At 71.5% G+C, this 111703-nt stretch carries 107 protein-coding genes and 2 pseudogenes; 50 read left to right on the top strand and 59 right to left on the bottom strand.

What is annotated here, in order from left to right; genetic code table 11:
* The first annotated feature begins 172 nt into the window (after window positions 1-172).
* Complete coding sequence (locus AB0N90_RS19760; protein WP_365198586.1) at window positions 173-1183, top strand: hypothetical protein; 1011 nt, start codon at window positions 173-175, stop codon at window positions 1181-1183.
* Window positions 1184-1239: 56 nt separating this feature from the next.
* Here the strand turns inward: AB0N90_RS19760 and AB0N90_RS19755 are convergent, their stop codons facing one another.
* Window positions 1240-1620 (bottom strand): hypothetical protein, encoded by a 381-nt coding sequence (locus AB0N90_RS19755; protein WP_361676289.1) that lies wholly within the window; start codon window positions 1618-1620, stop codon window positions 1240-1242.
* A gap of 629 nt (window positions 1621-2249) precedes the next feature.
* Here AB0N90_RS19755 and AB0N90_RS19750 point away from each other — a divergent pair.
* The 8 genes from AB0N90_RS19750 (at window position 2250) to AB0N90_RS19715 (ending at window position 11453) form a co-directional block, all read left to right on the top strand.
* The gene (locus tag AB0N90_RS19750; protein ID WP_365198243.1) at window positions 2250-3479 is read left to right on the top strand and encodes an amidohydrolase; all 1230 of its coding nucleotides are present in this window, start codon (window positions 2250-2252) and stop codon (window positions 3477-3479) included.
* A 319-nt stretch (window positions 3480-3798) separates the two neighbouring features.
* On the top strand, window positions 3799-4854 hold the full coding sequence (locus AB0N90_RS19745) for a BMP family ABC transporter substrate-binding protein (protein ID WP_365198240.1): 1056 nt from the start codon (window positions 3799-3801) through the stop codon (window positions 4852-4854).
* 246 nt (window positions 4855-5100) lie between these two features.
* On the top strand, window positions 5101-6627 hold the full coding sequence (locus AB0N90_RS19740; protein WP_365198583.1) for an ABC transporter ATP-binding protein: 1527 nt from the start codon (window positions 5101-5103) through the stop codon (window positions 6625-6627).
* Window positions 6624-7751, top strand: coding sequence for an ABC transporter permease (locus AB0N90_RS19735; RefSeq protein ID WP_037656079.1), 1128 nt, complete (start codon window positions 6624-6626; stop codon window positions 7749-7751). Before AB0N90_RS19740 ends, AB0N90_RS19735 begins: the two co-directional genes overlap by 4 nt.
* Window positions 7751-9043: an ABC transporter permease gene (locus AB0N90_RS19730; protein WP_365198237.1), complete on the top strand. Its 1293-nt coding sequence runs from the start codon at window positions 7751-7753 to the stop codon at window positions 9041-9043. The genes AB0N90_RS19735 and AB0N90_RS19730 overlap by 1 nt, the downstream gene beginning before the upstream one ends.
* Window positions 9040-9444 (top strand): cytidine deaminase, encoded by a 405-nt coding sequence (locus tag AB0N90_RS19725; RefSeq protein WP_361676274.1) that lies wholly within the window; start codon window positions 9040-9042, stop codon window positions 9442-9444. Before AB0N90_RS19730 ends, AB0N90_RS19725 begins: the two co-directional genes overlap by 4 nt.
* 75 nt (window positions 9445-9519) lie before the next feature.
* Window positions 9520-10803, top strand: a complete 1284-nt coding sequence (locus AB0N90_RS19720) for a thymidine phosphorylase (protein WP_365198234.1) — start codon at window positions 9520-9522, stop codon at window positions 10801-10803.
* Window positions 10804-10877: 74 nt separating this feature from the next.
* A complete protein-coding gene (locus AB0N90_RS19715) occupies window positions 10878-11453 on the top strand; it encodes a Uma2 family endonuclease (RefSeq protein WP_365198231.1) in 576 nt (191 codons plus the stop codon).
* 6 nt (window positions 11454-11459) lie between these two features.
* On the opposite strand, the gene AB0N90_RS19710 is transcribed toward AB0N90_RS19715, so the two are convergent.
* From AB0N90_RS19710 to AB0N90_RS19700, 3 genes are all read right to left on the bottom strand, one after another.
* On the bottom strand, window positions 11460-12380 hold the full coding sequence (locus tag AB0N90_RS19710) for an AEC family transporter (RefSeq protein ID WP_365198228.1): 921 nt from the start codon (window positions 12378-12380) through the stop codon (window positions 11460-11462).
* 290 nt (window positions 12381-12670) lie between these two features.
* Window positions 12671-13684, bottom strand: a complete 1014-nt coding sequence (locus AB0N90_RS19705) for a sigma-70 family RNA polymerase sigma factor (protein WP_365198225.1) — start codon at window positions 13682-13684, stop codon at window positions 12671-12673.
* Window positions 13685-13913: 229 nt separating this feature from the next.
* On the bottom strand, window positions 13914-15191 hold the full coding sequence (locus tag AB0N90_RS19700; protein ID WP_128791420.1) for an MFS transporter: 1278 nt from the start codon (window positions 15189-15191) through the stop codon (window positions 13914-13916).
* A 62-nt stretch (window positions 15192-15253) separates the two neighbouring features.
* Between AB0N90_RS19700 and AB0N90_RS19695 the strand changes: the two genes are divergently transcribed.
* Entirely contained in the window at window positions 15254-16207 is a 954-nt protein-coding gene (locus AB0N90_RS19695) for a LysR family transcriptional regulator (RefSeq protein WP_128791421.1), read from the top strand.
* 23 nt (window positions 16208-16230) lie between these two features.
* Here AB0N90_RS19695 and AB0N90_RS19690 read toward each other — a convergent pair whose 3' ends face one another.
* The gene (locus AB0N90_RS19690; protein ID WP_365198222.1) at window positions 16231-16995 is read right to left on the bottom strand and encodes an alpha/beta hydrolase; all 765 of its coding nucleotides are present in this window, start codon (window positions 16993-16995) and stop codon (window positions 16231-16233) included.
* A gap of 156 nt (window positions 16996-17151) precedes the next feature.
* On the opposite strand from AB0N90_RS19690, the gene AB0N90_RS19685 reads away from it, so the two are divergent.
* Together AB0N90_RS19685 and AB0N90_RS19680 are read left to right on the top strand one after the other, a co-directional pair.
* Entirely contained in the window at window positions 17152-18339 is a 1188-nt protein-coding gene (locus AB0N90_RS19685; protein ID WP_365198219.1) for an adenosine deaminase, read from the top strand.
* Window positions 18340-18482: 143 nt separating this feature from the next.
* Window positions 18483-18791: an ATP-binding protein gene (locus AB0N90_RS19680; protein ID WP_361676252.1), complete on the top strand. Its 309-nt coding sequence runs from the start codon at window positions 18483-18485 to the stop codon at window positions 18789-18791.
* A 65-nt stretch (window positions 18792-18856) separates the two neighbouring features.
* Here AB0N90_RS19680 and AB0N90_RS19675 read toward each other — a convergent pair whose 3' ends face one another.
* The 5 genes from AB0N90_RS19675 to afsQ1 form a co-directional block, all read right to left on the bottom strand.
* Window positions 18857-19060, bottom strand: coding sequence for a PspC domain-containing protein (locus AB0N90_RS19675; RefSeq protein WP_037656098.1), 204 nt, complete (start codon window positions 19058-19060; stop codon window positions 18857-18859).
* A gap of 87 nt (window positions 19061-19147) precedes the next feature.
* Window positions 19148-19711, bottom strand: a complete 564-nt coding sequence (locus AB0N90_RS19670) for a VanZ family protein (protein ID WP_365198216.1) — start codon at window positions 19709-19711, stop codon at window positions 19148-19150.
* 283 nt (window positions 19712-19994) lie between these two features.
* On the bottom strand, window positions 19995-20630 hold the full coding sequence (locus tag AB0N90_RS19665; RefSeq protein ID WP_365198213.1) for a hypothetical protein: 636 nt from the start codon (window positions 20628-20630) through the stop codon (window positions 19995-19997).
* Entirely contained in the window at window positions 20630-22219 is a 1590-nt protein-coding gene (locus tag AB0N90_RS19660; RefSeq protein WP_361676243.1) for a HAMP domain-containing sensor histidine kinase, read from the bottom strand. The genes AB0N90_RS19665 and AB0N90_RS19660 overlap by 1 nt, the downstream gene beginning before the upstream one ends.
* On the bottom strand, window positions 22216-22893 hold the full coding sequence (afsQ1, locus tag AB0N90_RS19655) for a two-component system response regulator AfsQ1 (protein WP_086809919.1): 678 nt from the start codon (window positions 22891-22893) through the stop codon (window positions 22216-22218). The genes AB0N90_RS19660 and afsQ1 overlap by 4 nt, the downstream gene beginning before the upstream one ends.
* Before the next feature lie 331 nt (window positions 22894-23224).
* On the opposite strand from afsQ1, the gene AB0N90_RS19650 reads away from it, so the two are divergent.
* Complete coding sequence (locus AB0N90_RS19650; RefSeq protein WP_128791426.1) at window positions 23225-23980, top strand: SigE family RNA polymerase sigma factor; 756 nt, start codon at window positions 23225-23227, stop codon at window positions 23978-23980.
* A gap of 185 nt (window positions 23981-24165) precedes the next feature.
* Here the strand turns inward: AB0N90_RS19650 and AB0N90_RS19645 are convergent, their stop codons facing one another.
* Window positions 24166-24819: a uridine kinase gene (locus tag AB0N90_RS19645; protein ID WP_232987526.1), complete on the bottom strand. Its 654-nt coding sequence runs from the start codon at window positions 24817-24819 to the stop codon at window positions 24166-24168.
* A gap of 127 nt (window positions 24820-24946) precedes the next feature.
* Here AB0N90_RS19645 and AB0N90_RS19640 point away from each other — a divergent pair, with 127 nt between their 5' ends.
* Window positions 24947-25351: a hypothetical protein gene (locus tag AB0N90_RS19640; protein ID WP_365198209.1), complete on the top strand. Its 405-nt coding sequence runs from the start codon at window positions 24947-24949 to the stop codon at window positions 25349-25351.
* 112 nt (window positions 25352-25463) lie between these two features.
* Here the strand turns inward: AB0N90_RS19640 and AB0N90_RS19635 are convergent, their stop codons facing one another.
* The 3 genes from AB0N90_RS19635 to deoC are packed head-to-tail and all read right to left on the bottom strand — an operon-like array spanning window position 25464 to window position 28757.
* Complete coding sequence (locus AB0N90_RS19635) at window positions 25464-26351, bottom strand: aldehyde dehydrogenase family protein (RefSeq protein WP_365198207.1); 888 nt, start codon at window positions 26349-26351, stop codon at window positions 25464-25466.
* A complete protein-coding gene (locus tag AB0N90_RS19630) occupies window positions 26344-27792 on the bottom strand; it encodes an aldehyde dehydrogenase family protein (RefSeq protein WP_365198204.1) in 1449 nt (482 codons plus the stop codon). Before AB0N90_RS19630 ends, AB0N90_RS19635 begins: the two co-directional genes overlap by 8 nt.
* Window positions 27793-27797: 5 nt before the next feature.
* Window positions 27798-28757 (bottom strand): deoxyribose-phosphate aldolase, encoded by a 960-nt coding sequence (gene deoC, locus AB0N90_RS19625; RefSeq protein WP_037656117.1) that lies wholly within the window; start codon window positions 28755-28757, stop codon window positions 27798-27800.
* Between the two features lie 157 nt (window positions 28758-28914).
* Here deoC and AB0N90_RS19620 point away from each other — a divergent pair, with 157 nt between their 5' ends.
* Entirely contained in the window at window positions 28915-29616 is a 702-nt protein-coding gene (locus AB0N90_RS19620) for a PH domain-containing protein (RefSeq protein ID WP_365198202.1), read from the top strand.
* Window positions 29617-29772: 156 nt separating this feature from the next.
* On the opposite strand, the gene AB0N90_RS19615 is transcribed toward AB0N90_RS19620, so the two are convergent.
* The 3 genes from AB0N90_RS19615 to AB0N90_RS19605 form a co-directional block, all read right to left on the bottom strand.
* Complete coding sequence (locus AB0N90_RS19615; RefSeq protein WP_365198199.1) at window positions 29773-31416, bottom strand: phospho-sugar mutase; 1644 nt, start codon at window positions 31414-31416, stop codon at window positions 29773-29775.
* Between the two features lie 548 nt (window positions 31417-31964).
* Window positions 31965-32789 (bottom strand): purine-nucleoside phosphorylase, encoded by an 825-nt coding sequence (locus tag AB0N90_RS19610; RefSeq protein ID WP_365198197.1) that lies wholly within the window; start codon window positions 32787-32789, stop codon window positions 31965-31967.
* Window positions 32790-32929: 140 nt separating this feature from the next.
* A complete protein-coding gene (locus AB0N90_RS19605) occupies window positions 32930-33367 on the bottom strand; it encodes a gamma-glutamylcyclotransferase (protein ID WP_154822642.1) in 438 nt (145 codons plus the stop codon).
* A 217-nt stretch (window positions 33368-33584) separates the two neighbouring features.
* On the opposite strand from AB0N90_RS19605, the gene AB0N90_RS19600 reads away from it, so the two are divergent.
* Both AB0N90_RS19600 and AB0N90_RS19595 read left to right on the top strand, forming a co-directional pair.
* On the top strand, window positions 33585-35033 hold the full coding sequence (locus AB0N90_RS19600) for an NAD(P)H-quinone dehydrogenase (RefSeq protein WP_361676223.1): 1449 nt from the start codon (window positions 33585-33587) through the stop codon (window positions 35031-35033).
* 177 nt (window positions 35034-35210) lie between these two features.
* Window positions 35211-36143 (top strand): DeoR/GlpR family DNA-binding transcription regulator, encoded by a 933-nt coding sequence (locus AB0N90_RS19595; protein ID WP_365198195.1) that lies wholly within the window; start codon window positions 35211-35213, stop codon window positions 36141-36143.
* Between the two features lie 228 nt (window positions 36144-36371).
* Here the strand turns inward: AB0N90_RS19595 and AB0N90_RS19590 are convergent, their stop codons facing one another.
* The gene (locus AB0N90_RS19590; protein WP_361676217.1) at window positions 36372-38144 is read right to left on the bottom strand and encodes a biotin carboxylase N-terminal domain-containing protein; all 1773 of its coding nucleotides are present in this window, start codon (window positions 38142-38144) and stop codon (window positions 36372-36374) included.
* Between the two features lie 353 nt (window positions 38145-38497).
* Between AB0N90_RS19590 and AB0N90_RS19585 the strand changes: the two genes are divergently transcribed.
* On the top strand, window positions 38498-39097 hold the full coding sequence (locus tag AB0N90_RS19585; protein ID WP_365198192.1) for a hypothetical protein: 600 nt from the start codon (window positions 38498-38500) through the stop codon (window positions 39095-39097).
* Here AB0N90_RS19585 and AB0N90_RS19580 read toward each other — a convergent pair.
* The 4 genes from AB0N90_RS19580 to AB0N90_RS19565 all read right to left on the bottom strand — a co-directional run bounded on the left by AB0N90_RS19580 (window position 39069) and on the right by AB0N90_RS19565 (window position 41877).
* On the bottom strand, window positions 39069-39686 hold the full coding sequence (locus AB0N90_RS19580) for a nucleoside triphosphate pyrophosphatase (protein WP_361676211.1): 618 nt from the start codon (window positions 39684-39686) through the stop codon (window positions 39069-39071). The two genes, AB0N90_RS19585 and AB0N90_RS19580, sit on opposite strands and share 29 nt — an antisense overlap.
* A gap of 93 nt (window positions 39687-39779) precedes the next feature.
* Window positions 39780-39917 (bottom strand): morphogenic membrane protein MmpB, encoded by a 138-nt coding sequence (locus AB0N90_RS19575; RefSeq protein WP_164932585.1) that lies wholly within the window; start codon window positions 39915-39917, stop codon window positions 39780-39782.
* A gap of 105 nt (window positions 39918-40022) precedes the next feature.
* Window positions 40023-40238: an acyl-CoA carboxylase epsilon subunit gene (locus AB0N90_RS19570; protein WP_365198189.1), complete on the bottom strand. Its 216-nt coding sequence runs from the start codon at window positions 40236-40238 to the stop codon at window positions 40023-40025.
* A gap of 25 nt (window positions 40239-40263) precedes the next feature.
* On the bottom strand, window positions 40264-41877 hold the full coding sequence (locus AB0N90_RS19565) for an acyl-CoA carboxylase subunit beta (protein WP_361676206.1): 1614 nt from the start codon (window positions 41875-41877) through the stop codon (window positions 40264-40266).
* Between the two features lie 110 nt (window positions 41878-41987).
* Here AB0N90_RS19565 and AB0N90_RS19560 point away from each other — a divergent pair, with 110 nt between their 5' ends.
* Window positions 41988-42851, top strand: coding sequence for a biotin--[acetyl-CoA-carboxylase] ligase (locus tag AB0N90_RS19560; RefSeq protein WP_361676203.1), 864 nt, complete (start codon window positions 41988-41990; stop codon window positions 42849-42851).
* Between the two features lie 171 nt (window positions 42852-43022).
* On the opposite strand, the gene AB0N90_RS19555 is transcribed toward AB0N90_RS19560, so the two are convergent.
* The 3 genes from AB0N90_RS19555 to AB0N90_RS19545 form a co-directional block, all read right to left on the bottom strand.
* On the bottom strand, window positions 43023-43607 hold the full coding sequence (locus tag AB0N90_RS19555) for a helix-turn-helix domain-containing protein (RefSeq protein ID WP_365198186.1): 585 nt from the start codon (window positions 43605-43607) through the stop codon (window positions 43023-43025).
* 141 nt (window positions 43608-43748) lie between these two features.
* Window positions 43749-44588, bottom strand: coding sequence for an alpha/beta fold hydrolase (locus tag AB0N90_RS19550; RefSeq protein WP_365198183.1), 840 nt, complete (start codon window positions 44586-44588; stop codon window positions 43749-43751).
* Window positions 44585-45478: an SDR family NAD(P)-dependent oxidoreductase gene (locus AB0N90_RS19545; RefSeq protein WP_365198181.1), complete on the bottom strand. Its 894-nt coding sequence runs from the start codon at window positions 45476-45478 to the stop codon at window positions 44585-44587. The genes AB0N90_RS19550 and AB0N90_RS19545 overlap by 4 nt, the downstream gene beginning before the upstream one ends.
* A 368-nt stretch (window positions 45479-45846) precedes the next feature.
* Between AB0N90_RS19545 and AB0N90_RS19540 the strand changes: the two genes are divergently transcribed.
* Window positions 45847-46965 (top strand): adenylate/guanylate cyclase domain-containing protein, encoded by a 1119-nt coding sequence (locus tag AB0N90_RS19540; RefSeq protein WP_128791443.1) that lies wholly within the window; start codon window positions 45847-45849, stop codon window positions 46963-46965.
* Between the two features lie 86 nt (window positions 46966-47051).
* Here the strand turns inward: AB0N90_RS19540 and AB0N90_RS19535 are convergent, their stop codons facing one another.
* Entirely contained in the window at window positions 47052-47738 is a 687-nt protein-coding gene (locus AB0N90_RS19535; RefSeq protein ID WP_365198179.1) for a hypothetical protein, read from the bottom strand.
* A gap of 237 nt (window positions 47739-47975) precedes the next feature.
* On the opposite strand from AB0N90_RS19535, the gene AB0N90_RS19530 reads away from it, so the two are divergent.
* The 3 genes from AB0N90_RS19530 (at window position 47976) to hutH (ending at window position 51711) form a co-directional block, all read left to right on the top strand.
* Window positions 47976-48770 (top strand): enoyl-CoA hydratase-related protein, encoded by a 795-nt coding sequence (locus AB0N90_RS19530; protein WP_361676186.1) that lies wholly within the window; start codon window positions 47976-47978, stop codon window positions 48768-48770.
* Window positions 48771-48934: 164 nt separating this feature from the next.
* Window positions 48935-50077, top strand: coding sequence for a GGDEF domain-containing protein (locus AB0N90_RS19525; protein WP_365198177.1), 1143 nt, complete (start codon window positions 48935-48937; stop codon window positions 50075-50077).
* Window positions 50078-50172: 95 nt separating this feature from the next.
* The gene (gene hutH, locus AB0N90_RS19520; RefSeq protein ID WP_365198581.1) at window positions 50173-51711 is read left to right on the top strand and encodes a histidine ammonia-lyase; all 1539 of its coding nucleotides are present in this window, start codon (window positions 50173-50175) and stop codon (window positions 51709-51711) included.
* 45 nt (window positions 51712-51756) lie between these two features.
* Here hutH and AB0N90_RS19515 read toward each other — a convergent pair whose 3' ends face one another.
* Entirely contained in the window at window positions 51757-52539 is a 783-nt protein-coding gene (locus AB0N90_RS19515) for a hypothetical protein (protein WP_365198174.1), read from the bottom strand.
* Between the two features lie 43 nt (window positions 52540-52582).
* Entirely contained in the window at window positions 52583-52918 is a 336-nt protein-coding gene (locus tag AB0N90_RS19510) for an LAETG motif-containing sortase-dependent surface protein (protein WP_361676177.1), read from the bottom strand.
* A 109-nt stretch (window positions 52919-53027) separates the two neighbouring features.
* On the opposite strand from AB0N90_RS19510, the gene AB0N90_RS19505 reads away from it, so the two are divergent.
* The 4 genes from AB0N90_RS19505 (at window position 53028) to AB0N90_RS19490 (ending at window position 57224) form a co-directional block, all read left to right on the top strand.
* Window positions 53028-53369, top strand: coding sequence for a hypothetical protein (locus AB0N90_RS19505; RefSeq protein ID WP_361676174.1), 342 nt, complete (start codon window positions 53028-53030; stop codon window positions 53367-53369).
* 252 nt (window positions 53370-53621) lie between these two features.
* The gene (locus AB0N90_RS19500; RefSeq protein WP_365198171.1) at window positions 53622-54869 is read left to right on the top strand and encodes an Ig-like domain-containing protein; all 1248 of its coding nucleotides are present in this window, start codon (window positions 53622-53624) and stop codon (window positions 54867-54869) included.
* A 135-nt stretch (window positions 54870-55004) separates the two neighbouring features.
* Window positions 55005-56492, top strand: coding sequence for an FtsX-like permease family protein (locus AB0N90_RS19495; RefSeq protein ID WP_361676167.1), 1488 nt, complete (start codon window positions 55005-55007; stop codon window positions 56490-56492).
* Between the two features lie 48 nt (window positions 56493-56540).
* Entirely contained in the window at window positions 56541-57224 is a 684-nt protein-coding gene (locus AB0N90_RS19490; protein WP_361676164.1) for an ABC transporter ATP-binding protein, read from the top strand.
* Between the two features lie 45 nt (window positions 57225-57269).
* On the opposite strand, the gene AB0N90_RS19485 is transcribed toward AB0N90_RS19490, so the two are convergent.
* Window positions 57270-58169: a helix-turn-helix transcriptional regulator gene (locus AB0N90_RS19485; RefSeq protein ID WP_365198168.1), complete on the bottom strand. Its 900-nt coding sequence runs from the start codon at window positions 58167-58169 to the stop codon at window positions 57270-57272.
* 181 nt (window positions 58170-58350) lie between these two features.
* Between AB0N90_RS19485 and AB0N90_RS19480 the strand changes: the two genes are divergently transcribed.
* The gene (locus AB0N90_RS19480; protein WP_365198167.1) at window positions 58351-59391 is read left to right on the top strand and encodes an NAD(P)-dependent alcohol dehydrogenase; all 1041 of its coding nucleotides are present in this window, start codon (window positions 58351-58353) and stop codon (window positions 59389-59391) included.
* A gap of 65 nt (window positions 59392-59456) precedes the next feature.
* Here AB0N90_RS19480 and AB0N90_RS19475 read toward each other — a convergent pair whose 3' ends face one another.
* From AB0N90_RS19475 to AB0N90_RS19460, 4 genes are all read right to left on the bottom strand, one after another.
* A complete protein-coding gene (locus AB0N90_RS19475) occupies window positions 59457-60734 on the bottom strand; it encodes a GNAT family N-acetyltransferase (protein ID WP_361676155.1) in 1278 nt (425 codons plus the stop codon).
* A gap of 122 nt (window positions 60735-60856) precedes the next feature.
* A complete protein-coding gene (locus AB0N90_RS19470) occupies window positions 60857-61957 on the bottom strand; it encodes a hypothetical protein (protein WP_365198164.1) in 1101 nt (366 codons plus the stop codon).
* A gap of 89 nt (window positions 61958-62046) precedes the next feature.
* Window positions 62047-63711 carry a M48 family metalloprotease gene (locus tag AB0N90_RS19465; protein WP_365198161.1) on the bottom strand — a complete coding sequence of 555 codons (1665 nt, stop codon included), beginning with the start codon at window positions 63709-63711 and terminating at the stop codon, window positions 62047-62049.
* A gap of 172 nt (window positions 63712-63883) precedes the next feature.
* On the bottom strand, window positions 63884-65002 hold the full coding sequence (locus tag AB0N90_RS19460) for a hypothetical protein (protein ID WP_365198158.1): 1119 nt from the start codon (window positions 65000-65002) through the stop codon (window positions 63884-63886).
* Between the two features lie 178 nt (window positions 65003-65180).
* On the opposite strand from AB0N90_RS19460, the gene AB0N90_RS19455 reads away from it, so the two are divergent.
* Window positions 65181-66335 (top strand): cystathionine gamma-synthase, encoded by a 1155-nt coding sequence (locus AB0N90_RS19455; RefSeq protein WP_085566291.1) that lies wholly within the window; start codon window positions 65181-65183, stop codon window positions 66333-66335.
* A 48-nt stretch (window positions 66336-66383) separates the two neighbouring features.
* Here the strand turns inward: AB0N90_RS19455 and AB0N90_RS19450 are convergent, their stop codons facing one another.
* The 3 genes from AB0N90_RS19450 to AB0N90_RS19440 form a co-directional block, all read right to left on the bottom strand.
* Entirely contained in the window at window positions 66384-66632 is a 249-nt protein-coding gene (locus AB0N90_RS19450) for a hypothetical protein (protein WP_365198155.1), read from the bottom strand.
* A gap of 49 nt (window positions 66633-66681) precedes the next feature.
* A complete protein-coding gene (locus AB0N90_RS19445) occupies window positions 66682-67185 on the bottom strand; it encodes a sigma factor-like helix-turn-helix DNA-binding protein (RefSeq protein ID WP_365198152.1) in 504 nt (167 codons plus the stop codon).
* A gap of 96 nt (window positions 67186-67281) precedes the next feature.
* Complete coding sequence (locus AB0N90_RS19440) at window positions 67282-67785, bottom strand: MarR family transcriptional regulator (protein WP_365198150.1); 504 nt, start codon at window positions 67783-67785, stop codon at window positions 67282-67284.
* A gap of 144 nt (window positions 67786-67929) precedes the next feature.
* Here AB0N90_RS19440 and ilvA point away from each other — a divergent pair, with 144 nt between their 5' ends.
* Entirely contained in the window at window positions 67930-69159 is a 1230-nt protein-coding gene (ilvA, locus tag AB0N90_RS19435) for a threonine ammonia-lyase (protein WP_365198148.1), read from the top strand.
* Between the two features lie 110 nt (window positions 69160-69269).
* On the opposite strand, the gene greA is transcribed toward ilvA, so the two are convergent.
* Together greA and AB0N90_RS19425 are read right to left on the bottom strand one after the other, a co-directional pair.
* Window positions 69270-69770, bottom strand: coding sequence for a transcription elongation factor GreA (gene greA, locus AB0N90_RS19430; protein ID WP_361676133.1), 501 nt, complete (start codon window positions 69768-69770; stop codon window positions 69270-69272).
* A gap of 244 nt (window positions 69771-70014) precedes the next feature.
* On the bottom strand, window positions 70015-70413 hold the full coding sequence (locus tag AB0N90_RS19425) for a DUF4307 domain-containing protein (protein WP_365198145.1): 399 nt from the start codon (window positions 70411-70413) through the stop codon (window positions 70015-70017).
* Between the two features lie 103 nt (window positions 70414-70516).
* Between AB0N90_RS19425 and mca the strand changes: the two genes are divergently transcribed.
* Window positions 70517-71398 (top strand): mycothiol conjugate amidase Mca, encoded by an 882-nt coding sequence (gene mca, locus AB0N90_RS19420; protein ID WP_361676127.1) that lies wholly within the window; start codon window positions 70517-70519, stop codon window positions 71396-71398.
* Window positions 71391-71630 carry a hypothetical protein gene (locus AB0N90_RS19415; protein ID WP_327231187.1) on the top strand — a complete coding sequence of 80 codons (240 nt, stop codon included), beginning with the start codon at window positions 71391-71393 and terminating at the stop codon, window positions 71628-71630. The genes mca and AB0N90_RS19415 overlap by 8 nt, the downstream gene beginning before the upstream one ends.
* Before the next feature lie 880 nt (window positions 71631-72510).
* Here the strand turns inward: AB0N90_RS19415 and AB0N90_RS19410 are convergent.
* On the bottom strand, window positions 72511-72900 hold the full coding sequence (locus AB0N90_RS19410; protein ID WP_365198142.1) for a hypothetical protein: 390 nt from the start codon (window positions 72898-72900) through the stop codon (window positions 72511-72513).
* Window positions 72901-73052: 152 nt separating this feature from the next.
* Between AB0N90_RS19410 and AB0N90_RS19405 the strand changes: the two genes are divergently transcribed.
* Window positions 73053-73712, top strand: a complete 660-nt coding sequence (locus tag AB0N90_RS19405; protein WP_365198140.1) for a helix-turn-helix domain-containing protein — start codon at window positions 73053-73055, stop codon at window positions 73710-73712.
* Window positions 73713-74049: 337 nt separating this feature from the next.
* Here the strand turns inward: AB0N90_RS19405 and AB0N90_RS19400 are convergent, their stop codons facing one another.
* Window positions 74050-74268, bottom strand: a complete 219-nt coding sequence (locus AB0N90_RS19400) for a helix-turn-helix transcriptional regulator (protein WP_086805871.1) — start codon at window positions 74266-74268, stop codon at window positions 74050-74052.
* A 493-nt stretch (window positions 74269-74761) separates the two neighbouring features.
* On the opposite strand from AB0N90_RS19400, the gene AB0N90_RS19395 reads away from it, so the two are divergent.
* Window positions 74762-74998: a hypothetical protein gene (locus AB0N90_RS19395; protein WP_365198137.1), complete on the top strand. Its 237-nt coding sequence runs from the start codon at window positions 74762-74764 to the stop codon at window positions 74996-74998.
* 454 nt (window positions 74999-75452) lie between these two features.
* Here AB0N90_RS19395 and AB0N90_RS19390 read toward each other — a convergent pair whose 3' ends face one another.
* Window positions 75453-76529: a helix-turn-helix transcriptional regulator gene (locus AB0N90_RS19390; protein ID WP_365198134.1), complete on the bottom strand. Its 1077-nt coding sequence runs from the start codon at window positions 76527-76529 to the stop codon at window positions 75453-75455.
* Between the two features lie 262 nt (window positions 76530-76791).
* Here AB0N90_RS19390 and AB0N90_RS19385 point away from each other — a divergent pair, with 262 nt between their 5' ends.
* The 8 genes and pseudogenes from AB0N90_RS19385 to AB0N90_RS19350 all read left to right on the top strand — a co-directional run.
* Window positions 76792-76932, top strand: a complete 141-nt coding sequence (locus AB0N90_RS19385; RefSeq protein WP_158101304.1) for a hypothetical protein — start codon at window positions 76792-76794, stop codon at window positions 76930-76932.
* 97 nt (window positions 76933-77029) lie between these two features.
* Window positions 77030-77785 carry a hypothetical protein gene (locus tag AB0N90_RS19380; RefSeq protein ID WP_365198131.1) on the top strand — a complete coding sequence of 252 codons (756 nt, stop codon included), beginning with the start codon at window positions 77030-77032 and terminating at the stop codon, window positions 77783-77785.
* A 5-nt stretch (window positions 77786-77790) separates the two neighbouring features.
* Window positions 77791-78528, top strand: a complete 738-nt coding sequence (locus AB0N90_RS19375) for a hypothetical protein (RefSeq protein ID WP_361676106.1) — start codon at window positions 77791-77793, stop codon at window positions 78526-78528.
* Complete coding sequence (locus tag AB0N90_RS19370) at window positions 78521-79789, top strand: MFS transporter (protein WP_365198128.1); 1269 nt, start codon at window positions 78521-78523, stop codon at window positions 79787-79789. Before AB0N90_RS19375 ends, AB0N90_RS19370 begins: the two co-directional genes overlap by 8 nt.
* Window positions 79786-80958: an insulinase family protein gene (locus tag AB0N90_RS19365; RefSeq protein WP_365198126.1), complete on the top strand. Its 1173-nt coding sequence runs from the start codon at window positions 79786-79788 to the stop codon at window positions 80956-80958. Before AB0N90_RS19370 ends, AB0N90_RS19365 begins: the two co-directional genes overlap by 4 nt.
* Entirely contained in the window at window positions 80955-82298 is a 1344-nt protein-coding gene (locus tag AB0N90_RS19360) for an insulinase family protein (RefSeq protein WP_365198123.1), read from the top strand. The genes AB0N90_RS19365 and AB0N90_RS19360 overlap by 4 nt, the downstream gene beginning before the upstream one ends.
* 35 nt (window positions 82299-82333) lie before the next feature.
* On the top strand, window positions 82334-85033 hold the full coding sequence (gene pepN, locus AB0N90_RS19355; protein WP_365198120.1) for an aminopeptidase N: 2700 nt from the start codon (window positions 82334-82336) through the stop codon (window positions 85031-85033).
* 3 nt (window positions 85034-85036) lie between these two features.
* Window positions 85037-85168, top strand: a pseudogene (locus AB0N90_RS19350) (DUF255 domain-containing protein); the annotation flags it as partial.
* A gap of 34 nt (window positions 85169-85202) precedes the next feature.
* Here AB0N90_RS19350 and AB0N90_RS19345 read toward each other — a convergent pair.
* The 5 genes from AB0N90_RS19345 to AB0N90_RS19325 form a co-directional block, all read right to left on the bottom strand.
* Window positions 85203-85610 (bottom strand): PIN domain-containing protein, encoded by a 408-nt coding sequence (locus tag AB0N90_RS19345; protein WP_365198118.1) that lies wholly within the window; start codon window positions 85608-85610, stop codon window positions 85203-85205.
* On the bottom strand, window positions 85607-85879 hold the full coding sequence (locus AB0N90_RS19340) for a hypothetical protein (RefSeq protein ID WP_086807534.1): 273 nt from the start codon (window positions 85877-85879) through the stop codon (window positions 85607-85609). Before AB0N90_RS19340 ends, AB0N90_RS19345 begins: the two co-directional genes overlap by 4 nt.
* 358 nt (window positions 85880-86237) lie before the next feature.
* Entirely contained in the window at window positions 86238-86621 is a 384-nt protein-coding gene (locus AB0N90_RS19335; RefSeq protein WP_365198115.1) for a hypothetical protein, read from the bottom strand.
* A complete protein-coding gene (locus AB0N90_RS19330; RefSeq protein ID WP_365198114.1) occupies window positions 86611-87132 on the bottom strand; it encodes a hypothetical protein in 522 nt (173 codons plus the stop codon). Before AB0N90_RS19330 ends, AB0N90_RS19335 begins: the two co-directional genes overlap by 11 nt.
* A gap of 185 nt (window positions 87133-87317) precedes the next feature.
* Complete coding sequence (locus tag AB0N90_RS19325) at window positions 87318-87968, bottom strand: DUF262 domain-containing protein (RefSeq protein WP_365198112.1); 651 nt, start codon at window positions 87966-87968, stop codon at window positions 87318-87320.
* A gap of 373 nt (window positions 87969-88341) precedes the next feature.
* Between AB0N90_RS19325 and AB0N90_RS19320 the strand changes: the two genes are divergently transcribed.
* Entirely contained in the window at window positions 88342-90378 is a 2037-nt protein-coding gene (locus AB0N90_RS19320) for a thioredoxin domain-containing protein (protein ID WP_365198110.1), read from the top strand.
* Window positions 90379-90402: 24 nt separating this feature from the next.
* Here AB0N90_RS19320 and AB0N90_RS19315 read toward each other — a convergent pair whose 3' ends face one another.
* The 5 genes and pseudogenes from AB0N90_RS19315 to AB0N90_RS19295 all read right to left on the bottom strand — a co-directional run bounded on the left by AB0N90_RS19315 (window position 90403) and on the right by AB0N90_RS19295 (window position 94510).
* Window positions 90403-90750, bottom strand: a complete 348-nt coding sequence (locus AB0N90_RS19315) for a hypothetical protein (RefSeq protein WP_365198108.1) — start codon at window positions 90748-90750, stop codon at window positions 90403-90405.
* Window positions 90751-90798: 48 nt separating this feature from the next.
* Complete coding sequence (locus tag AB0N90_RS19310) at window positions 90799-91542, bottom strand: Mut7-C RNAse domain-containing protein (protein ID WP_365198105.1); 744 nt, start codon at window positions 91540-91542, stop codon at window positions 90799-90801.
* A gap of 33 nt (window positions 91543-91575) precedes the next feature.
* Window positions 91576-92226, bottom strand: a complete 651-nt coding sequence (locus AB0N90_RS19305) for a TetR family transcriptional regulator (RefSeq protein WP_365198103.1) — start codon at window positions 92224-92226, stop codon at window positions 91576-91578.
* A gap of 5 nt (window positions 92227-92231) precedes the next feature.
* A pseudogene (locus tag AB0N90_RS19300) lies at window positions 92232-93741 on the bottom strand (MFS transporter).
* 55 nt (window positions 93742-93796) lie between these two features.
* Window positions 93797-94510, bottom strand: coding sequence for a hemolysin III family protein (locus tag AB0N90_RS19295; protein WP_365198101.1), 714 nt, complete (start codon window positions 94508-94510; stop codon window positions 93797-93799).
* A gap of 289 nt (window positions 94511-94799) precedes the next feature.
* Here AB0N90_RS19295 and AB0N90_RS19290 point away from each other — a divergent pair, with 289 nt between their 5' ends.
* Window positions 94800-96620: a phosphoenolpyruvate carboxykinase (GTP) gene (locus AB0N90_RS19290; RefSeq protein ID WP_365198098.1), complete on the top strand. Its 1821-nt coding sequence runs from the start codon at window positions 94800-94802 to the stop codon at window positions 96618-96620.
* A 230-nt stretch (window positions 96621-96850) separates the two neighbouring features.
* Here the strand turns inward: AB0N90_RS19290 and AB0N90_RS19285 are convergent, their stop codons facing one another.
* The 6 genes from AB0N90_RS19285 to AB0N90_RS19260 all read right to left on the bottom strand — a co-directional run bounded on the left by AB0N90_RS19285 (window position 96851) and on the right by AB0N90_RS19260 (window position 103140).
* Entirely contained in the window at window positions 96851-97453 is a 603-nt protein-coding gene (locus AB0N90_RS19285; RefSeq protein WP_365198097.1) for a hypothetical protein, read from the bottom strand.
* The gene (locus AB0N90_RS19280; protein WP_365198095.1) at window positions 97440-98978 is read right to left on the bottom strand and encodes a substrate-binding and VWA domain-containing protein; all 1539 of its coding nucleotides are present in this window, start codon (window positions 98976-98978) and stop codon (window positions 97440-97442) included. The genes AB0N90_RS19285 and AB0N90_RS19280 overlap by 14 nt, the downstream gene beginning before the upstream one ends.
* A complete protein-coding gene (locus AB0N90_RS19275) occupies window positions 98975-100141 on the bottom strand; it encodes a toxic anion resistance protein (RefSeq protein ID WP_365198094.1) in 1167 nt (388 codons plus the stop codon). The genes AB0N90_RS19280 and AB0N90_RS19275 overlap by 4 nt, the downstream gene beginning before the upstream one ends.
* A 14-nt stretch (window positions 100142-100155) precedes the next feature.
* Entirely contained in the window at window positions 100156-101232 is a 1077-nt protein-coding gene (locus AB0N90_RS19270) for a hypothetical protein (protein WP_365198091.1), read from the bottom strand.
* Window positions 101233-101391: 159 nt separating this feature from the next.
* Entirely contained in the window at window positions 101392-101811 is a 420-nt protein-coding gene (locus AB0N90_RS19265) for a hypothetical protein (RefSeq protein WP_365198088.1), read from the bottom strand.
* Between the two features lie 117 nt (window positions 101812-101928).
* Window positions 101929-103140 carry a pyridoxal phosphate-dependent aminotransferase gene (locus tag AB0N90_RS19260; protein ID WP_037662864.1) on the bottom strand — a complete coding sequence of 404 codons (1212 nt, stop codon included), beginning with the start codon at window positions 103138-103140 and terminating at the stop codon, window positions 101929-101931.
* A gap of 743 nt (window positions 103141-103883) precedes the next feature.
* On the opposite strand from AB0N90_RS19260, the gene AB0N90_RS19255 reads away from it, so the two are divergent.
* Both AB0N90_RS19255 and AB0N90_RS19250 read left to right on the top strand, forming a co-directional pair.
* Window positions 103884-104330, top strand: coding sequence for a hypothetical protein (locus AB0N90_RS19255; RefSeq protein WP_365198085.1), 447 nt, complete (start codon window positions 103884-103886; stop codon window positions 104328-104330).
* A gap of 179 nt (window positions 104331-104509) precedes the next feature.
* Entirely contained in the window at window positions 104510-105382 is an 873-nt protein-coding gene (locus tag AB0N90_RS19250) for a serine protease (RefSeq protein WP_365198082.1), read from the top strand.
* Between the two features lie 18 nt (window positions 105383-105400).
* On the opposite strand, the gene AB0N90_RS19245 is transcribed toward AB0N90_RS19250, so the two are convergent.
* Both AB0N90_RS19245 and AB0N90_RS19240 read right to left on the bottom strand, forming a co-directional pair.
* Entirely contained in the window at window positions 105401-107056 is a 1656-nt protein-coding gene (locus tag AB0N90_RS19245) for a D-aminoacylase (RefSeq protein ID WP_365198079.1), read from the bottom strand.
* A gap of 66 nt (window positions 107057-107122) precedes the next feature.
* The gene (locus AB0N90_RS19240) at window positions 107123-108394 is read right to left on the bottom strand and encodes an alanine racemase (protein WP_365198077.1); all 1272 of its coding nucleotides are present in this window, start codon (window positions 108392-108394) and stop codon (window positions 107123-107125) included.
* A gap of 167 nt (window positions 108395-108561) precedes the next feature.
* Between AB0N90_RS19240 and AB0N90_RS19235 the strand changes: the two genes are divergently transcribed.
* The 4 genes from AB0N90_RS19235 (at window position 108562) to AB0N90_RS19220 (ending at window position 111465) form a co-directional block, all read left to right on the top strand.
* Entirely contained in the window at window positions 108562-109587 is a 1026-nt protein-coding gene (locus AB0N90_RS19235; protein WP_365198578.1) for a sugar kinase, read from the top strand.
* Entirely contained in the window at window positions 109584-110345 is a 762-nt protein-coding gene (locus AB0N90_RS19230; RefSeq protein WP_085566320.1) for an IclR family transcriptional regulator, read from the top strand. The genes AB0N90_RS19235 and AB0N90_RS19230 overlap by 4 nt, the downstream gene beginning before the upstream one ends.
* Window positions 110346-110398: 53 nt before the next feature.
* Window positions 110399-110821, top strand: coding sequence for a RidA family protein (locus AB0N90_RS19225; RefSeq protein ID WP_361676041.1), 423 nt, complete (start codon window positions 110399-110401; stop codon window positions 110819-110821).
* Window positions 110822-110883: 62 nt separating this feature from the next.
* Window positions 110884-111465, top strand: a complete 582-nt coding sequence (locus AB0N90_RS19220; RefSeq protein ID WP_365198073.1) for a hypothetical protein — start codon at window positions 110884-110886, stop codon at window positions 111463-111465.
* The last annotated feature ends 238 nt before the right edge of the window (window positions 111466-111703 follow it).

Genomic DNA, 111703 nt, shown 5'->3' with positions numbered 1-111703 from the left:
GGGTCTGTCGGGCCCCGGCCCTTCCGGCTCCGATTCTTCCGGCTCCGGCTCCGGCTCCGGCTCCAGTTCCTCGGACGGTGACGCCGACCCGGCGGCGGCGTCACCGTCCACGTCGGTGCCGGGCGCGCCCCCCGTACCGGCCTCCGGCCCGCTCGCCTCCGTTCCCGCGCAGGTGCGGCGGACGGTATCCGCCGCCACGGGCGCACCGGCCGCACCGGCCGACGCGGACCTCACGGTCGTCGTACTCGCCCCGACCGACCCCATGACCCGGGGCCAGCTGCGCCGCATGGCCGACCTGGCCCGGGACGAGGGCTACCGGGTGCGCTGGGAGGAGGCCCGCGGCGGCCCGACCGCGCCCTTCGCCACCATCGGTGGCCTCAGCGGTCTGCTCCGCCGCGCCGACCGCGTGGTCATGGGCGACCCCTTCTCCCGCTACGTCCAGCTGCTGCTGACCATCACCCGGGCGCGCGACCTGGTGGTGGTGGACGACGGCACCGCGACGATGGAGTTCGTCGCCCAACTCGCCCGCGGTGAACGCCTGGTGCGCTGGCACCGCAAGGGCGGCCGCCCCGGCCCCCGCGATCTGCTCTTCGCGCCGGTGTCCTCCTCGGCCCGCCGGCGGCTGACGCCCAGCGCCCGCCGCCGGGTGGAGGTCTTCTCCTCCATGCCGGTGCACGAGACGCCCGAGGGCGTCACGGTCACGGTCAACGACTTCTCCTGGACCCGGGCCCGCTTCGGCCCGCCGCGCATCACCAAGGGCGCCGACATGGTGGGCACGTCCCTGGTGGAGACGGGCGTGGTCGACAACGACTCCTACCTGGAGGCCGTCCGCACCCTGGCCAAGGCCCACGGCACCACCCGCTACTTCGCCCACCGCCGCGAGAGCACGGAGAAACTCCACCGGCTGGCCAAGGAGACCGGCCTGGAGATCGTCCGCCCCGACCTCCCCCTGGAACTGATCGCCCGCCGCGGCCCCATCGGCCGTACGATCCTCAGCTTCCCCTCCACCGTCGTCCACACCCTCCCGCTGGCCCTGGCCGGCACCGGCGTCCGCGTCGCGGTCTGCGACATCGACCCGACCTGGCTGACGGAGAACGCCTCCCCCCGCGCCCAGGGCTTCCTCTCCGGCGTGACGGGAACGGCCCGGGACGTGCACCGGCTGACGAGCGTCACCGCGGTGTGACCCCCCATGGAGCGGCGGAGCCTCCGGAATTCCCATGAGCCCCGCGGCGGGCGGTTCTACGGCGGTTCCTCGTCCGCCTCGTCCGCCCCGTCCTCTTCGTCCGCCTCCGCCGCGGCCATGATCGCCGTCTCGTAGCTGTCGAGGACCTGTTCCACGGTGCGGTTCGTGTGCTGTGCCAGGTCGACGACGGCCGAGACCGCCCAGTTGGCCAGGGACAGGGCGAAGGCCATCAGCTCGTCCTCGCCGCGGCCCTCCTTGACCGCCATCAGGTAGGTCAGGTTCAGATAGGGCACGAGGTCGGGTTGCGAGGCGTGGGCCGCGTTGCTGCGGAGCATGCCGATCGTGGTCCGGGTGGCCTCGGAGCGCAGCGGCAACAGGCGGTCCCGTTCCGCGTGCACCTCCATGAGCCACTGCCGGCGTTCGTCCTTGTCGTTCACGCCGTACCTCTACCCACGGCCTCGCCGTCTTACGGCCTCCTGGCCAGGATGAACGTCCTCGCCCTGGTCTCCTCGCCCATCGGCTCACGGCGCACGGTCGCGGTCAGGGCCAGCCCCGCCTCCGCCAGCAGGGCGGTGACCTGGTCGGCGGTGCGCCAGTAGTGCCGGGTCTGGAAGGCGAGGAGGGCGGGGGCGCCGGGGCGCGGAAGGGATGTCCAGGGATGTCATCGAGCCCGGTCGGCGGCCCAGTTGAGGGTCGGCCGCGGGGGCCGGCGGCGCCAGGCTGCCCCATCGGCTGGACCGGAACCTGATCACGGGCCTTCGTGGGGCCGGCGCGGGGTGCGGGCCCGGCGGTGTCACCGCGCTGTCCCCGCCCGTCCGGGCCACACAGGTCACGGCTCGCGACCCTACTGGCTGCGGGCCGAGTGGAGGTCCGGTTCGTGGACATGGCGAGCGTGACTCGGGCAAGGCGTGGTATGCGTGGAAGAAGAAAAAAGTGGTTTTACCCATCACAGTCCACAGTCATGCGTCCAGCGGTCAGATTTTCTTCCCCTAACGGGCTGAACTTTTGTTGATCCAGGGGCAGTTGACCACCCGGGCGTCCTACCCTTCAGAGGGTGAAGCAATTGATGTCCCTAGAGTCCGAGTCCGGCCTCCCGGGGGATGTGCTCCCCGGCGTGCTGAGCGAGTCCCTGCACGCCGAACTCGTCGCCTTCCGCCGCGACTTGCACATGCACCCCGAGCTGGGCAACCAGGAGTTCCGTACGACCGCCGCGATCAAGGAGCGGCTGGAGAAGGCCGGGCTGCGCCCCCGTGTCCTCGCCACCGGAACCGGGCTCGTGTGCGACATCGGCGTGAAAGAGGGCGAGCGCCCCGATGTGCCGGTGCTGGCGCTGCGGGCCGATATCGACGCGCTGCCCATCCCGGACACCAAGGCCGACTGCCCGTACCGCTCCACCGTGCCCGACCGCGCGCACGCCTGCGGCCACGACATGCACACCACCATCGTGCTCGGCACCGGCCTCGTCCTCGCCGACCTGCACGAGAAGGGGCTGCTCACCCGCCCCGTACGGCTGATCTTCCAGCCCGCCGAGGAGGTGCTGCCCGGCGGTGCCCTCGGCGCCATCGAGGACGGCGTGCTGAACGGCGTCGGGCGGATCCTCGCCGTGCACTGCGACCCCCGTGTCGACGCCGGCCGCGTCGGGCTGCGGCACGGGCCCATCACCAGCGCCTGCGACCGCCTTGAGGTCCTCCTGGACGGCCCCGGCGGCCACACCGCCCGCCCGCATCTGACCACCGACCTGGTCACCGCCGCCGCCCGCGTCGCCGTCGACGTCCCCGCGCTGATCGCCCGCCGCGTCGACACCCGCGTCGGCCTCGCCCTCACCTGGGGCCGTATCGAGTCGGGCCACGCCCCGAACGTCGTACCGCAGCACGCCGAGCTCTCCGGCACCGTGCGCTGCCTGGACCTGGAGGCCTGGCGGCAGGCGCCCGACATCGTGCACGCGGCCATCGACGAGGTCGCCACCATGCACCGGGCCAAGTCGGAGATCAACTACGTACGAGGGGTGCCGCCCGTCGTCAACGACAAGGGCTCCGCCGAACTGCTGCGCCGCGCGATGGCCGCCCGCCGGGGCCGGGACTCCGTGGAGAGCACCGAGCAGAGCCTCGGCGGCGAGGACTTCTCCTGGTATCTGGAGCACGTGCCCGGCGCCATGGCCCGCCTCGGCGTCCGCCGCCCCGGCGAGCGCACGGTCCGCGACCTGCACCAGGGCGACTTCGACGCCGACGAGCACGCCATCACGGTCGGCGTGGAGATGTTCACCGCGGCCGCGTTCCTGGACGACAGCGACGACTGAGGCGACTGGCGCGGCTGGGGCGGCAGCGGCGTTCGACCGGGTGGCGGGGGTGCCCCATGGAGAGGGGTGTCCCCGCCGCCCGTAAGCGCTCGCCCGCTCCGGCGCAACACACTGGCAAGCCAATCGTGCACTGTGCGCAACAGCCGCGTGAGAGGACTCGGAGAACGAGTTCAGATGCTGTTTGCCTCGAATCGATAACGGCTTCGAGAGAGGGTTTTTTGCGACATCTACGCGCGTTACGATGCCGCGAAGCCGACGCCGCCGGGGTGTTCGGCTCAAGCGCCGACATGGCGCTCAGGTCAGGTGAAGGAGCCTTCCCGTGCGCCGGGTAGCCAAGCTTTCCGCTGCGTGTCTCGCCACCGCAGCCCTCGCCCTTTCCGCCACCGCGTGTGGCAAGACGTCCTCCGACGATGCCAGCTCTTCCTCCTCGGGCGGCGCGAAGGGCGGCATCAAGATCGGTCTCGCCTACGACGTCGGCGGCCGTGGTGACCGGTCCTTCAACGACTCCGCCGCGCGCGGTGCCGACAAGGCCGAGAAGCAGTTCGGCGGCTCCATCAAGGAGCTGACCGCGAAGACCTCGGACACCGAGGCCGACCGCGAGCAGCGCCTCCAGGACCTCGCGGACGCCGGTTACAACCCGATCGTCGCCGTGGGTTACGCCTACGCCCCGTCGGTGCAGAAGATCGCCGCGAAGTACCCGAAGACCAGCTTCGGCATCGTCGACTCGGTGGTGGACGGCAAGAACGTCGACAGCATCACCTTCACCGAGGAGCAGAGCTCCTACCTGGCCGGTGTCGCCGCCGCGCTGAAGACCAAGAAGGACCACATCGGCTTCATCGGCGGTGTCGACAACCCGCTGATCAAGAAGTTCCAGGCCGGTTACGTGCAGGGCGTGCACGACACCAACCCCAAGGTGAAGGTCGACGTCCAGTACCTGAGCCACGGCCAGGACACCTCCGGCTTCTCCAGCCCGGACAAGGGCCAGCAGGCCGCGCAGGGCATGCTGGACAACGGCGCGGACGTCATCTACGCGGCGGCCGGCTCCTCCGGCACCGGCGCGATCGAGGCCGTGAACGGCGTCAAGGGCGCCTGGGCGATCGGCGTGGACTCCGACCAGTACAACATCCCGGGCATGGAGAAGTACAAGAGCTCCATCCTGACCTCCGCGGTCAAGAACGTCGACGTCGGCGTCTTCGACTTCATCCAGTCCGTCAAGAACGGCAAGCCGCTCGCGGGCAACAACGTGTACTCCCTCGCCAAGGGCGGTGTCTCCCTGGCCACCAGCGGTGGCTACCTGAAGGACATCCAGGCCAAGCTGGACGCCGCGAAGCAGAACATCGTCGACGGCAAGATCAAGGTCAAGACCACCCCTTGATCCCGCCTGAGTGCCAGGCATCCGACCTGAGCAGCAGGTAAAGGGTCCGGTCCGCCCGGACCCCGGCTCGGCGCGGGGAGCCGTTCGCGCTCCCTTCGCCGGGCCATAACAATGTGTCAACTCTACGCGTGTAGCTAAGAGTTGCCGCGCTAGCGTCGCCGACGCCTGCCCTCCCTCCCCTTACGCAGCCCCTTTCCCCGAGGAGAGTGCGCCATCAACGCGTCCAGCCCTCCCGCTGCCGTCGAACTGCGCGGCATCACCAAGCGTTTCCCCGGCGTCGTCGCCAACCGCGACATCGACATCACCGTCGCCAAGGGCACCGTCCATGCCCTGTGCGGTGAGAACGGCGCCGGCAAGTCCACCCTGATGAAGATCCTCTACGGCATGCAGCAGCCGGACGAGGGCACCATCACCATCGACGGCGAGCGGGCCGTCCTGAACAACCCCGGCGACGCCATCGCCCTCGGCATCGGCATGGTGCACCAGCACTTCATGCTCGCCGACAACCTCACCGTCCTGGAGAACGTCGTCCTCGGCGCGGAGAAGCTCCACGGCATCGGCGGCAGGGCCCGCGCGAAGATCAAGGAGATCTCCGACGCGTACGGCCTGAACGTGCGCCCCGACGTCCTCGTGGAGGAGCTGGGCGTCGCCGACCGCCAGCGCGTGGAGATCCTCAAGGTCCTCTACCGCGGCGCCCGCACCCTCATCCTCGACGAGCCGACCGCCGTGCTCGTGCCGCAGGAGGTCGACGCGCTCTTCGACAACCTGCGCGAGCTGAAGGCCGAGGGCCTCACGGTCATCTTCATCTCCCACAAGCTGGGCGAGGTGCTGTCCGTCGCCGACGAGATCACCGTCATCCGGCGCGGTACGACGGTCGGCACCGCCGAGCCGGCCTCCACCACCCCCCGCCAGCTCGCGGAGATGATGGTCGGCAGCGAGCTGCCCACCCCGGAAACCGAGGAGTCCACGGTCACCGACGTCCCGATGCTCACCATCGAGGGCCTGCACCTGGGCCAGACCGACCTCGACGGCATCGAGCGCGTCATCCTCGACAAGGTCTCGCTGACCATCCACAAGGGCGAGGTCCTCGGCATCGCCGGTGTGGAGGGCAACGGCCAGTCCGAGCTGGTCGAGGCCATCATGGGCATGCGCCACCCGGACTCCGGGACCATCACCCTCGACGGCGCCGACATCTCACAGCGCGCCACCCGGCAGCGCCGCGAGGCCGGCATCGGCTACATCCCCGAGGACCGGCACCGCCACGGCCTGCTGCTGGAAGCCCCGCTGTGGGAGAACCGCATCCTCGGCCACGTCACCGAGAAGCCCAACTCCCGCGGCTTCCTGCTCGACAACAAGGCCGCGCGCGCCGACACCGAGCGGATCGTGGCGTCGTACGACGTCCGCACCCCCGGCATCGACGTCACCGCGGCCTCGCTGTCCGGCGGCAACCAGCAGAAGCTGATCGTCGGCCGCGAGATGAGCCACGCCCCCAAGCTGCTCATCGCCGCCCACCCCACGCGCGGTGTGGACGTCGGCGCGCAGGCGGCCATCTGGGACCACATCCGCGAGGCCCGCCGCGAGGGCCTGGCCGTGCTGCTGATCTCCGCCGACCTGGACGAGCTGATCGGCCTGTCCGACACCCTGCGGGTGATGTACCGCGGCCGCCTGGTCGCCGACGCCGACCCCGCCACCATCACCCCCGAGGAGCTGGGCTCCGCCATGACGGGTGCGGCCACCGGCCACCTGGAGCACGCAGAGGACGACGCCCGATGAAGAAGCTGACCTCACGGATCGACAAGGAGCGGCTGCTCCTCGGCATCGCGGCCCCGCTGCTCGCGATCGTCGCCGCGCTCGTCATCACCGCCCTGGTGATCCTCGCGACCGGCAAGAACCCCGGCCCCGCCTTCAGCGACATGATGACCTACGGCTTCGCCAGCGACAGCCAGGTCTACATCCTCAACAAGGCGACCACGTACTACCTCGCGGGCGTCTCGGTGGCCATCGGCTTCCGGATGAACCTGTTCAACATCGGTGTCGACGGCCAGTACCGGCTCGCCGCGTTCTTCGCCGCCGTCCTCGGCGGGGCGCTGACCCTGCCGGGCTGGCTCTCCATGCTGCTGATCCTGATCTGCGCCATGGCGACCGGCGCCGTGTGGGCGGCCATCGCCGGTGTCCTCAAGGTGACCCGGGGCGTCAGCGAGGTCATCTCGACGATCATGCTGAACTCGATCGCCACCGCGATCATCGGCTACCTGCTCCAGCCCGGCAAGCTCGCCCACCTCTACCAGGGCGGCACCGTCGTCGCGACCAAGCCGCTCCCGTCGGCCTCGCACTTCTTCCTGATCAACGCCGGTCCGGCCGGTGAGCTGGACGGCTTCATCGTGATCGCCGCGATCGTCGGCATCGCCTACTGGTTCGTCCTCGGCCGCACCCGCTTCGGCTACGACCTGCGCACCGTCGGCCAGTCCGAGAGCGCGGCCACCGCGAGCGGTGTGTCGGTGAAGAAGATGGTCGTCACCAGCATGATCATCTCGGGTGCGGCGGCCGGTCTGATCGGCATGCCGACCCTGCTCAACGAGAGCTACCAGTTCAGCAGCGACTTCCCGACCGGCATCGCCTTCACCGGCATCGCCATCGCGCTGCTCGGCCGCAACAACCCGATCGGCATCGCGCTCGGCGCCCTGCTGTGGGGCTTCCTGGAGCGCACCACCAACCACCTGGAGTTCCAGGGCTACGACAAGGAGATCCTCGGCGTGATCCAGGGCGTCATCGTCCTGTGCGTCGTGATCGCCTACGAGGTCGTACGCCGCTACGGCCTCAAGCGCCAGCAGCAGAAGGTCGGCGCCGAACTCGCCGCCCAGGCCGCCGCCCCGACGAAGAAGCTGGAGGTGGCGTGATGACTGCCACGATGACCGACACGCCGCCGCCCGCGGCGCCCAAGGCCGCGGGCGCCGCGGCGCCCAGGAGTTCGAGCCGCTCCCTCGGCCAGATCCTGCTCCTGGTCGCGGGCGGGCTGCTGCTCCTGGCCGCGGTCCGGGTGATCACCGGCTCGCAGGACCTGGACTCCGCGGGCCAGGTCAGCGCCGCCCTCGGGCTCGCCGTACCGATCGGTCTGGCCGGTCTGGCCGGTCTGTGGTCGGAGCGGGCCGGCGTGGTCAACATCGGCCTCGAAGGCATGATGATCCTCGGCACCTTCGGCGCCGGCTGGGCCGGCTGGCAGTCCAGCCCCTGGCTCGGCCTGCTGTGCGGCATCGGCTTCGGTGTCCTCGGCGGTCTGGTGCACGCGGTCGCCACCATCACCTTCGGCGTCGACCACATCGTCTCCGGTGTCGCGCTCAACCTGCTCGCGCTCGGTGCCACCCAGTACCTCGCCAAGCTGAGCTTCACCGGTGACGCCGCGTCCAACGCGGGCGGCAACCCCAAGCAGTCCCCGCCCGTGGACGCCCTGCCGGACGTCACGATCCCCGGTCTGTCCGACGGTCTCCAGTCGCTGGAGAAGCACCACTGGTTCCTGGTCTCCGACCTCGCCGGCGTCATCGGCGGCCTGGTCACCCACCTGTCCGTGGTGACCATCCTGGCCGCGGTGCTGTTCGTGGGCAGCTGGTGGCTGCTGTGGCGAACCCCCTTCGGGCTGCGGCTGCGCTCCTGCGGCGAGAACCCGGTCGCGGCGGAGTCGCTCGGCGTCAACGTCTACAACTACAAGTACGCGGCCGTGGCCGTCTCCGGCGGTCTCGCCGGCCTCGGCGGTGCCTTCCTCGCGCTGGTCACCTCGCACACCTATCTGGAGGGCCAGACCGGCGGCCGCGGCTATATCGGTCTCGCCGCGATGATCTTCGGCAACTGGCGGCCGGGCGGCCTCGCGATGGGCGCGGGCCTGTTCGGTTACTCCGACGCCCTCCAGCTGCGCAACGGCGGTACGACCGTGCACGCGCTGCTGCTCCTGCTGGTCGTCCTGCTGGTCGCCCTGGCGGCCTGGAAGATCTACCGCAAGGCCACCTGGCACGGCGCGATCAGCCTGATCGTGGCGGCGGCCGTCCTGGTCTGGTACCTGTTCACCGACGAGGTGCCGAGCGACTTCGTGGGCGCCACGCCGTACGTCGTCACGCTGCTGGTGCTGTCGCTCTCCGCGCAGCGTCTGCGGATGCCGAAGGCGGACGGCATGCGGTACCGGAAGGGCCAGGGTAAGTGACGAAGAACGCGGCCGGATTCGACTGGGAGGCGCTGCGCGCCGAGGCCCGGGAGGCGATGGCACACGCCTACGCCCCCTACTCCGGCTACCCGGTCGGCGTGGCGGCGCTGGTCGACGACGGCCGCACCGTCACCGGCTGCAATGTCGAGAACGCCTCGTACGGCCTCGGCCTGTGCGCCGAGTGCGGCCTGGTGTCGCAGCTCCAGCGCACGGGTGGCGGCCGTCTGACGCACTTCACCTGTGTGGACGGCGCGGGCGCGCTGCTCGTGCCGTGCGGGCGCTGCCGTCAGCTGCTCTACGAGTTCGGCGGTCCGGACCTGCTCCTGGACACCCCCGCGGGCGTCCTGCCGCTGTCCGAGATGCTGCCCCAGGCCTTCGGCCCGGACCATCTCACCAAGTAATTCCGTACGGCCCTCCTGGCGCATCCGCACAGGGGGGCCGTACCCCTTGCACCTCCCGGAAGGAAGCCATCAGCCATGGCCATGGACGCCATCTCCGTGATCCGCACCAAGCGGGACCGCGGCGAGCTGACCGACGCGCAGATCGACTGGGTCATCGACGCGTACACGCGCGGCGAGGTCGCCGACGAGCAGATGTCCGCGCTCGCCATGGCGATCCTGCTCAACGGCATGAACCGGCGGGAGATCGCCCGCTGGACGGCGGCCATGATCGCCTCCGGCGAGCGCATGGACTTCTCCACGCTGGCCCGCCCGACCGCCGACAAGCACTCCACCGGCGGCGTCGGCGACAAGATCACCCTGCCGCTGGCCCCGCTGGTCGCGGCCTGCGGCGCGGCCGTGCCGCAGCTGTCCGGCCGGGGTCTCGGCCACACCGGCGGCACCCTGGACAAGCTGGAGTCCATCCCCGGCTGGCGCGCGCTGCTCTCCAACGAGGAGATGCTGAATGTGCTCGACGGCGTCGGCGCGGTGATCTGCGCGGCGGGCGACGGCCTCGCCCCCGCGGACAAGAAGCTGTACGCCCTGCGTGACGTCACCGCGACGGTCGAGGCGATCCCGCTGATCGCCTCCTCCATCATGTCCAAGAAGATCGCCGAGGGCACGGGCTCGCTGGTGCTGGACGTGAAGGTCGGCACCGGCGCCTTCATGAAGAACCTGGCGGACGCCCGCGAGCTGGCCTCCACCATGGTGGGCCTGGGCACCGACCACGGTGTCCGCACCGTCGCCCTCCTCACCGATATGTCCACCCCGCTCGGCCTCACGGCGGGCAACGCGCTGGAGGTCCGCGAGTCGGTGGAGGTCCTCGCGGGCGGCGGCCCCGCGGACGTCGTCGAGCTGACCCTCGCCCTGGCGCGGGAGATGCTGGACGCGGCGGGCCTGAAGGACGCCGACCCGGCGAAGGCACTGGCCGACGGCTCGGCGATGGACGCCTGGCGCCGGATGATCGCGGCCCAGGGCGGCGACCCGGACGCCGCGCTGCCCACCTCCCGCGAGCAGCATGTGATCACCGCCCCCTCCTCGGGCGTCCTGACCCGTCTGGACGCCTACGACATCGGCATCGGCGCCTGGCGTCTCGGCGCCGGCCGCGCCCGCAAGGAGGACCCGGTGCAGGCCGCCGCCGGCATCGAACTCCACGCCAAGCCGGGCGACACCGTCACCGCGGGCCAGCCCCTGCTGACCCTCCACACGGACACCCCCGAGCGCTTCGACTACGCCCTGGAGGCCGTGTCGGGCTCCTACGACATCGCCGCCCCGGGCACCGCGTTCTCGGCGACCCCGGTCGTGCTGGAACGTATCGCCTGACCTGCGGTTCCCTCGTCTGGGTGAACGGGACCGGCGAAACTCCGCCGGTCCCGTTCGGCGTGTGTGATGGGCCCATGGACGAGTTCGAGGGCGACTACATGCTGACGGCGAGCGCGTGGGACGAACTGCTCTGGGTCTGGAAGCGGACCGACGCTCCCAAGGGCTGCAAAGTGGAGATCCTCCAGGGACTCGTCACCGTGGCCCCCTACTCCGCGGTCGCCCATCCACTCGTGCAGGCGCCGCTACAGAGGCGCCTGCACGAGGTGATCCCGGCGTCCTGGGGCATCTACCAGCGGCTGGCCCTGGCGTGTCCCGCCCGCTCGGAGCTGTATGTGCCGGATCTCGCGGTGGTGCCGGAGCGGGGCATGAAAGGCGAGGACGAGTACTACGTTCCCGCCGGCGCGGCCGAACTGGTCGTGGAGGTCACCTCCGTCGCTACCGCTCACCACGACCGGAGCACCAAGGCGGCGGGCTATGCCGCGGCCGGTGTTCCGTTGTATCTCCTCGTCGACCAGCTGGCGCCCGACGGACCGGCGGTCACGCTGTACGGCACTCCGCTCGGCGGCGCCTACCGTGTCCTCGCCTCGGTGGGGTTCGGGTCGCCCCTGGAGCTGCCCGCTCCCTTTCGGCTCGCCGTGTCCGTCGGCTGAGCGGGGTCACCCCAGCACCGCCGCCACCCCCACCAGCACCGGTACCGACACCACCGTCGACAGCAGGATCGACTCGCGGGCCAGGGACTGGGCGACGTGGTAGCGGCTGGCGTAGGTGAAGAGGTTCTGGGCGGCGGGGAGGGCGGAGGTGACGACGACGTCGAGGAGGGGGGCGCCGTGGAGGTGGAAGAGGGAGGTGGCGAGGGCCCACGCGGCCAGGGGCTGGCCCAGGGACTTCAAGGCCACGGAGAGCAGCACGAGTTGGCGGTCCCGGCCGCGGCAGGGGGCCGCGCTGCCGTGCAGGGACATGCCGAAGGCCAGCAGGGCCGCGGGGACGGACATGTTGCCGATCAGGGTGAGCGGGTCCAGCACCGGGCCGGGGAGCCTCCAGCCCGCCGCGGCGACCACCACGCCGGACAGTGAACCCACCGCGATCGGATTGCGCAGCGGGGTCAGCAGCCGCTGCCCGAGCGTGCCCTTCTCGACCGTCCCGGACAGATCGAGGACGGTCAGCGCGATCGGCGTGACCAGGACGACCTGGAAGAGCAGCACCGGCGCCACGAGGGACGCGTCGCCCAGCACATACGCGGCGATCGGGATCCCGAGGTTGCCCGAGTTGACGTAACCGGAGCACAGCGCGCCGATCGTCGTACGGCCCACACCCCACCCTCGGGCCGCCCCCGCCACCACGAAGACGGCCGAGACCGCCGCCGTGCTCAGCGCCGTCACCAGCAGGCGGGCGGAGAAGAGCACCGACAGGTCGGCTCTGGCCAGGGTGGTGAACAGCAGCGCCGGACCGGCCACCATGAACGCCAGCCGGGTCAGTACGTCCATGCCCTGCGCGCCGAGCGTTCCGCGCCGCCCGAGGACGTAGCCCACCCCGATGACGATCGCGATCACCGCGAACCCGCTCAGTACCCCCGTCACGGTCCCAACCCTCCGTCCCGGGGGAGGAGTTGGTCAATGTGATTCGTGTGATGCCGGTCGCCGGTCGCCGGTCGCCGGTGGTGGCGCGGGGGTGCCCGCGGCCGCCGTCCATCCCCGCGTGGACACCGAGGAACCCCCTGTGCTGGTACTGCCCGAGGCCGTCGGCCGCGACGGGACACCGGCGCTCTGCGACGCCGTACGGTCCGCGCCGGAGCGCACCGGCGCCCGCGCCCGCGTCGACGTCTGCGACACGGGCGCGCTCGCATCCGGCTGCGTGCCCCGCCTCCGCGCTACTCGCGCTCCTCGCCGCCCTCGGACTCCGCTTCCAGGCGGAGGGGCAGCCCGAAGAGGGGGAACCAGCGCCGGGTGTCGAGGAAGCAGTGGAAACCGGTGATCCGGCCCTCTGACAGCTCCAGCACCTGCACCGCCCAGGGGCTGAACCCGCCGCGGTCCGGGTCCGGCTTGTAGTGCGCGAATCCGGGCAGTCCGTTCGCCCGCACCGGCACCAGCCGGGAAGCGGCACAGGACGCCCCGATCGTGCTCAGGAAACCGGTGATGTCGGCCGGGCCGCGCAGCCACAGGTCGAACGGCGGCATCGTCATCACCGCGTCCTCGTGCAGCAGCGCCGTCAGCGCCGCCATGTCGTACCCCTCGAACGCCTTCACATAGCGCTCCAGCAGCTTCCGCTGCTCCTCGTCCAGCGGATCGGACACCTCGCCCGCCCCGCCCGCGGCCGTCCGCTCGGCGAGCGTGGCCCGCGCCCGCTGCAACGCGCTGTTGACCGAGGCCACCGAGGTGTCGAGCAGCTCGGCGACCTCGCTCGCCCGCCACGCCAGCACCTCGCGCAGGATCAGCACCGCCCGCTGCCGGGGCGGCAGTCGCTGGAGCGCCGCCATGAACGCCAGCCGGATCGACTCCTTGGCCACCGCCGCCTCCGCCGGATCCGCCACCGAGGGCAGCACCCGCGCGTCCGGCACCGGCTCCAGCCAGGTGTGGTCCGGGCGCGGGGACAGCGCCGCCCGGGCCAGCGGGGTCGCGTCGGTCAGATCCATCGGCCGGGCCCGCTTGCCGCCCGCCGCCAGCATGTCCAGGCACACGTTCGTCGCGATGCGGTACAGCCACGAGCGCAGCGAGGACCGCCCCTCGAATTTCTCGTGTCCGCGCCAGGCCCGCACCAGGGTGTCCTGCACCGCGTCCTCCGCCTCGAAGGAGGAGCCGAGCATCCGGTAGCAGTACCCGGTCAGCTCGGTCCGGTGCTTCTCCAGCGCGACGTCGATCCCCGCCGTCGCCGTGTCCTCGCCCATCGCCCACCCGCCCCCGTGGCCGTCCCGTACGCGCCTTCACGCCCAGTACGTCGCAAGCTACCGCAGCCCACTGACAACGACCGCCGGAGCAAGAAGGAGCAAGAAGGAGCAAGAAGACGACCGGGTCGGACCAATCTAGGACCGGCTGTGATCGGTTCTGGACGCACAGGAGGGGTACGGGACCGTACGGCCCCGTACCCCTCTACCCGTTCGGGATGTCTCGGGAGATTCAGTGCGCCGCGACGGGCCGGGCCGCCACCCGCGCCGCCCGCGACCCCAGCACCGTGATGGTGACGACGCCCAGGATCGCGAGGAGACCGACGCTCACCGTGCCCGTCCAGCCGTTCGCGTGGAAGGCCAGCGCGCCCACCGTGCTGCCGACGCTGGAGCCGATGTAGTAGGCGGACTGGTAGAGCGCGGAGGCCTGGGCGCGGCCGTGGGTGGCGGTCTTGCTGACGGCCGAGGAGGCGACCGCGTGGCCCGCGAAGAAGCCCGCGGTGATCAGCACCAGGCCGAGCAGCACGAGGGGGAGGGACGCGGCGAGGGAGAGCAGCAGCCCCGCCGTCGTCGTACCGCCCGCCAGATACAGCGCGCCGCGGCGGCCGAGCCGGCCCACCAGACGGCCCGCCGTGGACGCCGAGACCGTGCCCACCAGATAGACCAGGAAGATCGAGCCCACGATGCCCTGCGGCAGCCCGAACGGCGCACCCGTCAGCCGGTAGCCGATCACCGTGTACACCCCGCCGAACACCGTCATGAACAGCGCGCCGATCGCGTACAGACGACGCAGCAGAGGGTCCGAGAGATGCGTGCGGACCGTGCCCAGCAGCACCCGGGGGCGCAGCGAACCCGCCTTGAAGTGCCGCGGCGCCGGCAGCAGCAGCCGGAACGCCACCGCGCACCCGACCGCGATCACCCCGATCACCCCGACCGACACCCGCCAGCCCCACATCTGCGCCACCCAGCCGGTGATCACCCGGCCGCTCATCCCGCCGACGCTGTTGCCCGCCACGAACAGGCCGATCGCCGTGACCAGCGCGCGCGGGCGCACCTCCTCGGCCAGATACGCCTGCGCCGAGGCGGGCAGTCCGGCGAGGGCCGCGCCCTGCACCGCGCGCAGCGCCACCAGCGCGCCGATCGACGGCGCGAAGGGCACCAGCAGACCGACGGCCACCGCGACCGCCAGCGAAGCCGTCATCACCGTACGACGCCCGAAGCGCTCCGACAGGGCGCTCATCGGCAGCACGAACAGCGCGAGCCCGCCGGTCGCCGCCGCCACCGTCCAGCTCGCCTCGCTCGCCGCCACCCCGAAGTCGTCGGAGATCAACGGCAGCAGGGCCTGGGTGGAATACAGCAGGGCGAAGGTCGCGACCCCGGCGAGGAAGAGGGCGAAGCTCATCCGGCGGTAGCCGGGGCCGCCCGGGGTCAGCCGGGAGTCGGAGGAGGGGGTGATGACAGGGGACGCGGCGTCCAGGGTGCTGGACGCCCCGGTACTGGCGGGAGACATGCTTCGACCGTAAGGACGCGCCTCTCATCCGTCCAATGCATGGAATCGTCATAATCGTTCCCATGGAGCATCAGCAGAGGTCAGAGACCCGCCTGTCACCATCCGGTGACACAGAAGACATGGCGCTGTTGCTGGCACCCCGCCTCGCCTACTTCGCCGGGGTGGCCCGCAACGAGCACGTCACCCGCGCCGCCCAGGAACTGAACGTCCCCCAGTCCACCCTCTCCCGCGCGATGGCCCGCCTGGAGCAGGACCTGGGCGTGGAACTGTTCGCCCGGCGCGGGCGCACCCTCGTCCTCACCACCGCGGGCCGCACCTTCCTCGCCTCCGTCGAACGCGCCCTCGGCGAGGTGGAACGCGCCGCCGAGGAGGTCCGCGCCGACGCCGACCCGGCCACCGGCAAGGTCGCCTTCGGCTTTCTGCACACCATGGGCGCCGAGACCGTGCCCGGACTGCTGGGCGCCTTCCGCGCCGAGCACCCGCGCATCCGCTTCAGCCTCGTCCAGAACTACGGCGAGGCCATGCTGGAGGGCATGCGCGCTGGCCGCCTCGACCTCTGTCTGACCTCACCCGTCCCGGACGCCCCCGACCTCGTCGTCCGCCGCCTGGACGAACAGAAGCTCCGCCTCGTCGTGCCCGCCGACCATCCGCTCGCGGGCCGCCGCCGGATCCGGCTGGCCGAGGCGGCCGAGGAGAACTTCGTGACCCTGGAACCCGGCTACGGACTGCGCCGCATCACCGACGCCCTGTGCCGCGAGGCCGGCTTCGCGCCCCGGATCGCCTTCGAGGGCGAGGAGGCCGAGACGCTACGGGGCCTGGTCGCGGCCGGGCTCGGGGTCGCGCTGCTGCCGCCGCCGACGGTGCCACGGCCCGGCGTGGTGGAACTGTCCGTCACCGCGCCCCGCGCCGTCCGCGAGATCGGCGTCGCCTGGCCGGCCGACCGCCCGGACACCCCGCCGGTCGCCGCCTTCAAGAAGTTCCTGCTGTCGCGGCGCGGCAATCTGCTCCCGTCCTGAACCCCGTTGCGGAACCCACTGGTTCACCGCCGCCGCAGCGACTTGCCGAACCCCACCGCCAGCGGCATCCGCAGCCCTATCGGCGGCGGCGCCGCCAGCGCGTCCTCGACCGGCCGGGACACCGGGTGCCCGAACAGCGCGCCCCGCATGAAGTCGGCGGCCAGGCACTCCACTTCGTCCCGGTGGCCGCCCAGCCGGTGCCCGTCGGAGTGCACCTCGAACCGGCACACCTCCCGGTTCACCTTCTTCGCCCGCGCCGCGAGCCGGAAGGACAGCTCCGGGTCGCTGCGCTCGTCGTTCGTGCCGTGCACGATCAGCACCCGCCGCCCCACCAGCTGCTTCACCGGCTCGGCGGGCGCGGCCACATCCTCCTCGGGCAGCCAAGGGGCCAGCGCCACCACCGAGTTGACCGCCTCGTGCCCACCCGCCCGCAGCGCGGCCCGGCCGCCCATGCCGACGCCGACCAGGCACACCGGGACATCTCCGTACCGCCGTACGACCTCGTCCGCCGCCCACTGAGCGTCGGCGGCCAGATGCGCCTCGCTGCCGTTCCAACCCCGGTACCGGTAGCGGACGGTGTGCACGGCCAGGCCCTCGCCCTTTCCGGTACGGACGAACCGCCGGCCCAGCGAGCGCACGAACGCCGCCGGCCCCGTCACGGACGGCCTGCGCGCGGAGACCTCCTCCCCGCCGGGCAGCAGCAGCACCACCCCGCACACCGAGTCCGGTACCGGCCCGACCACCTTGCCCAGCCCGGCCGTTCGGACCGGCGATGCTTGCTGTCCCATGGCAGAACAGTGTCAGAAGCGACGGTGTACGAAACCCGTCCATGCGGTCACCGTTGGGTCTCGACGTAAAGAGGACGGAAAGCAGGCGGAAAACGTCCGGCCGTGTCCGGCTGCCGGGCCGGAGCTTTCTACGCGCGTAGGCAGTACAGTGCGGAAATGACGAGCCAGACTGCACCGAAGGGGACCGTTCCGGCGAATGTGCCGGGGCATGTACCGACGCCGGACCAGATCCGCCGGGCGCCCAAGGTTCTGCTGCACGATCATCTGGACGGCGGGCTGCGGCCCGGCACCGTCGTCGAACTCGCCCGGGACAGCGGGTACACGGAGCTTCCCGAGACCGATCCCGACAAGCTGGGGATCTGGTTCCAGGAGGCCGCCGACTCCGGCTCTCTGGAGCGCTATCTGGAGACCTTCCGGCACACCGTCGGCGTGCTGCAGACCAGGGAGGCGCTCGTCCGGGTCGCCCGGGAGTGCGCCGAGGACCTCGCCGAGGACGGGGTGGTCTACGCCGAGGTGCGGTACGCGCCCGAGCAGCATCTGGAGCGGGGGCTGACCCTGGAAGAGGTCGTCGAGGCGGTCAACGAGGGGTTCCGGCAGGGCGAGCGGCTCGCCCGGGAGAACGGGCACCGGATCCGGGTCGGCGCCCTGCTCACCGCGATGCGGCACGCCGCCCGCTCCCTGGAGATCGCCGAACTCGCCAACCGCTACCGGGAATCCGGCGTCGTCGGCTTCGACATCGCCGGCGCCGAGGCCGGGCACCCGCCCACCCGGCACCTGGACGCCTTCGAGTACCTCAAGCGCGAGAACAACCACTTCACCATCCACGCCGGAGAGGCCTTCGGGCTGCCCTCCATCTGGCAGGCGCTGCAGTGGTGCGGCGCCGACCGGCTCGGGCACGGGGTGCGGATCATCGACGACATCGAGGTCCGGCCGGACGGGTCGGTACGGCTCGGGCGGCTCGCGTCGTACGTCCGGGACAAGCGGATCCCGCTGGAGCTGTGCCCCAGTTCCAATCTCCAGACGGGGGCCGCGCCCTCCTACGCCGAGCATCCCATCGGGCTGCTGCGCAAGCTTCTGTTCCGGGCCACGGTTAATACCGACAATCGTCTTATGTCGCACACCAGCATGAGCCAGGAGTTCGAGCATCTTGTCGACGCGTTCGGTTATACGCTCGACGACCTCCAGTGGTTCTCTGTCAATGGGATGAAATCAGCGTTCATTCCTTTCGATGAACGTCTTGCGATGATCAATGACGTCATCAAGCCCGGATATGCCGAACTGAAATCCGAATGGCTGTTTCAGCAGACGTCTCCCACCAGCGGTTCTGTGAGTTCCGAGGGGTAAGCGGCCCTCTCTCGCGGTGCGGAATGCGGACACGCTTTCACCAGGTGTCCGCATTTCGGTGTTTGCGGGTCGGGGTGCGGCGCGTTTACGGTCATGGACCGCTCCTGAAGTTTTCCGTCTCCGCATTCAAGGACGCATTTGCCATGAAGCAGTCTGCCGTCAAGACCCTCGGTGTCGCCGCCCTCGGTGCCGCCTTCGCCGTCGTCGGCGCGGGTGCCGCCAACGCCGCTCCCGCCGCTCCCGACGCCACGCAGGTCACCAAGGCGCTGCCGGGGACCGTCGAGGCGCTCACGCAGGGGCAGGGTGCCGTGGCCTCCGGCGTGGCCGCCGCGAAGCCGGCCGTGCAGCGGGTGCTCGCGCAGGGGCCCACGGGGCTGCTCGGCGGACTGCCGCTCGGCAGCACCGGCCTGCCCACCCACGGCATGGGTGTCAACGGGCTCCCGCTCGGCTGACGCCACCACCCCGACGCCGCCGGTGCGTTCCGGATCCGACCGGAGCGCCCCGGCGGCGTGGTGTGTCACCAGCTGGAGGCGCGGGCCTTGTCCTCGGACGGCAGCAGGATCCACAGGGCTATGTAGAGCAGGAACTGAGGGCCCGGCAGCAGACAGGACAGCACGAAGATCACGCGCATCGTGGTCGCGGAGGTGCCGAAGCGGCGGGCCAGGCCCGCGCACACTCCGCCGATCATGCGGCCGTGGGTGGGTCGGGCAAGGGCGGTCATGACGCATCCTCCGTGGTCGTCGGTGTGCTCGATGTGCTCGATCAGCTGTCTACGACGATACGGACACGAAGGGGATGAAGCGTCACTCTAAGGAGCGATTCCGACCCTGGGAATCGTCGGGGTCCGCCCCTGAGAAAGCCCCTCCTGAAAGGTGGCCGGCTCCGCCTCCAGGCACTCGTGCAGCCGCTCCCACCTGCGCAGACGCGCACGAGCCGCGGGGACGACGAGCAGATGGGCCACTATCGCCCCGGCTGTGTTCAGCAGCAGCGAGTCGACGTCCACCACCCGGCCCGGGACCCCCGTCTGCAACAGGGCGATGCCGAGCGAGACCAGGCAGACCGCGGCGGCGGTGCGCAGCAGCGAGGCGAGCGGGGACACCGTGAGCCGCCCGTGCGCCATCGGCAGCAGTACCCCGAGCGGCGCGAGCAGCGCGAGCCCCTCACCGAGCGGCTTCACCGCGGCCGGCCACCCCAGCGCCAGGTCGGCGCGGATACCGGCCAGCGGGTGCAGGTTGGGCGGCGTCACCCAGGGCACGTCCAGTGGCCGCAGCATCAGCCAGGCGACGAAGGCGATGTGGGCGAGGAGGAGGATGCCCCCTGCCGTCCGGACGCGGATGGCGGCGATGCCGCCGAAGTCCCCTTGACCCTGCACGCCCCCCAAGACGCGTGGGTTCGTACGATCGGTTCCGCATCCGGATGTGACCCGACACTCGAACATCCTGTCGACCGCCTCGCCGGCCGGGAGGCGCGCACATCACCGCCGGGGTGACCGGGTCGGTACCGTGCGCGTGCGCTGAGTCGGCGCGTCGCCAACCACCCAGCGCCAAGCCGCCCCGCTCCACGACCTCCGCGAAGTGATCCGCGTAGCGCCGGTCACTGATCAGCTGCGCGGCGCAGACGCGGCGGAATGTCAGCCTCTGGCTACGAACGCGATATCAGCCCGTTCCCTCTGCTACCTCGCTCGTCGGTGGTGTCGTCGTGCCCGGGTGGTTGCGGACGTCGTCCGTGCAGGCGTAGCGGCGCAGGGGGGTGGGGGAGGGGCCGCCCAGGATGACCGAGCCGTCGCCCTCTGTCGCGGCGGAGTCCGAGAGGGTGCAGACCAGTTGGGCCAGGGCTGCGGTGGGGAGGCGGGCGGGGGCGGTGCTCAGGCGGAGGGTGTCCTCGGGGTCGTGCGGGGCCGGGCCGGAGACGGTCAGGCCGCCCGGGACGTACGTGGCATAGCCCGCGGAACGTTCCGCCGAGGAGGGCGCCGTGGCCAGCTGGTCCAGCAGGCCCTGGGCCACCATCACCCGGCGGCGGTCGTCGGGGGTGCCCTCCGGGACTCGTACCGCACGGTCCACCGTCACCAGGGACGCCCCGCACAGCAGGAAGACCTGCACGGGTACGCCCTGCTGTGCCGACTGGCCCGAGTCCGTCAGGGAGCAGGGGACACGCGAGGGTGCCGGGCCGAAGTCGGTCGGTACCTGGGTGGCGCGGATGCCGCACCCGGTGAGCAGGGCGCCCAAGAGGGGCAGGACGAGCCATCGGCGCCCGGGTCGTCTTCGTCGTCGTGCCGTCGTCATCGTCGTCATCACCCCTCCTTCCCCTGCGTCGCGCTGCCGTTGCCGTCCTTCTTCTCGGTGCTCTCCTCCGGTTCCTCCGTCAGTTCCGAGGCGTCCCGGGGCAATCGGAGGGTGAACACCGCGCCGCCCTCGGGGGAGTTGGCGGCCGTGATCTCGCCGCCGTGGATGTGCGCGTTCTCCATCGCGATGGAGAGGCCGAGGCCGCTGCCCTCCGAACGGGGGCGGGAGGCGCTGGCCTTGTAAAAGCGGTCGAAGACGTGCGGGAGGACGTCCTCGGGGATGCCGGGGCCGTGGTCGCGGACCTGGATGACCACCGAGTCGGACGCCTCGCGCACCGCGACCCGGACCGGCGAGCCGCCGTGCTTGAGGGCGTTGCCGATCAGGTTGGCGAGGATCACGTCGAGGCGGCGCGGGTCGAGGCGGGCGTGGATGCCGCGCTCGGCGTCCAGTTCCACCGCGTCCAGCCAGGCGCGGGCGTCGATGCAGGCGGTGATCTGGTCGGCGACGTCGACGTCGTCCAGGACCAGCCGGGCGGTGCCCGCGTCGAAGCGGGTGACCTCCATGAGGTTCTCGACCAGGGTGTTCAGGCGGCGCGTCTCGCTGACGACCAGGCGGACGGCCGGCTCGATCATCGGGTCCATGCTGCCCGCGTCCGCGTCCAGCTCCTCCTCCAGCACCTCCGTGACGGCGGTGATGGCGGTCAGCGGCGTACGCAGCTCATGGCTCATGTCGGCGACGAAGCGCCGGGAGGCGTCGTCCCGCGCCGCCATGTCCGCGACGCGCTTCTCCAGTGCCTCCGCCGCGTTGTTGAACGTCCGGGAGAGATCGGCGAGTTCGTCCGTGCCGGACACCCGCAGCCGGGTGTCCAGCTTGCCCTCGCCGAGGCGGCGGGCGGCGACCCCGAGGCGGTGCACCGGCTTCAGTACGGTCGTGGCGGCGGCCTGCGCGAGCAGCGCGGCGCCGATCAGCGCGAGACCGGTCGCGATGCCCAACGACCAGGCCAGCGAGTCGAGATCCTTCGCCTCCGGCTCCAGGGACTTCGCCATGTAGCCGGTCGGACCGCCGCCGATCACCCGGGTGCCGGCGACCAGGTACGGCGTGCCGTGGTCCACGACGCGCTGCCAGTACAGGTGGTACGGCTGCTTGTTGGTGTCGCTGATCTCCTGCTGCCTGCCCACCGCCGTACGCAGCGACTTGGGCACGTCCTCCAGGGAGAACCCGTTGATGCCACCGGAGTTGCCGTACACCGTCTTGCCGCGCGCGTCCTGGCCGACCAGGAGCACGCTGAAGCTCTGGCTGCTGGACGCCATCTGCCCGGCGGTGCGCTGGAGTTCGTCCTGGGTCGGATGGACGGGCAGCGCGCCCGCGCGGTTCTGCATTTCCTGGCGGAAGTCGCGCAGCACCGCGTCCTGGGCGCGGGTGAGCACCGCCTCGCGATTGAGCCAGTAGGCGATGCCCGACGCCGACACCGCGGCGGTGAGCGCGACCAGGCCGAAGACGACGACCAGCCGCAGCCGCAGACTGGTGAACCTGAGCCGGGACAGACCTCCCTTGCGCCCCGCGGACCAGCCGCGCAGCCCCCCTCGCGTATCGCTCACGAAGGAGTGTCCAGGCGGTAGCCGACACCACGGACCGTACGGATCAGGGTCGGGGACGAGGGCACGTCCTCCACCTTGGCGCGCAGCCGCTGCACACACGCGTCCACCAGGCGGGAGTCGCCCAGGTAGTCGTGCTCCCACACCAGCCGCAGCAGCTGCTGGCGGGACAGCGCCTGGCCGGGCCGCCGGCTCAGCTCCAGGAGCAGCCGCAGCTCGGTCGGGGTGAGCTGGAGGTCCTCGCCGTTCTTCGTCACGGTCATCGCCGAGCGGTCGATGACCAGGCTGCCGAAGCTCGCCGAGTCGCTGGACTCGCGCTCGCCGCGGCGCAGCACGGCCCGGATCCGGGCGTCCAGCACCCGGCCCTGAACCGGTTTGACCACATAGTCGTCGGCGCCGGACTCCAGTCCGACGACCACGTCGATGTCGTCGCTGCGCGCGGTCAGCAGGATGATCGGCAACTGGTCCGTGCGCCGGATGCGCCGGCACACCTCGAACCCGTCGATACCGGGCAGCATCACGTCCAGAACGATCAGGTCCGGCCGCTGCTCGCGCAGCAGCTTCAGACCGTCCTCGCCGCTGGCAGCGGTGGCCACACGGTGTCCCTGGCGCGTCAGTGAGAGCTCCAGGGCCGTACGGATGGCGTCGTCGTCCTCGATCAGCAACAGGGAAGGCACCCGCTCATTCTGGCCCATGGACGGGGTGTCGTACGACCTGTCGGCCACAGCCCCGCAGTATCCCCACGACCTGCTCCGCGCTAGCGCCACCGGCTGTGCACTTCCTGTGACGGCGCCGACGGCCGGGGGCCCTGTGACAGGTCTGTGACAGTCGGGGGACACACCGATGAAGTCACCCCGGCAGGCTTTTCGTCACGGGCACGGCGAGCAGCCGGATCCGGCCGAAATGGCCGGAACAGCCCGGAGCACGACCGGGCGCGGCCCGGGATACGACCGGGCCCAGGCTCGGAGCAGGACAGAAACACCGGAAGTCCACGACGGGGAGCGCGAGATGAACACGCTGCACAGCATCAGCACCAGCGCAGTGGTCACGCGTCTGCACGACGTGCACCGGGGTTCGGAGAAGTCCGGTGCTGCCATGAGCGGGCGGGGGTGCGCTCGCGGCACCGGGCGTCAGCACGGCGTGTACGGGCAGCAGCCCTACATGTCGGTGATTGACGCGCGTACGGGGGACACGCACGGGGGAAGCGCGTACAAGGAGGACACGGGGGAGCGTCGCTCGCTGACGGAGGCGGAGTTCACCGCCTACGTCCAGGAGCGCCGCGCCTCCTTGTACGCCACCGCCTACCACCTGACCGGCGACCGTTTCGAGGCCGAGGACCTGCTCCAGAGCGCGCTGTTCTCGACCTACCGGGCGTGGGACCGGATCAGCGACAAGGCGGCGGTCGGCGGCTATCTGCGGCGCACGATGACGAACCTGCACATCAGCGCCTGGCGGCGCCGCAAGCTCAACGAGTACCCGACCGAGGAACTGCCCGAGACGCCCGGCGAGACGGACGCGATGCGCGGCACCGAGCTGCGCGCGGTCCTGTGGCAGGCGCTGGCCCGGCTGCCCGAGCTCCAGCGCACCATGCTGGTCCTGCGCTACTACGAGGGCCGTACGGACCCGGAGATCGCGGACATACTCAACATCAGTGTCGGCACGGTGAAGTCCAGCATCTGGCGCTCGCTGCGCCGACTGCGCGAGGACGAGGTCCTCAGCTTCGGCCGTGACGAGGAGAACGCCTTCGGCGAACTGGTCGCCTGAGGTACGGGGGAGACACGGGGTACGGGGGCCGGGCCGCTGGGGGGCGGTTCGGAGCGTACGGGGGAATGACGGGGGAACCACGGGGGAGGAACCGAAAAGGGGCTGGTCGGACCGGGGGGTCCGGGCGGCCCCTCTTCGGTTCCTCCTTGTGTTCTCTACGTCGTTCTCTGCGTTCGCTGCGTTCTCTACCGCTCCGCTTCCCGGTGCCGCCGTCCGGCGGTGGTGTACTTGCCGGCCCACTCGGCGACCGCGAGCCGGCGCAGGGCCTCGTCCCGGTCGCAGGGGTGTGCGCCCAGCGTGACCTGGCGGGCGACGATCGTGCGCTCCGCCCGCATCAGCCGCCAGCCGCGGCGCAGCAGGAACGGCACCGACTTACGGCCCTCCTTCAGATCGCGCACGAAGCGCCGCCGGAAGGTGGTGACCGCGCCGCGGTTCAGGCAGAGCGCGTCGGCGAGGACGCCGAGTTCCCGGCAGCGTTCGACGATCTCCGCGGCGAAGATGCCCTCCGCGATGAACAGGGGCGTACGGTCCAGCCGCAGCGTCTCCTCGCCGGTACGGGCGCTGAGCGAGATGTCGTACACCGGCACCGGCGTCGAACCCGTGGCGCACAGGCGGCTGATGGCGTCGAGGGCGACCTGTGCGTCCCACGAGTCCGGGTGGTCCCAGTCGATGTCCGAACTCCCCTCCACCAGGGGCAGAGTCGGGTCGTCGGCCTCTTTGTAGAAGTCGTCCAGGCGCAGGACGGGCAGCCCGGAACGGGCGGCGACCAGGGACTTGCCCGAACCCGAGGGGCCGCACAGCAGCACGACACGGGCGGGGGACGGGGGATGAATGCTCACGGAACACCAGTTTGACGCATGGCGCGGCGCCTGCCGACCCCGCGGTTCGCTTTTGAAGCGCGGGTCACCTCTCAACTACCCTGTGTCGCGACATCATTACCCTGCGCACCAGAAGGTGGCACCAGCGATGGCCCGACACAGCAAGTCCCAGCACCGCACCGCGCGCCGTGCCCTGTTCGCCCTCGTGACCACCGGCGCGGCGCTGGGGGCGGGCGCGGCGACGGCCCACGCGGACACGGACGCACCTCTCGTGCAGGTGCCGTGGCGGCCGACCTCCCTGGGCAACATCGACCCCCAGGCCGGCCTCACGGCCCTCACCGGCACGGTCGGCTACGTCACCGGCCCGGTCGCCGGCCTCAAGCCCAACCCCCTCGCGGGCACCGGCGTCGACCCCCTCGACAACGGAGTGGGCACCCAGGTCGCCGACTTCAAGCCCGTGGGCTCCCAGATGCTGACCGCCCCGATCGCGGAGGCCCAGTCCCTGGGAAGCCTTCCGGTGGTGGGACAGGTGCTGGCGGGGTTGAGCCACTAGGGGTACCCCGAAAGGGGCGCGGGGAACTGTACGACCGGCCAGGTACGACCCGTACCCGGCCGGCGGCAGCAGTTCCCCGCCCGACTCCCGTCAGCAGCCCGTCAGCAACCCGTCAGTACGACGACCCCGACGCGCCCAGCGCCCCCGTCGTGTGCCACACGGTCTTCGTCTCCAGGAAGGCCGTCAGGCGCTCGGTGCCGGGGGTCTGGGTGAAGTCGACGGTCTGGGGGCGCAGAACGCGCTTCAGGTTGTCGGCGGCGGCGATCTCCAGTTCCTTGGCCAGCTCCTCGTCCGCGCCCGCGAGATCGATCGCGTTCACGTCCTGGTGCGCGGCCAGTGAGGGCGCGATCTCGGACGGGCGGCCGGAGAGGATGTTCACCACGCCGCCCGGGACGTCGGACGTGGCCAGCACCTCGGCGAGGGAGAGCGCCGGGAGCGGGGCCTTCTCGGAGGCGATGACGACGGCCGTGTTGCCGGTGGCGATCACCGGGGCGAGGACCGAGACCAGGCCGAGGAACGAGGAGTCCTGGGGGGCCAGTACGGCGACCACGCCCGTCGGCTCCGGCGAGGAGAGGTTGAAGAACGGACCCGCGACCGGGTTCGCGCCGCCGACCACCTGGGCGATCTTGTCGGTCCAGCCGGCGTACCAGACCCAGCGGTCGATCGCGGCGTCCACGACGGCCGCGGCCTTGGACTTCGACAGGCCCTCCGCCTCGGCCACCTCGCGCACGAACTGCTCGCGGCGGCCCTCCAGCATCTCCGCGACCCGGTACAGGACCTGGCCGCGGTTGTAGGCGGTCGCGCCGGACCAGCCGCCGAACGCCTTGCGCGCCGCGACCACCGCGTCCCGGGCGTCCTTACGGGAGGACAGCGGGGCGTTGGCCAGCCAGTTGTTCTTCGGGTCCGTCACCTCGTACACCCGACCGCTCTCGGAACGCGGGAACTTGCCGCCCACGTACAGCTTGTAGGTCTTGAAGACGGAAAGTCGTGCGTCAGACATCGAGGTACGCCTCCAGGCCGTGGCGGCCGCCCTCGCGGCCGAAGCCCGACTCCTTGTAACCGCCGAACGGCGAGGTGGGGTCGAACTTGTTGAACGTGTTGGACCAGACGACACCGGCGCGCAGCTTGCTCGCGACGGCCAGGATGCGGGAGCCCTTCTCGGACCAGATGCCCGCCGACAGGCCGTACTGCGTGTTGTTCGCCTTGGCGACCGCCTCGTCCGGGGTGCGGAAGGAGAGGACCGACAGCACCGGGCCGAAGATCTCCTCGCGGGCGATGGTGTGGGCCTGGGTGACGTTCGTGAAGAGCGTCGGCGCGAACCAGTAACCGGCGTCCGGCAGTTCACAGGCGGGGGACCAGCGCTCGGCGCCCTCCGCCTCGCCCGCGTCGGCCAGCGCGGTGATCCGGGCCAGCTGCTCCGCGGAGTTGATCGCGCCGATGTCGGTGTTCTTGTCCAGCGGGTCGCCGAGGCGCAGCGTGGACAGGCGGCGCTTCAGCGCGTCCAGCAGCTCGTCCTGGATCGACTCCTGGACGATCAGGCGCGATCCCGCGCAGCAGACCTGGCCCTGGTTGAAGAAGATGCCGTTCACGATGCCCTCGACGGCCTGGTCGACCGGGGCGTCGTCGAAGACGATGTTCGCGCCCTTGCCGCCGAGTTCGAGGGTGAGCTTCTTGCGCGTGCCGGCCACGGTCCGCGCGATCGCCTTGCCGACCGCCGTCGAGCCCGTGAACGCGACCTTGTTCACGTCCGGGTGCGCGACCAGGGCGGCGCCGGTGCGGCCGTCACCGGTCACGATGTTGACGACGCCCTTGGGCAGGCCCGCCTGGCGGCAGATGTCCGCGAAGAACAGCGCGGACAGCGGGGTGGTCTCGGCGGGCTTCAGGACGACCGTGTTGCCGGTCGCGAGCGCCGGGGCGATCTTCCAGGCCAGCATCAGCAGCGGGAAGTTCCACGGGATGACCTGGCCGGCCACGCCCAGCGGCTGCGGATTCGCGCCGAAGCCGCCGTGGTCGAGCTTGTCGGCCCAGCCCGCGTAGTAGAAGAAGTGGGCCGCGACCAGCGGGAGGTCCGCGTCGCGGGTCTCCTTGATCGGCTTGCCGTTGTCCAGCGTCTCCAGGACGGCCAGTTCGCGGCTGCGCTCCTGGATGATCCGGGCGATGCGGAACAGGTACTTGGCGCGCTCGGCGCCGGGCAGCGCGGACCACTTCTCGAAGGCCTTGCGGGCGGCCTTCACGGCGCGGTCGACGTCCTCCTCGGAGGCCTCGGCGACCTCCGACAGCACCTCTTCGGTGGACGGCGAGACGGTCTTGAAGACCTTGCCGCCGGTCGCGTCGGTGAACTCGCCGTCGATGAACAGGCCGTAGGACGGCGCGATGTCGACGACGGAGCGGGACTCGGGCGCCGGTGCGTACTCGAATGCGGATGCGGATGCGGGTGCCATGGTGATCAGTCCACCGTCACGTAGTCGGGGCCGGAGTAACGGCCGGTGGCCAGCTTCTGACGCTGCATCAGCAGGTCGTTGAGCAGCGAGGAGGCGCCGAAGCGGAACCAGTGGTTGTCCAGCCAGTCCTGGCCCGCCGTCTCGTTGACCAGGACGAGGAACTTGATGGCGTCCTTGGACGTGCGGATGCCGCCGGCCGGCTTCACGCCGACCTGGATGCCGGTCTGGGCGCGGAAGTCGCGCACCGCCTCCAGCATCAGCAGGGTGTTGGCGGGCGTCGCGTTGACGGCGACCTTGCCCGTCGAGGTCTTGATGAAGTCGGCGCCGGCGATCATGCCGAGCCAGGAGGCGCGGCGGATGTTGTCGTACGTCGACAGCTCGCCGGTCTCGAAGATGACCTTCAGCCGGGCGCTCGTCCCGCAGGCTTCCTTGACGGCGACGATCTCGTCGTACACCTTCAGGTACTTGCCCGCGAGGAACGCGCCGCGGTCGATGACCATGTCGATCTCGTCGGCGCCCGCGGCGACGGCGTCCCGCACGTCGGCCAGCTTCACGTCGAGCGCGGCACGGCCGGCCGGGAAGGCGGTGGCGACGGAGGCGACCTTGACGCCGGAACCGGCGACGGCCTCCTTGGCGACGGCCACCATGTCCGGGTAGACGCAGACCGCGGCCGTGGTCGGGGCGGTGCGGTCGGTCGGGTCGGGGTGGACGGCCTTGGCGCCGAGCGCCCGGACCTTGCCCGGGGTGTCCGCGCCTTCCAGCGTCGTCAGGTCGACCATCGAGATGGCGAGGTCGATGGCGTACGCCTTCGCGGTGGTCTTGATGGAACGGGTGCCGAGCGACGTGGCGCGCGCCTCCAGGCCGACCGTGTCGACGCCGGGCAGCCCGTGCAGGAAGCGGCGCAGCGTGCTGTCGGACGCGGTGACGTCGGCGAGCGCATGTGCGGGGGGTGCAGTGGTGGGCATGGTCACCAGACGAGCATATCTACGCGCGTAGCGGCTGTACACCCCCGGGGCGGATTCCGGGTCTCTCCGGACCGTGCGGAGCCCGGAAGATCACAGATGGATACGGGTGCCGGGGCACATGACGGCGCCCGCCGCGGCGTCATGCACAATCGGGGCCATGACGACCCCGGACAACAAGCCACCCGCGTCGGGGCCCCCGGTGCCCGCCGTGAAGGACCGGATCTACCGCTCGCCCATGGGGCTCGCGGGCGGCGTGCTGCTGCTCGCGGTCGTCGCCTGGCTGGGCTTCGACGCGCTGTTCAACGGCCACGGCCGCACCCCGTGGCTCGCGCTGGCCACGATGATCCTGGTCCTGCCGCTGGTGATCGCCTTCACGCTGCGCCCGGCCGTGTTCGCCAACGAGGAACGGCTGCGGATCCGCAATCCGTACCGGGTGATCTCCGTGCCGTGGGGCGAGGTCGAGGCGCTGCGCTCCAGTTTCACCAACGAGGTGCGCACCAAGTCCGGCGCCAAGTACCAGCTGTGGGCCGTTCCCGTGTCGCTGCGCGGCCGCAAGAAGGCCGAGCGGCGGGCGGCGTCCGCGGCACGGCGGTCGGCGACGGGCGGGGCCGGGCTCGGCGGCGGGCTCGGCGCCAGGGGCGTCGGCTTCGCCGGGCTCTCCGCCCGCGGCGCCGACGACACCGGGCCGGCCCGCGCGGAGAGCGACAAGGTCATGGACGACCTGCGCGACCTCCTGGACCGGCGCGGGAACGAGGAGTCCGCCCAGGGCGGTACGACGATCCGCTGGGCCTACGAGGTGGCGGCGCCGACACTGGCCGGGGCCGTACTGCTGGTCATCCTGCTGGTGACCGGCGGCTGACCGGCGGCTGACCGGCGGCGGTACGGCGCCGACGGCGCCCGCACGGACGAGTCGACGGCGCTCGCACGGACCAGGGGCACCTCCGGGGTCGGGATCCGGGGGTGCCCCTGGTTTTTTTCCGGTGCTTTCCGGTGTTCTCCGGTGACTTCGGAGGTTTCAGATACCGGCGGCCGCGGAGAGGTCGCGCTTGACGGCCTCCAGGAGCTCCTTCGCGCGGGCGTGGGCGGCCGGGAGGCCGGCGCGGTCCGCAACCGGTACGACGACCTCCAGATAGCACTTCAGCTTCGGCTCGGTGCCGCTGGGCCGGACGATGACGCGGGCGCCGTCCAGGGTGTAGCGCAGACCGTCCGTCGGCGGCAGCGTCTCCGTGCCCTGGGTCAGGTCCTCCGCCCGGGTGATGGCCAGGCCCGCGAGCCGCGTCGGTGGCTGCTCGCGCAGACGGCGCATCGCGTCGGCGATCAGGGAGAGGTCCTGGACGCGCACGGACAGCTGGTCGGTGGCGTGCAGGCCGTGCTCGACGGCGAGGTCGTCCAGGAGGTCGAGGAGGGTGCGGCCCTCCTCCTTCAGCCCGGACGCCAGCTCGGTGATCAGGAGGGCCGCGGTGATGCCGTCCTTGTCGCGCACGCCCTCGGGGTCCACGCAGTAGCCGAGGGCCTCCTCGTAGCCGTAGCGCAGGCCGTCGACGCGGGCGATCCACTTGAAGCCGGTGAGCGTCTCCTCGTACGGCAGCCCCGCCTTGCCGGCGATCCGGCCGAGCAGGGAGGAGGAGACGATCGACTCCGCGAAGGTGCCCTGGGCGCCGCGGCGCACCAGGTGGGCGGCGAGCAGCGCGCCGACCTCGTCGCCGCGCAGCATCCGCCAGTCGCCGCCGTCCTTGACGGCCACGGCGCAGCGGTCGGCGTCCGGGTCGTTGGCGATGATCAGATCGGGGTCGCTCGCGCGGGCCCGGCCGAACGCCAGGTCCATCGCGCCCGGCTCCTCCGGGTTCGGGAAGGCGACGGTCGGGAAGTCCGGGTCGGGCTCGGCCTGTTCGGCGACCAGCACGGGCTCCGGGAAACCGGCGCGGGCGAAGGCGGCGAGCAGGACGTCCTTGCCGACGCCGTGCATGGCGGTGTAGACGGTGCGCGCGGTGCGGGGGGAGCCGGTGGCCAGTACGGCGTCGGTACGGGCGAGATAGGCGTCCAGGACCGCGTCGTCCAGGGTCTGCCAGCCGGACTCCGGGCGGGGTACGTCGTTCAGGGAGGCGATCGCGTCGATCTCGGCGGCGATGCCCGCGTCGGCCGGGGGCACGATCTGGGAGCCGTCGCCCAGGTACACCTTGTAGCCGTTGTCCCGGGGCGGGTTGTGGCTGGCGGTGACCTCCACGCCCGCGACCGCGCCCAGGTGCCGGATCGCGAAGGCGAGCACGGGGGTGGGGAGCGGGCGGGGGAGTACGGCGGCACGCAGACCGGCGCCGGTCATCACGGCGGCGGTGTCGCGGGCGAAGTCGGCGGACTTGTGGCGGGCGTCGTAGCCGATGACGACGAGGCCGGCGTCGGGGCCCCCGTGGGGGGCGCCGTTCTTCTTCAGGTACGCGGCGAGACCGGCGGCGGCGCGGATGACGACATTGCGGTTCATGCGCATCGGGCCGGCACCGAGTTCGCCGCGCAGGCCCGCGGTGCCGAACTGGAGGGTGCCGGCGAAACGCGCCGCCAGTTCCTTCTCGTCGCCGGCCTCGATCAGTTCGGCGAGCTCGGCACGGGTGTCCGGGTCGGGGTCCTCGGCGAGCCATGCGCTGGCCCGCGCGATCAGATCGTGCACCTTGGGATCAACCTCTCCTGTGATTGCCGACGCCTTGCCCACTCGCCCACCTGACGCGGTCGGTCGGCCGGGAGGTGAACGGGGTGAGGACGGGCGGTGTGGGCGGGCGGTGTGGGCGAGTGGGGGTGGCTCTGGTCGGCCGGGGGGGGCGGCTCGGGCCGTAATTGTCGCCGGGGGTGGGGCTGTGCCGGGAGCTGCGGTGGGGTCCGGGACACCACCCGCACCACCCGGCACGGCACGGCATGGAACAGCACGGAACGGAACGGCCCGGGACGCGCACGCCACCCGGCGCCGGCCAGGCCCGCGCAGGACCCGCCACCGCCGGAGATCCGCACGCCCCCGCGCCCACCGCAGCCCCGGAAGCCCCCCCCGTGCTCCCGGTGCCCGGCCAGGTTCCCCGGTGTCCAGGTCGCCGGATGCCCAGGCCCCCGGTGTCCAGGTCGCCGGACGCCCAGGCTCCGGCGTCCAGGTCCTCCGATGCCCGGGCCCCCGGTGTCCGGGTCGGCCGGTGCCCAGGCAGGTCGCCCCGTGTCCGGCGGGTCGCCGGACTACAGCTTGCGCAGGACCTGTGCCAGCAGGGCGCCCATGCGGGTGGCGGAGTCGCGGCCGGCCTGGAGGACTTCCTCGTGGTTCAGCGGCTCGCCGGTCATGCCCGCGGCGAGGTTGGTGACCAGGGAGATGCCCAGGACCTCGGCACCGGCCTCGCGCGCGGCGATGGCCTCCAGGACCGTGGACATGCCGACCAGGTCCGCGCCGATGACGCGGGCCATGCGGATCTCGGCCGGGGTCTCGTAGTGCGGGCCGGGGAACTGCGCGTAGACACCCTCCTCAAGGGTGGGGTCGACCTCCTTGCACAGGGCGCGCAGCCGCGGCGAGTACAGGTCGGTCAGGTCGACGAAGTTCGCGCCCACGATCGGCGAGGTCGCCGTGAGGTTGATGTGGTCGCTGATCAGCACCGGCTGGCCGGGGCGCATGCCCTCGCGCAGACCGCCGCAGCCGTTGGTGAGCACGATGGTCTTGCAGCCGGCGGCGACGGCCGTACGCACGCCGTGCGAGACGGCGGCGACGCCACGGCCCTCGTAGTAGTGGGTACGGCCCAGGAAGACGAGGGCGCGCTTGTCACCGAAGGAGTACGAGCGGATCTTGCCGCCGTGCCCCTCGACGGCCGGCGGCGGGAAGCCGGGCAGCTCGGTGACCTGGAACTCCGCGTCGGGAGCGCCGAGGGCGTCGACGGCCGGAGCCCAGCCGGAGCCCATCACGAGGGCGACGTCGTGGGTCTCGGCACCGGTCAGTGCGCGCAGGCGCGCGGCGGCGGCGTCGGCGGCGGCGTACGGGTCGCCCTGGATGTCGTCCGGAAGAAGAGATGCGTTCACGTGGACGAGGGTAGCCGCTTCTCGCCTACGCGCGTAGATGACAGACCTCACGGGATTGGGATCGTTGTCTTGTCGTTTCCGACGATGGATTACCGCGGGTAATTCGTACGTGTGACGGGTGTGCGCTGGTCGTGCGCCGGTCAGCAGGGGCGCTTGCGCAGTTCCATCACATAGTCGTGGGGCGCTCCGGCGGACTCCACCGCGTCGGCGATCTCGCCCAGGTAGCGGGCCGAGGGAAGGCCGCCCTCGTAGTCGTTGAGGACGTAGGTCCAGGCCGACTTCTCGCCGTCCAGGGTGTGCACGCGGACGCGCGTACGGCGGTACGTGCCGAGGTCCACGCCGTCCCAGCGGTCGAGGGACTCCTCGTCCATGGGCGCGATGTCGTACAGGCCGACGAACACCTGGGCCAGCGGCTCCTCGACGATCGTCGCCAGTGCGCCCTCCCAGCCGAACTGCTCGCCGCCGAAGGTCAGCCGCCAGTCGTTCAGCCAGCCCGTGGCGCGCAACGGGGAGTGCGGGGCGCGGCGGGACATCAGCCGGGCGTCGAGGTTGCCGGCGTAGGCGGCATAGAGCGACATGGGGGAGAGGGTACGGCAGCGCTCCGACCCCCATCACGCGCCCCGGGAGCGAGCCCCCGGGGCGCCCCTGAGGCACCGGGCCGGAGCTCGCCGGGTCTCCGGCGGCTCTCCGCCGGGGCGGCGACCGGCGGGACGAACCGGTCGTGCACGGTGCCGCGGCGCGCGTCGGGAGGGTCCCGCCGCCCCCGGGCAGTGGCATCTTGAAGCGTGCGGGACAATGGGGTACGTGACTCGGATCGTGATCATCGGTGGCGGACCTGGCGGATATGAAGCGGCGCTGGTGGCCGCGCAGCTCGGCGCGGAGGTGACCGTCGTCGACTGCGACGGTCTGGGCGGCGCGTCGGTGCTCACCGACTGCGTGCCGTCCAAGACCCTCATCGCCACGGCCGAGGTGATGACGACCTTCGACTCCTCGTACGAAGAGCTCGGCATCATCGTCGCCGACGACACCCCGCCCCTGGAGCGGGCCGCCCGCGTCGTCGGGGTGGACCTGGGCAAGGTCAACCGACGGGTCAAGCGGCTCGCGCTGGCGCAGTCGCACGACATCACCGCCTCCGTGACGCGCGCCGGAGCGCGGGTCATGCGCGGGCGCGGACGCCTTGAGGGCATGCAGGCGCTCGACGGGTCGAGGAAGGTCGTCGTCACCGCCGCCGACGGCAGCGAGGAGACCCTCACCGCCGACGCCGTCCTCATCGCCACCGGCGGTCACCCGCGCGAGCTGCCCGACGCCCAGCCCGACGGCGAGCGCATCCTCAACTGGACCCAGGTCTACGACCTCAACGAGCTGCCGGAAGAGCTGATCGTGGTCGGCTCCGGTGTGACCGGTGCCGAGTTCGCCGGCGCGTACCAGGCCCTCGGTTCCAAGGTCACCCTCGTGTCCTCCCGCGACCGGGTGCTGCCCGGCGAGGACCCGGACGCCGCCGCCGTCCTGGAGGACGTCTTCCGCCGCCGCGGCATGAACGTCATGGCCCGTTCCCGCGCGCAGTCCGCCAAGCGCGTCGGCGACCGGGTCGAGGTCACGCTCGCCGACGGCCGCGTCATCACCGGCACGCACTGCCTCATGGCCGTCGGCGCCATCCCGAACAGCGCGGGCCTCGGCCTGGAGGAGGCCGGCGTCAAGCTGCGCGACTCCGGGCACATCTGGACCGACAAGGTCTCCCGCACCACCGCGCCCGGCGTCTACGCCGCCGGTGACGTGACCGGTGTCTTCGCGCTCGCGTCCGTCGCCGCCATGCAGGGCCGGATCGCGATGTACCACTTCCTGGGCGACGCGGTGGCCCCGCTGAACCTGAAGACCGTCTCCTCCAACGTCTTCACCGACCCCGAGATCGCCACCGTCGGCTACTCGCAGGCGGACGTGGACGCGGGCAAGATCGACGCCAAGGTCGTCAAGCTGCCGCTGCTGCGCAACCCGCGCGCCAAGATGCAGGGCATCCGGGACGGCTTCGTGAAGATCTTCTGCCGGCCGGGCACGGGCATCGTCGTCGGCGGTGTGGTCGTCGCGCCGCGCGCCTCGGAACTCATCCACCCCATCTCGATCGCCGTCGACAACAATCTGACGGTCGAACAGATCGCGAACGCCTTCACGGTGTACCCCTCCCTTTCGGGGTCGATCGCGGAGGTCGCGCGGCAGCTGCACAACCGCAAGGCGAGCGCCGAGGGCTGATGACCTGCGGCAACTCCTCGCCGGTCGCCGGGAGTTGCCGTACGTGCGGCTGGCATAGTCGGGATGGATAGGTCGGGGGAAGGTCCTATACCACTTCGGGTTCCGCCATGCGAACAACTTCTGTTAATCGGCGCAAACTGCTGAAAGCAGACGGTCGCTGGGGTTACTGTCAGTTTCGTGTTCGCTGCTGAACGTCGCCAATTGATCCTCGAAATGGTGCGAGCGAACGGTGCCGTGTCGCTCCGTGAGCTCGCCCGCGTCGTCCAGACCTCCGAAGTGACCGTACGGCGGGACGTGCGGGCACTGGAGGCGGAAGGACTCCTCGACCGCCGGCACGGCGGTGCCGTACTGCCGGGTGGGTTCACCCGGGAGTCCGGCTTCCCGCAGAAGTCGCATCTCGCGACCGCCGAGAAGACGGCGATCGCCGATCTCGCGGCCGGCCTCGTCGAAGAGGGCGAGGCGATCGTGGTCGGTGCCGGTACGACCACGCAGGAGCTGGCCCGCCGGCTCGCCCGCGTGCCCGGTCTCACGGTGGTCACCAACTCCCTCCTGGTCGCACAGGCGTTGGCCCATGCGAACCGGGTGGAGGTCGTCATGACCGGTGGCACCCTGCGCGGCTCCAACTACGCGCTCGTCGGCTCCGGCGCCGAACAGTCCCTCCAGGGGCTGCGGGTGTCGAAGGCGTTCCTGTCCGGGAGCGGTCTGACGGCCGAACGCGGGCTGTCCACCTCCAACATGCTCTCCGCCTCCGTCGACCGGGCGCTGGTGCAGGCCGCCGCGGAGGTGGTGGTCCTCGCCGACCACACCAAGCTCGGCACGGACACGATGTTCCAGACCGTGCCGACGGATCTCATCACCCGCCTCGTCACGGACGAGCCGCCCGGCCACGACGACCGCGCCGCCACGGAGTTGCAGGCCCTCGCCGACCAGGGGGTGCAGATCGCCGTGACCGGGGCGAACGGAAACCCGGGGGGTGACCAGGTCCCGCCGGCCCGCCGCCCCCAGCTGCCGGGACCGCGCCGGGGCAACCCCCTCCGCCCGAGCTCCGTCCTCGCCGACCAGCCACAGCCTTCCGAACGGGCGAGGGTCGCGGATCTTCGTCGTAGGTGAGCCGTGCCGCGTCGCGCTCGCGGGGCCGGGCAGCCGCTGGAGAACCGGGTCGAGTGACCCTCGTCGGCGGGTTTATGACGCCGTGAGTCGTATACAGACGTGATCGGGGCCGTCCGGCGTACCCGGGTGCCCCCGGGCCGCCCCGGAGCCCCTCAACCGCCCCCCGACGACGAACCGGCCCCCGGTGCACACGCACCAGGAGCCGGTTCGGGGTCGTACAGGCGGACGTCAGTCCTTGATCTCGCAGATCGCGGCGCCCGAGGTGATCGACGCGCCGACCTCCGCGCCCAGGCCCTTGATCGTGCCGGCCTTGTGGGCGTTCAGAGGCTGCTCCATCTTCATGGCCTCAAGGACGACGACCAGGTCGCCCTCCTTGACCTCCTGGCCCTCCTCGACGGCCACCTTGACGATGGTGCCCTGCATCGGGGAGGCGAGGGTGTCGCCGGACGCCACGGGACCGGACTTCTTGGCCGCGCGGCGCTTGGGCTTGGCGCCCGCCGCGAGGCCGGTACGGGCCAGGGACATGCCCAGCGAGGACGGCAGCGAGACCTCCAGGCGCTTGCCACCCACCTCGACCACGACGGTCTCACGGCCCGTGTCCTCGTCCGCCTCGGCGTCGGCCGGCGCGGCGAAGGGCTTGATCTCGTTGACGAACTCCGTCTCGATCCAGCGGGTGTGGACCTTGAACGGGTCCGCGGAACCGCCGAGTTCGGGCGCGAACGCCGCGTCCCGGACCACCGCACGGTGGAAGGGGATCGCCGTCGCCATGCCCTCGACCTGGAACTCGTCCAGCGCACGCGCGGCCCGCTCCAGGGCCTCCTTGCGGGTGCGGCCGGACACGATCAGCTTGGCGAGGAGCGAGTCCCACGCCGGGCCGATGACCGAGCCCGACTCCACACCGGCGTCCAGCCGGACACCGGGACCGGACGGCGGGGCGAACAGGGTGACCGTACCCGGGGCGGGCAGGAAGTTGCGGCCCGGGTCCTCGCCGTTGATGCGGAACTCGAAGGAGTGGCCGCGCAGCTCCGGGTCGCCGTACCCCAGCTCCTCGCCGTCCGCGATGCGGAACATCTCGCGGACCAGGTCGATGCCGGCGACCTCCTCGGTCACCGGGTGCTCGACCTGGAGACGGGTGTTGACCTCCAGGAAGGAGATCGTGCCGTCCTGGCCGACCAGGAACTCACAGGTACCCGCGCCCTCGTAGTGGGCCTCCTTGAGGATGGCCTTGGAGGCGCGGTACAGCTCGGCGACCTGCTCGTCGGACAGGAACGGCGCGGGCGCCTCCTCCACGAGCTTCTGGTGACGGCGCTGGAGCGAGCAGTCACGGGTGGACACGACGACCACATTGCCGTGCTTGTCCGCCAGGCACTGGGTCTCCACGTGCCGCGGACGGTCCAGGTAGCGCTCCACGAAGCACTCGCCGCGCCCGAAGGCGGCGACCGCCTCGCGCACCGCCGAGTCGTACAGCTCCGGCACCTCTTCGAGAGTGCGGGCGACCTTGAGGCCGCGACCGCCGCCGCCGAACGCCGCCTTGATGGCGATCGGCAGACCATGCTCCTCGGCGAAGGCGACGACCTCGTCGGCGCCCGAGACCGGGTCGGGTGTGCCGGCCACCAGGGGCGCGCCGGCGCGCTGGGCGATGTGGCGGGCCGCCACCTTGTCGCCCAGGTCGCGGATGGCCTGCGGCGGCGGGCCGATCCAGTTCAGACCGGCGTCGAGGACGGCCTGCGCGAATTCGGCGTTCTCCGAGAGGAAGCCGTAACCCGGGTGGATGGCGTCCGCGCCGGACTCCCGGGCCGCGTTCAGGACCTTCTCGATGTCCAGGTAACTGGTTGCCGGTGTGTCACCGCCCAGGGCGAACGCCTCATCCGCAGCGCGGACATGCAGAGCGTCCCGGTCCGGGTCCGCGTAGACGGCAACGCTCGCGATCCCCGCGTCCCGGCAGGCCCGAGCCACCCGGACAGCGATTTCGCCACGGTTGGCGATGAGCACCTTGCGCACGATTGAGGCTCCCTCCTTGAAACAAGCCGAGTTTAGGGACTGCCGACACGGCTCTTCGACCCGTCCCCAATGGTGAGCTTGCCCACACGGAGCGTGATGCGGGGCTCGCCCGACCCGCGAAAGCCCCAGTGGCACCTTGCTACGCAGGACTCTTCCGGAAAACCCTAGCCCTGCCATGTGGCCAAGGTCTCTGTAAGGGCGTGCTGCGGCCCACTCGGTTTCTTTGTCGAGTCCCTACGAATGGCCCAATGATTCTTTGCTGCCGCACGAACCCTTGTCCCCTGGTTTACCCGTTAGTAGCGTTCGCCCTGTCTCGGACTACTGCTGGTAACAGCGGTCAAGGTGGGGAGCGGGTGGGGCCGGTGGTGCGCAGAACCGTGGCGTGGGTGGTGACCGTCGTCCTCCTCGTGGAGGCGCTCGGCATCGGGGCGCTGAACTGGTTCCTCGGCGTGGTCGTGGAGCGGCAGAAGATGTCCATGGCGGGCCTGGACCCGCATCTGATGTCGACGTCCTCGAAGATCGGCGGCGTCGTCTTCGGCCTCTACTTCCTGCTGTGCGCCCTGGTCGCCCTGCTGGTGGCGGTCCGCGACCGCGCCCCCGCCGGCTTCGGGCGCGTCGTGCTGATCAGCGCGGCGGTCGTGCACGGCCTGCTGGGCGCCTTCGCCTGGGGCCTGGTCAACGCGACGGCCTTCCTGGTCATGGTCGTGGTGCTCGCACTCCTGGTGCTGCTCCTGGTGTCGTACGACCGTGACGGCGGCCCGGCCGAGGCCGCGCCCGGCGGGGACGGCGGGGCCGGCGGCGACCCCAGGGCCGCTGACGGGCCCCTGGGCGCCCGTACCGTCCCGCCGGGGGAACCGGCCGCCGGACGCCCGGCGGAGCCGCAGGACGGGGACGACGAGCCGCAGGACGCCGTCCCCGAGCGGCTCACCCGGCCGGTGCCCACAACTCCGTGATGCCGACGCCCAGTTCGGCCAGCAGCTTGCGCACCAGGGGCAGGCTGATGCCGATCACATTGCCGTGGTCGCCGTCGATGCCCTCGATGAAGGGCGCGGAACGGCCGTCCAGGGTGAACGCCCCGGCGACGTACAGGGGCTCACCGGAGGCCACGTAGGCGGCGATCTCCGCGTCGCTGGGCTCGCCGAACCGTACGACGGTGGAGGCGGTCGCCGAGACATAGCGCTTGGCCGCCGTGTCCCAGACGCAGTGCCCGGTCTGGAGGATGCCGGCCCGGCCGCGCATGGACTTCCAGCGGGCGGTGGCCTCCTCGGCGTCCGCGGGTTTGCCGAGCGCGTGGCCGTCAAGCTCCAGCACCGAGTCGCAGCCGATCACCAGGGCGCCCTGCACCTCGGGCAGCGCCGCCACGACCGACGCCTTGGCCTCGGCGAGGGCGAGGGCCAGTTCGGCCGGGGTTGGGGCGGAGACGGCGTCCTCGTCGACCCCGCTCACCACGACCTCGGGCGTGAGGCCCGCCTGCCGGAGCAGGCCGAGGCGGGCGGGGGACTGGGAGGCGAGAACGAGTCGCCTGCGGTGTGTTGCGGTCATGCGGTCAGGTTAGTCACCCGGTTGCGGGCCCGCGCGAATCACCTGGCGGCGGGCCTGCGCGGACCCGGTGGGCTCGTCGCAGCGCCGGTCGGCTCAGCGCAGACCCACCAAGGCGGCCACCACCATGGCCGCGGTCACCGCCACGGCCATGATGACGCCGAGCCGCCGCAGCATGTCCTGCGCGTCGCGCAGCTCCTTCGGCGATTCGTCGTCAGGGTCTGACCAGAGCACCTGTCCAGCGTGCGGGTGGCGGGGGGCCGGGCGCCTGAGTAGTCGTACTCAAATAGGCGCCCGGCGTCCTGCCACTGTGCGCGGTTCCCCGCGCCCCCTGGGGAATCAGCCCTGGCTCGGCCAGTAGGTGCGGGTCCAGGCCGCCGCGCCCGCCCGGGGGAGGCGGGCGGCGGCGATGCGGGCCGGGTCGGACCACGCGTCCTTCGGGCCCCGCGCGCCGTCCGGCGCGGCCGCCGCGGCGGCCGCGCGGGCGCGGACCACCGCCAGGGCGGCGGCCAGCTCCTCGGGGGTCGGATTGCCTCGTACGACCTTGATCGTCATATCGGCTCCTGTCGGTCGGCCGGGCCTAGAGGGGGATGTTGCCGTGCTTCTTCGGGGGCAGTGATTCCCGCTTGGTGCGCAGCTGACGCAGGCCCCGGACGATGTGGGCGCGGGTGTCGGACGGCATGATCACCGCGTCGACGTAGCCGCGCTCGGCCGCCACGTAGGGGTTGAGGAGGGTGTCCTCGTACTCCTGGATCAGCCGGGCCCGTACGGCCTCCACGTCCTCGCCGGTCGCGGCCGCCTCGGCGAGGGTGCGCCGGTGCAGGATGTTGACCGCGCCCTGGGCGCCCATCACGGCGATCTGGGCGGTCGGCCAGGCGAGGTTGAGGTCGGCGCCCAGGTGCTTGGAACCCATCACGTCGTAGGCGCCGCCGAAGGCCTTGCGGGTGATCACGGTGATCAGCGGGACGGTGGCCTCGGCGTAGGCGTAGATCAGCTTGGCGCCGCGCCGGATGATGCCCTCGTGCTCCTGGCCGACGCCCGGGAGGAAGCCGGGCACGTCCACGAAGGTCAGCACCGGCAGGTTGAACGCGTCGCAGGTGCGCACGAAACGCGCGGCCTTCTCGGAGGCGTCGATGTCCAGGCAGCCCGCGAACTGCATCGGCTGGTTGGCGACGACACCCACCGGGTGCCCCTCGACCCGGCCGAACCCGGTGACGATGTTCGGCGCGAACAGGGCCTGCGTCTCGAAGAACTCGCCGTCGTCCACGACGTGTTCGACCACCGTGCGGATGTCGTACGGCTGGTTGGCGCTGTCCGGGACGAGGGTGTCCAGCTCGCGGTCCTCGTCGTTGAGGGCGAGGTCCGCCTCCTCCGGGAAGACCGGGGGCTCGGAGAGGTTGTTGGACGGCAGGTACGACAGCAGCTGCTTGATGTACTCGATGGCGTCCTTCTCGTCCCCGGCCATATGGTGGGCCACGCCGGAGACGGCGTTGTGGGTACGGGCGCCGCCCAGCTCCTCGAAGCCCACGTCCTCGCCGGTGACGGTCTTGATGACGTCGGGTCCGGTGATGAACATGTGCGAGGTCTGGTCGACCATGACCGTGAAGTCGGTGATGGCCGGGGAGTACACCGCGCCGCCGGCGCAGGGGCCGACGACCAGGGAGATCTGCGGGATGACACCGGAGGCGTGGGTGTTTCGGCGGAAGATCTCGCCATAGGCGCCGAGCGAGGCGACGCCCTCCTGGATCCGGGCGCCGCCGGAGTCGTTGATCCCGATGACCGGGCAGCCGGTCTTCAGGGCGAAGTCCATGACCTTGACGATCTTCTGGCCGTACACCTCGCCGAGGGCACCGCCGAAGACGGTGAAGTCCTGGGAGAAGACGGCGACGGGACGGCCGTCGACCGTTCCGTATCCGGTGACGACACCGTCGCCGTAGGGCCGGTTCTGCTCAAGGCCGAAGTTGGTGGAGCGGTGCTGGGCGAACTCGTCCAGCTCGACGAACGACCCCTCGTCCAGGAGCAGTTCGACCCGCTCACGGGCGGTCAGCTTGCCCTTGGCGTGCTGCTTCTCGACGGCGCGCTCCGAGCCGGCGTGCGTCGCCTCGTGAATGCGCCGCTGGAGATCCGCGAGTTTGCCCGCGGTCGTGTGAATGTCGATCCCTTGGATCTCGTGACGCTCTTCCGGCTCGGACATCGGGATGCGGCTCCCTGCCTGCTCAAAAGGGGGGACGGTTACTCGTTCGTAGAGTAGTGCTGGGGCTACCGATCAGCACTGCGTCGTTTGCCACACCTAGGGTGGCTTGCATGACGCCCCGAGATGCAGCAGACGACAATCCCGGCCGCTGGTCCGATCTGGACCGCCCGCCGCTGAACGCGACCGCCCTGCGCCGCGCGCTGGTGCGCGAGGGCGGGCTGTGGTCCGGGCTGGAGGTCGTGCAGCGCACCGGCTCCACCAACAACGACCTGGTGGCGCGCGCGGCGGCCGGGCCGGTGGCCGAGGGCACGGTGCTGGTGGCGGAGGAGCAGACGACCGGGAAGGGCCGCCTGGACCGCCGCTGGTCGGCGCCGCCGCGCTCCGGCCTCTTCGTCTCCGTGCTGCTGCGGCCCGCGGAGGTGCCGGTGCACCACTGGGGGTGGCTGCCGCTGCTCACCGGGGTCGCGGTGGCGACGGGGCTGGCGCGGGCGGCGGGCGTGGACACGGCGCTGAAGTGGCCGAACGATCTGCTGGTGACGGTCGAAGGGGAGGAGCGCAAGGCGGGCGGCATCCTGCTGGAGCGGGCCGGCGAGGACGGCGTCGTCATCGGCTTCGGCCTCAATGTCTCGCTGCGCGCGGAGGAACTGCCGGTGGCGCGGGCGGGTTCGCTGCTGCTCGCCGGCGCGGTGAACACGGACCGGGACCCCCTGCTGCGGGCGGTCCTGCGCTCTCTGGAGGACTGGTACGGCCGCTGGCGCGCGGCCCTCGGCGACCCCGCGGAGTGCGGCCTCCAGGAGGCCTACGCGGCCGGCTGCGCGACCCTCGGCCGCACGGTACGGGCGGAGCTGCCCGGCGACCGCGACCTGATCGGCGAGGCGGTGGCCGTGGACGGCGACGGCCGCCTGGTCATCGCGACGCCGGAAGGGGTCCAGCCGGTGGGCGCGGGCGACATCGTGCATCTGCGCCCGGCGTGAGGGTTTACCGGGGACTTCTCGGCTGAGGGGGCTGCGCTTCCCCAGGGGCGCGGGGCTGTGTCGATGTGCGGCTCCGCCGCGTGGGCGCGACAAGCCACGACGGCGCCGCGCTTGGGACGCTGGACTGCCCGCAGCGGCGGCGAGCTGTGGCAGCCGGGCGGCAGCCCACGGCTAGGGCGTCGTCGCGGGCGGGATACGTGCGCCCTCGAAGAACGTGGTCAGGTAGCGGTGGGCGGTGCGGAGGCGGGACGCCGTGTCGCCGCCGTGGAGGTTCACCGCGTGCGCGATGCCGCACATCAGCGGGACGAGGTCGCCCGCGGCGAGGTCGGGGCGGATCGCTGCCGCCGCGTGCGCCCGGTCGAGCAGTTCCGTGCCGGCCGTCGCGAGGGACCGCTTGAGCTCGGCCGTCCGCGGCAACGCGTCCGCCGTCGCCGCCGCGACCGGCGCCAGCGCCGCATCCGTGACCTGCGCCTCCACGACACGCGACAGGAAACCCTCCAGCGCGCGCAGCGGATCCGCCTCGGCCAGCGCCCCGCGGCCGTGCTCCGCGAGACCTTCCAGACAGGGCGCGGCCACGGTCTCCAGCAACGCCTCGGGCGTGGCGAAGTGCCGGTAGACGGTCCCGACCCCGAGTCCCGCCCGCCGCGCGACATCGTTGAGCTGGAGCGCGGTGCCCTCGTCCACCAGTTCGCGGGCTATGGCGACGATCCGGTCCCAGTTGCGGGCGGCGTCCTTGCGCAGCGGCGTGCTCGTCATAGGGGCAGTCCAGATCGCTCGTCTCGCGGCATCGGTTCGGCGTTCGATCGTACGTGGAGCGTTCGGGTCGGCGAGGCCGCGGGCAGGCCCCCGCCCGTCCCGCCCACGCCCCCTACCCTTCCAGCCCACGCCCCCCGCCCGTCAGCCCCGGCGCCCCTCCTCACCGAGGAACCCCGTGATCAGCTCAAGCCACCGCTGCGGCTGCTCCAGGAAGGGCAGATGCCCGGTGGCCAGCTCGGCGGTCCGCGCACCCGGCACGGCCGCGGCCAACTCGTGCTGGAGGGCGGCCGGTATCAGGGGGTCGGCGGTGGTGACGACGACCAGCGTGGGCACGTCGAGCACCCCGAGGTCGGCCCGGACGTCGACGCGGCGGACCAGGTCGACCTGGGCACCGGTACCGGCCGGCAGCGCCGCCGCGGTCTGCTCGGCGGCCCCGCGCACCTGGGCCGGAGTGAGGGTGTTCAGCACCGGCGTGCTCACGGCCAGATGGGTCAGGTACTGGGCGAGCAGGACGTGCTGCCCGGACTCGTACAGCTGCTGCCAGATCGCGGCGGCCAGGTCGGTACGGGTGTCCAGGCGGGCGAAGGCCGCGCTCAGCACGAGCGCGGTGACCCGGCCGGGATGCCGTACCGCGGCCCTGATCGCGACCGGCCCCCCGAGCGAGTATCCGCAGAGCGCGAACGTGTCGAGTCCCGCCGCGTCCGCCGCGGCGACGAGCCCGTCGGCCAGTTCGTCGAGTTCGAGGGCCGTCGACGCGGCGGGCGTCCCTCCCGAGCCGGGGTAGTCGGCCCCGACGACGGTGTGCCGGGCGGCGAGCCCTTCCAGGAGCGGCCCGTAGTTGGCCTCGATGCCGCCGCCCGCGCCATGTGCGAGGAGGAGACCGGGCCCGGAGCCGCGGACGGTGCGGGCAAGGGCGGTCGGGGCTGCGTCGGTCACGGTGATGTCCTTGGAGGCCGTGGTGCCGGTCGGGGTGGTGGTCACGGGCGTGCCCCCACCGGTGCGTGGGTCTCGCTGAGCCGGCGCACGGCAGTGGCGAGACGGGGGTCGGTCGCGGGGCGGAACGGGGCGACCGGGAGCGCCTCGGGGCCTATGACGACGCCGGTCCTGCCGGTCAGGGCGCCGTCGGTGGCGGCGGCGATCGAGGGCCTGGCCGCCACGGACGCCGGTCCCGAGGTGGAACGGGCGAACCTGCGCCGCACCAGCGGCCACAGCAGCCGCAGGGCGGGGGAGACGATCCTGGGGTCGGTCAGGGTGCCGTCGGTCATGTCGGTCGCCGCGCCCCCGGGATCGGCGGCGAAGACCGAGACTCCCGTGCCGTCCAGCCGGGCGGCCAGGTCCAGGGTGTACGCGAGGTGGGCGAGCTTGGCGCGTCCGTAGTGGTGGAAGCCGTAGTAGCCGCCGGGCGGTTCGACCGCGTCGAAGTCCCGCTTGGCGACGCCGACCGCGCCCGAGGTGACGTTCACGATCCTGCTCGGCGCGCCGGCCCGCAGCGTGGGCAGCAGCAGTTCCGTCAGCAGGTAGGGCGAGAGGTGGTTGACGACGAACGACGCCTCGACGCCGTCCAGGATCCGCCGCTCGGCGAACATCGCCCCGATGTTGTTGACCAGCAGCGCCAGGGGTTCCCCGGAGGCGGCGTGGTCGTCGGCGATCTCGGCCGCGAGCGAGCGCACCTGGTCGAGCGAGGAGAGGTCGGCGCACCGGAACCGTGCGGGCCTCGCCGGGTTCACCGCGCCGATCCGCTCGACCGCCTTGGCCCCTCGCGCGTGATCGCGCCCGACCACGGTCACCGCGAACCCGGCCGCCGCCAGCCCCAGCGCCGTCTCCAGCCCGATCCCTCCCGTCCCACCCGTCACCACAGCTGTCTTGGACATGAGCGAGCCTCCACCCCGAGATGAAAGCGGATGAGTCATCCGCTTGATGACGCCGGACGCTAGCACATAATCGGATTACCTATCCGTTTCATCCTCCGGTCCCCTGCCCCGCCCCGTAAGGGGCGCGGGGAACCGCGCGATCAACCACCACCGGCCCGCAGGTGCGCACAACGACTTCGCCCCCCAAGCTGATGGCGGGGGCCTGGGGGCCGCAGGCCACCAGAAAGGGCGTCGGCGACACCCCCGGCACACGACCCGGCACCGGACAACCAGACCCCGGCCGAACCCAACGGAGTGAGCTGGCGCACACCTGCCGTAGAGTTGAGGCCGGTCGTACCTGACCGCGGCAGATCGGAAGGGCAGCAGGCGTGACCGTCGACGACACGGGCCCCGGCGAGCAGGACCGGACGGACCCAAGCGCCGCCGACTCCGGCGAGGACCCGCTCGCGCTCCGTCTCGAACAGCTCATCCTGGGCGCCGAGCGCCGCTACACCCCTTTCCAGGCCGCCCGCAGCGCAGGCGTCTCCATGGAGCTGGCGTCCCGCTTCTGGCGGGCGATGGGCTTCGCGGACATAGGCCAGGCCAAGGCGCTCACCGAGGCCGACGTCCTCGCCCTGCGCCGCCTCGCCGGTCTCGTGGAGGCGGGGCTGCTCAGCGAGGCCATGGCCGTACAGGTCGCGCGCTCCACCGGGCAGACCACCGCCCGGCTGGCCGAGTGGCAGATCGATTCCTTCCTGGAGGGCCTGACCGAGCCCCCCGAACCCGGCATGACCCGCACCGAGGTGACGTACCCCCTGGTCGAGCTGCTGCTGCCGGAGCTGGAGGAGTTCCTGGTCTACGTCTGGCGCCGCCAGCTCGCCGCCGCGACCGGGCGGGTCGTCCAGGCCGCGGACGACGAGGAGATGGTCGACCGGCGCCTGGCCGTCGGCTTCGCCGACCTCGTCGGCTTCACCCGTCTGACCCGCCGCATGGAGGAGGAGGAACTCGGCGAACTCGTCGAGGCCTTCGAGACCACCGCCGCCGACCTGGTGGCCGCGCGCGGCGGCCGGCTCATCAAGACCCTCGGCGACGAGGTCCTGTTCGCCGCGGACGACGCGGGCACCGCCGCGGACATCGCGCTGCGCCTGGTGGAGACGCTGGCGAACGACGAGACGATGCCCGAACTGCGCGTCGGCATGGCCTTCGGCACCGTGACCACCCGGATGGGCGATGTGTTCGGCACGACGGTGAACCTGGCCTCCCGGCTGACCTCCATAGCCCCGCGCGACGCCGTCCTCATGGACAGCGCGTTCGCCAAGGAGCTGATCCGCACCGGCGAGGCGCCCGCCTCGGAGGCGGAGGCCGCCGAGGCCGCGGCGACCGCCGAGAAGGAGGGCGAGGAGCCGCCGTCGTACCGCTTCGCGCTCCAGCCGATGTGGCAGCGCCCGGTGCGCGGCCTCGGCGTGGTCGAACCATGGCTGCTCACCCGCAGGAACGGCGAGCAGTAGCCGCCCTAGGGTCTTTCGTTTGGATCAGGCCGGATCAGGGCGCGGTGCCAGGGCCCGCGAGCCCGGCATGATCCAAACGAGAGGCCCTAACCCCCGTGGCCGCCGAGCACGTCCACGTCCACGCACAGGGCGATGATCGGCAGGCACAGCCCGCCCGGAGCGGGCGCGGGGGAGCCGCGGGTCGGTGTGGGCGCCGGGGGTGTGGGCGGTGCCGGGTGCGAAGTCGGCGCGGGTGGGGCCGGTTCCGGGGCCGTGGGCGCGGGCGGCGCGCCGCTCTTCCCGGGCGCGGCCGGCACCCCGCCGCCCGAGCCCTCCGAGCCCTTCGATCCGCTCGCGCCCCCCGAGCCGCCGGATCCGCCCGGGTTCCCGGGTGTCGCCGCGGCCCCGGTGGGCGTCGGCGCGGGAGCCCGCCCGCCCAGGTCGGCGGCCGTCGCGGGCGGCGCGAGCGGGCCGGTGGCCAGGGCGCCGGTGCCGGTGGTGGTCGCGGCCGTACGACCGCCGATCCAGGACACGCCGGTCCTCGGGGCGCCGCTCGCGAGTCCGCCGCCCGGGTCGAGCCGGGGTTCGGCCGCCGCGGTGCCGGGGGCGCCCACGCCCGACTCCGGGGTCATGCGGACCAGACTGAGCACCCCGGCCGCGAGGACGAGCCCGCCGGCGGCGAGCAACGCCCTGCGGGGCCGGGGTTTACGGTGCCGTCCGCGACGTAGACCGGCGAACCGGCCACCCGGTTCCGCCGCCCCTGTCCGGCCTCTGCGTATACGTGTCTCCGCCATGCCTGATCTCCCCCACAACTCCCCGCGACTTCCCACAGCTCCCCGCGACTCCGCGCGCTCCCCTCGCGCCCCCACCGCGCAGCGCACGCTATGCGCTCGTGTGGGTGATGTGGGGCGAGACGGCCGTGATGTCACTCGAACGGGCGTAGCGGTACGGGGTTTCCTGTGGTCGGGTGCGGCTGCGATGATCGGGCCGACAGGGGTTAACCCGCGTTAACACGTGTACCGGAGGATGCGATGAGCGAGGCGCGGTTCGGGGAGTTCGTGCTGGTACGGCGGCACGGGTACGTCGCGGAGCTGGTCCTGGACCGGCCCAAGGCGATGAACGCCGTCTCCACGGAGATGGCCCGCTCGATCGCGGCCGCCTGTACGGCGCTGGGGGCGGACCGGGACGCCCGGGTGGTCGTTCTGACCTCGTCGCACGAACGGGCGTTCTGCGTCGGCGCCGACCTCAAGGAGCGCAACTCCTTCAGTGACGCGGACCTGATGCGGCAGCGGCCGGTGGCGCGGGGGGCGTACACCGGCGTGCTGGAGCTGCCGATGCCGACGATCGCGGCGGTGCACGGGTTCGCGCTGGGCGGCGGCTTCGAGCTGGCGCTGTCCTGCGACCTGATCGTGGCCGACCGTACGGCCGTGGTGGGGCTGCCCGAGGTGTCCGTGGGCGTGATCCCGGGCGGCGGCGGCACCCAGCTGCTGCCCCGGCGGGTCGGCGCGGCGCGGGCGGCCGAGCTGGTCTTCTCGGCGCGCCGCCTGGAGGCCGCGGAGGCCGGTGAGATGGGGCTCGTGGACCACGTGGTCGAGGCGGGCCGGGACCGGGAGGAGGCGCTGGAGCTGGCGGCGCGCATCGCCGGGAACTCCCCGGTGGGCCTGCGCGCGGCCAAGCGGGCGCTGCGGCTGGGGCAGGGCCTCGATCTGCGGGCCGGTCTGGAGGTCGAGGACGCCGCGTGGCGCTCCGTGGCCTTCTCCGGCGACCGCGCGGAGGGCGTCGCCGCGTTCAACGAGAAGCGGAAGCCGGAGTGGCCGGGGGAGTAGGGGCGGGCGCCCCCGAGGGTGCGCCTCCGGTGCGCGCCCTCGGTGCGCGCCCCTGAGGTACGCCGGGTGCACCCCTTGAGGTGCGCCATGGCGTATCCCTGACCAAACCCCCTATTCGCCGCACCAGTATCCCCATCACCCAAAATCCTCCCTAATCTGGAGTAATGGGCGACGACGAGCGGCTTGCCGCAGTGGTGGCGTTGGCGCAGGGGATGGCCGCGGCGCACACCCCTGAGGACTCGTGGCAGGCCGCCGCGCTCGGCGCCTGCCATGCGCTGGACGGCAGCTTCGCCGCGCTCTCGGTGTGGGAGCGGGAGCTGGGCCGGCTGCGGGTCCTGGTGAACGTGGGGGACCGGCGCCCGGACGAGGAGGAGTTCCCGGCGGCCGAGTCCTACCCCGTGCACCAGTTCCCGGAGATCACCGAGTTCCTGCACGAACGCTGGGCCGGCGGCGGCGGTCCCAACGCCTGGGTGGAGACCGCCGAGGGTGCCGCCGCCGGTGTCCCCGGCTACTTCCACCAGCGCGTCGCCGCCCTGCGCCGACGGGGCCGCGGCTGCTGTGTCGTCGCCCCGGTCGTGCTGCACGGCAGGGCCTGGGGCGAGGTGTACGTCGCGCGTGCCGTCGGATGCCCGGTGTTCGGCCGCGCCGACGCCGACTTCGCGACCGTGCTCGCCGCCGTCGTGGCCGCGGGGCTCGCGCAGACCGAGCGCCTGGAGGAGGCCCGCCGGCTCGCCTTCACCGACGCCCTGACCGGTCTCGCCAACCGCCGCGCCGTGGACACGCACCTGGACGAGGCGCTCGAACGGCACCGCGCCGAGGGTGTAGTCGTCAGCCTCGTGGTCTGCGATCTGAACGGGCTCAAGCGGGTCAACGACACCAAGGGCCACGCCGTCGGCGACCGGCTTCTGGAGCGGTTCGGCTCGGTGCTGTCGCTGTGCGGCGCGATGGTGCCGGGCGCGCTGGCCGCGCGGCTCGGCGGGGACGAGTTCTGCCTTCTCGCGGTCGGCCCGGCCGCCGACGACGTGGTGAAGGCGGCCGACGAACTGTGCCGCCGCGCGGGCGAGTTGGAGCTGGGGGAGGGCGTCGCCTGCGGGGTCGCCTCGACCGAGGACCCGATCGGGCCGGTGGCCGACGCCCGGCGGCTGTTCCGCCTCGCGGACGCCGCCCAGTACCGTGCCAAGGCCATGCGCGCCGACCGGCCCGTGGTCGCCGGCCGCGAGGGCCCCGACGACCCCGTCGTCCGGCTCGCCGACGAACCGCCCCCGACCCGCGCCGAGCGCCGCCGTTTCCGCGGCCGCAACCCCTGAAGGCTGCGACGAAGCCCACACCGCCGGGTAAGGGGCGCACCCCGTTCCCACTAGTGACAGCGCTGCATTCAATGCGTACGCTCCTGAATATGGATATGCATACTGTGGTGGTGGGGACGTCCGGTGTCTCGGCGTCCGACGTTCTCGCCGTGGCGCGCGGCGCTGCCCGGATCGAGCTGTCGGAGGAGGCCGTGGCGGCGCTGGCCGCGGCCCGCGAGATCGTGGACGCGCTGGCGGCCAAGCCGGACCCGGTCTACGGCGTCTCCACCGGCTTCGGCGCCCTGGCGACCCGGCACATCAGCCCGGAACTCCGCGCCCAGCTACAGCGCAACATCGTCCGCTCGCACGCCGCCGGCATGGGCCCGCGGGTGGAGCGGGAAGTCGTACGGGCCCTGATGTTCCTGCGCCTGAAGACCGTCTGCTCCGGACACACCGGCGTACGCCCCGAGGTCGCGCAGACCATGGCCGATGTGCTCAACGCCGGGATCACCCCGGTCGTGCACGAGTACGGCTCCCTCGGCTGCTCCGGCGACCTCGCCCCGCTGTCGCACTGCGCCCTGACCCTGATGGGCGAGGGCGACGCCGAGGGCCCCGACGGCGTCGTACGGCCCGCCGGCGAACTGCTCGCCGCGCACGGGATCCAGCCCGTCGAGCTGCGCGAGAAGGAGGGCCTCGCCCTGCTCAACGGCACCGACGGCATGCTCGGCATGCTGGTCATGGCCCTCGCCGACCTCGACACCCTCTACAAGTCCGCCGACATCACCGCCGCGCTGAGCATGGAGGCGCTGCTCGGCACCGACAAGGTGCTCGCGCCCGAGCTGCACGCCATCCGCCCGCACCCGGGCCAGGGCGCCGCGGCCGCCAACATGCTCGCCGTGCTCCAGGGCTCCCAGCTCACCGGGCACCACCAGGACGACGCCCCGCGCGTCCAGGACGCCTACTCGGTGCGCTGCGCCCCGCAGGTCGCGGGCGCCGGCCGCGACACCATGGCGCACGCCCGCCTGGTCGCCGAGCGCGAGCTGGCCGCCGCCGTCGACAACCCGGTGGTGCTGCCCGACGGGCGGGTGGAGTCCAACGGAAACTTCCACGGCGCGCCCGTGGCCTATGTGCTGGACTTCCTGGCCGTCGCCGCCGCCGACCTCGGCTCCATCGCCGAGCGCCGCACCGACCGCCTCCTCGACAAGAACCGCAGCCACGGCCTGCCGCCGTTCCTCGCCGACGACGCCGGTGTGGACTCCGGTCTGATGATCGCCCAGTACACGCAGGCCGCCCTGGTCAGCGAGATGAAGCGGCTCGCCGTACCGGCCTCCGCGGACTCCATCCCGTCCTCCGCCATGCAGGAGGACCATGTCTCCATGGGCTGGTCGGCCGCGCGCAAGCTGCGCACCGCGGTGGACAACCTCACCCGGATCATCGCCGTGGAGCTGTACGCGGCCACCCGCGCGATCCAGCTGCGCGAGGGCCTGAGCCCGGCGCCCGCCTCCCAGGCCGTGATCGAGGCCGCCCGCGCCGCCGGTGTCCAGGGCCCCGGCCCCGACCGCTTCCTGGCGCCCGACCTGGCCGCGGCCGACGCCTTCGTGCGTGGCGGGCACCTGGTCGAGGCCGTGGAGAAGGTCACCGGCCCGCTCCAGTGACCGGCGGACGGAGGGGCCCCGGCGGCGTCCGGGGCCCCTTCGCCGTCACTTGAGCCTGGTCTCCTGGGCCTGCACGACCGCGGGTGTCACCGTGTACGCCTGCTCGGCCATCATCGCGCCCAGGTTCGAGGTGAAGTAGACGGAGACGGTGGAGCCGTGCCGGTCCACCTCGGCGTGCACCAGGGCCGTGCCCCCGCCGTCGCCCTCGTCCTCCTTCATGGTCGCGGCGAACGCCACAGAGCCGTCCCCGCCGCCCGCGGGCTTCTCCGCGGCGATCTCGGTGAACTTCACCGAGGCGCCCGCCTGCCGCCCGGTGAAGCCGCCCGCGCATGCCTTCACGGCGGTGGACAGCGATGTCAGGGCCCGCTCGGCGCCGTCCCCGTCGTACGAGGCGAGCGCCACCGTGGTGACGTCCCGGTCGAGGGACTTGCGCATCGTCTTCTCGAACTCGCCCTCGTCCAGGTCGTCCAAAGACGTCGGCTTGGCCGAGGGCTGCTTCTTCGCGTTCTCGGTGACCATGCGGTCGGTGCTCGCCGGGGCCCCGGTGGGCGCGAGCCCGCTCATCACCCGGGTCAGGGGCTCGCAGGCCGCCTTGTCGGTGGTGATCCGCCTGGCGCGGGCCTCGGTCACCGCCCCGACCGCGTAGCCGGGCAGTTCGTCCTGAGTGACGATCAGCTTCTTCAACTCGGCGGCGCTCAGCGCCTTTCGCGCGGAACCCTGGTCCGCGGAATCCTTCGACCCTCCGTCAGAACACCCCGTGACAAGGGCGAACGACAGCGCGCTCACGGCGACGGTGGCGCACAGCCGCACGCCCGATGATCTCTTCATGAGGCGAACTATGTAAGCCTTGTGAAAGATCAGTCAAGGGAGATTAAAAACCCAGGCGTTCGCGGCGCACCGAATAGACCACGAACCCGGCGCCGAGGGCGAGGAACAGGGAGCCGCCGACGATGTACGGCGTGGTGTCCGGGCTGCCGGTGTCGGCGAGCCGGGAGTCGTCCGCCGAGCCCGAACCGGCTCTGGTGGCCGCCGCCGTCACCACACTTGCCTGCTCGGTGACGGGCGCGGAGAAGGTCGAGACGGAGCCGACCGCCGTGTCCTGCGCCGGTCCCTCCTGGGACGCGTTCGCGGACGGGACGAACCACAGGGCGCACAGCAGAGTGCCCGCGGCGGTGGCGGTCAGCAGCGGACGGCGAGCGGATGACACGAAATATCGATCCCCTTGTGACGCTGGCGAATTGGCCGTGTGAGCAGATGTTAGTGAAAGTCGCGGGTCACGGGAAAGTCACGGGAGGTTTCGGCCGTACGCTCGCGCCATGAGCGACGAAGAGACATCACGTTATGTACGGCTTCGGGTGGAGCTGGTGGTCGAGGTCCTGGACGACGACGAGGTGACCAAGGCCGCGCTGGGCCGGCTCGCGGCCGATCCCGAGCTGCCGGACTCCGAGCGGGACCAGGCCGAGGGCGCTGTGACGGAAGACACCGCGGAGGCCCTCGCCTATCTCGTGGACCCGTTCGACCTGGTCAGCGCGGTGCCCGGGGTGGAGCTCCAGCAGGCCTCCTGGTCGAGTGAGCGGATCGACTACGACCCGGACTCGCCCGAATGGGACATTGACGGCGATGATGGGGACGACGACGAAGAGGACGGCATCGGCTGAGCGTCCCGGGGCACCTGAAACCCCGGACGGCGACCTGCCGTCCGGGGTTTTGTCGTACGAGGGGGCGCACGGACCGATCACACACCACCACCCGCCCGGCGACGTACCGCACCATGGGCCGGCGGACGTGGTGTGCCCCACAGATCCGGTGGATCCGGAACGGGACGAACCGGCCGTAGCGTTGAAGGTTCCTACGGGGACTCGGGGACTCTCGGGGTTATCTGCGACTCGGCAACGATGGAGAAGCTTGTGATGACGGACGGTAAGCGGCGCAACGGCCTGGTGGCCGCGTCCGCTCTGCTCGGCGGTGTGCTGATGCTCTCGGCCTGTTCCGGAGGGGACAAGGCCTCGGCCCATGGCAGCGGCGAATCATCGCAGGCCCAGGCCGACGCGGCGGCCGCCAAGAAGTCGTCCGAGGCACAGATCGCGGTCACCCCGAAGGACGGCTCGGACAACGCGTCGATCAACAACTCCGGCACCGTCACGGTCGGCAAGGGCACGCTCACCGACGTCACCATGACCACCGAGGACGGCAAGGCCGTCGCCGGCCAGCTGTCCGCGGACAAGCTGAGCTGGAAGCCGACCGTCCAGCTGGAGCGCTCCACCACCTACAAGATCGCCGCGACGGCCAAGGACTCCCAGGGCCGCATAGCCCACGAGAACGCGTCCTTCACCACCGTCTCGCCGTCGAACAGCTTCATCGGCAGCTTCACCCCCGACAACGGCACGACCGTCGGCGTGGGCATGCCGGTCTCGATCAACTTCGACAAGGCGATCACCAACAAGGCGGCCGTCCAGAAGGGCGTCACGGTCAGCACCAGCAGCGGCCAGGAGGTCGCCTGCCACTGGTTCAACGCCAACCGCATGGACTGCCGCCCCCAGGACTACTGGAAGGAAGGCTCCACCGTCACCCTGAAGCTCGCCCTCGACGGCGTCCAGGGCGCGAACGGCGTCTACGGCGTCCAGCAGAAGACGGTCACCTTCCACATCGGCCGCAACCAGGTCTCCTACGTCGACGCGAAGACCCACCAGATGAAGGTCATGCAGGACGGCAAGGTCGTCAAGACCATCCCGATCTCCGCGGGCTCCCCCGAGCACACCACGTACGAGGGCCAGATGGTGATCTCCGAGAAGTTCAAGCAGACCCGCATGAACGGCGCGACCGTCGGCTTCACCGACGACGACGGCAAGGGCGAGTACGACATCAAGGACGTGCCGCACGCCATGCGCCTGACCACCTCGGGCACCTTCATCCACGGCAACTACTGGGGCGCCCCCTCGGTGTTCGGCAGCGTCAACACCAGCCACGGCTGTGTCGGCCTCCAGGACGTCAAGGGCGCGGGCGACGCGAACACCCCGGCCGCCTGGTTCTACGACCACTCGCTGATCGGTGACGTCGTGGTGATCCAGCACACCGGCGACAAGACCGTCTCCCCGGACAACGGCCTCAACGGCTGGAACATGGACTGGGCCCAGTGGAAGGCCGGTTCGGCCGTCTGAGCCGCACCTTCGACAGCCCCGTGAGTGCCGCCCCTTCGGGGGCGGCACCGCTGTTTTCGGGGCACGCGAGGATTCTTAACCGGCTCTTAGGTTAGCCTCAGGAAGCAGTCAGGGGCCGTTCTTATCGTTCCGGCCATGTTCTTCACCTACCTGAGGCGCGAACTGCGCCGCCGCCGGAAGGCGGCGCTCGTCGTGGCCTCCGGCCTCGCGCTCGGCATCGCGCTGGTCATCGTGGTCAACTCCGTGGCCAGCGGCATGGGCAAGGCCCAGGACAAGGTCCTGCAATCGCTCTACGGCCTCGGCACCGACATGACCGTCAGCAAGGCGGCCACACCGTCGGCCGACGGCTCCCAGCGGCCCCACTTCCAGTTCGGCGCGAAGGGCGACGGCGACAAGTCGACGCAGAGCAGCGACCGTGTCCAGGTGCAGGGCTTCACCACCCTCGCCTCCTCCACCGTCTCCAAGGTCTCCGGACAGCAGGGCGTGGCGGCGGCCGCCGGCGGGCTGAACCTGTCCGTCGTCAAGGTCAACGGCAGTTTCACCCGCGGCCAGTTCCAGCAGAACGGCGGCGGTGGCGGCTTCGGCCGGCGCGGCGGTGGCGGCGAGGCGCAGGGCGAGGTCAAGGGCGGCGGCGCCGACTTCAACATCGACCAGTACTCGGTCTACGGCACCGATGTCACCCAGACCGGGCTCGGCCCGCTGACCTCCTCGAAGATCACCAGCGGCCGTGACTTCAAGACCACCGAGACGAACGCCAAGGTGGCCGTGGTCGACTCGGCGTACGCCAAGACGAAGAAGTACAAGGTCGGCTCCACCGTCACCATCAAGGGCACCAAGTACTCGGTGATCGGCATCGCCACCGCGAACAGCGGCGACTCGGCGGCCAACCTGTACATCCCGCTGCAGCAGGCGCAGACCCTCGCGGACCAGAAGAACAAGGTCACCACGATCTACGTGCGGGCCACCGACTCGCAGAAGATCGACTCCGTCAAGAGCACCATCCAGAAGAACGTCTCCGGTACGACGGTCACCACCTCCTCCGACCTCGCCAAGACGGTCTCGGGCTCCCTGTCCACCGCCTCCTCGCTCGCCACCAACGTCGGCAAGTGGCTGTCGATCGCGGTGCTCGTGGCCGCGTTCCTGGTCGCCGGCCTGCTCACCTCCTCCGCGGTCTCCCGCCGGGTGCGTGAGTTCGGCACCCTGAAGGCCCTGGGCTGGAAGTCGGGCCGGGTCACCCGGCAGGTGGTCGGCGAGGCCATCGTCAACGGTCTGGTGGGCGGCGTCCTCGGCATCGCCCTGGGCCTCGCCGGTGCCTACGTCGTCACCGCGATCAGCCCGACCCTCCAGGCCCAACTGGGTTCGAGCGGCGGCGGCTTCGGCGGCGGGCGCGCCGGTGGCGGCGGCTTCGGCGGGGGCGGTGGCGGCGGCCTCGGCGGCGGCCCCGGCGGCTCCGCCGGGCACGCGGCGAAGTCCCTGGAAGTGGCCCTCACGGCCCCGGTGAGCCTGACGACCATCCTGCTGGCGGTCGGCCTCGCGGTGGCGGGCGGCCTGATCGCGGGGGCGTTCGGCGGCTGGCGGGCCTCCCGGCTGCGCCCGGCGGACGCGCTGCGGCGGGTGGAGTAGCCGCGCCGCGCGCCACCGCCCTCCCCGAAAACCCTCCCAGGAGCCACCATGTATGAACTCAAGAACGTCACCAAGCGTTACACCCGGGGCAAGGAGAGCGTCCACGCCCTCGACGGCGTCGACCTGATCATCGGCGACGGCGACCGGCTGGTCATCCAGGGCCCCACCGGCGGCGGCAAGTCCACCCTGCTCCAGATGCTCGGCGGCCTGGACCGGCCCACCTCCGGCGAGGTCGTCCTGGACGGCATCGACCTGGCCAAGCTCAGCGAGGCCCGGCTGACCCGGGTCCGCAGCGAGAACATCGGCTTCGTCTTCCAGTCCTTCAACCTCATCCCCACGCTCACCGCCCAGGAGAACGTGGAGACGGCCCTCGTACCCCTCGGCATCAAGGTGAAGGAGCGCCGCGAACTGGCCGCCGACGCGCTGACGTCCGTGGGCCTCGGCGAACGCCTCGGCCACCTCCCCTCGGAGATGTCCGGCGGCCAGCAGCAGCGTGTCGCCATCGCCCGCGCGCTGGTGAAGAAGCCCAAGGTGCTGCTCGCCGACGAGCCGACCGGAAACCTCGACGAGAGCACCCGGGACGAGATCATGGACGTACTCGAACGGCTGTGGAAGGAGCACGGGCTGACCTTCGTCATGGTCACCCACGACTCCACGCTCGCGAAGAAGGCCCCCCGGGTCGCCACCATCCGCAAGGGCAAGATCACGGTCAAGGAGAACGCGGGCGCCTGACGCCCGGCCGCGCGGGGGCCGGGGCCTCTCGTCCGACGGGAGGCCCTACGCGGAGGTCCCCGCGCGGGTCGCGTCCGTGCCCCAGCTGGCCAGCAGCCGCAGCGACTCGGCGGACGCGGAACCGGGCTCCGCGTGATACGTGACCAGGCACTGGTCGGTGCCGTCCGACATGCGGAAGGACTCGAAGTTCAGGGCGAGATCGCCCACCAGCGGATGGTGCAGCCGCTTGACGCCATGGTTCTTCTCCTTGACGTCGTGCGTGGCCCACAGCCGACCGAACTCCTCGCTCTTGACGGAGAGTTCACCCACCAGGGCGGACAGCCGGGGATCGTCCGGATAGCAGCCCGCGTCCATGCGCAGCGAGCAGACGACGTCGATCGCCTTCTGCTCCCAGTCGACGAACAGGTCCCGGTACTCGGGCTTGAGGAACACCAGCCGCGCCCAGTTGCGCTCGGCCACCGGCAGCTCCGCCCAGTCGTCGAAGACCGCCGCCGCCATCCGGTTCCAGGCGAGGATCTCCGAACGCCGGCCCACGATGTACGCGGGCACGCCCTCCATCGCGTCCAGCAGCTGCCGCAGCGGCGGGCGCACCTGCTGCTGGCGGGCCGCCGGCTTCTTCTTGTGCGACTTCGGCTTGGCCAGATGGGTCAGATGCGCGTGCTCGGCGTCCGTGAGGCGCAGGGCGCGGGCGATCGAGTCCAGGACCTCCGCCGAGACATTGCGGCCGTTGCCCTGCTCCAGGCGCGTGTAATACGCCACCGACACCCCGGCCAGCTGTGCCAGCTCCTCCCGGCGCAGCCCCGGCACCCGGCGGTGCCGGCCGAAGTCGGGCAGCCCCACGTCCTCGGGCTTGAGCCGGGCCCGCCGGCTGCGCAGAAACTCGCTGAGTTCGGCCCGCCGGTCCAGGGGCGGGCCGGTCACGGCGGCGTCCCGCTGTTCGTCCATACCGCAAGTATCCGTCGTCCCCGCTGGTCGTAGGCCTGCCAGCCTGACACCGCCAGTGGTAGGCACAGCGGTCGTACGCAAAGGCGTGGACTGGGTGCGCCGCGGAACACGAGGCACCCTGGGAATGTGCTCGGTGGAAAGCAGCCGGGCATGCGTAGACCTTGTGAGGGAGAACCCCGCCATGACCACTGTTGCCGCGTACGCCGCGCCCGCCGCGAAGGCCCCCCTGGAGCGGACCGAGATCGAGCGACGGGCGGTGGGCGAGTTCGACGTCCTGATCGACATCAAGTTCGCCGGTATCTGCCACTCCGACATCCACCAGGTCCGCGAGGGCTGGGGCAAGGCGTCCTTCCCGATGGTGCCGGGCCACGAGATAGCGGGCGTCGTCACGGAGGTCGGCTCCGGTGTGACGAAGTACGCCGTCGGCGACCGCGTGGGCGTCGGCTGCATGGTCGACTCCTGCCGGGAGTGCGACAACTGCAAGGCCGGCCTCCAGCAGTACTGCGACCGGGGCCCCACCTGGACGTACAACGACACGGGCCGGGACGGCACGCCGACGTACGGCGGCTACTCCGAGAACGTCGTCGTGGACGAGAACTACGTCGTCCGCATCCCCGAGGGCCTGTCCCTCGACGTCGCAGCCCCGCTGCTGTGCGCCGGCATCACCACGTACTCCCCGCTGAAGCACTGGAACGCGGGCCCCGGCAAGAAGGTCGCCGTCGTCGGCCTCGGCGGTCTCGGCCACATGGGCGTCAAGATCGCGCACGCGCTGGGCGCGGAGGTCACCGTCCTCTCCCAGTCGCTGCGCAAGAAGGACGACGGCCTGAAGCTGGGCGCCGACCACTACTACGCCACCAGCGACCCGCAGACCTTCGAGGACCTCAAGGGCACCTTCGACCTCATCCTCAACACGGTCTCTGCCCCCCTCGACTTCAGCGCCTTCCTGTCCCTGCTGCGCACGGACGGCGCCATGGTCAACGTGGGCCTGCCCGAGGAGCCCGTCCAGATCACCCTCCAGTCCCTCTTCGGCAACCGCCGCAGCCTCAGCAGCTCCGGCATCGGCGGCATCCCCGAGACCCAGGAGATGCTGGACTTCTGCGCGGAGCACGGGCTGGGCGCGGAGATCGAGCTGATCGCCGCGTCGGAGATCAACGAGGCGTACGAGCGGGTGCTCGCGAGCGATGTGCGCTACCGGTTCGTGATCGACAACGCGACGATCTGATATTCGGTCCCCGCGCCCCGAAGGGGCGCGGGGAACTGCGCGAGCAACCACGACGCACGCGCGGGTCACAGCCTGCTGTACGTGTCGATGTCCTCGCCGAACTCCTTGATCGCCCGGGTGGTGAGGGTCGGCCGGGTGTCGGAGATGGCGGTCATGTAGTCCTCGGTGTCCGCCGGGCGGCCCTCCCGGTGGGCGACCTCGCGTTCGAAGGCGGCCTGCGCTCCCTTGCGGGCGGCGAACTCGATGTCCGCCGGGGTGAACAGCTCGCTCGCGGCGACCAGCCGCCCGAGGTCCACCGAATCGTTCATGCCCCGGAGATAGCGGGCCCAGATCGCCGCGCGGGCGGTCGGATCGGGCGGCCCGATGGGGATGACGTAGTCGAACCGCCCCGGCCGCAGGAAGGCCGCGTCGAGGGACCGTACGGAATTGGTGGCGCACACCAGCAGCCGTGAGTCGTGCTCGCGGAAGACGGGGATCAGCTTCAGCAGCTCGTTGGTCACCCCGTGCCCGGGGTCCACCGCCTTGCCGGAGCGGGCGGCCGCGATCTCCTCCACCTCGTCGATGAAGAGCACCACCGAGTCCAGCTCCGCGAGGTCGGCGAACGCGTCCCGCAGCGCCGTGGCCAGCCCCTCGCTGGTGTCGGCGGCGAGCCGCGAGGGGAACAGCTCCACGAACGGCCAGCCGAGCCGCGAGGACACCGCCTTGGCGAAGCTGGTCTTCCCGGTGCCGGGCGGCCCGAACAGGATGACCGACTTCGGCGGCACCACCCCGTAGCGGTCGGCCAGCGCCGGTTCCGTCAGCGGCAGCACCACCCGCCGCTCCACGACCTGCTTCTCCCGCTCCATCCCGGCCATCGCGTCCCACAGCCCCTCGGGCAGCATGCGCCCGCCGAGCGCGGCGAGGACATCGGCGTTCGCGGCGCCGAGCGGTTCCAGCTTCTCGTGGTAGGTGAGGTCCTCACGGCTGCGGTAGCCGCTGTTCGCCAGCGCCTTCGAACCCGCCGCGCCCCCCGGCAGCAGCGCGCTGATGTGCCGTACCCCCAGCGCCCGCAGCCGCCGCTCCAGCTCGGCGAGCAGCGCGCTGCCGATCCCGCGCTCGCGCCAGCGCGCGGCGAGCGCCATCAGCAGGATCCAGCCCCGCTTGCCCTGGGCCTGGGCCACCGCCATCCCCACCAGCTCGTCCCCGACCACCGCGACCACCGCGGTCTGCCCCGCCTTCGCCGCGGCCATCACCTCCGAGACCGGGAACACCGGGTCCTCGTCGGCCTGCCGGCACTGGTCCCAGATCTGGATGGCCTGATCGAGATCGTCGTCGTGATAGTCGCGCAGATGCCATGCGGGCATGGGACACCACCTCACCGCCAAGGGGATCTCAGGGGGTCTCCCATTGTCTCCGCGGGGGCGGGGTACGACATCTCCAGCCGAGGAGCCGGCCGCCGGGACCGCCCGCAGCGGCGGGCCCGGCCTCAGACCGCCTCCGCCACCATCCCCACCGTCTCGTTCCGCACCCGGCAGTAGTACGCCGCCGCGTCCTCGCCCCGGTAGCTCCACGGCAGCGCGTCCACATGGCCGTCGACCAGCCGGAACTGCTCAAGCGCCGCCTCGTGCCGGTCCTGGAGGTGCAGGTAGTAGGCGAGCAGATGGCGCAGCTCCGCGAGGCCAGGGCGGTCGGGGTCGCTCGCCGCGCAGGCCGCCGCGTCCGCGAGGCCCGCGTCGACCAGGGCCAGCATCTCGGGGGTGCTGTCGGCCGCGACATCGGTGGTCTCGTCGTGCTCGAAACGCGCGACCAGCGGCAGCACCGTCAGCAGGCTCCCGACCGGCGCCCGCTCGGCCGCGCGCCGCGCGAAGTCGAACGCCAGCTCCTTCGAGCCGCGCCACTTCGCGCACCAGTACTGGAGCGCCGCGTAGTGGGCGCCGTAGTGGTACGGGTCGCGGCTCGTGATCCGCTCCCACAGCTCGTCCATCTCGGCGTGCGAGCAGCCGAGGCCCAGCGCCACCCAGATCTCCACGACGTACGGCGTCGGGTCCTCGGGGTTCAGCTCCGCGGCCCGCGCGATCTCCTTCCGCGCGGCCGACAGCATCCGCCCGAACCCCTCGAACTGCTCCCGGCTCGTGTACCGGGCCTGTCGCGCGCCCCGCAGATCCCACGCCAGCCGCACCGTGCTCTGCGCCCTGACCACGGCCGCGTCCGGGTCGTCCGGCCGCGCGGTCTCCCAGGCCAGCAGCCAGCCGTCCTCCTCGGCCGCGAGCGTGCCCAGCTCGGCGGTGAGCGTCGAACGGCGTTCCCAGTCACGTCCGTTGGCCCGCAGCAGCTCGGCCGCGGGTGCCCAGTCGCCGCCGCGTGCCGCCGTCAGCGCGGCCGACCACGCGGCGGGCGGCGGTGCGGCGTGCCCGGTGTCCTGGCGCTCCGCGGGCAGCAGGCCCAGCCGCTCGGCGGCGAGCGCGGTCGCGTCCGGTCCGGGCGGGCTCGGGGAGAACAGCTCCTTCAGGAACACACCGGTGAACCACACGGCGGCGATCACCAGGGGCAGGGCCAGGACGGCCAGGATCCAGAGCAGGACGGTCATCGGTGAATAAGGTCCGTTCCTCGGAAAAGGGAAAGGGGGAAGGGGAAAAGGGGAAGGGGAAAAGGGGAGGGGGAAAAGGGCGGGGTGATTCAGGCGGGCTGGGGTGCCGAGGGCAGCAGGGCGCGCAACGCGCTGGTGTCGGGGTGGTCCGCGAGCGCCGCGCCCAGCGCCGCCTCCAGGGCCTCCTCCGGGGACTCGTCCCGGGACTCCTGCGGGGAGCGTCCGTCGCCGTCGGCCGCCGCGGGGCCCGCACCGGACAGTCGTACGGCGGCCGCCTCGGTCCAGGAGAACTCCCAGCTCAGCAGCGAACGCGCGCTGAACTCGGCCAGCACCATGGTCCGCAGCGACCGGTGCAGCACCGGCCGCGCGAACTCGCGGAACGCCCGCCCCCGCGCCGCCTTCGCCTCCGCCGACAGGGGCAACTGCTCCGCCAGCTGCCACAGCCCGCCCGCGTCCACGACCTCCAGCAGCGCCGCCGGCGTCGCCGGCTGCCCGGTGTGGGCGGCCAGCGCCTGGTGCAAGGGGGTCCGTGCCGACGACAGGCCCGAGGCCATCGAGGCGTTCAGCAGCTCCGGCCAGCCGGGGGCCCGCCCGTAGCGCAGCACCTCGTCGGTCAGGACGGCGTCCTCCAGCGCGGCCAGGGTGCGCGCCGGGTCGGTGAGCAGGGCGAGCGCCGGGCCTGTCGCCTCGTCGGAGCGGCCGTCCGCGGGCAGCGCCTCGATCCGCCGCACCCGCTCCGCGATCGGCGGATGGGAGTCGTACGGCGACGCCGGCTCCTCCGGCAGCCCCGCGCGCAGCCCCTCCAGCTCCCCGGCGCGTGCCGCCAGCAGCGTGCCGAAGCCGCCGAAGAACTCACCGCGCGGCGGCAGCAGCCGGGCCCCGAGCCCCAAGGTGGCGTAGGAGTCCAGGTAGAAGCCGTGCGCGACGGACAGCACCGGGATCTCCCGCAGCGTGGCGGCCATCGCGTCCCGCCCCGCGATCCGGGCGGCGACCTGGTCGGCGGCGAACTCCTGCCCCCGCGCCGTGGACAGCGAGGCCCGCAGATACAGCTTGGCGTACTGGGTGTAGACCGCCGCCATCATCCGGTACGTCGCCCCGGAGCCCGAGGTGTCGACCTGCTTCGCCTTCTTGCCCTTGGCGACCCGCCTGGCCCGGGTCTGCTCCTGCTTGGCCCGCTCGGCGGCCACCTTGCCGTCCGCCCGGTCATGGAACTGCTCGATGACCCGCCCCAGTTGCACCCGGCCGCGCACCACCAGCGCGGACAGCCGGGTGTCGCCGCCGGTGAAGTGCCCGTACTCATGGGCGAGTACGGCCCTCAGCCGCGCCTCGGTCAGACCGCTCAGCAGTGGCACGCCCAGGTAGAGGCGGCGTGGTCCGGGGAGCAGGCCGAGCAGGCGCGGGTCCTCGCTCACCGCCGCGTTGACCTCGCCGGTGAGCCGGATCCGGTCGGGGGCGCGGGTGCCGGCCGCCGCGGCGACCTCCCGCACCAGCGCCCACAGCCGGGGTTCGGCGGCCTCGGTGACATCGATCCCGGGGCCGTCCTCGCCCTTCGGGGTGCGCAGCATGAACATGCCCCGCACCACAGGGACGGCCAGCAGCACCGTGACGAAGCCGAGCTTCAGCATCGCCGGGCCGTGCCCCCAGCGGAAGGCGACGACATCGACACCGACCAGCACGGCCAGCAGGACCAGACTCAGCAGATAGAAGCCGAGCAGCAGCACAAGAGCACGCAGCGCGCGCAGAGTTGCGCCCATCGGGCGGATCCCCCCACAGGACCTCGGAGACAGGAAAACAGGTGCGGCACGCGGAGCCGATCGTCGCCGGCGCGCGCATGGCGCGGTGTGGGGGGATGCCGAACTATGCCCTACCGCAGGTCAGAAGGGCAATGAAATTCCTGTGGGCACCCTGTGGTAGGGGCCGGCCGGATCAGCCGGGCAGGCTCGCCGGGCTGCCCCCGTTGGCCTCGTACCCCGCCACCGCCAGGGCGCGGTAGACGGCGAACTCGGCCGCCGGGTCGGCCGCCAGCGTCCAGGGCAGGGCGCCGACATGGCCGTCGACATGTATCAGCTCATGCATGGCCTCCGCCCAGCGCTCGGCGCGGACCAGGAAGAAGACCAGCAGATGGCGGACGTGCGGCAGCGTCGGATCGGCGGAGCCTGCCTCGTGTGCCGCGTGCTGTGCGCCCTGGATGGCCTTGGCGACGACCTCGCTCCGGTAGAGGCCCAGCACCAGATTCACCTCGGGGAGGTGCTCGAACACCGCGAACAGCGGCAGTGCGGCCAGCAGCGATCCGCGCGGGGCGCGGGCGGCGGCCGCCTCGGCGAAGGCGTACGCCTGCTCACGCGAGCCGTGCCACTTCTCGCACCAGTAGGGGAGCGCGGCCAGATGCGCGCCCATGTGGTGCGGGGCGCGGTCGAGGACCTTCATCCACAGCCGCTCGAACTCGTCACGGGTAAGGCCCAGTCCACGGCCGACGGCCAGCTCGATGATGTGCGGCACCGGGTCGGCGGGCGCCAGCTCGGCCGCCTGCCCGCACACCTCCCGGGCCTCCTCCAGCAGCAGCCGGAAGTCCTTGGTGCCGGCCGCCGACGCCCGCCAGGCCCGCTGCACCAGGAACTCCGCGTGCACGGCCGCACCGCCCGCGTCTTCGGGCCGCTCCGCCCGCCACACCCGCAGCCACTGGCCGCCCGGCGTCTCGTGCACCCCGCCGGGACGCTGTTCGAGCTCCAGCGCGGCCGCGCCGCCGAGGGCCTGCACCCGCTGCCAGCGCAGCTCGCCCGCCGTCTCGGTACCGGCCAGCAGCTGAGCCGCCGCCCGGTAGTCCTGGGTGCGCTGCACCAGCTCCAGCGCGTCCAGCAGATCCTGGTCGGGGCCCGGCAGCCGTACGTCCAGCTCCTCCTGGAGCAGGAAGCCGTAGTCCGCGGGGTCGGCGGCGTCCGGGTGGTCCGGGTGCACCTGCTCGATCATCCCGCGCCTGCGTCGCACCAGCGGGAGCAGCACGAAGCTCAGCATGAGCAGTGCCATGAGCAGCCAGAGAATCACCATGCCCCCAAGGGTTCCAGACAACGGTGACAAATGACCAACCCCGGCCGCCGGCCTGTGGACAACTCCGATCCTGGGCATGACAGCCGACACAGGGATATCCCTCCGGACCCCCTCCGCCCACCCCCCGCCCACACCACCGGGCGTCGGAATCCCGCCGGGCGCACTACGCTCGGTGCACATGAGCGACAGGCACATCAGTCAGCACTTCGAGACCCTCGCGATCCACGCGGGCAACACCGCGGATCCCCTCACCGGCGCGGTCGTACCGCCCATCTACCAGGTCTCGACCTACAAGCAGGACGGCGTCGGCGGGCTGCGCGGCGGCTACGAGTACAGCCGCAGCGCCAACCCGACCCGTACCGCCCTTGAGGAGAACCTCGCCGCGCTGGAGGGCGGCAGCCGCGGCCTCGCGTTCGCCTCCGGCCTCGCCGCCGAGGACACCCTGCTGCGCACGCTGCTCACCCCCGGCGACCACGTGGTGATCCCGAACGACGCCTACGGCGGCACCTTCCGCCTCTTCTCCAAGGTCGCCACCCGCTGGGGCGTGGAGTGGTCCGTCGCCGACACCAGCGACCCGGCCGCCGTACGGGCCGCGATCACCCCGCGGACCAAGGCCGTCTGGGTGGAGACCCCCTCCAACCCGCTGCTCGGCATCACCGACATCGCCGCCGTCGCCCAGGTCGCCCATGACGCGGGCGCCCGTCTCGTCGTCGACAACACCTTCGCCACGCCCTACCTCCAGCAGCCGCTGTCGCTCGGCGCGGACGTCGTCGTGCACTCGCTGACCAAGTACATGGGCGGCCACTCCGACGTGGTCGGCGGCGCCCTGATCGTCTCCGACCAGACCCTCGGCGAGGAACTGGCCTACCACCAGAACGCGATGGGCGCCGTCGCAGGACCCTTCGACTCCTGGCTGGTGCTGCGCGGCACCAAGACCCTCGCCGTGCGCATGGACCGGCACAGCGAGAACGCCACCAAGGTCGCCGACATGCTCAGTCGGCACGCCAAGGTGACCAGCGTGCTCTACCCGGGCCTGCCCGAGCACCCCGGGCACGAGGTCGCCGCCAAGCAGATGCGCGCCTTCGGCGGCATGATCTCCTTCCGCGTCGAGGGCGGCGAGGAGGCGGCCGTCGAGGTGTGCAACCGCGCCAAGGTGTTCACCCTCGGCGAGTCGCTCGGTGGCGTCGAGTCCCTGATCGAGCACCCCGGCCGGATGACCCACGCCTCCGCGGCCGGCTCGGCCCTGGAGGTCCCCGCCGACCTCGTCCGCCTGTCCGTCGGCATCGAGAACGTCGACGACCTGGTGGAGGACCTGCGCCAGGCCCTGGGCTAGACATCGCAGCGGACGCCGAGGGGTGATCCGGGCCGGTCGCGGCCCGGATCACCAGCCGTCCACCGGTGGAGTCGTCCCCGACGGCGGCTCCACCCACGGGTGGGTGTACGCCGCCCACACCCCGAACACCACCGCCGCCACGCACACCAGCACCCACAGCACCCGGCGCACCAGCCGCCCGCGCCGCAGCAGCCGCTCGCCGCGCCGCACCGCCTCCGGGTACAGCTCCGGCGGCACCGGCACCGGACGCGCGCCCATCACCCGCCGTACCGCGGCCTCGCGCTCGGCCCGGTTCACCCCGGCCTCCCCGCGCGGTGCGGCCGCCCGCTCCGCGCGTCCCGTGTCCTCATGACGGCGCCGCCTTCGCGTTCACCGTGCGCGGACCGGCCGCCCCGACCGGGTGCAGCACCAGGGACGTCGCCCGGTCGCAGACGGTGTGCACACGGTCCGCGGTCAGCCCGAGCAGCGCGGCCGTCTGCTCCTCGGCGACCCCCTCGTACAGCCGCAGCACCAGGACCAGCCGCTCCTGCGGGTCCAGCCCGGCGAGCGGGCCGCGGGGCGCGGGCCGTTCACGGCCGAGGAGACGGTGCCGGTGCCAGATCGTGCGCGCGAAGCGGCCCGCGAGGTACTGGCGCGCGCAGTCGTACGGGTCCTCGCCGCGCAGCCGGTGCCAGCGGGCGTAGGTGTGGCCGAGTGCCAGGGTCAGCAGGCGCCGCGCGCGGGGGTTGGCGTCCGGGGCCTCGGCGGTGAGCAGCGTCGCGGCGAGCAGCAGCCGGCCGGCCGCACCCGCGACGAACGCCTCGAACTCCTGGGCCCGGCCTGCCCCTTGGGCCACCCGCCGATCACGCAAGACGCCTCCCCGTCGGGGGCCCTGTCCGGCACGGGACAGATGAATCGCGTACGACGCAGGACCCGGCTCTCATATGAGGCCAGCCGGGGCCCCGGGTCAAGACTCGGGATGCTTCCCCTGGGTACGGGCCGACAGGCCGTGGTTGAAGCGGGTCAGCAGGGCGCAGAACTGCTCGCGCTCCTGTGGCGACCAGTCCTCGGTCAGCTCCGCCATCAGCAGGCGCCGCGAGGACCGCACCTCCGCCAGCCGGGCGGCACCGCGCGGGGACAGCTGGAGCACCACCGCGCGGCCGTCCTCCGGATGCGAGGTGCGCTTGACCAGGCCGGTGTCGACCAGCGGGGCCACCTGCCGGGTGACCGTGGAGGAGTCGATGCCCATGCCCGAGGCGAGCGCCTTGACGCCCATCGGGCCCTCCTTGTCGAGGCGGTTGAGCAGCAGATAGGCGGCGCGGTCCATGGAGTTGCGCGCCTGCCCGACACCCCCGAGCCGCGTCTGTTCGGCGCGGCGGGCGAACACCGCCACCTCGTGCTGGAGGGATTCGAGAAGACCGGGATCACCGACGGTCGTCATGTCCATCGACATTTCAGGTGTTGTGGGCATGGCCGGAGGCTCGCTTCATGAAGGGCTGCAAGGTTGGGGGACAGGGTACGCGGCCCGGCGCCGGGCCGTACCGGCGCTGCGCAAACCCGTCTTGGACCTTGGTCACCACCGTCGTACACCACCGCGAGCTGCGATGCTGGAGTCATGAACTACCGCACCGCCCACCCCTTGCGTTCCGTCACCCTGGACGACGTACGCGGAGCCCAGAAGATGCTCTCGGGCGTGGCGCGGACGACCGCGATGGAGGGCAGCCGGCACCTGTCCCAGCTGGTCGGCGCGCCGGTGCAGCTGAAATGCGAGAACCTCCAGCGCACCGGCTCGTTCAAGCTGCGCGGCGCCTATGTGCGCATCGCCGGGCTGCTGCCGGAGGAACGCGCCGCCGGAGTGGTGGCCGCGAGCGCCGGCAACCACGCGCAGGGCGTCGCCCTGGCCTCCTCGCTGCTGGGCGTGCACGCCACCGTGTTCATGCCGCACGGTGCCCCGCTGCCCAAGGTCAGCGCGACCAGGGAGTACGGCGCCGAGGTGCGCCTCACCGGCCAGGTGGTGGACGAGACGCTGGCCGCCGCCCAGGACTACGCGGCCCGCACCGGCGCGGTGTTCATCCACCCCTTCGACCACCCGGACATCCTCGCCGGCCAGGGCACGGTCGGCCTGGAGATCCTGGAGCAGTGCCCGGAGGTGCGCACGATCCTCGTCGGGGTCGGCGGCGGGGGACTGCTGGCCGGGATCTCGGTCGCGGTGAAGGCGATCAGGCCCGACGTGCGGATCATCGGCGTCCAGGCCGAGGGCGCCGCCGCCTACCCGCCCTCGCTGGCCGTCGGGCACCCGGTGGCGGTCGCGAACCCGGCCACGATGGCCGACGGCATCAAGGTGGGCAAGCCCGGTGTGGTGCCGTTCGGCATCATCCGCGAGCTGGTGGACGAGATGCGCACGGTCACCGAGGACCAGCTGTCCGCCGCGCTGCTGCTGTGCCTGGAGCGGGCCAAGCTGGTCGTGGAACCGGCCGGCGCGAGCCCGGTCGCCGCCCTGATGGCGTCCCCGGACACCTTCGAGGGCCCGGTCGTCTGCGTGCTGTCCGGCGGCAATGTCGACCCGGTGCTGCTCCAGCGGGTGCTGCGGCACGGCATGTCCGCGCAAGGCCGCTATCTGGCCGTACGACTGCGGCTCACCGACCGCCCGGGTGCCCTCGCCACCCTCCTCGGGGTGCTGTCGGGAGTGGACGCCAACGTCCTCGACGTCAGTCATGTCCGCACCGATCCCCGGCTCGGCCTCAGCGAGGTGGAGGTCGAACTCCACCTGGAGACCAAGGGCCCGGCCCACTGCGCCGAGGTCGGCCAGTGCCTGCGCGACGCGGGTTACACGGTCATCCCCTGAGGCCGCGGCCGTACGCGTCGTACGGCCTGGAAGGCACCACCGGAGGTACGACGAGACCCCCGGTGTCCGCTGCGGACACCGGGGGTCCCGGGGTTGGTCAGCTCCGGGGCTCAGCCGTTGTAGGGCTCGGCCTTGAGGATGCGGACCGAGGCCTTCTTGCCGTTCGGCAGCTCGTACTCCGCGTCCTCGCCGACCTTGTGGCCGATGACACCGGCGCCCAGCGGCGACTGCGGCGAGTACGTCTCCACGTCCGAGCTCGCGTACTCACGGGAGGCGAGCAGGAATGTCATGGTGTCGTCCTCGTCACCGTCGAAGGCGATCGTGACGACCATGCCGGGCGCGACGGTGCCGTCGGCGGAGGCCGGGGCCTCGCCCACCTTGGCGCTCTCGAGAAGCTGGGTCAGCTGCCGCACACGCAGCTCCTGCTTGCCCTGCTCCTCCTTGGCCGCGTGGTACCCGCCGTTCTCGCGCAGGTCTCCCTCCTCGCGCGCGGCCGCGATCTTGGCGGCGATCTCCGTGCGCGCAGGACCAGTAAGGTACTCAAGCTCGACCTTGAGCTTGTTGTACGCCTCCTGGGTCAGCCAGGTGACGTTCTCGCTGGTCTGGGTCACAGGGTGCTCCTCGTCGGTACTGGGAATACAAAGCATCGCCCTACCCAGAAGAATGTTCCCTCTTGGATGGGCGAAACCACGAGCCTAACAATTCATCCGGGGAAGGGGGAGGACATAAGCCATCAGAATCACATCAACGCAGGTCGGGCGGTCCGCATTCCGGGTGAAGGAGCGGCGGGGCGGCGCGTCCGGCGCGGTGGACCACTGGCCGGACCGGGTCCCGGCCGACGGTGCTTTCGGCAGGTCAGCCGCTGTGGCAGCCCAGCAGCTCGGCCGTGGTGCCACGGGCCGTCGTACGCAGCGTGACGACCTTGTCGATGCGGGTGGCGGAGCCGGTGAAGTGGAAGTCGGCGCGGCCGACCTCCGTACCGTCCGCCGACTGGGAACGCAGGGTGCAGTAGCCGTCCGTCCCGGCGTCCTTGTGGACCTCCAGGTGGGCCTTGACCGTGGTGTCCGTGGAGTCGAAGGTGATCACCTGGGCGCTGATCCGCGTCTGCACGATGTAGTGGTACGCGAAGTAGCCGACCAGGGCCAGCAGGGCGGCGCCGAGCACCACGGCGGCGGCCTTGAGTTTGCGGTCGGCACGCTCGTCAGAGGAGCGGCCGTAGCGGCCCGTGGGCAGCCCCGTGCTCGCCGTACTCATGATCGTCCTCTCCGCGGAATTAATCGCCCCCCGATTCGGTCACTATAGAAGCCTTCGATTGCGCCCTGAGCCTTGGGGGCGCCGACCTACCGAGGATTGAGTCTTGACTGACCAGCTGCGACTGATGGCCGTTCACGCGCACCCCGACGACGAGTCGAGCAAGGGCGCGGCCACCATGGCGAAGTACGTGTCCGAGGGGGTGGACGTGCTGGTGGTGACCTGCACCGGCGGTGAACGCGGCTCCATCCTCAACCCCAAGCTCCAGGGCGACCCCTACATCGAGGCGAACATCCACGAGGTGCGCCGCAAGGAGATGGACGAGGCCCGCGAGATCCTGGGCGTCAAGCAGGAGTGGCTGGGCTTCGTGGACTCCGGGCTGCCCGAGGGCGACCCGCTGCCGCCGCTGCCCGAGGGCTGCTTCGCCCTGGAGGACGTCGACAAGGCGGCCGGCGAGCTGGTGCGCCAGATCCGCTCCTTCCGCCCGCAGGTGATCACCACCTACGACGAGAACGGCGGCTACCCGCACCCCGACCACATCATGACCCACAAGATCTCCATGGTGGCGTTCGAAGGTGCGGCGGACACCGAGAAGTACCCCGAGGACGAGTTCGGGCCGGCCCACCGGCCGCAGAAGCTCTACTACAACCAGGGCTTCAACCGCCCCCGCACCGAGGCCCTGCACCGGGCGATGCTCGACCGCGGCCTGGAGTCGCCGTACGGGGAGTGGCTCAAGCGCTGGAAGGAGATCGAGCGGGTCGAGCGCACCCTGACCACGCATGTTCCCTGCGCAGACTTCTTCGAGATCCGCGACAAGGCGCTGATCGCGCACGCCACGCAGATCGATCCGGACGGCGGTTGGTTCCGCGTGCCGATGGACCTCCAGCGGGAGGTCTGGCCGACGGAGGAGTACGAGCTGGCGAAGTCGCTCGTGGACACCTCCCTCCCCGAGGACGACCTCTTCGCGGGCATCCGGGACAATGCCTGACATGAGCGCAAGCGTGAGCCTGGCAGCGACGGACCTCGTCTCCCTCGCCGATCTCGACCAGAACAAGGTCACCCCCGGTGTCCTCGGCTTCATCGTGTTCGCGGTGATGGCGGTGGCGGTGTGGGGCCTCATGAAGTCGATGAGCAAGCACATGCGGAAGGTCGACTTCAAGGAGCCCGCCGACCCCGGCACGGACAGCCACCCGGCCGACACCCCGGCCCAGCGCAGCTGAACCCGGGCTGACCTGGTCTTCGGCCCCGGGCCCCGGCCCTCGGCCGATGGACCCGGGCCCCCGCCTCCGTGGAACCCCGGCCGCCCAGTACTCGGTCCGGGGGAGGTCGGCCACCGAGTGGCCCGTCCGGGGGAGGGCGGCCACCGAGTGGCCCGTCCGGGGGAGGGCGGCTGCCGAGTGCCCCATCCGCGGGGCTTCGGCTTCCGAGGGGTTGGCCGGTGGGGCTTCGGCTTCCGAGGGGTCGGCCGGTGGGACTTCGGCCTCTGAGGGATCGGCCCGTGGGACTTCGGCCCCCGAGAGCCTGGTCTGTCGGACCCCGGCCCTTGGACCCCCGGCCCTTGGGACACCGGTCCGTGGGACCTCGGCCCGTGGGACTTCGGTCCTCGGGGCTCCCGTTTTCGGGGCTTCGGTGGGCGGAGCCCCTCAGGGCCCTGGAAGTCGGTCGGCCGTAAGCCGTCGCCCCCGTCACCTCACGGGCGCGGCGGTCCGTAGTCATGCGCAGCTGCCACGCTCCTGCTGCCGGGCCCCTGCCGACCGGTCCCTGGACGTGCGCCCCGCTTGAGTGGCGGGCGGGCGCGGGGGCCGGCTGGTGGGTTCCGCGTATCCGGATCGTGGTGAGCGGGGCGCGGGGTGCGGTGCGGGGGTGCCAGGGCGGGTTCCTCTTGAGAGGCGGCTTGAGGGGCGGCTTCGGTTGCTGGCCCGTGCCGCATGCCGCCGTGCTGCGTGCCGCCGTACCGCCGTACGGTCTGCCGCCCATCGAGGCGTGCGGGCGTGCGGGCGTGCGGCGGGTGCGCGGGCTCGGCAGGTGCACAGCCGCTGCCCGGACGAGCGCCGCCTGCGCCATGGCACGCATGGCCACCCCCGCCCGCGGTCCGGCCGCCTATGACGGCACCCGCGTCCTTCCCCGGCCCTTCCCCACCGCCAGGTACACGCACGCCCCCGCTAACGCGGCCTCCGCGACCGCGCAGCCCACCGCCTGGAGCAGGGCTGTGCCCGAGCCCGCGGTGGTTATGTCGAACCAGGCGTCGAGGACGGCCGTGGACGCCGTGGCGGAGGCGGTGAGCCGGGCCCGGGGGTCGGCGCGGAGGCCGAGGAGGGCCGTGGCCGCGCAGCCCGCCGCCATCAGGACGTCGAGGCCTATCCAGGCCAGCGGCCAGTGATCCACCGTGGTGCGGCCGGGCAGTGTCATCGCGAGCACCGCCATCCACGGCACCAGCAGGACCGCCGCCGCGGCCAGCCCGATGAGCGTCCACTTCTTCCTCCCCGTCATGCCCCGCCCCCCTCTCGGCCCCTCCCAGGGCCGCAGTCGTCCTTGATCCGGCTCCACCACAGTAGACCGCAGAGAAAATTCTGCAAAGAGAATTCGGCAATCTTCGGCAAAGCTCAGGGACGTCTCAGGGTTCTCGGGGTTACGGTTTCCGCATGACCGACGGCATGCCCGAGATGACCAGCCTGGAGCGCACCGCGCTCTATAAATCCCTGGGCAACCCCCTGCGCCGCCGGATCCTGGAGTACCTCGGCCGGCACGGCGAGGCGAACTCCACGGTGCTGGCCCGCGAACTCGGCGAGAGCTCCGGCACCACCAGCTACCACCTGCGCAAACTCGCCGAGCAGCGGCTCATCGAGGAGATACCGGAGAAGTCCGGCGGCCGCGAGCGCTGGTGGCGGACGCTGCCCTTCCGGCACACCACGCCGGACCCGGCCACGATGACGCAGGACGAGTACGCGGCCGCCGCCCAACTCGCCCACCTCAAGATCGAGTTCGACACCGCGCTCTACCACCGCGCCCACCAGGAGTACCGCGGCCCCGAAGGCTGGGCCCAGGTCCAACGCAGCGGCACCTGGATGACGCGCGAGGAACTGCTCGCCTTCATGCGCGACTATCGCGCGCTGCTCGACCGCTACGGCCACTCCCGCGAGGAGGCCCCGGAGGGCGCGCGCCCGATGCTCATGCGCTACTACGCGGTTCCGGAACCCGCGGAAGCCTTTGACGACGAATCGGCCGGCCGGCGGCCTTCGCGGCCGGACCGCACCTCGGAAGACAGCCCCCGACCGGCCAGAACCCGGCCGGCGAACCGCTGAAGCCGGTCCGGCGTTGATCGATCGCTCGACCACGATGCGGCAATCGAGTTCACCGTCCGGCCGTCAGCCGATCGCATCAGGCCGGGCAGGGGTGCCGGGGTGCCGTGCTCGCACCGAGCCGAGCCGAGCCGGTCTCGGTCCGTACCGCGGTCTTCGAGTGGACCGGAATCCGGTACGGCATGCGGCGGCCGCCCGACCCCGCCGGGCTCACCCAGCCCCACCCAGCCCCACCCAGCCCCACCCGGCCCCACCCGGCCCCACCCGGCCCGGCCCGGAGCGCGCGGAATGGCCCAGGCCGGACGAGGTGTCTGGCCTGGGCCTTGCGGGCGGGTGCCGGTCAGGACAGGTAGCCCCGTTGCAGGGCCAGCGCGACGAGCTGGGTGCGATTGGTGGTGCCCGTCTTGTCGCGCAGGCGGCGCAGATGGGTGTCGACGGTGTGGCGGCTGATGCCCAGTTGGCGGCCGATGTTCCAGTTGGTCTCGCCTCCCACCAGAAGGGTGAGGACCTGCTTCTCACGGGGGGTCAGTGCGGGCGTGGAAACGATGGTTTCGAGCATGTTCCAGCTCCTGATCTCTCTTCGGATGAGGATCAGCCTCGCCCAGCCCCGGTGCGACCGCGACGGGCCGCACGCCTCACCAACGTGCCTGACAGTAAGGCGACACGTGGGCAAAGTGGGGGTATCAGGGGGCAAGCGGATAAAAGGGATCGGATTCCTGATGCTCACCACCGCGGCCCGTGCGGCCGAGCCGGTCCCGTATCACCGCCCGCCGCCCGCCGCCCGCCGCTCCCCGCCGACTCCGCCCTCGGCCTTGTCCCCCGGGAGGGGGAAGACCGGCCAGTCCTGCTCCAGGCGCCGCATTCCGGGGGACCCGCCATGCATCTGTGTCGGTTGTCCGGATTGCCGCCCCTTCATTTTGCGGTCACGCACCATGGTGAGGGGCCAATTCGCAGCGGATCGTGCCGGATTGGGCCATGGTTGGCCGTGCACCGACAGCCCCGGTGCACACCTGCAGACCGCGCAGATCGCGCCACCACTTCGTAGGGGACCCATGCTGAAGCGCCTTGCCGTGACCGTCCTCGTCGCCGCGGCCACTCTGACCGTCCAGCCGCTCGCCCAGGCCTCGGCTGCGGGCACCGGTGCCACTGTCGAGTGCTCGCCGGGCGGCGGTCCGGTGCTCCTGTCCGTCCATCTGTCGGACGCCGACGACTTGGTGTCCACCCCGGTCACGAACGGTGTGGGCGACGGTCATGCCGGTCTCTGCGGCGACACCTCCTGGGGCGGCTGATCCACCGCTCGGAGCGGGGCGGCGACGAAGCGCGCGCCCGGCTGCGACACAGGTGCCGTACCCCGGCGCCCGCCGTCCGGTGAATCACCGGATGAACGGGCGCCGACTGCTGTCCGCCGTCGATACGTCCGCCTCCGGTCCGGGGCGGCGGACCCGCCCACCGGGCGAGGCCGGCGGCCGACCGGGCCGGTCCTCAGCTCGGAGCGGAACGGTGAGTATCAGATGCCCCGTTCGGGCCGGAGCGGAACGGTGAGTGCCAGGTGCCCCGTTCGGGCCGGAGCGCGCCCGGCGCCCGGCCGAGGTGGGCGGAGAGAAGAACGTCGGCTCCTGCGGCCGGAGCGAGCCGGGGTTGTTCACCCACGGCGCCGCGCATCGCGTGCCGGGGCCCGCGCCGCGACCGTCGTACGAACGCGGGCCGCGCACCGCACCCCCGCACGCGCTCACGCCGCGGCGGTCACGCGAACTCGCTCCCTCGTTCCCAGGTCCCCGGTGCCTCGACCGGACTACGGCGCGACCGCGCGTCCGGGCCGAGCAGCCCGAGAGCGGCCGCCTGGCAACCGGCCTGGAAACGGCTGGCCGCTCCCAACTCCTCCATGATGTCGGCGATATGGCGCCGGGCCGTACGCAGTGACATGCCCAGTCTGCGGGCTATGGCCTCGTCCTTGTGGCCCGCCGCGAGCAGCCGCACGATCGTCGTGTGGATCTCCCGGGAGACTTCCTCCAGCCCCTGGGTGGCCGCGTCCGCGAACGGGGTGGCCCGGTCCCAGGTCTGCTCGAAGATCTCGCACAGATAGCTGACCGTGGACGGCTCGCGGATCACGATGGCCCCCCAACTGCCGTCCTGGACAGGGATGAAGGCAAGCTCCCGGTCGAAGACGATCAGCCTCCCGAACAGCTCGTGCGCGGTGCGGTACTGACCGCCCAGCGCCGAGGCCGCGGTGACGTACACCTGGCTCGGTCCGTTGAACCGGGCGGTGTGGTGATAGAGCGTGCGGAGCTGGATCCCGCGCTCCAGCATGGCCTTGTCCCGGGTCAGCGCCTCCTGCATCGCCTCCGGCACCCGCGACCCACCGCCGGGCTGACTGCTGAGCACCTCCCGGCGGCAGCGGTCCGAGGCGTGGTTGAGCATGCCGCGCACGTCCTCCACGTTCTCCAGCAGCTCCATCGCGGCGGTCGGCGAGTGGCTGCGGTGGTAGGTGGCAGAGAAACGATCCAGCTCACGGCGGATCTCGGCGAGCCGGCCCTGCCGCTCGCGGATCTCGGCCTCCACCGGAGCGGCGAGCTGCGCGGTCGCGGTCTCGGGCGCCACCGCGAAGACCACCCCGGGGTCGTCGGGGACCACATGCAGCAGCCGGGCCGCCAGCAGCCGCTCCACACTGCGCGCGGCCTGCTGCTCGTCCGTCCCCGTGGCGGCGGCGATCGCGGCCGTGTCGGCCCTGCGGTGTTCGAGCACCCAGCTGTAGACGGCCGTGTCGTCGTCGACCAGCCCGCGCACCGCCTCGAATCCCCCGCCGTTCCGCGGAACTTCCACGCTGCCCTCCTCGTGCCGACCCAGACCCCTGGACCGCTGTTTCTCGCAGGGCAGGCTACTTGACGATCTTCCTGACCAGCCGCCGTACGGGAGGCCTCGCGGCCCCGGGCGGTGGGGAGCGCGTTCGCGGTACCGCACATGCTCTCCCGAAATAACGGGGCTGTTCCTGGATTCGAGTGCGGGCGAAGCTAGTTGATGTCAGAAGCGGTCGACGCGGAAATGCGAAGACCGCGACCCCGATATCCGGAAAAGGAGAATTTCCATGGGCGAGATCACCAACAACGAGCTGCTGCGCGTCGACGCGATCGTCGAGTCCCTTGAGGGCCTGGACGCCACGGAGTACGGCACCGAGGCCCTCTCGGCCCCGCAGGCCGCGTCCTCCGACGTTCCGAACTGGATGTAATCAGCGCCGAAGGGGGCGTGGGAGCGGCATGGCTGCTCCCACGCCCCCTCGGGGTTTTCAGGACATTCACCAAACAGTGAGATGGGAGGTGCGAAGAGTGTCAGCCACACTGAAGGACCATCCGGTGGTGGCGCGGTTCGCTGAAACACGCAGCGCTGCGGCGGACCGCTACGGCCGTAATTCACAGGCCGTCGTCTTCCTGCTCTATGAAGAGCTTCTTTCGATGTTGACGCTGCTCGCCGCGGAACAGTCGTCGACCCCGGTGCGGACGAGGGTCGAAGAACTGGTCTCCGACATCCAGCACCGTTTCGACACGGGAGGTGTCGCGGCGCCGGCCCGCAAGGTCCAGCGGACGGTGTCGACGAACCCGACCGTCATCGAGTTCGACCGGCCGGCCTTCGAGAAGTACTACCGACGTTCCCTGGAAGCCATGGACCGGCGTGCCGTACGGATGGCCGACCGCGGACAGGTGTTGGCCGCACTCCGACTCGGCGCGTCGTATTTGTACGTCGTGGACGAGGACGGCGAGCTGTGGATCTGGCCGCAGCCCTACCGGCTCGTGGACGTCATGTTCGGCTGGGCGCAGGGGCGCTCGACCGAGGCGACCCGTGTCGTTCATCCCATGCTCGTCCCGGACCGCCTCCGGGCCATGGCGGCCGGGGAACTGGTGGTCGTCGGATCGCCGGAACGCCTCTTCGCCGTCGCCAACCTCAAATCCGGTCACTTCCGGCCGTCGGCGGAATGCGCGTCCGGAATACGACAGGCGGTCGAACGGGCCATCGACTCCCAAGATCCCGCCGACATCGTGGTGTTCACCATGCCGGCGCCGAACGAACCCGCGGAGGGAGTGTGAATCCCGTGACGGAGCAGTCAGCGGCCGCCGCCCCCGCGGCCGTCCTGGACGAGAACATCCACATAGGCATCGAACATGAATGCAAATGGGCTCTTCGGAAGGAAGACGCCGAAGATCCGGGCGCCTTCGCGGACGCCGTGCTCTTCGGCGATCTGCTCACCCCGATGGCCGCCCCCCGGGACTACCTGCAGTCCTCGCTCTACCTGGACGACGCCGAAGGGTCTTTCGCCCGGGCCGGGCACTCCTTGAGCGTCGTCGTCAACAGCGGTGCCCCCGGCGGCACCTGTGTGATCGTGTTCAAGCAGGCGGTGCACCGGCGCGGGTGGCGCGACGGGCTCGAACTGCGCCAGAAGGTCCCCTACCGGGGGGTCGGCGCCAGGATTTTGGACCCGGGGACCGTGCCGATCGCCTACGCCAGGAGTCTGCGCCTGCTCACCGGTGAACTGGGGGCGGCCGGCGTGGCCGTACAGCGGCGCTACAAGTGCTTCGGCCGTACCGCCGACGGCACAGAGATCGTGTGCAACCTCGACTACGTCGACTTCGGCGACCCGGCCGCTCCCCGGGACCCCTCCCGGCACTACCGATGCCTGGAGATCGAGGTCAACTCCCCCTTCCCGACGGCGCTCGCCGATCTGGACCGGCTCGCCGGGCAGCTGGACGAGCGGCTGGGCACGGCCCGCGACCGGACCAGCAAGTCGCAGCTGGCGCGGGCTGTCGACCACGGCGGGAGCATCGGTGCGTAAGTCGTCCGCGGAGCGGCTGGGCCGAGACTTCACGGTGATCTTGACGGGCCGTTCCCTGTCGGGGCTAGGAGGCTACCTCCAGTATTTGGCGGTCCCTCTGTGGATCCGCCAGACCACCGATTCCACCACGGCCGGTCTGCTGGCCTTCGCCATGCTGTTCCTGACCCAGATCTTCTTCACCCCCATCGCCGGGGTGATCGCCGACCGGTTCGATCAGCGCCGTGTCGTCATCGCCGCCGACCTCGGCGGCTTCCTGGTGGCCTCCTCCTTGGCCCTGACCGCCGGTGCCGGCCACGTCGGCTGGGTCTACCCGCTCCTCATCGCCCAGAACATCCTGTCGGCGCTGGCCCTGCCGGCCTTCATGAGCCTGCTCCCCGACGTGGTGCCCGCCGGCCGCCTGCTGGCGGCCAATTCCCTCATCAACGCCTCGGGCAACGGGGCGGTGCTGATCGGCCCGCTGCTGGGCACGGCTCTCCTGGCACACACCTCGATCGCCGTGGTCGTCTGGCTGAACGCCGCGACCTTCCTGGTGGCCGCCGTGTGCATGCTGCCTCGTGGAAGCAGCCGACCCCCCGCCCGCGCCACCACGGCGCCCGGGGGAGGGCGGACGAATCTGCGGCAGGGCGTATCAGCCGTATGGGCCGACCCGGTGCTGCGGTGGACCATGGTCGCGGAGGCGCCCTGGTACCTCTGCTTCGGCGCGGCGACAGAGCTGGTCCTGCTCCATTTCGGAGCGAGCCACGCGACACAGGCACCGGGCCTGTTCGGGCTGGGCGCCGGGGCCGGCTGCCTCGCGACGACCCTGCTCCTCGCCCGAGTACGCCGCGATCTGTCCGCCGCGTCGCTGTTCTGGACGGCCGTACTGGTCACCGCGCCCGTGGCCGTCGCCGCCACCTGGTGCGCCGGCACCGAGGGCACCACCCTCTTCGTCGTCCTCACCGGTGTGCTGCTGGGCGTCCACGGCTACCTGACCACCATCGGCCCGGCGATGCAGTGCCAACAACGGGCGGAACCCGGTTTCCGCGGCCGGGTCACCGCCGTACGCCGTACCTGGAAGGCGATCTGGCAACTCGCCGGCACCGCCGCCGCGGGCCTGTTGGCGCAATGGGTCGCGCCGCTGACCATCGTGGCCGTCGGCGGCGTGCTGGCGACCGTCACCGCTGCCCCATGGGCCTGGCAGGCCCTGCGCGCCGGTGGACCGACGCGCTCACCGGGACCCGTCACCGCACCACTGGAGTCGGCCGGGGGGTCCGTCCGATGACGCCGCCTCGCCCCGGCGGAGCCTGCATCGTCGACCTGCCCGCCGGATACCAGGACGATGCCCCACGGCACGCGGGATTCGGCGCGCTGCTCGCCGCCGTTCTCAGCGACCCGCGCTGCGGTGGCGCGGCGACGCGGGCCGCCACCGCCGGTTGGCTCACCCGGCATCAACTGGGCGCGCGTAGCTCGTCGTTCGCCTACTGGTCAGCCGCCCCGGCCGACCTCATGACCGTCCTCGACGAGCTGCGGAACACCCGCCTGCCGTCCGGGCCCGCGGGGGAAGCGGTGCTCGACGGCCTCAGAGCACGCCTGATCGCCGCGATCGAGGGCCGCGGCGCGGCTCCGCTGACCCTGCTCGGCCAACTGCTGGACCGCGCCGCCCGGCAGACGCCCGATGCCGACCCACGCGGCACCGCCGGGACACTCGCCGCCGTCTCCGCCGCCGACCTGAACCACGCCATCGAGACGCTCCTGCCCCGGGCGCGCGTCCACCGCGACCACCCGCCGACACCGGCCCGGCTCGGTGCGCCGCCCGAACAGCCGACTCCCCGCCACCGCGCCGGGGCCGGGACCACCGCGGACCCCACCCCTGACGCGGGTTGGCGCGGAGCCCTCGAGATCGCGACACATCCCGGATGCGACGCCCGTGTCGCTCTCCGCCTCCCGATCCGTCCGCCGGGACCCGATCTGCTTCCGCTCACGGTCGAACGGCTCGGCAACGGCCCCAACGGGCTCCTCCACCACGCCCTGCGCCACCGCCACCACCTGGCATACGGATTCACCGCCGCCTACTGGCACGAGCCCGGATCGTCCTCGATCGGGGCCACCGCCACCGTGGCCCCGCAACACGCCGCGGCGGCCCTGCGCGTCCTGGACCACACCGTGCGCCAACTGGCCCGCGGCGCCGATCCGCACGAGACGGACCTCGCGCGCAGGCGATGCCGTGCCGAGAACCTCGCGGCACTCGACGGGCCGTTCGGCGTGGCCGACGAGCTCCGGCGCCAGGACCTGGGCGAGCGGACGATCCGGCAACGCCTCACCGCGATGGCGGAGATCACCGAGCTCCCCGGCCTGACCTTCCTGCCCCGACCACCCGCCGCGGCCGCGCTCGGCCCCTTCACCCAAGAGCACCGGCGCCAACTCGCCGACGTGTACCAGGAGATCCAGTGACACCCTCCGAAGCGGCCGACGGAACGGTCCGCCGGTTCAGTGTCGGAAACCTCCAGGTGGACCTGGAAACGCTGCCTTGGGCGCACTCCTTCGGCGCCGCCCTGGTGGTCGGCTGCGGGTCCCGCGACGACCCCGAGGGCCTTGCGGGAACGGCCCACATGGCCGAGCACCTCAACATCCTCACCGGCCCGCCCGCATGCGCTCCCGGGCTGCCCGTCCTCGCGGTGACCGAGATCGACCGCACCGTCTTCCGCACCACCGGCGACCCGGACGACAGCGCGGCATCGATACGGCACCTGACGGACATCGCCGCCGGACGCCGCGGGAGCGTCGCGCCCGAGGTGTTCGAAGGGGAAAGGCACGCGGTGCTCCTGGAGACCCGCCGCATGGATCACCAGCCCCTGCTGCGGCTCGGCCCGCTGATCGCCGCGGCGGCGGCGGACGAACCGGGCCTGGACTCCATCGCCCGCACCACGGCGGAGTCCCTCTCCGGCATCACACCGGCCGATGTCACCCGCCTCGTCCGGCACGGCTACCCGGAAGCCCGGTCCCAGCTCTTCGTCGCCGGTCCGCCCGCGCTCACCGGCGTCGTCGAAGACCTGCTCGCCCGGCACGAGCAATCCAGGGCCGCTACGGCACGGCCCGCGGGCTCCCCGGTCGCTACGGCGCAGCCCGCGGGCTTCTTGACCGCTACGCCACAGCCCGCCGGCTTCCCGGTCGCTACGCCACAGCCCGCCGGCTCCCCGGTCGCTACGGCACAGTCGGCGGGCTCCCCGAGCTTCGTGCCCGGTGGTCACCAGGCCCGACGCGCCACCGCGCCCGGTGGTCACCAGGCCCGACGCGTCACCGTGCCCGCGGTGCGCGGCCTCAGTGACCTGGTCGCCGTCACCCTCCTGCGTCCGCGTACGCCGAGCGCCGCACTCGATGCCCTCCTCGACGCGCGGGGCCCGATCGTCGGACTCGGCACCGGAAAGGGCCTGCGCCCGCTGGGGCGCACCACCATCGCGGGACGCAGCCAGCAGGTGGACGTCGTGGTGTGGCGTGCCGGAGACATCACCGCGCTGCTCGAACGCTCCCTCCCCTCCATCGTCGCCGACCGGCACCGGCTCACCGAGGGGCTCAGGGTCCGACTGGAGAACGCGGCCGCTCTCGCCGGGCGCCGCGACCGGGCGGGCGGGCCTTCCGCGCGCGTACGGGCCGCAGCCGATCACCACACCTTTCCCGGCCGGTTTCACGGAGCCCCGCGCGCGGCGCTCTGGAAGATCACCGAAGGCGTCCCCGACTGCCTCGGCGCATACCCGCTTCCCCCGTCCGAAGAGCTCGAACACCGCGTGCAGTGACGAGATCCCCATGCGGCGAGACAACAGGAGCACCTATGCCCAGTGAGAACCTGACCCGTGACGAGGCCCGTGAGCGGGCGCGGACGCTGGCCGTGGACGGCTACGACATCGCGCTCGACCTGCGGTCCGCGGTCCGGCCCGAGGCGGACACCTTCCGCTCCGTGACCACCGTCCGCTTCCGCTGCTCCGAACCGGGTGCCACCACCTTCGTGGACCTGCTCGCCCCCTCGGTTCAATCGGTGACGCTCAACGGGCGCCACCTGGACCCGAAGACGGTGTTCGACGGCTCGCGCATCGCGCTCGACGGGCTGGCCGAGGCCAATGTGCTGGTCGTCGACGCGAACTGCGCCTACGGCCGGGCGGGCGAGGGGATGCACCGCTTCACCGACCCCGAGGACGGCGAGGTCTACCTCTACACCCAGCATGAACCCGCCGCCGCCCGCCGGGTCTTCGCCGCCTTCGACCAGCCCGACCTCAAGGCCCCCTTCACGTTCTCGGTGACCGCCCCCGCGCACTGGACGGTGCTGAGCAACGAGCGCGAGGCCAAGTCCGAGTCCGAGTCGGAGCCGGAGTCCGAGTCGGAGTCCGAGTCCGGGGCCGGCCCGATGACGGCGTCGGACGGCGAGACCCGGACGTTCGCGCCGACGCGGCCGATCTCCACCTACCTGACCGCCGTGGCGGCCGGCCCGTATCACGTGGTGCGCGCCCCCTACACGCGCGAACTGCCCGACGGCACGGTGCTGGACATCCCGCTGGCCGCGCTGTGCCGGGCCTCGCTGGCCCGGCACTTCGACGCGGACGACATCCTCACCGTCACCAAGCAGGGCCTCGACTTCTTCCACGACCACTTCGCCCACCCGTACCCCTTCGGGAAGTACGACCAGGTGTTCGTGCCGGAGCACAGCGCGGGGGCGATGGAGAACCCGGGCTGCGTCACGCTCCGCGAGGAGTTCGTCTTCCGCTCGAAGGTCACCGAGGCGGCGTACGAGGGCCGGGCCAATGTGATCCTGCACGAGATGGCGCACATGTGGTTCGGCGACCTGGTCACCATGAACTGGTGGGACGACCTGTGGCTGAAGGAGTCCTTCGCCGACTTCATGGGCACGTTCGCGCAGGTGGGAGCGACCCGCTTCACCGACGCCTGGGTCACCTTCGCCAACCACCGCAAGGCATGGGCGTACCGCGCCGACCAGTTGCCCTCCACCCACCCGATCACCGCGGACATCCACGACCTCCAGGACGCCAAGCTCAACTTCGACGGCATCACCTACGCCAAGGGCGCCTCCGTCCTCAAACAGCTGGTGGCGTACGTCGGCCAGGACGCCTTCCTGGCGGGCGCGCGCCGCTACTTCACCGCACACGCCTACGGCAACGCCGGGCTCGCGGACCTGCTGTCGGCACTGGAGGAGGCCTCGGGCCGTGATCTGGCCGAGTGGTCGCGGGCCTGGCTTCGGACTGCCGGGGTCAACTCGCTGACACCGCAGGTGACCTGCGACGGCGAGAGCCGCGTCACCGAGCTGGCGATCCTCCAGGAGGCCGCCGGGTCCCACCCGGAGCTGCGCCCGCACCGGGTGGCGGTCGGGCTGTACCGGCGGACCGCGGGCGGTGCGCTGGAACGCTATGCGCGATCCGAGACCGATGTGACCGGCGCGCGCACGGTGGTCACCGAGCTGGCCGGGGCCGAGCGGCCCGAACTGGTCATCGTCAACGACGACGACCTCACCTACTGCAAGACCCGCTTCGACCCCGGCTCCCTCGCCACGCTGCTCAACCACCTGGGTGACATGGCCGACCCGCTGGCACGGGCGTCGGCATGGTCGGCGCTGTGGAACATGACGCGGGACGGGCTCATGCCCGCCCGCGACTACATCGAGCTGGTGCTGCGCTTCGCCGGGCGGGAGTCCGGCAGCGCCGTACTCCAGTCGCTGTACCTGAACGCGGACACGGCGCTGCGGCACTACGCCGCGCCGGAATGGCGTGAGGAGGGCGGGCGGGCACTGGCCGGGGCAGCGTTGCGCGAGCTGTGGGCGGCCGAGCCCGGCAGCGGGCGCCAGCTTCTGTGGGCGCGGTTCTTCGCGGCGACGGCCTCGTCGCCCGCCGATCTCCGACTGCTGCGGGGCTTGCTGACGGGCACGGCCGAGATCGAGGGCCTCAAGGTGGACCAGGAACTGCGCTGGGCGTTCCTGAAGCCGCTCGCGGCCGGGGGTGCCGCCGACGAGAGTGACATCGCGGCCGAGCTGGCCCGCGACGACACCGCCTCCGGCGAGCGGCACCAGGCGCACTGTCTGGCGGCCCGCCCGTCGGCAGCCGCCAAGGCACGGGCGTGGGCGGCGGTCATGGAGTCCGACACCCTGCCGAACGCGCTGGTCGCGGCGACGATCAGCGGCTTCGCGCAGCCGGGACAGCGGGAGCTGCTCGCGCCGTACACGGACGGCTACTTCGCGCTGCTGGAGCGGATCTGGACGGACCGCCCGATCAAGACCGGCATCGACATCGTCCGTGGACTCTTCCCCGCCTTCCAGGACCGCCAGGAGACCCTCGACGCCACCGACACATGGCTGGCGACCCATGCCGGTGCGGCGCCCGCACTGCGCCGCCTCGTCCTGGAGGCCCGCGACGACCTGGCCCGGGCCCTGCGCGCCCAGTCCCGCGACGCGACCGCCGCCGACCGGAAGGCCACCCCGGAACCCCCACCGTGGCCTGTGGCCTATACGCCGGCCGGTGCGAGATCATGAAACATGGCCCATCGGCTCGCCGACGCCGCGGCACCGTACCTCCGGCAGCACGCCGACAACCCGGTCGACTGGTGGCCCTGGACATCGGAGGCTTTCGGGGAGGCGCGGCGGCGTGGCATCCCGGTGCTGCTGGCGCCAGCGGACTCGCGAACCCAGTAGCTGGTGGTGCTCACACCTCTTTGATGATCACGCGCTTCCCGCAGAGCTTCAACCAGTCGTCACGGTCGGAGGTCAGAACGATCACGGGGGCCGGGACGCGGAGCGCGAGCGCGGCAACGAGGGCATCGATCGCGTACTTGTGCCCGTGCAGTCCGCCTGCGTCCTGAAGCAGCTCCACCGCGGTCAGGGAGTCCTCCTGGCTGACCGGTTCCACCCGCAGCCGGGAGAGCACCCACTTCAAGCGCGCCAGATCGGTCTTCCCGTGCACGGCTTCGACAATGGTCAGCGCAGACACGACGACGGGAACTCCGACTTGCCGGGACGCCTCGATGCGAGCCGCCATCCCGCGGTCGTTGCGCAAAAGCAGGGAGAGCGCCTCGGAATCGAGCACCAGTGAGCGGGCCGGCAGCTCCTTCACGCAGCGCCCCGTTCGACGCCGCTGGCGTTCACGTCTCCGAACAGCTCGCGACGAGCGGCCTCGACCTCCTGCTCCGTGAGTGCGCCGTGCTCTTCCTCGTGGGCTGCGACGATCTCGGCGAGCCCGTCCATGGCGAGCTGATGCCTGACGGCTTCGGTGATGTAGCTGGACAGCCCGCGGCGGCCGGTTCGGGAGCGGAGCTCACTGACCAGTTCGGTGGGCATGGACACGGAGATGTTCTCGGTGGTCCCGGCTCGGGTCGGCTTCATGGGTCCCAGTGTAATACAATGTCTATTACGCATGTAGTCCCTTCGCTGTCGTGGGTCATGTGGTGTCGGGGTGTGGCGTGCTGCTCCGTTGTCGGCAGCCGCGCTTCTCGCCTTGGCTCACTCCTCGTAGTCGATGGCATGCGAGCTGCGCACAGGTCGCCTTCTGGCGATCGTTGCGTCTTGGCAGGTCGAGCCGCAGGGCACCAATGTCGATCCGGAAGGGGTACGAATTCCGACCCCGGCATGCCTGAAGCCCCAGGCTGGATCCGGCCCAACCTGGGGCTTCGTTGTGCGGTTGCGACCGGTGGCGGGATCCGTTTGGGTTGCGCCGCTTCGGCCCCTTCCGTGCTTGGCTATCTCACGTGCGGGGCCTGGTAAATCGCTGGAAGAGCCTCATGTAGTCGGCCTGCTCCACTACTTGGACGCCGGAGCCGCTCCGTTCATACATGACGTTCTTGTAGAAGGACGGCTCGTGGGATGGGGTGATCTCGATGAGGATGACGGCCCTGCCGTGATAGTCGACAAGGCTGATCCCGGAGGCGACCCGCCTCCGTAGGTCGGTCGCCAGGTCGGATCCTGCCAGCTTGTCGGATACCCAGTCGAAATAGGCCTTGAGGCTCTCGCCTCGGACCTCTGCTTCTCGCCCTATGCCGACGATGTCGAAACGACTGCTGCGAGACTTGACTGGCTCGACGCCGTCCAGCTGGCGAATTCGCTGTACATCCTTCTCGCTATCGGCCACGCCGATGACGAGGTAGCCGGTTTTGTTGGGGCCCGTGTTGGGCAATGGCTGTGATGCTACGGAGGATTTTTTCCCAGGACCTCTCATCGAACTCCCACGTGGCGCCTAGGGTCAGCAGTCCTTGCTTCAGCTCAAAGAGTGACTGTTCTGTGACCGAATTCTGAAGGATTCTCTCCAGGTGAGACGCAAGACCAAACTGTGCGGCATCCTGACGGAATCCTGGATCCGATTCGAAAGCGGAGCGGATCGCTCCCTTCACCACGTCGATATTTTTCCGTTTGTCCTGCGCCGTCCAGTCGCCGCCGCCTCCTGGAATGTTCAGAGGGCCGCGAGAGGTTCCAATGTCATGGAGCTTGAGTGCAGCCTCCGGTCGCGAGGAAATGCGCATGCCGTCCCTGATGATCAGTTCCCAGAAGGCCAGGAAAACCGCTTGAAAGTAGCGCGGGTAGCGCCCCCCAGGGCTCCTGCCGACGACATGCTTCACGAATTTGTCACCTGCGATGTTCAACACGGCACGAAGCTCCTCGTACACAAGCGAGAAGTCGTCTCGTACCTTGGATTCCCCGTAGATCTCGATCCGTTCGGACAGTCGCCTCTCAAGTGCGGCTGGTGCGGTGTCGTTGGTATCGACAGACCCGTACGCAGAGTCCCGCGTGTCAGTACCCGACGAGACGAGGGGGTCGATGAGGCAGTCCACTAGAATATGACGTCTACGCCGTACGCCAGGCGACGATTGTTGATGCTGAGGTTTGGCATCCCGCTCAGTGGGACGATGTCGCTGTTGCTCGAATCTCCCCTGATCTCGCTGGCTATGACGCGTACCAGTTGCGCAATTTTCGCTGTGGATCCGACTTGGCGGAGATCCTGCCCAGAGAGTCGTCGGCCGCCTGAGTTGATGCGACGAAATACCTTGTCTACCTGTTCCGGATTTGAGGCCTTGAAGACAGACATCGGCAAAAGATAGTTGGCTATCTTGCGGGACTGGTCGCGGGGCAGGATCGGCTCCTGCTGCACAAACTTGCCGTCGTCGAGCTGGCTCTTGGTGTCGGCAAGTGCCTGCAGGTCAAAATACTGTCCGTTGATGTCGAATTCATTCTCGATGAATGAGAAGATGGCGTTGAGTCGCTGCATGCCGTCGATCAGCTCGTAGCTAGTGCCCCCTTCGCCTGATATCTCCGCGACCAGGATCAGTGGAATGGGCAGGTCACTCAATATCGAGTCGATGAGGTCGGATTTCTCCTCGACAGTCCAGACGAGCTTCCGTTGGTACCGTCGATTCAGGTAGAGCCTACAAGTTTGATGATCGCACTGTCGTAGATCTTTCAAGCGTTGTGAGCAGAACTTCATCGGCGCAATAGTCGCCGTGCCGGGGGGGCTTGAGTGGATCTTGTGACCGTCTAGCGTTCAGATTGTTCAAGGACTCGGGCGCTCCCGGGAACCGTCCGAGGCTGTCGATCTGCACGCGGCCGACTGCCACGCGTATGTGTGACCACGTTGCTCCGCCTCGAATCGCCCCTGGTGATGGACCCGCTGTCGGCATCCTTCGCAGTGGGGGATTGTTGCGCCCGCGCTGCGCCGGCTCGTCCTGGAGGCCTGTGACGACCTGGCCCGGGCCCTGCGCGCCCAGTCCTGCGACAGGACCGCCGCCGGCCAGAAGGAGGCGGCGGAACGCCCACCGTGGCCTGTGGCCGATACGCCGGCCGGTGCGAGATCATGAAACATGGCCAACCGACTTGCCAACGCCGCGTCACCGTACCTCCAGCAACACGCCGACAACCCGGTCGACTGGTGGCCCTGGACGCCAGAGGCCTTCGAGGAGGCGCGGCGGCGTGACGTTCCCGTTCTGCTGTCGGTCGGCTACTCCGCCTGCCACTGGTGCCACGTCATGGCCCACGAATCCTTCGAGGACCAGGACACCGCCGACTACCTCAACGCGCACTTCGTCAGCGTCAAGGTCGACCGGGAGGAGCGGCCGGACGTCGATGCCGTGTACATGGAGGCGGTGCAGGCGGCCACCGGGCAGGGTGGGTGGCCGATGACCGTGTTTCTGACGCCGGACGCGGAGCCGTTCTACTTCGGCACCTACTTCCCGCCCGCGCCCCGGCACGGGATGCCGTCCTTCCGGCAGGTGCTGGAGGGGGTCCGGCAGGCGTGGAGCACCCGGCGGGACGAGGTCGGGGAGGTCGCCGGGAAGATCGTGCGGGATCTGGCGCAGCGGGAGATCAGCCACCAGGGGACCCGGCCGCCCGGTGAGCAGGAGCTCGCCCAGGCGCTGCTCGGGTTGACCCGGGAGTACGACGCGCAGCGCGGCGGATTCGGTGGCGCGCCCAAGTTCCCGCCGTCCATGGCGCTGGAGTTCCTGCTGCGCCATCACGCGCGCACCGGCGCCGAGGGCGCGCTCCAGATGGCCCGGGACACCTGTGAGCGGATGGCCCGCGGCGGGCTCTACGACCAGCTCGGCGGCGGGTTCGCCCGGTACTCCGTCGACCGCGACTGGATCGTGCCGCACTTCGAGAAGATGCTCTACGACAACGCCCTGCTGTGCCGTGTGTACGCGCATCTGTGGCGGGCCACCGGCTCCGGACTCGCCCGGCGGGTCGCCCTGGAGACCGCCGACTTCATGGTCCGCGAACTGCGGACGAACGAAGGGGGGTTCGCCTCCGCCCTGGACGCCGACAGCGACGACGGGAGCGGACGGCATGTCGAGGGGGCGTACTACGTCTGGACGCCCGAACAGCTGACCGGCGTACTCGGCGAGGCCGACGCCCGGCTCGCCGCGCAGTTCTTCGGCGTCACGGAGGAGGGCACCTTCGAGCACGGGCAGTCCGTCCTGCAACTCCCGCAGGACGAGGGTGTGTTCGACGCGGAGAAGATCGCCTCCGTCAAGCGCCGGCTGCTCGACGCCCGCGCGCTGCGGCCCGCGCCCGGCCGGGACGACAAGGTCGTCGCCGCCTGGAACGGGCTCGCGATCGCCGCCCTCGCCGAGACCGGCGCCTACTTCGACCGCCCCGATCTGATCGAGGCCGCCCTCGGCGCCGCCGACCTGCTCGTGCGGGTGCATCTCGACGAGCACGCCCGGCTCGCCCGCACCAGCAAGGACGGCCGGGTCGGCGCCAACTCCGGTGTGCTGGAGGACTACGCGGATGTCGCCGAGGGCTTCCTCGCGCTCGCCTCCGTGACCGGCGAGGGCGTCTGGCTGGACTTCGCCGGACTGCTCGTCGACCACGTGCTCGCCCGCTTCACCGATCCCGAGACCGGTGCGCTCTACGACACCGCCGCCGACGCCGAACAGCTCATCCGCCGCCCCCAGGACCCCACCGACAACGCCACCCCCTCCGGCTGGTCGGCCGCCGCGGGCGCGCTGCTCGGCTATGCCGCGCAGACCGGCTCCGAGGCCCATCGGACCGCCGCCGAGCGGGCGTTGGGCGTCGTACAGGCTCTGGGTCCGCGGGTGCCCCGGTTCATCGGCTGGGGGCTCGCCGTCGCGGAGGCGCTGCTCGACGGGCCCCGGGAGATCGCGGTCGTCGGTCCGTCCCTCACCGATCCGGCGACAACGGCTCTGCACCGTACGGCACTTCTGGGCAGCGCCCCGGGCGCGGTCGTCGCCGTCGGCACCCCGGGCAGCGAGGAGTTCCCGCTGCTCGCCGACCGCCCGCTCGTCTCCGGTCGGGCGGCCGCCTATGTCTGCCGCGGCTTCACCTGCGACGCCCCGACCACCGACCCGGACCGGCTCCGCACCGCCCTCGAAAGCCCCTGAGCCGAGGAGAGGGGCCGGAAGGCGTCACGCGCCGCTGAGGATCATCGCCCCCAGCACGAGCTGCGCGCCCCACTGCACGCACACGGCCCAGGCCCGGGAGTACGTCCCCCGGCCCCTGGGCCAGGCCAGTGCCGCGACGCCCGCGACGAGGGCCAGCCAGAAGGCGGCGTAGAGCGCCGAACCGGGGATGGTCGAGCACCCCTCGCCGTACATCAGGCACTGGGTGCCGCGTTCGCCGGAGAGGACGACCGCCCAGGACAGGACGACGATCGGCAGCAGCAGGGCCAGTCCGGCGATCGCCCAGCCGCTGATGAGGCGGTCCTTCTGCCGTGGGGTGAGGGCCGCCACCGGCTGCTCGGTCGTGGTGTTCATGCGCCCATCCCACCGCGCGCCCCCGGCCCGGGGGAGCGGCCCGGCTACTCAACCGCCCTGAGTACTGCCCTGGGTACGCATGCTCAACGCCCGCTCCACGACCGCCTCCAGCTGGTCGTGATGCGCGCCCTTCCAGTACGCGCGCCCGCAGGACGCGCACTGCGCGAAGACGTCGTACGACCGCTCGGTGCCGCCCTTGAGCTGATCGGCGACCTCCTCCTTGGTGGCGGTCCGCAGCTGCCCGTTGCAGGCCGTGCAGCGGGTCCAGGGACGCAGTTCGGGGGCGAACCGGCCGAGCACGTCCTGGAGTTGTTCTTCCGGCTGGGTGCTGTAGATGTACGCGCCGGCCCACAGCTCGCGGCGGCGCAGCAGCCCCCGGTCGCGGCTGAGCATCACCCGCCGCTCGGCCGCCGAGCGCGCGGCCAGCGCCGGGTCGCCGATGTCGAGGGACTCGTACGCCGCGTCGACGCCGAGCAGCCGCAGCCGGCGGGCCAGGGTGCCGAGGTGGACGTCGAGGAGGAAGCGCAGCGGGGCGCCGGGCACCCGCTGGGGGCGCGTCACCGCCCGGACCCGTACGCTCTCGCCCGCGCGCGGGATGTGCGAGACCGGCACCTCGCGGCCGTCCACGAGCAGCGCGCCGACCTCGGTCAGCGGCACGCCGAGGGACTCGATGACATGGCCGAGCGTCGAGACGCCGTCGGTGCCGAGCGCGGTGGCGCCCGCGCGCCGGGCCGACGGGACGAACAGGTGCAGCTCGGGGGCGACTTCGACGCGGATCTCGGTTCCGTTCACCCCGTCAGCATGGCACGCCGGGAGCGCGCGGTCTCAGTGGTTTTCGGCGCCCGGCAGACCGTGCTCCAGGACGTCCAGACTGCGGTCGATCAGGTCCCGCAGATCCTCCTGGTGGCCGTGCTCGGCCCAGTACATGGTGGTCTCCATCAGGCCGCCGATCAGCGACATCGCGTAGACCCGCACCTCCAGGTCGCCGGGGTCGCGGCCGGTGCGCTCGGCGACGGCCCGGCACAGCATGTGCCCGGTCACCGACATGCTCTCCATCATCCGCGAGCGCACCGCCGGGACCTGGACCATCAGCCGGGTGCGCAGCCGGGAGACCGCCGGGTCCTCCTCCATCCCCACCTGGACGGCGCGCCGCAGCACGTACCGGATGGTGTCGGCCCAGGGCTCCTCGGCGGGCCGCCGCCTGATCTCCTCCAGCATGACCGCGTCGAACTCGTCGGTGAGGACGATGTCCTCCTTGGTGGGGAAGTACCGGAAGACCGTCGACGGCGACACCTCCGCCCGGTCGGCGATCTGGTCGATCGTCGTGACGTCGTACCCCTGCTCCTCGATCAGGGCGTATGTCGCCCCGCGGATCGCCTCCCGGGTCTTGATCTTCTTGCGCTCCCGCAGGCCGAGGCGGGGGCCTTCGGGGCGGGCGCGGTCGGCGGAGGTGCTGGTGGGGCGTGCGGCCGTCATGCCGGTCATTGTCCGGCATCGGCGGCCGGGGCGGCCATGGCCGAGCCCTCCTCGGGTGCGTCCGCGCGCCGTACGACCGGGGTGTCCGGCAGCAGCGGGGCCGCGAGCAGGGCCGCCGCCAGGGACGCGATGCCGCACACCAGCGGCACCAGGCTCATGCCGTGCGTGAGGGCGGCGTCCGCGGAGTCCGCGAGGTGCGGCGCGTGGGTGCGTACGGCGACCCCATGGGCGGCGACGACCGACTCCCGCGCGGTGTGCGCGGCCGGGGAGGGCAGCCCGGCGACATCGAGCCGGTCCCGGAAGGCGCTCGCGAGCAGGCTGCCCAGCAGGGCGATGCCGATGGCGCCGCCGACCTGCCGCAGGGTCATCAGCAGCCCGGAACCCGAGCCCGCCCGGTCGGCGGGCAGCGCCCCGAGCGCCCCGTCCGTCGCCGGTACGACCGCGAAGCCGAAGCCGAGCCCGGTCAGCGACAGCCACAGCGCGGTGAAGGCGTAACCGGAGTCCGCCGTCGTAAGGGTCCCCGGCAGGGCGGCGAAGGCCGGCACCACCGGGCCCGCGCTGACCACCGCGCGCGCCCCGAACCGGACCACGGCCGCCTGGGGGCCCCTGGCCGCGACCATCAGCCCGAGGGACAGCGGCAGCAGCCGGACCCCGGTGGCGAAGGCGTCATGCCCGAGGACCGCCTGGAGGCAGGTCGGCACCGTGAACATCAGCCCGGACAGCACGAACATCACCAGGGCCGCGGCGACCGTGTTGAGCAGGAAGCCGCGCCGGGCGAGCAGGGACATGTCGAGCATCGGGCGGGGCGAGCGGCGTTCGCGCAGGACCAGACCGAGCGGCAGGGCGGCGGCGGCCGTGAACATCGCGAGCACCAGCGGGTCGGCCCAGCCGCGGTCGGGGGCCTCGATGACGGCGCAGATCAGGGCGCCGAGGCCGGCGGCGGTGAGCGCGGTGGAGAGCGGGTCGACCTTCGGACCGGAGGAGTCGCTGGTGTCGGGGAGCAGCAGGAGGCAGACGCCGATGCCGAGCGCGGCCATCGGGACGTTGATCAGGAAGACCGAGCTCCACCAGAAGCGGTCGAGCAGCCGGCCGCCGACCAGCGGGCCGAGCGGCATCCCGAGCGCGGAGGCGGCGGAGATCATGCCGACCGCCTTGCCGCGCTCGTCCGGGCCGAACAGCGCCGGGAGCACGGCCGGCGACAGCGGCATGATCAGCGCCGCGCCGACGCCCGTCACCGCGCCGACGCCCATCACCGCGCCGACGCCCGTCACCGCGCGGGCGGCGATCACCGCGCCCACGTCCCCGGCCAGGGCGCCGAGCACCGAACCGGCCAGGAAGACGCCGAGCCCGGCGATCAGCATCCGGCGCCGCCCGAACCGGTCGCCGAGCAGGCCCGCCGGGAGCATCAGCGCGGCGAAGACGACGACATACGCGTCCGCCATCCTCCCCCAGAGCTAAACGCCTGGGGGGCACCCCCAGCTGCTGCCCGGTCGTCGCGCCGAGCCGTCCCGCCATGGCATGAAAAATGGCCACGGCTCGGATGAGCCGTGGCCTGAGGGGCGGGCGGGGGCTACGCGTGCTGGTACGCCACCAGCGAGATCCCCACGTAGTGCACGACGAACGCCGCGAGCGTGAAGGAGTGGAAGACCTCGTGGAAGCCGAACCAGCGCGGTGACGGGTTCGGCCGCTTGAAGCCGTAGACGACACCGCCCGCGCTGTAGAGCAGCCCGCCGACGATCACCAGGACCAGGACGGCGATGCCGCCGGTGCGCAGGAAGTCGGGCAGGAAGAAGACGGCTGCCCAGCCCATCGCGATGTAGCAGGGCGTGTAGAGCCAGCGCGGGGCGCCGACCCAGAAGACACGGAAGACGATCCCGGCCGCCGCCGCGGCCCAGATGCCCCACAGCAGCCACTGACCCTTGGCGCCGGGCAGCAGCAGCATCGTGAGCGGGGTGTAAGTGCCCGCGATGATCAGGAAGATGTTGGCGTGGTCGAGCCGGCGCAGCAGGCCGCCCATCCGGGGGCCCCAGTTGCCCCGGTGGTACAGCGCGCTGACGCCGAACAGCAGGCAGGCCGTGAGGACATAGATCCCGCAGGCGATGCGGCCTCTGGTCGAGTCGGCGAGGGCGGTGAGCACAAGTCCCGCGATGAGTACGGCCGGGAACATGCCGAGGTGCAGCCAGCCGCGCAGCCTCGGCTTGATCGGGTGCGGCAGGGAGAGCGCCAGGGGACCGCGGCCGCCGGCCGGCGTGTCATCGGGCGCGTCGGGGACGGACGCAGTCATGCGCCGCATGGTACCTACGCCTCCGTAAATCGGATGTGAGGGGCATGCCTTGGTCGGGTGGGCGCAAAAAGACGTTCAGCTGAAATCAAGACAGACGCAAAGAAAACGCAAACGCCGCAGGAAGCGTGGCTCAGCTCACTTCGCTCACCTGTGAGACCCCCTGGACAGATGGGCGGACCAGGCGGATGATCAAATGAGTGCAGTCGGCACCGGATGAGCGACAGCGAAGCGTCCGGGTCGCAGCCCCCACGGGGCGAACAAGGACAAAATCCCTCACTTAGGAGCAACCGTGGCGCGCGACAACTCGGCTACCAGCGTTCCCACCCGCCACCAGGAACTGATCTCGTGGGTCAACGAGATCGCCGAACTGACGCAGCCGGACAACGTGGTCTGGTGTGACGGATCCGAGGCCGAGTACGAGCGCCTGTGCGAGGAGCTCGTGGCGAAGGGCACCTTCAAGAAACTCGACCCGATCAAGCGCCCCCACTCCTACCTCGCCGCCTCCGACCCGAGCGACGTGGCGCGCGTCGAGGACCGCACCTTCATCTGCTCCGAGAAGGAGGAGGACGCGGGCCCGACCAACAACTGGAAGGCCCCCGCCGAGATGCGGGAGATCTTCGCCGGCGACAAGGGCCTGTTCCGCGGCTCCATGCGCGGCCGCACCCTGTACGTCGTCCCCTTCTGCATGGGCCCGCTCGGCTCCCCGCTGTCCGCGCTCGGCGTCGAGATCACCGACTCCGCCTATGTCGCCGTCTCCATGCGCACCATGACGCGCATGGGCCAGGCCGTCCTGGACGAGCTGGGCGAGGACGGCTTCTTCGTCAAGGCCGTCCACTCCGTGGGCGCCCCGCTGGAGGCCGGCCAGGCGGACGTGCCGTGGCCGTGCAGCCAGACCAAGTTCATCTCCCACTTCCCCGAGGCGCGCGAGATCTGGTCGTACGGCTCGGGCTACGGCGGCAACGCCCTGCTCGGCAAGAAGTGCTACGCGCTGCGCATCGCCTCCGTCATGGCCCGTGACGAGGGCTGGCTCGCCGAGCACATGCTGATCCTCAAGCTCACCCCGCCGCAGGGCGAGGCCAAGTACGTGGCCGCCGCCTTCCCGAGCGCCTGCGGCAAGACCAACCTCGCCATGCTGGAGCCCACCGTCTCCGGCTGGACCGTGGAGACCATCGGCGACGACATCGCCTGGATGCGCTTCGGCGCGGACGGCCGCCTGTACGCGATCAACCCCGAGGCGGGCTTCTTCGGCGTCGCGCCCGGCACCGGCGAGCACACCAACGCCAACGCCATGAAGACCCTGTGGGGCAACTCGGTCTTCACCAATGTGGCGCTCACCGACGACGGCGACGTCTGGTGGGAGGGCATGACCCAGGAGACCCCGGCCCACCTCACGGACTGGAAGGGCAACGACTGGACGCCGGACAGCGACACCCCGGCCGCCCACCCCAACGCCCGCTTCACCGTGCCCGCTTCGCAGTGCCCGATCATCGCGCCCGAGTGGGAGGACCCCAAGGGCGTGCCGATCTCCGCGATCCTCTTCGGCGGCCGCCGCGCCAGCGCGGTGCCGCTGGTGACCGAGTCCTTCGACTGGGACCACGGCGTCTTCCTCGGCGCCAACGTGGCCTCCGAGAAGACCGCCGCGGCCGAGGGCAAGGTCGGCGAGCTGCGCCGCGACCCGTTCGCCATGCTGCCGTTCTGCGGCTACAACATGGGCGACTACATGGCGCACTGGATCAACATGGCCAAGGACAAGGACCAGTCCAAGCTGCCGAAGATCTACTACGTCAACTGGTTCCGCAAGAACGACGAGGGCAAGTTTGTCTGGCCCGGCTTCGGCGAGAACTCCCGCGTCCTGAAGTGGATCGTGGAGCGCCTGGACGGCAGGGCCGCGGGCGTCGAGACCCCGATCGGCGTGCTGCCCACCAAGGACGCGCTGGACACCGACGGCCTCGAACTGTCCGACTCCGACCTGGACTTCCTGCTCACGGTCGACAAGGAGGTCTGGCGCGAGGAGGCCGCGCTGGTGCCCGGTCACCTCGACACCTTCGGCGAGCACACCCCGAAGGAGCTGTGGGACCAGTACCGCGCGCTCGTCGAGCGCCTGGGCTGACACCGAAGAAGCTCCGCGGCCGGTCCGACTAGCCCTGACCAGCAATAGTCGTCACGAAGGCCGGCCGCGGAAACCCGCAGAGGGCCCCGCACAATGGCGTGCGGGGCCCTCGGGCGTTCCCGTGCGGAGCCGTCGCCGGTTCCTGCGCGGGGCCGCCGCCGTACCCGTGCGGGGCCGTCGCCGTTCCCGTGCGGAGCGGGCGGCCGACCTGCTTCCATGTCCGCGCGGAGCTACTGCCGGCGGTCCTCCAGATACCGCGTGTGCGACTCCTGCCGCCGGGCCTCCGCGTCCCGCAGCGCCGAAGCCAGCTGCTCGGCCTCTTCCGTCAACAGGCCCAACTGGCGCTCCAGATGCCGCTCCGGAGGCTCCGCGCCGGGGGTCAGCCGGGTCCACCAGCGGGTCCGTACGAAGGTGTCCACGGCCTCCGGTACGTCCCTGCGCACCGTCCGGGAGACGGCGTGCACGCCCTCCGGGTCCCGGGCGAGGGCCTCGGCGACCCAGCCCGGCGCCAGCAGCGCCCCCAGCAGCTCGGTCAGCCCGGTGAGCGCGCTCGCGGCGGCCGGCGGCAGGTCGATGTCCGCGAGATACCCCGCCAGCTTCTCGAAGTCGGCCAGGATCTCCTCCAGTTGGGCCGAAGGACTCGGGAAGTCGGGCGGCGCCGGCCGCTCCGGCGGGGCGAGCAGCGCGCCCGCGCCGTACAGCCCCGCGACCACCACCGGCCAGTACGGCCCCGCGACCCCGGTGAAGGTCAGCACCAGACCGGCCAGACCGCACCCGGCGCCGCTGAGGTTCTTGCGGGACTCCAGGTAGCCGAGGACCCTACTGGTAGCCACGGATCTCCTCGAAGGCGCCGTCCAGCGAGCCCTGCCGGGCGTCGAAGAGGCGGCCGCCGGTCAGATCGGCGATGTGCTGGAGCTCGGCGCGCGAGGAGTCGCCGAACAGGATCGGGAAGACCGGGATGTCCCGCCGCGCGCCGCCGAGCCCCCGGTAGAAGCCGTCGAAGTCCCCGGCCTCGGCCCCCGCGGTGTTCTCCCCGTCGGTCATCAGCACGATCGAGGTGAACGTGCCGGTGCCGCCGCCGAGATGGTCGTACGCCTGCTCCAGCGAGGTGTAGATCGCGGTGCCGCCGTCGGCGCTGAGCGCGTCGGTGTCCCGGCGGATGGCGGCCAGGCCCGCCTTCGGGTCCTTCGGGTCGACCACATGGGTGCGCACGCTCTTCACGGTCGACCCGAACGGCATCAGCGTCACCTCCTCCCGGTCCCGGAAGTCACCGGTGAGCGCGGTCAGCGCCGCCTTCAGCGATGTGATCCGGTCGCCGTCCATCGAGCCCGAGGTGTCCAGGACGTACACCGTGCGAGAAGGGCGGCGCAGCTTGTTCTCGTACGACTGGATGAGGCCGTCGGCGACGGAACGGCTGCCGGGGAAGGGCAGTTCACGCCGTCGGCCGGTGTCGAGCCCGGCGGCGGGCGGCACCGAGGGGACCACCGGGCGGCGGTGCGTGGTGTCGGTGATCAGCTTCTGCACGGCGTCGCCGCGCAGCTCCGCGGTCACCCGCCGGACCTCCTCGCGGGTGCCCTCGTCCGCCGAGGCCAGCGAGGAGAACGGGTAGTCGGCGGTGACCACGCCGTCCCGGGGGCGGATCACGGTCAGGCCCGGGATGCCCGCCAGGACCGACTCGTAGTTGAACAGGGCGTCGACCGAGCCGCGCCGCTTGTAGGCGGAGGCCAGCCAGCCCGAGGAACCCGAGGTCAGCTGCTGCCCCTTGAAGAACTCCTTCAGCCGGGGCGTGGCCCTTGCGACATCGGCGTCGGTGAGCGCCGACTGGGCGCCGGACATCGCCGAGGCGACCGAGACCAGGGTGGCGAAGCCGGAGTTGGAGCGGGCCGGGTCGGTCATGCCGTACGTCAACTTGCCGTCCCGCACGGCCTGTTCGATCTGCGTCCAGGTGACCAGCTCCGGTTTCCAGCCGAGGGCCTTGACGGTGGCCGGCCGCACGCCGATGGCGACCGGGCTGGACATCACCGGGGTCTCGGAGACCACCCGCTTCGCCGCCTCGGGCCGTAGCCGCAGCGAGTCGTCCGAGGACAGCCACAGCGCGTCGTACCGTCCGTCGGCCTTGCCCCGGGCCACCAGGTCCACGGCGTCCAGGGTGCCCATGTAGGTGGGCCGGATCGTGATGCCGGTGTCCTTGCGCACCCGGTCGAACACGGCCGTCATGTCGCTGAGTTCGCTGGAGGCCAGCACCCGCAGGGTGCCGGGCTTCGGCGCCGCCGGGTCGTCCCGGTGCGGCTGCGAGGTGCAGCCGCCGAGCAGGACCGCCGCGGTGGCGGCCAGGGCGAGTACGCCGTGTCGTCTCATGCCGGTCCCTCCAGCGCGCCCTGTGTCCGGCTGCGCTCCAAATAGGCCGTGGCGGCGGCCAGTTCATCGGTCAGGGAGCGGACCGTGGTGGCCATCGCCTCGGTCGCCCGCACCTTGTAGCCGTCGATGGTGTCGAGGGTGCGGTAGATCTGCTGGAACGCCGAGCGCAGGGTCTCCACGCCGACCGCCGGGTCGGCGGCGATCCGCTGGATCTCGCCGCTCTGCGTGGCGAGCATCTCGGCGTTGCCCCGGATCAGCTCCTCGGTGGTCCCGCGCAACGCGTTGACCTGCTCGATCACCTTCTTCTGGTCGTCCAGCGCGGTGGCCAGCATCACCGAGATGCGCAGCGCGGAGACCGTGGTGGTCGCGGCCCGGTCGACGCCCTTGATCAGCTCGTCGTTGTTGCGGCGCACGACGTCCATGGCGAGATAGCCCTGGGCGCACACCGCCAGCTGGGTCAGCAGGTCCTGGTGCTTCTGCCGCACCGGGAAGAGCACATCGGCACGCAGGGCGTCCGCCTCCTGCGGGTCGGCGGTCCGCGCGATGTGCTCCTCGACGGCCGCGTCCAGGGCCTCGGTGAGCACCACGTACTCCTGGAGCCTGCCCATGGTCTCCCACAGCCGGACCCGCTCGGTCCCCAACGCCGCGTTGTCCCTGCGCAGTTCGTCCTGGCCACCGCGCAGGCCGCCGACGATCCGGTTCAACGTGCCCTGTGCGGAGGCGTACTTGGCGAGATGGTCGCGCAGCCTGTTGCCGCCGGGCAGCCGGGAGAGGAAGCGGCGCCCCCGGCTCGCGGGCAGGTCCCGCGGGTCCAGGTCCTCCACCACCCGGCGCAGCTCCACCAGCGATCCTGCGACCCGGGCCTGCGCGTCCTGGCCCTGGTCGGGCAGGCTGCGCACGGCCCGCTCCAGTATCCGGTTGGACTGGGCGGCGGCGGTGCGCATCTCCCCGGCGCCCAGCGCGGTGATCTCGCCGACCTTCCCGGTGAACTCCGGCGAACGGGCGTCGAGTCGGGCCAGCTCCCCGACGAACGCCGTGGCCTTGCGGGCCATTTCGGTACGCACCCCGTCCTCGACGGGCACGAGACCGCCCGCCTTCTGTCCGGGCACGGGCGCGACCGCCTCGGGCGGTGTGAGGACGAAGTCCCCTTCGGTGTCTGTCATCTGGTGCTCCCCCGTCATCCGCGGGCCCGGCGGGCCATCTCGTGCAGCACCGGGGAGGTGGGCACGGGCGCCTGCCGGACACCGGTGAGCTTCTGGTTGAGATAGGCGGTGAGGCGGGACGTCTGCCCGAGGAACTCGGTGGTGTCGCCCTGCGGCCGGAAGCCGTGCCGGACGGCGAGCATCCGCAGCGTCGGATCGGTGCTCAGCAGCTCCCCGAACGCCCGCCCGGCCGCGTCCAGCGGTACGACGGTGTGGTCGCTGTTGACCGTGGTGTCCGGGTACAGGACCACCAGGTCGTCCGCGCCGTGCTCCTGTTCGAGCAGCGCCGCGACCTGCGACTCGTACACAAGGACCAGCGGATTGCCCACCCCGGTGATGAAGTCCCGGAACACCCCGTCCGAACTGGACTGCTGGGCGCCCTGGACGCTGACCAGCTGGTGCAGCAGGGGAGCGGTGCGGTCGATGTCGGCGTCGCCCGCCACGACCTTGCCGCCGTTGGCGACGTAGGAGGCCGCGGCGAGGTACAGGGCACCGGAGTTGGAGGACTCCGGATCGGTGCTGGAGATGTACAGCGTCCCGCTCAACTCACCGTGCGCGGACGCCCCCTTGAGCTGCTGCCAGGTCCGGTTGTGCCGGGCGGCGTCGAGGTAGGCGGACATCTTCAGGGTGCCGCGGTGCGCGCCGTCCAGCACGGCCAGCCCGTTCGCGGCCAGCACCCCGGCCGCGCTGCGGTGCGCCACGACCACCAGCGGCGAGTAGAAGGGCCGCGGCAGCGGCTCCTGCGCGTGGTACTTCCGTGCCAGCTGGTCGGCGGGCGCCTGGCTGGAGGGGAACGCGAAGTCGTCGCCCTTCAGATCCAGTCCGTCCATGGCCCAGGACCCCGAGGTGTCGGCCTTCACGGTGTAGCCCTTGGCGGCGAGGGCCTTCACCACATCGGGATCGGCGAAGAAGTCCGCCTTCTCCGAACCGATCACCCCTCGCACGGTCTTCGTTGCCGTGCCCTTGTCCTCCCCGTGCCGGCCCGCTACGACGGCGGCCACCACGCCACCGATGAGCAGCACCGCGAGGACGATTCCCGCGATTCTCTTCACGCGGGCGAGGGTCCTCCCGGAACTCCACATTCCCGGGCGCGACCGGTGAACGCCGGGTGACGGGTCGGCCCCGGCACTGCAACGCGCGAGCTGGGGCACCCGGTCCGCGCGTCGCTGCGGGTGCGCGCGGACCGGGGCCGATCAGGGGTGGCCCGGGGTTCAGCCGGTGGCGGTGAGTTCCCTCGGGTCGGCGGCCAGCGCGGCCGTGTGGGCGTCCATCCGCTCGGCGGCCAGGATCGCCACCGCGGTGTCCGCCCGGGAGGCGGCGACCACCAGGGCGCGCCCGGCCAGGGCATGGGCGCGGCGGTGCAGGGCCACCGGATTCCCGGGGGCGGCACCCGGCGTCGCCCGCAGCGGCGCGCCGCCGCGGAGCCGGCACACCTGCGCGACCAGCCGGTCCGCGGCCGCGTCCAGGTCGGCCGAGGGGGCCTGCGCACGCAGCTCGTCGGTGACCGCGAGCAGTGCCGACAGATGTCCGGCGAGCTGGATGTCCAGCTCCTCCTCGCGCGACCGGTGGGGGAAGTCGGAGGTGCCGGCCATCGTGCTGTGGACCGACTTCGTGCGGATCGGTTCGTACATGGGACGGCCTCCTGTGCTCTGACAGGAAACCATCCTAGCTTGGATTTCGTCTAAAGTTGAGTCGGGTCACAGATTGAAGCCCGTCGACTACGGACCGCCGTACGATGACGCCCCTGTCTATGGCTGCCCGTACCCGTCCAGGAAGGTTCCGATCCGCGTCACCGCGTCCTTGAGATCCCCGACGCTCGGCAGGGTGACCACGCGGAAGTGGTCCGGCTCGGGCCAGTTGAAGCCCGTGCCCTGCACCACCATGATCTTCTCCTGGCGCAGCAGATCGAGGACCATCTGCCGGTCGTCCCGGATCTTGAACACCTGCGGGTCGAGCCGCGGGAAGAGGTACAGCGCACCCCTCGGCCGTACACAGCTCACGCCCGGGATCTGCGTCAGCAGCTCGTACGCCGTGTCCATCTGCTCCTTCAGCCGGCCGCCCGGCAGCACCAGGTCCTGGATCGTCTGGCGTCCGCTCAGCGCGGCGACCACACCGTGCTGCCCCGGCATATTGGCGCACAGCCGCATGTTCGCCAGGATCGTCAGGCCCTCGATATAGGAGTCGGCGTGGGCGCGCGGGCCGGAGATCGACATCCAGCCCACCCGGTAACCGGCCACCCGGTACGCCTTCGACATGCCGTTGAAGGTCAGCGTCAGCAGATCGGGGGCGATCTTGGCGGTCGGAGTGTGCGTGGCGCCGTCGTACAGGATCTTGTCGTAGATCTCGTCGGAGCAGACCAGCAGATTGTGGCGGCGGGCGATGTCCGTCAGCCCCTTGAGCATGGCCTCGTCGTAGACCGCGCCCGTGGGGTTGTTCGGGTTGATGATGACGATCGCCTTGGTGCGGTCGCTGACCTTGCGCTCGATGTCGGCGAGGTCGGGCATCCAGTCGGACTGCTCGTCGCAGCGGTAGTGCACCGGAGTGCCGCCGGACAGGGAGACCGCGGCCGTCCACAGCGGGTAGTCCGGCGCCGGTACGAGGACCTCGTCGCCGTCGTCCAGCAGGCCCTGCATCGCCATCACGATCAGCTCGGAGACGCCGTTGCCGATGAAGACGTGCTCGACGTCCGTGTCGATGCCGAGGGTCTGGTTGTGCATGACGACCGCGCGCCGGGCGGCCAGCAGCCCCTTGGCGTCGCCGTACCCATGGGCCGTGGAGACATTGCGGAGGATGTCCTCCAGGATCTCCGGCGGGCACTCGAAGCCGAACGCCGCGGGGTTGCCCGTATTGAGCTTGAGGATGCGGTGTCCCGCCGCCTCCAGCCGCATGGCCTCCTCGAGAACCGGGCCCCGGATCTCGTAACAGACATTGGCGAGCTTGGTCGACTGGATCACCTGCATACGCGCGAGCTTAGGACGCCGCGGCCGTCCATGGGTGGTGTTTTCCACCACGCGAGACGTGGTTTTGCCCCGGATTGCCCCTACGGTCGCCGGGACCCCGCCGCGTCTCCCTGGAATCCGCTGTCGTGTCCAGCGAACGTGAGTACGAGCCGAAGGCGCCCGGCGCGCCCGGCGCGGGGGGCGGCGTCCTCCTTCCGGCCACGGCCGGGCCCCGCCCCGGCGTACGAGGAGTACGCCGATCCCGCCGCCGCGCACGGCCGGCAGAACGCGTACGACGAGACGCGGGAGCTGCCGCCGATCACCGAGTTCGGGCCGCAGGGGCCGGTGGGGACGGAGGGGGCTGGGGTTCCGGAGAGCGCTGGGGTTCCGAGGGGTTTTGGGGGAGTGGGGGCGGCGCGGGATTCCGGGGAAGCGGGGGCGGCGCGGGCGGCGAGGGTCGGCGTGCCCGTCGGTCCCGGTCCGGCCGGTCCCGGTCGGGTTCGCTTCGGGCATGCCGCTCGGGGGAGCGGCCTCGGGGCGATCGCGGAGTCGGCCTTGGAGGTGGCTTCGAGGGTGACCTCGGGGACGAACTTGGGGGCGTCGGTCGCGACGGCCGGTCCCGGTCCTTCCGGCCCCGAGGCGCCCGGTGTGGGCCCGTCCCCGGCCCTCGGCCGTCCCCGGCCCTCGGCGCGGGCCGGGCCGAGCGCCGTCGCCGGGAGCGGCGGCACCGGGACGGCCGGCGGCGGCCCGCGGTCGTCGCCGGGGTGCTCGGGGTCGCCGGGACGGTCACGCTGATCGCCGGTGTGACGGGTTCGGGCGCCCCGGCCGAGTCCCGGCACCGGGAGAGCGGCCGCGCCGACGCCACGGCGAGCGCGGGCACGGACGACGCGGGGGCCGCGGCCTCGGCGGCTCCCTCGGTGACCGATCCGGCGCCCGCGAGATCCCCGGAGCCCGCCTCCACCCCTACGTCCTCCACCCCTACGTCCTCCACCCCTACGTCCTCCGCCCCGGCCACGCCCCCGATCGCGGCCGTCAGGGCCACCGACCTCCGCCCGACGCCCACCACCCCCACCACCCCCACCACCCCCACCGCCTCCGCCCCGCCGCCCGCGACGGCCGGTGCGCCACCCCCGGCGCCGACGGCCACCACGCTCACCCCGCACTTCCCGTCCGGCGGCAGGGGCCACGGCCACGGCGGGCACCCCCGCTGACCCGTCCTCAAGTCATCCGGGAATCAAGAGAGTTGATCACAGGCGTCGCACAGGGAAACCCCTACGACCTGATCCGGCTTCTTGTTCCCGTCCCCTCGATGCACCGAGAATGCGCATGACAACACAGCGGGCGACCGGAAATCCCTCCGGTCGCCGCCGTCGTAAGAGGGGACCCCCACATGAACAAGCCTCTCCTCGCCGCGCTGTCCGCCCTGGCCCTGGCCGGGCTGGGCGCGGCTCCCGCGGTCGCCGCCCCACTCACCGCGGCCCCCGCCGCGCACGCCGACTCCCCGGCGCTCAAGGCGAAGTCGCCCGCCGTCACCGTCAACTTCGCCGGCACCGTCTCGCTCAGCGACTGCTCCGGCTCGGTGATCCGCTTCCCCAACTCCGCCGACAGCGACCCGGCGTTGGTGCTGTCCAACGGCCACTGCCTGGAGACCGGCTTCCCCGACCCCGGTGAGGTCATCACCGGCCAGTCCTCCAGCCGTACCTTCGGCCTGCTGAACGCGAGCGGCAGCAAGATAGCCACCCTGCGCGCCAACCAGGTCGTCTACTCCACGATGACCGACACGGACATCACGATCTACCGCCTCAACACCACCTACGCGCAGATCAAGAGCTCCTACGGCATCAGCCCGCTCACCCTCAGCGACACCCACCCGACCGCGGGCACCGCCATCAAGGTCGTCTCCGGCTACTGGAAGACGACCTACAGCTGCAGCATCGACGGCTTCGTCAACCAGCTGAAGGAGGGCGACTGGACCTGGAAGGACTCCATCCGCTACACCTCCAGCTGCAACACCATCGGCGGCACCTCCGGCTCCCCGGTCATCGACACCAGCACCGGCAAGGTCGTCGCCGTCAACAACACGGGCAACGAGGACGGGGAGCGCTGCACCGTCAACAACCCGTGCGAGGTGGACGCGAACGGCAACGTCACCGTCCACCAGGGCACCAACTACGCCGAGGAGACGTACGGGATCCCGGCCTGCTTCACCACCGGCAACAAGCTGAACCTGAGCGCGGCCGGCTGCACCCTGCCCAAGCCGTAGGACACAGAGGCACGGCGCTCACCCCGGCGTCGGCATCGGCCTCGATGTCGGTGTCGGCGTCCGGCGGACGGACCGGCCCGCGAGCACGTCCGTCCGCCTGCCGTCCTCGATGACGAAGCGGCCGTCGACGAGGACGTACGGGATGCCTGTGGGCAGCGTCCGGGGCGCCTCGAACGTGGCGCCGGGCGCGACCGTCCCCGGGTCGAACAGCACCAGGTCCGCCCGGTACCCCTCGCGCACCAGGCCCCGGTCCGGCAACCGCAGCCGGGCCGCGGGCCGCGCGGTGAGCCGGGCGACGCACTCCTCCAGCGACAGCACGCCCAACTCCCGTACGTAGTGCCCGAGATAGCGCGGGAAGGTGCCGTACGCCCGCGGGTGCGGCTTCGCGCCCCGCAGGATGCCGTCGGAGCCCCCGGTGTGGGCGCGGTGGCGCATCAGGGCGCGCACATTGTCCTCATGGCCGACGTGCTGGAGGACGGTCGTGCCGAGCCGGTCCTCGATCAGCAGCCGCCGGGCGACCTCCCACGGCGACCGGGACCGTTCCGCCGCCAACTCCCTTACGGTGCGCCCCGCATACGCGCCGAGCGCCGGGTCGGCCACCCCGGAGACCTCGACCGTCTCCCACGCCACCGGCACACCGTGACAGCCGTCCGAACCGGTCACCTCCAGCTCCCGCCGGATGCGCTCGGCCGTCGCCGGGTCCGCGAGCCGGGCCAGCACCTGTGCCGGGCCGCCCTCGCTCGCCCAGCTCGGCAGCAGCGCGGCCAGGGTGGTGCAGCCGGGCGTGTAGGGGTACGTGTCGAACGTGATGTCCGCGCCCGCGTCCAGGGCGCGGTCGAGCAGTGCGGTCAGCTCATCGGCGCGCCCCTCGTTCACCCCGAAGTTCATGGTGGCGTGCGCCAGATGCAGCGGGCAGCCCGCCGCCCGGGCCAGCGCCACCATCTCGGCGTAGGCGTCCAGCGCGCCGGCGCCGTAGGACCGGTGATGCGGGCAGTAGTAGCCGCCGTACGACGCCACCACCCGGCACAGCTCGGTCAGTTCGGCGTCGTCGGCGTACATCCCCGGGGTGTAGGTGAGCCCGGAGGACAGTCCGACGGCCCCCTGCGCCAGCCCTTGCGCCACCAACTCCCGCATACGGCGCAGCTCTTCGGCGGTAGCGGGCCGGTCCTCCCACCCCATGACGAGCGCGCGGACGGTGCCCTGCGGGATCAGATAGGCGGCGTTCACGGCGATCCCGCGCCCCTCGAACCCGTGGTCAAGACGGTCGAGGTACTCCCCGACCGTGCGCCAGTCGAAGTCGATGTCCTCGCCGTACCCGTTCCACCCGGCGATCGCCCGGCGCACCTGGGCCAGCGTCCGCTCGTCCACCGGCGCGTACGACAGCCCGTCCTGCCCGATCACCTCCAGGGTGACCCCCTGCGCGGCCTTGGCGCTGTGGTCGGGGTCGCGGAGCAGCGCGAGGTCGGAGTGGGCGTGCATGTCGATGAACCCGGGGGAGAGGACAAGACCCTCGGCATCCAACTCCCGCATCGCCCGCGGCCGTTGGCAACCGGCCGCCGCGGCCTCCTTGACGATGGAGACGATCCGCCCGCCGTCGACGACCACATCCGCCCGGTACGACGGCTCGCCGCTGCCGTCGACCACCTCGGCGTCCCGCACGACCAGGTCTTCCATGCCGGCCTCCCCGACCGTTCCGGTGGCTGCCCCGCTCTGGCTTTTCTGCTCTAGAAGTCTTCTGCTCTAGAAGTAGGTGCGGATGTAGTCCACCACCGTGCCGTCCGCCTCCGCCACCGGGATGAGCTGCCACTTCTCGAAGACCGTGCACGGATGGGACAGCCCGAAGCCGATCCAGTCGCCCACCCGGAGATCCGCGTCGGCACCGGTACGCAGCCACAGATGCTGGTCGGACAGCGCGGTCACCTCGATACCGGCCGCCGGCCGCTCGGCACCGTCCCGGCGCACCACCCGCGCCACCGGCAGATCGAGGTCGTACGAGACGTCCCGCTTCCCCGCGTTCACGAACGCCTCCGTCGCCGAGGGCCGCGAGACCACCTGCGCCCACAGCCGGAACGCGGGCTCCAGCGCGCCCTCCTCGGGCACCCGGTTGAACGGGGTCAGCTCGCTGTAGTGCACATCGTCGTGCGAGACGTACGCACCGGAGCGCAGCAGCCTGAGCACCGGGCGGGACAGTGCGGGAATCTTGGCGAACACCTCGGCCACGACATCGAACCACTCGCTGCCACCGGCGCTGACGACGATCTCCTCGGCGCCCCCGAACAGCCCGTCCCGGTCGAACTCGACCGCGAGGGTGACGAGTTGATCCAGCCAGGCGCGGACCCGCTCCGGGTCGGCGTCCGGCACCTGGGCCTCGTACCCCGCCACCCCGACGAGCCGCAGCGCCCGCGCCCGCCCGGCCGCCTCGGCGACGGCCCGCGCGTCCGCCGCCGTACGGACACCCGTACGGGCCCGCTCGCCCGCGCCCAGCTCCACGACCACGTCCACCGGCCGGGCGGCCCCCGCGAGCGCCGCGTCCATCAGCTCCACACCGCGCACGGAGTCGACGTAGCAGACGAAGCGGAAACCGGGGTCCGCGGCGAGCTCACCGGCGAGCCAGCGCAGGGCCGCGGCGTCGACCAGCTCATTGGCGAGAAAGATCCGCTGGACGCCGAACTCCCGTGCGACGTGCACCTGGTGGGGCACGGCCAGCGTGATCCCCCAGGCGCCGTGCTCGATCTGGCGCCGGAACAGCTGCGGCGCCATGGAGGTCTTGCCGTGCGGCGCGAACGCCAGACCGTGGCGGGCGGTGTACGACTCCATGAGCGCGAGGTTGTGCGCCAGGCGCTCGGCGGACAGGACGAGCAGGGGAGTGGTGAATCCGCCGTCCGCGTCGAACAGATTGCGCCGCTGGGCGGCCAGCTCCCCGACAAGGAGACCGCGGGCGCCCGGCGGGAGGCCCTTGAAGCGGTGGTCGACGCGTTCCTCGGCCAGCCGGTCGAGCGCTTCGGTGTCCATGGGAGCCCTTCTTCGTCCGGCGCGTGCCCTTGCCGATGCATTCTGTGCAACGTTCATTGCATGCAGTGCTCACTGCTGTCTAGCATCTCGCCGACAACGGGTCAACGGAGTGACACCGCCGACGCTTGGGGGTTTCGGGAGTGGACATCGTCGCGCTGGGCGAATCCATGGTCACCCTCGTCCCCACCCGCCCCGGCCCGCTGTCCGACGTGCCCGCCTTCTCCCGCGCCGTCGGCGGCGCGGAGTCCAACGTGGCCTGCGCGATGGCGGCGCTCGGCCACTCGGCCCGCTGGGTGAGCCGGGTGGGCACGGACGGATTCGGGGAGTGCGTGGTGGCGGGCGTCGCGGAGTACGGGGTGGACGTCTCGACGGTACGACGCGATCCCTCCCGCCCGACCGGCGTCTACTTCCGTACGGCGGCGGACCGGGGCTCGGGGGCGCACGAGGTGGCGTACTACCGGGCGGGATCGGCGGCGTCGGCGATGTCTCCGGCGAACGTGGACATGAACGCGGTACGGGACTGCCGGATCCTGCATCTGTCGGGGATCACCGCGGCCCTGTCGGCGGACTGCCACGCCCTCCTCCACCGACTGACGGCCCCGGCCGCCGACCGCCCCCTGATCTCCTTCGACATCAACTACCGCCCGGCCCTGTGGCGGGGCAAAGACGCCGCCCGAACCCTGCTGGAGCTGGCCCGCCGGGCGGACATCGTCTTCGTGGGCGAGGACGAGGCGGCGCAGGTGTGGAGAGCGACGGGAGGACCGGGGGCGATCAGGAGGGTGCTGCGGGAGCCGGGGGCACTGGTGGTGAAACAGGGGGCGACGGGAGCCACGGCCTTCCACCGGCAAGCACAGGGCACCTACGAGCCGACCGCCACCCTGAACGCCGTACCGGAGGGCACTTTCGAGCCGAGTCCCACCGTCGCCGCCGTATCGACCATCGGCGCCGGAGACTCCTTCGCCGCCGGCTACCTCTCCGCCACCCTCCGCGCCCTCCCCCTGCGCCGGCGCCTCCGGCACGGCCACCTCCTCGCCGCCGCCACCCTCACCACCCCCACCGACCTCGCCCCGCCCCCGACCCGCGCCCACGCCGACCACCTCGCCGCCCTGGACGACGCCGCATGGGGAAGACTGCGACTCGCCCCCGGCTGGACGCAGACCGCGCGGGCCCCCGAGGAGGCCAACACCCCATGAGTCAGACCGTCGACCGCGCCCTGAGCATCCTGCCGCTGCTCGCCGAGGGCCCCGCCGACCTCGGCCGGGTCGCCGACCGCCTCGGCGTCCACAAGTCCACCGCCCTGCGCCTGCTGCGCACCCTGCACGAACACGGCCTGGTCTACCGCCAGTCCGATCACCGCTACCGCCTCGGCGCCCGCCTCTTCGCCCTCGCCCAGGAGGCGATGGAGAACCTGGACGTCCGCGAGATCGCCCACCCCCACCTCGTACGGCTGAACGAACAGTGCGGCCACACCGTCCACCTCGCCGTGTACGACGACCCCGAGGTCCTCTACATCGACAAGGTCGACAGCCGCTACCCGGTGCGCATGTACTCCCGCATCGGCAGGCCGGTCGCCCTCACCGTGGCCGCCGTCGCGAAGCTCCTCCTCGCCGACCTGCCCGAACCCGAGCGCCGCGCCGTCGCGGAGAAGCTCGACTACCCCTCGTACACCCCCCGTTCGACCCCGAACGCCGACGCCTACCTCCAGGAACTGGCCAAGGTCCGCGAACAGGGCTGGGCCACCGACCTCGGCGGCCACGAGGAGTCCATCAACTGCGTCGCCGCCCCCATCCGCGGCGCCGAGGGCCGGGTGGCCGCCGCGATGTCGGTGTCCGCCCCGAACGTGGTCGTCACGGCCGACGAACTCCTCGCACTCCTCCCGCTGGTCCGCCGCACGGCGGACGCGATCAGCGCGGAGTACTCCGGTAGAACACCGGTGACGGAACACCCGTAACACCCGTAACACCTGTACCGCTCGTAACGCTTCGCTTATAAAGGACTGGCCCGATGGACAAGACCGCCCTGACCCCGAAGACCCACACCACCCCGCCCGCGAAGTTCTCCCACGGGGTGCGCAAGGGCAACATCCTCCAGGTCGCAGGTCAGGTCGGCTTCCTGCCCGCCGAGGAGGGCAAGCCCCCGACCCCGGTCGGCCCCACCCTGCGCGAGCAGACGCTCCAGACCCTCGACAACGTCAGGTCGATCCTGGAGGAGGGCGGCGCCGGCTGGGACGACGTGATGATGCTCCGCGTCTACCTCACGGACGTGGACCACTTCGCCGAGATGAACGACCTCTACAACGCCTACTTCGAGGCCCAGGCCCTCACCCAGCCGCCGGCCGCCCGTACGACGGTCTACGTCGGCCTTCCGCCCGGCCTGCTGATCGAGATCGACGCGCTCGCCGTGCTCGATTCCCCTGGAGTGGCGTAAGTTGCCGGCGCGACGCGCGGGCTGACTGGTTCCGGCACAGGGAAGTCGTCCATACTGCCGCCGTGGAGCAGCGCATAGGATCAGGCAGCAATCCGTTGAACACCGAAGCGTTGAAGGCGGAAGCGGTGAAGGCCGAGCCCGTGACGGGCGCCGGCTTCGACCCGGCCTTCATCCCGGGCATCACGGCCCCGGCGACGCCCTTGGCGAAGCAGGAGGAGCCGGGAGAGCCGAAGAAGCCGGAGGCCGAGGCGCCGGACGAGTCCGCAGAGCCGTCGGAGCCCGGCGAATCCGGAGAGCCGAAGGCCACCGAGGAGGCCGAGGAAGGCGACACTGACGAGGACGAGCCCGCGGCACCCGCCGACGGCCCGGTCTTCGAGGCCGCCGACCGCCGCGCCAGGATAGTGGCCGACCACAAGGGCGTCCGCCTCAGCCTGGACGAGGAGGCCTGCGAGTTCCAGTGGGCCGAGATCGCCGCGGTGGAGTCGGGATCCCCCCGCTTCGGCAAGCGCTACACCATCACGGTGCACACCCCGGACCGCCGCTGGTACCCGATCGAGATCGAGGCCGCCTCCCGCTCCCGCTTCAAGGAATGGGACGACCAGCTGGACGCGGTCCTGGACGCCTACTTCGAAGACGGCGACTGACCGACGCCCCGCTCTCCACGAGCCGGCTCCCCGCGAGCCGGCTCCCTCATCCGGCCCCGGCGGGGTGCTGGAGGGCGGTCAGACCCCCCGAGAACTTCTGATAAAGTTTGGTTCGCCGCAAGGGAAACGCGAGAGCGAGAACCGGAAGGCACCGAGGAAATCGGATCGGAAAGATCTGATAGAGTCGGAAACACCGAAGGGAAGCCCGGAGGAAAGCCCGAGAGGGTGAGTACAAAGG

The sequence above is a fragment of the Streptomyces sp. NPDC093018 genome (assembly GCF_040684035.1).
GTDB classification, from domain to species: Bacteria; Actinomycetota; Actinomycetes; order Streptomycetales; family Streptomycetaceae; genus Streptomyces; species Streptomyces murinus.
Note: the sequence above shows the minus strand (reverse complement) of the source record. Positions and strands in the feature narration are given on the sequence as shown.

Excerpts from the sequence above, each read along its gene's own strand:
- AB0N90_RS19750 (WP_365198243.1), top strand. The coding sequence starts at position 2,250 with ATGTCCCTAGAGTCCGAGTCCGGCCTCCCGGGGGATGTGCTCCCCGGC.
- AB0N90_RS19735 (WP_037656079.1), top strand. The coding sequence starts at position 6,624 with ATGAAGAAGCTGACCTCACGGATCGACAAGGAGCGGCTGCTCCTCGGC.
- AB0N90_RS19730 (WP_365198237.1), top strand. The coding sequence starts at position 7,751 with ATGACTGCCACGATGACCGACACGCCGCCGCCCGCGGCGCCCAAGGCC.
- AB0N90_RS19720 (WP_365198234.1), top strand. The coding sequence starts at position 9,520 with ATGGCCATGGACGCCATCTCCGTGATCCGCACCAAGCGGGACCGCGGC.
- AB0N90_RS19715 (WP_365198231.1), top strand. The coding sequence starts at position 10,878 with ATGGACGAGTTCGAGGGCGACTACATGCTGACGGCGAGCGCGTGGGAC.
- AB0N90_RS19705 (WP_365198225.1), bottom strand. The coding sequence starts at position 13,684 with ATGGGCGAGGACACGGCGACGGCGGGGATCGACGTCGCGCTGGAGAAG.
- AB0N90_RS19700 (WP_128791420.1), bottom strand. The coding sequence starts at position 15,191 with ATGTCTCCCGCCAGTACCGGGGCGTCCAGCACCCTGGACGCCGCGTCC.
- AB0N90_RS19695 (WP_128791421.1), top strand. The coding sequence starts at position 15,254 with ATGGAGCATCAGCAGAGGTCAGAGACCCGCCTGTCACCATCCGGTGAC.
- AB0N90_RS19690 (WP_365198222.1), bottom strand. The coding sequence starts at position 16,995 with ATGGGACAGCAAGCATCGCCGGTCCGAACGGCCGGGCTGGGCAAGGTG.
- AB0N90_RS19685 (WP_365198219.1), top strand. The coding sequence starts at position 17,152 with ATGACGAGCCAGACTGCACCGAAGGGGACCGTTCCGGCGAATGTGCCG.
- AB0N90_RS19680 (WP_361676252.1), top strand. The coding sequence starts at position 18,483 with ATGAAGCAGTCTGCCGTCAAGACCCTCGGTGTCGCCGCCCTCGGTGCC.
- AB0N90_RS19675 (WP_037656098.1), bottom strand. The coding sequence starts at position 19,060 with ATGACCGCCCTTGCCCGACCCACCCACGGCCGCATGATCGGCGGAGTG.
- AB0N90_RS19665 (WP_365198213.1), bottom strand. The coding sequence starts at position 20,630 with ATGACGACGATGACGACGGCACGACGACGAAGACGACCCGGGCGCCGA.
- AB0N90_RS19650 (WP_128791426.1), top strand. The coding sequence starts at position 23,225 with ATGAACACGCTGCACAGCATCAGCACCAGCGCAGTGGTCACGCGTCTG.
- AB0N90_RS19640 (WP_365198209.1), top strand. The coding sequence starts at position 24,947 with ATGGCCCGACACAGCAAGTCCCAGCACCGCACCGCGCGCCGTGCCCTG.
- AB0N90_RS19635 (WP_365198207.1), bottom strand. The coding sequence starts at position 26,351 with ATGTCTGACGCACGACTTTCCGTCTTCAAGACCTACAAGCTGTACGTG.
- AB0N90_RS19630 (WP_365198204.1), bottom strand. The coding sequence starts at position 27,792 with ATGGCACCCGCATCCGCATCCGCATTCGAGTACGCACCGGCGCCCGAG.
- deoC (WP_037656117.1), bottom strand. The coding sequence starts at position 28,757 with ATGCCCACCACTGCACCCCCCGCACATGCGCTCGCCGACGTCACCGCG.
- AB0N90_RS19620 (WP_365198202.1), top strand. The coding sequence starts at position 28,915 with ATGACGACCCCGGACAACAAGCCACCCGCGTCGGGGCCCCCGGTGCCC.
- AB0N90_RS19605 (WP_154822642.1), bottom strand. The coding sequence starts at position 33,367 with ATGTCGCTCTATGCCGCCTACGCCGGCAACCTCGACGCCCGGCTGATG.
- AB0N90_RS19600 (WP_361676223.1), top strand. The coding sequence starts at position 33,585 with ATGGGGTACGTGACTCGGATCGTGATCATCGGTGGCGGACCTGGCGGA.
- AB0N90_RS19580 (WP_361676211.1), bottom strand. The coding sequence starts at position 39,686 with ATGACCGCAACACACCGCAGGCGACTCGTTCTCGCCTCCCAGTCCCCC.
- AB0N90_RS19570 (WP_365198189.1), bottom strand. The coding sequence starts at position 40,238 with ATGACGATCAAGGTCGTACGAGGCAATCCGACCCCCGAGGAGCTGGCC.
- AB0N90_RS19565 (WP_361676206.1), bottom strand. The coding sequence starts at position 41,877 with ATGTCCGAGCCGGAAGAGCGTCACGAGATCCAAGGGATCGACATTCAC.
- AB0N90_RS19560 (WP_361676203.1), top strand. The coding sequence starts at position 41,988 with ATGACGCCCCGAGATGCAGCAGACGACAATCCCGGCCGCTGGTCCGAT.
- AB0N90_RS19555 (WP_365198186.1), bottom strand. The coding sequence starts at position 43,607 with ATGACGAGCACGCCGCTGCGCAAGGACGCCGCCCGCAACTGGGACCGG.
- AB0N90_RS19545 (WP_365198181.1), bottom strand. The coding sequence starts at position 45,478 with ATGTCCAAGACAGCTGTGGTGACGGGTGGGACGGGAGGGATCGGGCTG.
- AB0N90_RS19535 (WP_365198179.1), bottom strand. The coding sequence starts at position 47,738 with ATGGCGGAGACACGTATACGCAGAGGCCGGACAGGGGCGGCGGAACCG.
- AB0N90_RS19530 (WP_361676186.1), top strand. The coding sequence starts at position 47,976 with ATGAGCGAGGCGCGGTTCGGGGAGTTCGTGCTGGTACGGCGGCACGGG.
- AB0N90_RS19525 (WP_365198177.1), top strand. The coding sequence starts at position 48,935 with ATGGGCGACGACGAGCGGCTTGCCGCAGTGGTGGCGTTGGCGCAGGGG.
- hutH (WP_365198581.1), top strand. The coding sequence starts at position 50,173 with ATGCATACTGTGGTGGTGGGGACGTCCGGTGTCTCGGCGTCCGACGTT.
- AB0N90_RS19515 (WP_365198174.1), bottom strand. The coding sequence starts at position 52,539 with ATGAAGAGATCATCGGGCGTGCGGCTGTGCGCCACCGTCGCCGTGAGC.
- AB0N90_RS19505 (WP_361676174.1), top strand. The coding sequence starts at position 53,028 with ATGAGCGACGAAGAGACATCACGTTATGTACGGCTTCGGGTGGAGCTG.
- AB0N90_RS19500 (WP_365198171.1), top strand. The coding sequence starts at position 53,622 with ATGACGGACGGTAAGCGGCGCAACGGCCTGGTGGCCGCGTCCGCTCTG.
- AB0N90_RS19495 (WP_361676167.1), top strand. The coding sequence starts at position 55,005 with ATGTTCTTCACCTACCTGAGGCGCGAACTGCGCCGCCGCCGGAAGGCG.
- AB0N90_RS19490 (WP_361676164.1), top strand. The coding sequence starts at position 56,541 with ATGTATGAACTCAAGAACGTCACCAAGCGTTACACCCGGGGCAAGGAG.
- AB0N90_RS19485 (WP_365198168.1), bottom strand. The coding sequence starts at position 58,169 with ATGGACGAACAGCGGGACGCCGCCGTGACCGGCCCGCCCCTGGACCGG.
- AB0N90_RS19480 (WP_365198167.1), top strand. The coding sequence starts at position 58,351 with ATGACCACTGTTGCCGCGTACGCCGCGCCCGCCGCGAAGGCCCCCCTG.
- AB0N90_RS19475 (WP_361676155.1), bottom strand. The coding sequence starts at position 60,734 with ATGCCCGCATGGCATCTGCGCGACTATCACGACGACGATCTCGATCAG.
- AB0N90_RS19470 (WP_365198164.1), bottom strand. The coding sequence starts at position 61,957 with ATGACCGTCCTGCTCTGGATCCTGGCCGTCCTGGCCCTGCCCCTGGTG.
- AB0N90_RS19465 (WP_365198161.1), bottom strand. The coding sequence starts at position 63,711 with ATGGGCGCAACTCTGCGCGCGCTGCGTGCTCTTGTGCTGCTGCTCGGC.
- AB0N90_RS19460 (WP_365198158.1), bottom strand. The coding sequence starts at position 65,002 with ATGGTGATTCTCTGGCTGCTCATGGCACTGCTCATGCTGAGCTTCGTG.
- AB0N90_RS19455 (WP_085566291.1), top strand. The coding sequence starts at position 65,181 with ATGAGCGACAGGCACATCAGTCAGCACTTCGAGACCCTCGCGATCCAC.
- AB0N90_RS19440 (WP_365198150.1), bottom strand. The coding sequence starts at position 67,785 with ATGCCCACAACACCTGAAATGTCGATGGACATGACGACCGTCGGTGAT.
- ilvA (WP_365198148.1), top strand. The coding sequence starts at position 67,930 with ATGAACTACCGCACCGCCCACCCCTTGCGTTCCGTCACCCTGGACGAC.
- AB0N90_RS19425 (WP_365198145.1), bottom strand. The coding sequence starts at position 70,413 with ATGAGTACGGCGAGCACGGGGCTGCCCACGGGCCGCTACGGCCGCTCC.
- AB0N90_RS19415 (WP_327231187.1), top strand. The coding sequence starts at position 71,391 with ATGCCTGACATGAGCGCAAGCGTGAGCCTGGCAGCGACGGACCTCGTC.
- AB0N90_RS19410 (WP_365198142.1), bottom strand. The coding sequence starts at position 72,900 with ATGACGGGGAGGAAGAAGTGGACGCTCATCGGGCTGGCCGCGGCGGCG.
- AB0N90_RS19405 (WP_365198140.1), top strand. The coding sequence starts at position 73,053 with ATGACCGACGGCATGCCCGAGATGACCAGCCTGGAGCGCACCGCGCTC.
- AB0N90_RS19400 (WP_086805871.1), bottom strand. The coding sequence starts at position 74,268 with ATGCTCGAAACCATCGTTTCCACGCCCGCACTGACCCCCCGTGAGAAG.
- AB0N90_RS19395 (WP_365198137.1), top strand. The coding sequence starts at position 74,762 with ATGCTGAAGCGCCTTGCCGTGACCGTCCTCGTCGCCGCGGCCACTCTG.
- AB0N90_RS19385 (WP_158101304.1), top strand. The coding sequence starts at position 76,792 with ATGGGCGAGATCACCAACAACGAGCTGCTGCGCGTCGACGCGATCGTC.
- AB0N90_RS19365 (WP_365198126.1), top strand. The coding sequence starts at position 79,786 with ATGACGCCGCCTCGCCCCGGCGGAGCCTGCATCGTCGACCTGCCCGCC.
- pepN (WP_365198120.1), top strand. The coding sequence starts at position 82,334 with ATGCCCAGTGAGAACCTGACCCGTGACGAGGCCCGTGAGCGGGCGCGG.
- AB0N90_RS19340 (WP_086807534.1), bottom strand. The coding sequence starts at position 85,879 with ATGAAGCCGACCCGAGCCGGGACCACCGAGAACATCTCCGTGTCCATG.
- AB0N90_RS19325 (WP_365198112.1), bottom strand. The coding sequence starts at position 87,968 with ATGAAGTTCTGCTCACAACGCTTGAAAGATCTACGACAGTGCGATCAT.
- AB0N90_RS19320 (WP_365198110.1), top strand. The coding sequence starts at position 88,342 with ATGGCCAACCGACTTGCCAACGCCGCGTCACCGTACCTCCAGCAACAC.
- AB0N90_RS19315 (WP_365198108.1), bottom strand. The coding sequence starts at position 90,750 with ATGAACACCACGACCGAGCAGCCGGTGGCGGCCCTCACCCCACGGCAG.
- AB0N90_RS19305 (WP_365198103.1), bottom strand. The coding sequence starts at position 92,226 with ATGACGGCCGCACGCCCCACCAGCACCTCCGCCGACCGCGCCCGCCCC.
- AB0N90_RS19295 (WP_365198101.1), bottom strand. The coding sequence starts at position 94,510 with ATGACTGCGTCCGTCCCCGACGCGCCCGATGACACGCCGGCCGGCGGC.
- AB0N90_RS19280 (WP_365198095.1), bottom strand. The coding sequence starts at position 98,978 with ATGAGACGACACGGCGTACTCGCCCTGGCCGCCACCGCGGCGGTCCTG.
- AB0N90_RS19275 (WP_365198094.1), bottom strand. The coding sequence starts at position 100,141 with ATGACAGACACCGAAGGGGACTTCGTCCTCACACCGCCCGAGGCGGTC.
- AB0N90_RS19265 (WP_365198088.1), bottom strand. The coding sequence starts at position 101,811 with ATGTACGAACCGATCCGCACGAAGTCGGTCCACAGCACGATGGCCGGC.
- AB0N90_RS19260 (WP_037662864.1), bottom strand. The coding sequence starts at position 103,140 with ATGCAGGTGATCCAGTCGACCAAGCTCGCCAATGTCTGTTACGAGATC.
- AB0N90_RS19250 (WP_365198082.1), top strand. The coding sequence starts at position 104,510 with ATGAACAAGCCTCTCCTCGCCGCGCTGTCCGCCCTGGCCCTGGCCGGG.
- AB0N90_RS19245 (WP_365198079.1), bottom strand. The coding sequence starts at position 107,056 with ATGGAAGACCTGGTCGTGCGGGACGCCGAGGTGGTCGACGGCAGCGGC.
- AB0N90_RS19240 (WP_365198077.1), bottom strand. The coding sequence starts at position 108,394 with ATGGACACCGAAGCGCTCGACCGGCTGGCCGAGGAACGCGTCGACCAC.
- AB0N90_RS19235 (WP_365198578.1), top strand. The coding sequence starts at position 108,562 with ATGGTCACCCTCGTCCCCACCCGCCCCGGCCCGCTGTCCGACGTGCCC.
- AB0N90_RS19230 (WP_085566320.1), top strand. The coding sequence starts at position 109,584 with ATGAGTCAGACCGTCGACCGCGCCCTGAGCATCCTGCCGCTGCTCGCC.
- AB0N90_RS19225 (WP_361676041.1), top strand. The coding sequence starts at position 110,399 with ATGGACAAGACCGCCCTGACCCCGAAGACCCACACCACCCCGCCCGCG.